The organism is Vibrio sp. CCB-PB317 (assembly GCF_022808245.1).
Classification (GTDB): Bacteria; Pseudomonadota; Gammaproteobacteria; order Enterobacterales; family Vibrionaceae; genus Vibrio; species Vibrio diabolicus.
Window position 1 is genome coordinate 807,401 of sequence record NZ_JALGNU010000003.1, and the last position, 115,343, is coordinate 922,743.

General features: G+C 45.1%; 93 protein-coding genes, 4 tRNA genes, 1 pseudogene and 1 other annotated feature (2 of these 99 running past the window's edge). Of the genes and pseudogenes, 56 read left to right on the forward strand and 42 right to left on the reverse strand.

All coding sequences use genetic code 11. The features are described from left to right. The 3 genes in view from MTR11_RS20950 to dsrO are tightly spaced (at most 17 nt apart) and all read right to left on the reverse strand, a layout consistent with a single transcriptional unit that may run on beyond the window. Positions 1–2,580, reverse strand: partial view of a tetrathionate reductase subunit A gene (locus MTR11_RS20950; RefSeq protein WP_243328319.1) — the 5' portion only. The gene continues 513 nt to the left of window position 1, outside the view; 2,580 of the gene's 3,093 nt are visible here — the first part of the coding sequence; its start codon is at positions 2,578–2,580; the stop codon falls past the left edge of the window. Between the two features lie 17 nt (positions 2,581–2,597). After that, positions 2,598–3,728 (reverse strand): NrfD/PsrC family molybdoenzyme membrane anchor subunit, encoded by a 1,131-nt coding sequence (gene nrfD, locus MTR11_RS20955; protein ID WP_243328320.1) that lies wholly within the window; start codon positions 3,726–3,728, stop codon positions 2,598–2,600. Beyond that, entirely contained in the window at positions 3,725–4,492 is a 768-nt protein-coding gene (gene dsrO, locus MTR11_RS20960; RefSeq protein ID WP_243328321.1) for a sulfate reduction electron transfer complex DsrMKJOP subunit DsrO, read from the reverse strand. The genes nrfD (MTR11_RS20955) and dsrO overlap by 4 nt, the downstream gene beginning before the upstream one ends. A gap of 178 nt (positions 4,493–4,670) precedes the next feature. On the opposite strand from dsrO, the gene MTR11_RS20965 reads away from it, so the two are divergent. From MTR11_RS20965 to MTR11_RS20985, 5 genes are all read left to right on the forward strand, one after another. Beyond that, a complete protein-coding gene (locus MTR11_RS20965; RefSeq protein WP_243328322.1) occupies positions 4,671–6,503 on the forward strand; it encodes a sensor histidine kinase in 1,833 nt (610 codons plus the stop codon). 25 nt (positions 6,504–6,528) lie between these two features. Further along, on the forward strand, positions 6,529–7,131 hold the full coding sequence (locus MTR11_RS20970) for a response regulator transcription factor (RefSeq protein WP_047010025.1): 603 nt from the start codon (positions 6,529–6,531) through the stop codon (positions 7,129–7,131). Between the two features lie 102 nt (positions 7,132–7,233). Then, complete coding sequence (locus MTR11_RS20975) at positions 7,234–7,632, forward strand: hypothetical protein (RefSeq protein ID WP_145473703.1); 399 nt, start codon at positions 7,234–7,236, stop codon at positions 7,630–7,632. A 66-nt stretch (positions 7,633–7,698) separates the two neighbouring features. After that, on the forward strand, positions 7,699–9,810 hold the full coding sequence (locus MTR11_RS20980; protein ID WP_243328323.1) for a protein-disulfide reductase DsbD family protein: 2,112 nt from the start codon (positions 7,699–7,701) through the stop codon (positions 9,808–9,810). After that, positions 9,807–10,322: a protein disulfide oxidoreductase gene (locus MTR11_RS20985; protein WP_025509204.1), complete on the forward strand. Its 516-nt coding sequence runs from the start codon at positions 9,807–9,809 to the stop codon at positions 10,320–10,322. Before MTR11_RS20980 ends, MTR11_RS20985 begins: the two co-directional genes overlap by 4 nt. Before the next feature lie 49 nt (positions 10,323–10,371). On the opposite strand, the gene MTR11_RS20990 is transcribed toward MTR11_RS20985, so the two are convergent. Next, entirely contained in the window at positions 10,372–10,905 is a 534-nt protein-coding gene (locus MTR11_RS20990; RefSeq protein ID WP_243328324.1) for a hypothetical protein, read from the reverse strand. A gap of 399 nt (positions 10,906–11,304) precedes the next feature. On the opposite strand from MTR11_RS20990, the pseudogene MTR11_RS20995 reads away from it, so the two are divergent. The 9 genes and pseudogenes from MTR11_RS20995 to MTR11_RS21035 form a co-directional block, all read left to right on the forward strand. Next, a pseudogene (locus MTR11_RS20995) lies at positions 11,305–11,517 on the forward strand (class I SAM-dependent methyltransferase); the annotation flags it as partial. A 25-nt stretch (positions 11,518–11,542) separates the two neighbouring features. Beyond that, a complete protein-coding gene (locus MTR11_RS21000) occupies positions 11,543–12,298 on the forward strand; it encodes a class I SAM-dependent methyltransferase (RefSeq protein ID WP_243328325.1) in 756 nt (251 codons plus the stop codon). A 19-nt stretch (positions 12,299–12,317) separates the two neighbouring features. Next, positions 12,318–12,743, forward strand: a complete 426-nt coding sequence (locus tag MTR11_RS21005) for a GNAT family N-acetyltransferase (RefSeq protein WP_053306385.1) — start codon at positions 12,318–12,320, stop codon at positions 12,741–12,743. 3 nt (positions 12,744–12,746) lie between these two features. Then, positions 12,747–13,307 carry a GNAT family N-acetyltransferase gene (locus tag MTR11_RS21010; protein WP_140116099.1) on the forward strand — a complete coding sequence of 187 codons (561 nt, stop codon included), beginning with the start codon at positions 12,747–12,749 and terminating at the stop codon, positions 13,305–13,307. A gap of 227 nt (positions 13,308–13,534) precedes the next feature. Then, on the forward strand, positions 13,535–14,668 hold the full coding sequence (locus MTR11_RS21015) for an efflux RND transporter periplasmic adaptor subunit (RefSeq protein WP_005376722.1): 1,134 nt from the start codon (positions 13,535–13,537) through the stop codon (positions 14,666–14,668). Further along, positions 14,661–15,932 carry a TolC family protein gene (locus MTR11_RS21020; RefSeq protein WP_243328326.1) on the forward strand — a complete coding sequence of 424 codons (1,272 nt, stop codon included), beginning with the start codon at positions 14,661–14,663 and terminating at the stop codon, positions 15,930–15,932. The genes MTR11_RS21015 and MTR11_RS21020 overlap by 8 nt, the downstream gene beginning before the upstream one ends. Then, entirely contained in the window at positions 15,929–17,143 is a 1,215-nt protein-coding gene (locus MTR11_RS21025; RefSeq protein WP_243328327.1) for an ABC transporter permease, read from the forward strand. Before MTR11_RS21020 ends, MTR11_RS21025 begins: the two co-directional genes overlap by 4 nt. A 2-nt stretch (positions 17,144–17,145) precedes the next feature. Then, on the forward strand, positions 17,146–18,429 hold the full coding sequence (locus tag MTR11_RS21030) for an ABC transporter permease (RefSeq protein ID WP_167415335.1): 1,284 nt from the start codon (positions 17,146–17,148) through the stop codon (positions 18,427–18,429). Between the two features lie 22 nt (positions 18,430–18,451). Further along, a complete protein-coding gene (locus MTR11_RS21035; RefSeq protein WP_005392815.1) occupies positions 18,452–19,150 on the forward strand; it encodes an ABC transporter ATP-binding protein in 699 nt (232 codons plus the stop codon). Between the two features lie 78 nt (positions 19,151–19,228). Here MTR11_RS21035 and MTR11_RS21040 read toward each other — a convergent pair whose 3' ends face one another. Both MTR11_RS21040 and MTR11_RS21045 read right to left on the reverse strand, forming a co-directional pair. Then, complete coding sequence (locus MTR11_RS21040) at positions 19,229–19,912, reverse strand: topoisomerase I (protein ID WP_243328328.1); 684 nt, start codon at positions 19,910–19,912, stop codon at positions 19,229–19,231. Between the two features lie 75 nt (positions 19,913–19,987). Continuing rightward, complete coding sequence (locus tag MTR11_RS21045) at positions 19,988–20,905, reverse strand: leukocidin family pore-forming toxin (protein WP_053809756.1); 918 nt, start codon at positions 20,903–20,905, stop codon at positions 19,988–19,990. Between the two features lie 1,117 nt (positions 20,906–22,022). Between MTR11_RS21045 and MTR11_RS21050 the strand changes: the two genes are divergently transcribed. Then, the gene (locus tag MTR11_RS21050; RefSeq protein WP_145532932.1) at positions 22,023–22,997 is read left to right on the forward strand and encodes a DUF1852 domain-containing protein; all 975 of its coding nucleotides are present in this window, start codon (positions 22,023–22,025) and stop codon (positions 22,995–22,997) included. A 30-nt stretch (positions 22,998–23,027) separates the two neighbouring features. Next, positions 23,028–24,056, forward strand: a complete 1,029-nt coding sequence (locus MTR11_RS21055; RefSeq protein WP_031780992.1) for a methionine synthase — start codon at positions 23,028–23,030, stop codon at positions 24,054–24,056. A gap of 844 nt (positions 24,057–24,900) precedes the next feature. On the opposite strand, the gene MTR11_RS21060 is transcribed toward MTR11_RS21055, so the two are convergent. Together MTR11_RS21060 and MTR11_RS21065 are read right to left on the reverse strand one after the other, a co-directional pair. Beyond that, positions 24,901–25,920, reverse strand: coding sequence for a DUF2955 domain-containing protein (locus tag MTR11_RS21060; RefSeq protein ID WP_243328329.1), 1,020 nt, complete (start codon positions 25,918–25,920; stop codon positions 24,901–24,903). Between the two features lie 9 nt (positions 25,921–25,929). Continuing rightward, entirely contained in the window at positions 25,930–26,994 is a 1,065-nt protein-coding gene (locus MTR11_RS21065) for an HlyD family secretion protein (protein ID WP_005376744.1), read from the reverse strand. A gap of 99 nt (positions 26,995–27,093) precedes the next feature. On the opposite strand from MTR11_RS21065, the gene MTR11_RS21070 reads away from it, so the two are divergent. After that, positions 27,094–27,954 (forward strand): LysR family transcriptional regulator, encoded by an 861-nt coding sequence (locus MTR11_RS21070; RefSeq protein WP_031415768.1) that lies wholly within the window; start codon positions 27,094–27,096, stop codon positions 27,952–27,954. A gap of 150 nt (positions 27,955–28,104) precedes the next feature. After that, positions 28,105–28,647, forward strand: coding sequence for a hydrolase (locus MTR11_RS21075; RefSeq protein WP_005457944.1), 543 nt, complete (start codon positions 28,105–28,107; stop codon positions 28,645–28,647). 39 nt (positions 28,648–28,686) lie between these two features. Here MTR11_RS21075 and MTR11_RS21080 read toward each other — a convergent pair whose 3' ends face one another. Beyond that, on the reverse strand, positions 28,687–29,583 hold the full coding sequence (locus MTR11_RS21080) for a 1-aminocyclopropane-1-carboxylate deaminase/D-cysteine desulfhydrase (protein WP_243328431.1): 897 nt from the start codon (positions 29,581–29,583) through the stop codon (positions 28,687–28,689). Between the two features lie 280 nt (positions 29,584–29,863). On the opposite strand from MTR11_RS21080, the gene MTR11_RS21085 reads away from it, so the two are divergent. Further along, positions 29,864–31,102: a leucine-rich repeat-containing protein kinase family protein gene (locus tag MTR11_RS21085; protein ID WP_243328330.1), complete on the forward strand. Its 1,239-nt coding sequence runs from the start codon at positions 29,864–29,866 to the stop codon at positions 31,100–31,102. Positions 31,103–31,197: 95 nt separating this feature from the next. Here MTR11_RS21085 and MTR11_RS21090 read toward each other — a convergent pair whose 3' ends face one another. Together MTR11_RS21090 and MTR11_RS21095 are read right to left on the reverse strand one after the other, a co-directional pair. After that, positions 31,198–32,487, reverse strand: coding sequence for a sensor histidine kinase (locus MTR11_RS21090; RefSeq protein ID WP_243328331.1), 1,290 nt, complete (start codon positions 32,485–32,487; stop codon positions 31,198–31,200). Beyond that, positions 32,484–33,161 carry a response regulator transcription factor gene (locus MTR11_RS21095; RefSeq protein WP_048625732.1) on the reverse strand — a complete coding sequence of 226 codons (678 nt, stop codon included), beginning with the start codon at positions 33,159–33,161 and terminating at the stop codon, positions 32,484–32,486. The genes MTR11_RS21090 and MTR11_RS21095 overlap by 4 nt, the downstream gene beginning before the upstream one ends. Positions 33,162–33,739: 578 nt before the next feature. Here MTR11_RS21095 and MTR11_RS21100 point away from each other — a divergent pair. Continuing rightward, positions 33,740–35,836: a methyl-accepting chemotaxis protein gene (locus MTR11_RS21100; RefSeq protein WP_243328332.1), complete on the forward strand. Its 2,097-nt coding sequence runs from the start codon at positions 33,740–33,742 to the stop codon at positions 35,834–35,836. Positions 35,837–35,939: 103 nt separating this feature from the next. On the opposite strand, the gene MTR11_RS21105 is transcribed toward MTR11_RS21100, so the two are convergent. The 3 genes from MTR11_RS21105 to MTR11_RS21115 all read right to left on the reverse strand — a co-directional run bounded on the left by MTR11_RS21105 (position 35,940) and on the right by MTR11_RS21115 (position 43,014). After that, the gene (locus MTR11_RS21105; RefSeq protein ID WP_243328333.1) at positions 35,940–36,893 is read right to left on the reverse strand and encodes a hypothetical protein; all 954 of its coding nucleotides are present in this window, start codon (positions 36,891–36,893) and stop codon (positions 35,940–35,942) included. Between the two features lie 3 nt (positions 36,894–36,896). After that, positions 36,897–40,418 carry a T6SS effector BTH_I2691 family protein gene (locus MTR11_RS21110; RefSeq protein WP_243328334.1) on the reverse strand — a complete coding sequence of 1,174 codons (3,522 nt, stop codon included), beginning with the start codon at positions 40,416–40,418 and terminating at the stop codon, positions 36,897–36,899. Between the two features lie 262 nt (positions 40,419–40,680). Beyond that, complete coding sequence (locus MTR11_RS21115) at positions 40,681–43,014, reverse strand: YgiQ family radical SAM protein (protein WP_048625729.1); 2,334 nt, start codon at positions 43,012–43,014, stop codon at positions 40,681–40,683. A gap of 422 nt (positions 43,015–43,436) precedes the next feature. Here MTR11_RS21115 and MTR11_RS21120 point away from each other — a divergent pair, with 422 nt between their 5' ends. The 3 genes from MTR11_RS21120 to MTR11_RS21130 all read left to right on the forward strand — a co-directional run bounded on the left by MTR11_RS21120 (position 43,437) and on the right by MTR11_RS21130 (position 47,043). Then, positions 43,437–45,893, forward strand: coding sequence for an EAL domain-containing protein (locus tag MTR11_RS21120; RefSeq protein WP_006742639.1), 2,457 nt, complete (start codon positions 43,437–43,439; stop codon positions 45,891–45,893). An 85-nt stretch (positions 45,894–45,978) separates the two neighbouring features. Continuing rightward, on the forward strand, positions 45,979–46,689 hold the full coding sequence (locus MTR11_RS21125; protein ID WP_182033148.1) for a hypothetical protein: 711 nt from the start codon (positions 45,979–45,981) through the stop codon (positions 46,687–46,689). Positions 46,690–46,842: 153 nt separating this feature from the next. Next, complete coding sequence (locus MTR11_RS21130) at positions 46,843–47,043, forward strand: DUF4250 domain-containing protein (RefSeq protein ID WP_005392843.1); 201 nt, start codon at positions 46,843–46,845, stop codon at positions 47,041–47,043. Between the two features lie 19 nt (positions 47,044–47,062). Here MTR11_RS21130 and metR read toward each other — a convergent pair whose 3' ends face one another. Beyond that, complete coding sequence (gene metR, locus MTR11_RS21135) at positions 47,063–47,974, reverse strand: HTH-type transcriptional regulator MetR (RefSeq protein WP_005392844.1); 912 nt, start codon at positions 47,972–47,974, stop codon at positions 47,063–47,065. A gap of 278 nt (positions 47,975–48,252) precedes the next feature. Between metR and metE the strand changes: the two genes are divergently transcribed. After that, positions 48,253–50,535 carry a 5-methyltetrahydropteroyltriglutamate--homocysteine S-methyltransferase gene (metE, locus tag MTR11_RS21140; protein WP_243328335.1) on the forward strand — a complete coding sequence of 761 codons (2,283 nt, stop codon included), beginning with the start codon at positions 48,253–48,255 and terminating at the stop codon, positions 50,533–50,535. A 132-nt stretch (positions 50,536–50,667) separates the two neighbouring features. Here the strand turns inward: metE and gspS2 are convergent, their stop codons facing one another. From gspS2 to MTR11_RS21180, 8 genes are all read right to left on the reverse strand, one after another. Next, on the reverse strand, positions 50,668–51,060 hold the full coding sequence (gene gspS2 / locus MTR11_RS21145) for a GspS/AspS pilotin family protein (protein ID WP_243328336.1): 393 nt from the start codon (positions 51,058–51,060) through the stop codon (positions 50,668–50,670). Between the two features lie 3 nt (positions 51,061–51,063). Continuing rightward, positions 51,064–51,360: a YciI family protein gene (locus MTR11_RS21150; RefSeq protein WP_005392847.1), complete on the reverse strand. Its 297-nt coding sequence runs from the start codon at positions 51,358–51,360 to the stop codon at positions 51,064–51,066. Between the two features lie 115 nt (positions 51,361–51,475). Beyond that, positions 51,476–51,871: an acyl-CoA thioester hydrolase YciA gene (gene yciA, locus MTR11_RS21155; RefSeq protein WP_005392848.1), complete on the reverse strand. Its 396-nt coding sequence runs from the start codon at positions 51,869–51,871 to the stop codon at positions 51,476–51,478. 226 nt (positions 51,872–52,097) lie between these two features. After that, a complete protein-coding gene (locus tag MTR11_RS21160; protein WP_182036452.1) occupies positions 52,098–52,661 on the reverse strand; it encodes a septation protein A in 564 nt (187 codons plus the stop codon). 203 nt (positions 52,662–52,864) lie between these two features. Then, entirely contained in the window at positions 52,865–53,107 is a 243-nt protein-coding gene (locus MTR11_RS21165) for a hypothetical protein (RefSeq protein WP_005392851.1), read from the reverse strand. Between the two features lie 111 nt (positions 53,108–53,218). After that, on the reverse strand, positions 53,219–55,759 hold the full coding sequence (locus MTR11_RS21170; RefSeq protein ID WP_243328337.1) for a hybrid sensor histidine kinase/response regulator: 2,541 nt from the start codon (positions 55,757–55,759) through the stop codon (positions 53,219–53,221). Continuing rightward, positions 55,752–56,936, reverse strand: a complete 1,185-nt coding sequence (locus MTR11_RS21175) for an acyl-homoserine-lactone synthase (protein ID WP_243328338.1) — start codon at positions 56,934–56,936, stop codon at positions 55,752–55,754. The genes MTR11_RS21170 and MTR11_RS21175 overlap by 8 nt, the downstream gene beginning before the upstream one ends. Positions 56,937–57,091: 155 nt before the next feature. Next, the gene (locus MTR11_RS21180) at positions 57,092–58,351 is read right to left on the reverse strand and encodes a dicarboxylate/amino acid:cation symporter (protein ID WP_243328339.1); all 1,260 of its coding nucleotides are present in this window, start codon (positions 58,349–58,351) and stop codon (positions 57,092–57,094) included. Positions 58,352–58,896: 545 nt separating this feature from the next. Here MTR11_RS21180 and MTR11_RS21185 point away from each other — a divergent pair. Beyond that, positions 58,897–60,438, forward strand: coding sequence for a long-chain-fatty-acid--CoA ligase (locus MTR11_RS21185; protein WP_243328340.1), 1,542 nt, complete (start codon positions 58,897–58,899; stop codon positions 60,436–60,438). Between the two features lie 122 nt (positions 60,439–60,560). On the opposite strand, the gene MTR11_RS21190 is transcribed toward MTR11_RS21185, so the two are convergent. The 8 genes from MTR11_RS21190 to MTR11_RS21225 form a co-directional block, all read right to left on the reverse strand. Then, positions 60,561–61,256, reverse strand: coding sequence for a Crp/Fnr family transcriptional regulator (locus tag MTR11_RS21190; protein ID WP_006743300.1), 696 nt, complete (start codon positions 61,254–61,256; stop codon positions 60,561–60,563). A 201-nt stretch (positions 61,257–61,457) separates the two neighbouring features. Next, the gene (gene trpA, locus MTR11_RS21195; protein WP_134647450.1) at positions 61,458–62,264 is read right to left on the reverse strand and encodes a tryptophan synthase subunit alpha; all 807 of its coding nucleotides are present in this window, start codon (positions 62,262–62,264) and stop codon (positions 61,458–61,460) included. Further along, a complete protein-coding gene (trpB, locus tag MTR11_RS21200; RefSeq protein ID WP_005394827.1) occupies positions 62,264–63,454 on the reverse strand; it encodes a tryptophan synthase subunit beta in 1,191 nt (396 codons plus the stop codon). Before trpB ends, trpA begins: the two co-directional genes overlap by 1 nt. Before the next feature lie 64 nt (positions 63,455–63,518). Continuing rightward, positions 63,519–64,958, reverse strand: coding sequence for a bifunctional indole-3-glycerol-phosphate synthase TrpC/phosphoribosylanthranilate isomerase TrpF (gene trpCF, locus MTR11_RS21205; protein WP_243328341.1), 1,440 nt, complete (start codon positions 64,956–64,958; stop codon positions 63,519–63,521). Positions 64,959–64,971: 13 nt separating this feature from the next. Next, positions 64,972–65,982 (reverse strand): anthranilate phosphoribosyltransferase, encoded by a 1,011-nt coding sequence (trpD, locus tag MTR11_RS21210; protein ID WP_046874474.1) that lies wholly within the window; start codon positions 65,980–65,982, stop codon positions 64,972–64,974. A 37-nt stretch (positions 65,983–66,019) separates the two neighbouring features. Further along, positions 66,020–66,628 (reverse strand): aminodeoxychorismate/anthranilate synthase component II, encoded by a 609-nt coding sequence (locus MTR11_RS21215; RefSeq protein WP_243328342.1) that lies wholly within the window; start codon positions 66,626–66,628, stop codon positions 66,020–66,022. Positions 66,629–66,633: 5 nt separating this feature from the next. After that, positions 66,634–68,211, reverse strand: coding sequence for an anthranilate synthase component 1 (locus MTR11_RS21220; RefSeq protein ID WP_243328343.1), 1,578 nt, complete (start codon positions 68,209–68,211; stop codon positions 66,634–66,636). Between the two features lie 126 nt (positions 68,212–68,337). Then, positions 68,338–68,441 (reverse strand) — a sequence feature (Trp leader region). Further along, a complete protein-coding gene (locus tag MTR11_RS21225; protein ID WP_005394819.1) occupies positions 68,388–68,513 on the reverse strand; it encodes a trp operon leader peptide in 126 nt (41 codons plus the stop codon). Its footprint overlaps the feature before it by 54 nt. Before the next feature lie 95 nt (positions 68,514–68,608). On the opposite strand from MTR11_RS21225, the gene rnm reads away from it, so the two are divergent. Together rnm and MTR11_RS21235 are read left to right on the forward strand one after the other, a co-directional pair. Further along, on the forward strand, positions 68,609–69,466 hold the full coding sequence (rnm, locus tag MTR11_RS21230; protein WP_109169699.1) for an RNase RNM: 858 nt from the start codon (positions 68,609–68,611) through the stop codon (positions 69,464–69,466). A gap of 185 nt (positions 69,467–69,651) precedes the next feature. Further along, positions 69,652–70,272 carry an L-threonylcarbamoyladenylate synthase gene (locus tag MTR11_RS21235; protein WP_005376791.1) on the forward strand — a complete coding sequence of 207 codons (621 nt, stop codon included), beginning with the start codon at positions 69,652–69,654 and terminating at the stop codon, positions 70,270–70,272. 102 nt (positions 70,273–70,374) lie between these two features. Here the strand turns inward: MTR11_RS21235 and MTR11_RS21240 are convergent, their stop codons facing one another. Continuing rightward, positions 70,375–71,085, reverse strand: coding sequence for a calcium-binding protein (locus MTR11_RS21240; RefSeq protein WP_005394815.1), 711 nt, complete (start codon positions 71,083–71,085; stop codon positions 70,375–70,377). Between the two features lie 547 nt (positions 71,086–71,632). Between MTR11_RS21240 and rluB the strand changes: the two genes are divergently transcribed. Then, entirely contained in the window at positions 71,633–72,571 is a 939-nt protein-coding gene (rluB, locus tag MTR11_RS21245) for a 23S rRNA pseudouridine(2605) synthase RluB (protein ID WP_005376798.1), read from the forward strand. A gap of 186 nt (positions 72,572–72,757) precedes the next feature. On the opposite strand, the gene MTR11_RS21250 is transcribed toward rluB, so the two are convergent. Both MTR11_RS21250 and yeiP read right to left on the reverse strand, forming a co-directional pair. Beyond that, positions 72,758–73,078 (reverse strand): HI1450 family dsDNA-mimic protein, encoded by a 321-nt coding sequence (locus tag MTR11_RS21250; protein ID WP_005376800.1) that lies wholly within the window; start codon positions 73,076–73,078, stop codon positions 72,758–72,760. 2 nt (positions 73,079–73,080) lie between these two features. Continuing rightward, positions 73,081–73,647 (reverse strand): elongation factor P-like protein YeiP, encoded by a 567-nt coding sequence (gene yeiP, locus MTR11_RS21255; protein WP_005376801.1) that lies wholly within the window; start codon positions 73,645–73,647, stop codon positions 73,081–73,083. Positions 73,648–73,841: 194 nt separating this feature from the next. On the opposite strand from yeiP, the gene MTR11_RS21260 reads away from it, so the two are divergent. After that, positions 73,842–74,609, forward strand: a complete 768-nt coding sequence (locus MTR11_RS21260) for a nucleotidyltransferase domain-containing protein (RefSeq protein ID WP_243328344.1) — start codon at positions 73,842–73,844, stop codon at positions 74,607–74,609. Here MTR11_RS21260 and MTR11_RS21265 read toward each other — a convergent pair. Further along, on the reverse strand, positions 74,606–76,969 hold the full coding sequence (locus MTR11_RS21265) for a DNA polymerase II (RefSeq protein ID WP_243328345.1): 2,364 nt from the start codon (positions 76,967–76,969) through the stop codon (positions 74,606–74,608). The two genes, MTR11_RS21260 and MTR11_RS21265, sit on opposite strands and share 4 nt — an antisense overlap. Before the next feature lie 427 nt (positions 76,970–77,396). Between MTR11_RS21265 and uvrY the strand changes: the two genes are divergently transcribed. The 10 genes from uvrY (at position 77,397) to nspC (ending at position 87,671) form a co-directional block, all read left to right on the forward strand. Beyond that, a complete protein-coding gene (uvrY, locus tag MTR11_RS21270) occupies positions 77,397–78,041 on the forward strand; it encodes a UvrY/SirA/GacA family response regulator transcription factor (protein WP_005386783.1) in 645 nt (214 codons plus the stop codon). A 1-nt stretch (position 78,042) separates the two neighbouring features. Continuing rightward, on the forward strand, positions 78,043–79,875 hold the full coding sequence (gene uvrC, locus MTR11_RS21275) for an excinuclease ABC subunit UvrC (protein ID WP_025767270.1): 1,833 nt from the start codon (positions 78,043–78,045) through the stop codon (positions 79,873–79,875). A gap of 46 nt (positions 79,876–79,921) precedes the next feature. Next, positions 79,922–80,479 (forward strand): CDP-diacylglycerol--glycerol-3-phosphate 3-phosphatidyltransferase, encoded by a 558-nt coding sequence (gene pgsA / locus MTR11_RS21280; RefSeq protein ID WP_005394805.1) that lies wholly within the window; start codon positions 79,922–79,924, stop codon positions 80,477–80,479. A 464-nt stretch (positions 80,480–80,943) separates the two neighbouring features. Continuing rightward, positions 80,944–81,017 (forward strand) — tRNA-Cys (locus tag MTR11_RS21285). 37 nt (positions 81,018–81,054) lie between these two features. Next, positions 81,055–81,130, forward strand: a tRNA-Gly gene (locus MTR11_RS21290). A 77-nt stretch (positions 81,131–81,207) separates the two neighbouring features. Continuing rightward, positions 81,208–81,294: transfer RNA gene (locus MTR11_RS21295), tRNA-Leu, on the forward strand. A 13-nt stretch (positions 81,295–81,307) separates the two neighbouring features. Continuing rightward, positions 81,308–81,383 (forward strand) — tRNA-Gly (locus MTR11_RS21300). A 911-nt stretch (positions 81,384–82,294) separates the two neighbouring features. Continuing rightward, entirely contained in the window at positions 82,295–85,171 is a 2,877-nt protein-coding gene (locus MTR11_RS21305; RefSeq protein WP_243328346.1) for a pyridoxal phosphate-dependent class III aminotransferase, read from the forward strand. A gap of 18 nt (positions 85,172–85,189) precedes the next feature. Beyond that, positions 85,190–86,434, forward strand: coding sequence for a carboxynorspermidine synthase (locus MTR11_RS21310; protein ID WP_012841628.1), 1,245 nt, complete (start codon positions 85,190–85,192; stop codon positions 86,432–86,434). A gap of 103 nt (positions 86,435–86,537) precedes the next feature. Next, positions 86,538–87,671, forward strand: coding sequence for a carboxynorspermidine decarboxylase (gene nspC, locus MTR11_RS21315; protein WP_005394797.1), 1,134 nt, complete (start codon positions 86,538–86,540; stop codon positions 87,669–87,671). A gap of 78 nt (positions 87,672–87,749) precedes the next feature. Here nspC and MTR11_RS21320 read toward each other — a convergent pair whose 3' ends face one another. Both MTR11_RS21320 and MTR11_RS21325 read right to left on the reverse strand, forming a co-directional pair. Then, positions 87,750–88,262: a glycine cleavage system protein R gene (locus MTR11_RS21320; RefSeq protein WP_005394795.1), complete on the reverse strand. Its 513-nt coding sequence runs from the start codon at positions 88,260–88,262 to the stop codon at positions 87,750–87,752. 226 nt (positions 88,263–88,488) lie between these two features. After that, complete coding sequence (locus MTR11_RS21325) at positions 88,489–89,391, reverse strand: DUF3943 domain-containing protein (RefSeq protein ID WP_031780425.1); 903 nt, start codon at positions 89,389–89,391, stop codon at positions 88,489–88,491. Between the two features lie 193 nt (positions 89,392–89,584). Between MTR11_RS21325 and MTR11_RS21330 the strand changes: the two genes are divergently transcribed. Continuing rightward, positions 89,585–90,817, forward strand: a complete 1,233-nt coding sequence (locus tag MTR11_RS21330) for a CinA family nicotinamide mononucleotide deamidase-related protein (RefSeq protein WP_053808905.1) — start codon at positions 89,585–89,587, stop codon at positions 90,815–90,817. 95 nt (positions 90,818–90,912) lie between these two features. Here the strand turns inward: MTR11_RS21330 and yfaE are convergent, their stop codons facing one another. The 4 genes from yfaE to ubiG form a co-directional block, all read right to left on the reverse strand. Continuing rightward, on the reverse strand, positions 90,913–91,194 hold the full coding sequence (gene yfaE / locus MTR11_RS21335; RefSeq protein WP_005376817.1) for a class I ribonucleotide reductase maintenance protein YfaE: 282 nt from the start codon (positions 91,192–91,194) through the stop codon (positions 90,913–90,915). Continuing rightward, complete coding sequence (gene nrdB / locus MTR11_RS21340; RefSeq protein WP_005376818.1) at positions 91,194–92,327, reverse strand: class Ia ribonucleoside-diphosphate reductase subunit beta; 1,134 nt, start codon at positions 92,325–92,327, stop codon at positions 91,194–91,196. Before nrdB ends, yfaE begins: the two co-directional genes overlap by 1 nt. Before the next feature lie 81 nt (positions 92,328–92,408). Further along, positions 92,409–94,691, reverse strand: coding sequence for a class 1a ribonucleoside-diphosphate reductase subunit alpha (gene nrdA / locus MTR11_RS21345; protein ID WP_005394788.1), 2,283 nt, complete (start codon positions 94,689–94,691; stop codon positions 92,409–92,411). 501 nt (positions 94,692–95,192) lie between these two features. Beyond that, positions 95,193–95,900, reverse strand: a complete 708-nt coding sequence (ubiG, locus tag MTR11_RS21350) for a bifunctional 2-polyprenyl-6-hydroxyphenol methylase/3-demethylubiquinol 3-O-methyltransferase UbiG (RefSeq protein WP_243328347.1) — start codon at positions 95,898–95,900, stop codon at positions 95,193–95,195. Between the two features lie 474 nt (positions 95,901–96,374). Here ubiG and gyrA point away from each other — a divergent pair, with 474 nt between their 5' ends. From gyrA to MTR11_RS21365, 3 genes are all read left to right on the forward strand, one after another. Beyond that, positions 96,375–99,095 (forward strand): DNA topoisomerase (ATP-hydrolyzing) subunit A, encoded by a 2,721-nt coding sequence (gyrA, locus tag MTR11_RS21355; RefSeq protein WP_005394780.1) that lies wholly within the window; start codon positions 96,375–96,377, stop codon positions 99,093–99,095. A gap of 123 nt (positions 99,096–99,218) precedes the next feature. Then, positions 99,219–99,842: a cytochrome c gene (locus MTR11_RS21360; RefSeq protein ID WP_006743142.1), complete on the forward strand. Its 624-nt coding sequence runs from the start codon at positions 99,219–99,221 to the stop codon at positions 99,840–99,842. A 41-nt stretch (positions 99,843–99,883) separates the two neighbouring features. After that, complete coding sequence (locus MTR11_RS21365; RefSeq protein WP_243328348.1) at positions 99,884–100,438, forward strand: hypothetical protein; 555 nt, start codon at positions 99,884–99,886, stop codon at positions 100,436–100,438. Positions 100,439–100,525: 87 nt separating this feature from the next. Here MTR11_RS21365 and nrfA read toward each other — a convergent pair whose 3' ends face one another. Beyond that, positions 100,526–101,935 (reverse strand): ammonia-forming nitrite reductase cytochrome c552 subunit, encoded by a 1,410-nt coding sequence (nrfA, locus tag MTR11_RS21370; RefSeq protein WP_202600665.1) that lies wholly within the window; start codon positions 101,933–101,935, stop codon positions 100,526–100,528. Between the two features lie 467 nt (positions 101,936–102,402). Here nrfA and nrfB point away from each other — a divergent pair, with 467 nt between their 5' ends. The 13 genes from nrfB to MTR11_RS21435 form a co-directional block, all read left to right on the forward strand. Next, positions 102,403–103,005 carry a cytochrome c nitrite reductase pentaheme subunit gene (gene nrfB / locus MTR11_RS21375; RefSeq protein ID WP_243328349.1) on the forward strand — a complete coding sequence of 201 codons (603 nt, stop codon included), beginning with the start codon at positions 102,403–102,405 and terminating at the stop codon, positions 103,003–103,005. A gap of 1 nt (position 103,006) precedes the next feature. Then, positions 103,007–103,693, forward strand: coding sequence for a cytochrome c nitrite reductase Fe-S protein (gene nrfC / locus MTR11_RS21380; RefSeq protein WP_012841634.1), 687 nt, complete (start codon positions 103,007–103,009; stop codon positions 103,691–103,693). Beyond that, on the forward strand, positions 103,690–104,661 hold the full coding sequence (gene nrfD / locus MTR11_RS21385; RefSeq protein WP_006743139.1) for a cytochrome c nitrite reductase subunit NrfD: 972 nt from the start codon (positions 103,690–103,692) through the stop codon (positions 104,659–104,661). Before nrfC ends, nrfD (MTR11_RS21385) begins: the two co-directional genes overlap by 4 nt. Positions 104,662–104,670: 9 nt before the next feature. After that, on the forward strand, positions 104,671–106,575 hold the full coding sequence (locus MTR11_RS21390) for a heme lyase CcmF/NrfE family subunit (protein WP_243328350.1): 1,905 nt from the start codon (positions 104,671–104,673) through the stop codon (positions 106,573–106,575). Then, positions 106,553–107,086 carry a DsbE family thiol:disulfide interchange protein gene (locus MTR11_RS21395; protein ID WP_243328351.1) on the forward strand — a complete coding sequence of 178 codons (534 nt, stop codon included), beginning with the start codon at positions 106,553–106,555 and terminating at the stop codon, positions 107,084–107,086. Before MTR11_RS21390 ends, MTR11_RS21395 begins: the two co-directional genes overlap by 23 nt. Further along, positions 107,073–107,483 carry a heme lyase NrfEFG subunit NrfF gene (nrfF, locus tag MTR11_RS21400; protein ID WP_005394762.1) on the forward strand — a complete coding sequence of 137 codons (411 nt, stop codon included), beginning with the start codon at positions 107,073–107,075 and terminating at the stop codon, positions 107,481–107,483. Before MTR11_RS21395 ends, nrfF begins: the two co-directional genes overlap by 14 nt. Positions 107,484–107,629: 146 nt before the next feature. Then, the gene (locus MTR11_RS21405; protein WP_005394761.1) at positions 107,630–107,806 is read left to right on the forward strand and encodes a hypothetical protein; all 177 of its coding nucleotides are present in this window, start codon (positions 107,630–107,632) and stop codon (positions 107,804–107,806) included. Between the two features lie 216 nt (positions 107,807–108,022). Next, a complete protein-coding gene (locus tag MTR11_RS21410) occupies positions 108,023–108,679 on the forward strand; it encodes a GTP cyclohydrolase II (protein ID WP_005394759.1) in 657 nt (218 codons plus the stop codon). 176 nt (positions 108,680–108,855) lie between these two features. Further along, positions 108,856–110,118, forward strand: coding sequence for an imelysin family protein (locus MTR11_RS21415; protein WP_243328352.1), 1,263 nt, complete (start codon positions 108,856–108,858; stop codon positions 110,116–110,118). A gap of 97 nt (positions 110,119–110,215) precedes the next feature. Continuing rightward, complete coding sequence (locus MTR11_RS21420) at positions 110,216–111,598, forward strand: di-heme oxidoredictase family protein (RefSeq protein ID WP_243328353.1); 1,383 nt, start codon at positions 110,216–110,218, stop codon at positions 111,596–111,598. Positions 111,599–111,608: 10 nt separating this feature from the next. Next, on the forward strand, positions 111,609–112,646 hold the full coding sequence (locus tag MTR11_RS21425; RefSeq protein WP_243328354.1) for an imelysin family protein: 1,038 nt from the start codon (positions 111,609–111,611) through the stop codon (positions 112,644–112,646). Then, the gene (locus MTR11_RS21430; protein ID WP_243328355.1) at positions 112,627–113,709 is read left to right on the forward strand and encodes a DUF1513 domain-containing protein; all 1,083 of its coding nucleotides are present in this window, start codon (positions 112,627–112,629) and stop codon (positions 113,707–113,709) included. Before MTR11_RS21425 ends, MTR11_RS21430 begins: the two co-directional genes overlap by 20 nt. Before the next feature lie 141 nt (positions 113,710–113,850). Next, positions 113,851–115,343: the 5' portion of a L,D-transpeptidase family protein gene (locus MTR11_RS21435; RefSeq protein WP_171058411.1), read on the forward strand. It continues 49 nt past the right edge of the window; only the first 1,493 of its 1,542 coding nucleotides appear in the window; its start codon is at positions 113,851–113,853; its stop codon lies off the right edge, out of view.

Consider the following 115,343-nt stretch of genomic DNA (forward strand, 5'->3'; position numbering starts at 1 on the left):
GTAGAAATCCCCCGTCATAGTGTTTCTTGCGCTGCCGACACGTTCATTCCATATCGCAACAGGTCGTGTCCATTTGTGCTTCATTTGCTCACCTTGATACGCTTCGCTGGCATTTTCAAAGCGTCCGCCGCGAGCAAAAATAAACGCCACACGTTTCATCTCATCTGCTGTCAGCGTCTTCTGCATGGCTGGCATTAAACGCTCTAGGCCGGACCACGCAATGTCTTCTGCCGAAACTTCAGGCACGCCGCCTTTCACATAAGCCAAGTTTGCCGCGGAACGTAAGTAGAAGTCTTCAGCGCTGTGGAGAGCGTGCCAATTCCCTTGTGCATCTTGAATTGCGTTGTCACCAAAGCCGCCTAGTTGCATTTTCTTAGCGACATCAATCAGAAAGTTCTCTAAGCAAATCGATCGACCGTCGGCGGTTTTCTCTGTTCGCGCTTCCACAATCGGCCAACGAGCGGTGACGGTTTTCACCGGAACGTCGTGCCAAGGCGTTGCCATACCCCAGCTTTCGTAGGTGACCGTGTCCGGCACAATATAATCCGACAATGCGGTGGTTTCGTTAATGAACGCATCAACAGACACAATCAAACCGAGTTGTTTTGGATCTTTAAGCTTGTCTTCCAGCAGCGTTTTCAAACCGGGCACACCATACATTGGGTTCGCCATGTGGTTGATCCACGCTTTTACGCGGTATGGATAACCATCAATAGCCGCAGACAGATGCTCCGTCAGCAGTGGCGCGGCGAACGGATACCAAGGCGCACGAGTAGGGTACGGAGATTCACCAGCCTCAACGCGACGTTTGTATTCGCTGGTTTTGTGGTATGGGAATTTACTGCGCGATAGGAAGACGCCTTTCGGGCCGACTTTGCCAGCAAACTTGGTGAAGTCGTAACGAGGACCCGCAGCGGAAGTTGGGTAGCCACCCGCTTTCGCCATCGCGCCGCCTTTCATGTTGATGTTACCAATCAACGCATTGAGCATCATGATGGTAAACGAGTTATAGAACCCATTGGTGTGCATGTTGCCACCGTGGGTATCGACCACCGCTTTTGTGCCATAGCTTGTGAAGCGTTTCGCTAGTTCTGCGATTTGCTCTACAGGGATCTCACATTGTTGACTGTAGAACGCAAGGCTGTATTTAAACGCCTCTTCTTTGAGCCTTTGCAGAGACGATTTTACGCGCACTTTGCCTGATGCAAGCGAAACCGTTTTATCGACAAACAGTGTCGCTTCCTCAGTTTGGGTATGAACACCAAATTGGCCACTTTGCTCTTCCACGATGACGTACGGGTCGGAATCAGACAACGCTTCGCCCTCGAATGGCAGATTCAGATCCGATGCGCGTAAAAACGTGCCGTTTCTCGGGTGCTGCTCATCGCTTATCACGAGATGTGTAGCATTACACCAGTGCGCGGTGCCTGCTCGTTTCATCGCGTTTGCCCCCGGCTGCGCCAAGAAGGTTTTGTTGTAGCGTTGGTTTTCGATGATCCATTGGATCATGCCAAGCACGAGGGCAGAGTCGGTGCCCGGTTTGATTGGTATCCAGCGGTTATTGTCACCTGCCGCCAAGCTCGATGAACCCGCAGGCAAACTTGGTGTGATGATGGTGTATTCCAAGCTGCCTTCTGTTCGCGCATTGGCGAGTTGGCGCGCCTGACGCTTAAAAGGGTTACCCGCTTGAGCTGGCGACATACCGATGAAGATGATGTATTCCGCATTATCAAAGTCTGGCTTTAAGTGTGCGTTCTTATCTAAATCGTTCATAAATGCGCCGCTGCCAGCACGAAATGCATAGCCGCAGTAAGAGCCATGATGCCCAAAGTTACGCGTACCATAGCTGTTGAACGCGAAGCGTTTGAATATGTCGTCTCGGCCTTCGTTACCAGCGTTGGTCATTAACAATTGGTTGGCTTTCGGTCCATATTCTGGGTTTTCAGGATCAACGGGCGTTGTTAAATCGCGAATGTCGCGCAAGCCATCAACATGGCCTTCACCAAATAAATCTCCGCCTTCTACGACTTCTTCTATCAATTGCTCGTAGCTGATCGGAATCCATTTCCCCTCGCCGCGTTTGCCTACTCGTTTCAGCGGCTGAGTAATGCGGTACGGACTGTTGCGAATTTCTAGCATCCCATTGCCACGAGCACAGGCGGTGGAGCGACCTTCAAGACCCGCTTCTCCTGCCAAACTTAAATAAGCATCTTTGACTGGAGTTTCGAACGGAATGTGTTGCTGATGAGACAATGGGTGATATGGGTTGCCAGTAATACGCAAAATCTCGTCGTTACGGTTATCAATGCGCACACGCAACCCGCACAGTGACCAACAGCCAAAGCACATGGATGGAGCGACGCGCTGATTTGGATTCGGGATTAAGTTGCCTTTGTTGTTGACCGTGTACTCTGGTTCAAGCGAGTTACCGTGGTGAATATCACGCGTTTTTTCTCCTGCGGTGCCTTCGAGCGCACCCTCGACCATATGTTTGGTAGTGGTGGCGTAACCCGCAGCGAATGCGCCAAGCCCACCCACTGCAATACCTGATTTCAAAAACTGACGGCGTTTGTTATCCATGATGAAATCCTCTTTGATTAGCGTTCAGTTAAGGTGAGTGATGAGGCTTTTGCTTCGATATTTTGTTTTGGTTGAACCAGCTCTGAGCCGAGCAGTGCCAGTGCAAGCCATAATCCGAGCATGCCGATAATGCCTATCCAACCATTTCCATCCATAGTGAGTTGGTATGGATAAAGCCCTGCATCAAATTTAGCGATGGTTTGTACTTCCATGATGGTAAACCAGCGAATCAGCCACGCGCTTGCCAACGTGATCAACGACAGGCACAACGAGCCCATGACACGATGTATACGAGACGTTGTTGACGATTTGGTGTCTCTCATCGTCATAAACGCGAAGGTAATGCTGCCCAAAATAACGAAAGTGAGCAGCGCTATGTTTTGTATCCATTGCTCACTGGAATAAAGTGAAAATGCGGAATTGTTAGATGCCCAAATCGGTAGCAGTATCAGCGTCAATACACCGCTGGTAACCACCGATTTCTTTAGTAGATTGGTATCGCCAGATGTCAGCGTTTTTGACTGACTAGGCAGCATGATCCAAATCAGCAGAGCGAAGCCGACTGCGCCCATAAAAGCAGTGACAAACCAAAGAATCGGCGATGCTGGTTGGTGCCATAATGAGCGTGATTTAACGACCGTAATTTCAGCGCCTGTGTAGACTGCAATGGTGATGCCTGATAGCACAGTGATGGCAGACACCATAAGCATGGCTCTACGAGAGAGCACCCACTCACCCAGTGATAGCTTTGAAATTAGAGGCAGTACTTTCCCTGGCTGATTACGTAAGTTGATCAGATCCTGGCGGAGATACAGCCATGCAGTCACTACCGCTAAACCTGAGAAAACAGGCAAGAAAAGCGACCCTAAAGACATCCATGACCACGGCGTGATGTGCGCGTAAAAATGCCAAGCGCGTCCCGGTTGGTGTAAATCACCAGTTAACGCCAATGGCCCCACGATGGCACCGATGGCCAGCGTCAGCACAAGTGCAGCGCGCAGTCTGTGGCTGGTGTGTTTTTCAAATAATAGGGCGATTAGGAATAAAATAGCGGCCGCATAAGCCGAACCGATGTAGAAGAAATACTGCACCGCCCACGGTAGCCATGCCATCGCTTGAGGTTGGACTAACACTTCGGTGATGTTCATGCGTGCTCTCCTTGTGGGTCGTAAATAGCTGGCTGCCCGTCGATATGGCTGGTAAAGCGTTCATCCATGCCGATATAAAATACATGTGGATTTGTACCTTCATTGGGTTTCAATACTTTGATGTCGTCCTGATGCTCTGTTATTAAGCGGCGAATCTCGCTTGTTGGGTCGTTTAAATCACCAATTACACGTGCACCGCCAACACAGGTCTCCACGCAGGCAGGTAATAGGCCTTGCTCTAGACGGTGAGCACAGAAGGTGCACTTATCTGCGGTGAGGGTGTCCTCATTGATAAAACGCGCATCGTAAGGGCAAGCTTGTACGCAATACGCACACGCTACGCAGCGACTGTTATCCACCATGACGATGCCATCTTCGCGCGGAAAGGTCGCTTGAACCGGACACACAGCCACGCAAGGTGGGTTTTCGCAGTGGTTACAAAGCCGAGGCAGCATAAAGGCCTTTGCTTCTCGCGTGGCTTTCGAACCGTCATCCAGTGTGACTTCGTATTGCTTTACGGTGGTCCGGAACTGGCCGATAGGCGCTTGGTTCTCAATGCTGCAACCCACGGTGCAAGCCTGGCAGCCGACGCATTTTCGCAAATCCACCACCATTGCATAACGTTTCCCCACTTGTCCTTTTCGGTCGGCGGACTGGTTATTTCGAATAATGTTTCCCGCGGTTGCCGTGCCAATGCCCGCGACTGGAATTAACGCGGCTCCGGCTGTGACCGCGCTGAGAAAGCGACGTTTGGTGGAATCCATAACTCACCTGCTTTTTTGTTGTATTTGAATTGACTGATTCCATTGTGAGAAATGCACCGCGAGGCTTATATTGTGGATTTCCACATACCCAGATCAAACTTGATCTAAAACAAATGTGGTTTAGGGAAGGTAGCTGTTATTCTTGTCGTACTCTCTTGAAGGAACGATTCGACTCATCATGAAAAAAGCACTGTGGCTTCAGCTTTGGATTCTTTGCTTAGTTGCCTTTGCATCTTTGGCTCAGGGCGCAGTTTCTGAACAAGCAGATCTGCAAGGAATGCAAGAGCAAAAAGCAGAGCAGCCACAGGCCAAGCAAAAAGTCGAAGTGGGCGTGTTAGCTATACGTGGTCATCTTTATGCCGAGCAGAGATGGCAACCGACCATTGATTGGCTCAATCAGCAAATTTCCGATGTGCATTTTGTCCTTCATCCCCTTAACTTGGATGAAATGGGCCAAGCGGTGAAGTTTCAGACCATGGATTTCATCTTAACTAACCCAGGTCAGGCAGTGCGGTTGGGTAGGCAATACGCACTGTCGTGGATGGCAACGCTAACCAGCAGAGCACCACAAAACTCGAATTACGGCATTGGTTCGGCGCTGGTGGTTCGAGCCAATTCAAGTTATCAAACGGTGCAAGATGTCTCAGGACGTCCTGTTGCGGCGGTATCAGAAAAAGCGTTTGGTGGTTATCTAACGATGCGCTATCAAATAGTCAAAATGGGGCTTAATCCAAACGATTTCTTTTCTGATGTCCGCTATCTTGGTTTTCCTATTGATGCCAACCTGTATCAATTACGTGATGGCAATGTGGAAGCGGCCGTTGTCCCTGCTTGTTTATTGGAACAGATGCTAAATGAAGGGCTTTTACAACCGAGTAATTACCGAGTTTTAAATCAACAGCCGAACGAGCGCTCGTTATGCGCTGTTTCCACACCGCTTTATCCTAACTGGTCATTTGCCAAAACAGAGCGCGGCTCAGCTCAGATCGCCAAACAGATTGCGCAAGTATTGTTAGCGATGCCACCTGAACACCCTGCGGTTATTGCGGCAGGCGCGTCAGGTTGGACGTCCCCCGTCAGCTTGCTGAGCATCGACAAACTTTATCAGGCGTTGGATCTCCATCCGTTGCAACAACCTTGGTGGAGTGAGGCTCTACGCTGGCTGCGTAGTCATCAAGAATGGGCATGGGCGCTGTCCATGTTTGTGATTGTATTGAACGCTTACCACTTTTGGCTTGAGTATCGATTTAGCAAGAGCAAGCAAGCGTTGGAGCAGACATCGTTACGCTTAAAAGAGAAAAGTGAACAACTAGAGCACTCGCAGAGAGTCGCGATTGTCGGAGAAATCGGTACTAGTCTTGCCCATGAACTCAATCAGCCATTGGCGGCTATTCGCAATTACAGTGAAGGCGGTTTACTTCGCTTGGCCAAAAAACGCCCTCATGAAGATATTGTTCCTGTGCTTGAGAAAATACAGGGGCAAGTTGAACGAGCCGATGCAATTATTCAGCGCTTAAGAACGTTGATCCGCAAGCGTGGTGTCGACAAAGCGCCGTGCGACCTTCAACTACTCATTGATGACACGATTGAGTTGCTCCATTTTCGAATGCAGAAGCAAAATATTTCGATTGTGACCAGTATAGAAGGGAACGTCCGTCCGGTACTTGTCGACGCTGTGGGCGTTCAACAGGTTTTAGTTAATGTGATCAGTAACGCGATTGATGCGTGTACTTTGTTCCAAGAGAAATATCACTCGTCAGGTTATCAAGGTAAAATTACCCTGCATAGTGACTACCAAGTCAATCAACTTTCCATTCGAGTATTGGACAACGGCACAGGGTTGCAGCAAGAGAATCCGACTCAAGCGTTTGTGAGTAGCAAAGAAGAGGGGCTCGGGCTGGGGTTAGCCATTTGTCGTGATGTAATGGAAATGCATAGTGGCGAGTTTCTCATCAGCTCGACAGCGCCACATGGCTGTTTGGTTGAGCTCGTGTTTCCATATCAAAACTAATCTGAACTAGGCATAGGAGCATTCAATGAGCAGCGGTGAAAAGCAGCTACCTGTTTTTGTAGTCGATGATGATGAATCGGTGCGTGACTCGCTCGCTTTTATGTTGGAAGAACATGACTTCAACGTCACCACTTTTGCTGATGGGCAGTCTTTCCTTGATGAGGTGGACGTTCAGCAAGCGGGGTGTATCATTCTTGATAGTCGAATGCCAAATCTTCGTGGTCAGCAAGTCCATCAAATTTTAAATCAAGCCAACAGTCCCTTGGCCGTTATTTACCTGACCGGACATGGTGATGTCCCGATGGCGGTCGATGCATTACAAGCTGGCGCGGTCAATTTTTTCCAAAAGCCAGTCAAAGGAGATGAGTTGGCACAAGCCATTTTGCAGGGGCAAGTGCAGTCGGCTGCAAACCTTGATATGGCGGCGGCAAAATCTGCGTATGAATCGCTCACTCCCAGAGAAAAAGACATTTTACGTTTGATCATTGCTGGTAAGCGCAACATTCGAATTGCTGACGAACTTTGCATTGCAATGCGCACGGTTGAAGTACACCGCGCCAACCTATTGAAAAAGTTCTCAGCGAAAACCGTCGCAGAGTTGGCATATATTTATGGCAAGCTAGATTAGAGCTTAGTGAGTGAAGCTTCTTAATGCTATTTTATGGATACAACTTGAGCTTTATGACGACTCGCGTATTATCTTCTTCGTTCCTACTTTATCTGAATTCTTATGAGTTTATTGACTAAACGACATCACACACCACATAAACGGGTGAAATGGCTACTAGCGATTATTGGCTGGGTGGTTGTCGTGTGTCTGATGCAAAATTCAGGTTTTGCATCGTCATGCTCTATGAAGTACGAGACGGTATCGCCTGCTGTTTCACTTACTGATGAGGGTTCGAGCGTCAAGTCGATTGATGCTAAAGAAACCAGCAAATGCGAATTGTCTGAAAAGTTAATTCAATTTTCTCAACATCAGATCGATGCATTTATTGTTGTTCTGTTTGTCGGTCTTTTGGCGTCGGCTATTTGGATGTGCTGCGCTTATATTCGCGCACAACATTGGACGGAGCCGATAGGTCGTAAGTATCGAGTCCATCTGACTTTCTGTGTATTCCAAGAATAAAAACGTGTTTTCTGACCAATAACGTCAGCGATTTAACACATTTTGTTTTTATTATTAGGAATTACTATGAATCAAATTACCAAACTGACTCAGTTCGCGTCTATGTTCTTTATGACGCTGGCTTTGAGTTTGTTCTCTCTGAATATTTCAGCACAAACTACCGATACCGGTTGGATGACCAACCCGCAACATCCTCCAGTGCAAACGCGCTTTGTATTAACGGGTCAACAAGATCCGCAAGCCAAAACACTTACAGGTTATTTGGATGTTAAGTTGAGCGGAGACTGGAAAACTTATTGGCGATCGCCGGGCGAGGGTGGTGTCGCGCCATCGATAGATTGGCAAAACTCGCAAAACCTGAGCAAGGTTGATTGGCAATGGCCATATCCGCAAAAGTTCGAGTTATTGGGCATTGAGACTCTCGGTTACAAAGGCGACACTTTGTTCCCAATGACGCTGCATATCGACGATATGTCGAAACCCGTCACGATTGATGCAGTGCTCACGCTTTCTTCCTGTACGACGATTTGTGTGCTGACGGACTACCAAATCCAATTGACGTTCTTACCTTCTGAGCTGAAAGTGGACGAAGACGTGATGTTCAGTTACGCCCAAGCGGTGAGTAATGTTCCTCAATCTTCTCCTTTTGTTGAGGTCATGCAAACAAACTGGGATGCGACTCAATCCAAATTACAAATCAAACTAAAGAACACGCAAGGTTGGCAAAATCCTCAAGTGTTGGTGGATGGTGTTGGTGATGCAATTCGTGACTACAGCTTCAAGCTTGAAGGTATACATCAAGAGGGAAATACCGTTACCGCGAGCTATTTGGTGGATACTTGGTTAGGCGATGTGGAGTTAAGTGATCAGTCGCTGTTTGTGACCATCAAAGACGCCAACTTGTTGGCAGAAGAAACCACTCAAGCAATAGCTGAGGCGATAGTAGACCCACTGCCGAGCACGTCTGTAGTGAGTATTTTTCTGTTCGCTTTGCTCGGTGGTTTGATTCTCAACATCATGCCTTGCGTTCTTCCGGTTTTGGGGATGAAGCTCAGTAGTATTGTTGCCGCTCAAGGTATCGAGCGTCGTCAAATCCGCGCTCAGTTTGTTGCTTCGTCACTTGGTATCTTAACGTCGTTCTGGATTCTCGCTGGCTTTATTTTTGCGCTCAAACTGACAGGTAATGCCATTGGCTGGGGCGTTCAGTTCCAAAGTCCTTGGTTTTTAGGGTTGATGGTTCTGGTCACAGGTTTGTTTGGCGCCAACATGCTAGGACTGTTTCAAATCCGTCTTTCGTCTGGCTCCAGTACATGGCTCGCGTCGAAAGGCGACAACTCGTTAGCTGGACACTATGTGCAAGGGATGTTTGCAACCTTGCTTGCTACGCCGTGTTCTGCGCCTTTCCTAGGAACAGCCGTGGCGTTTGCTTTGGGTGCGGATGTAGTTACGCTGTTTGCAATTTTCACCGCCTTAGCGTTGGGGATGGCGTTGCCTTGGATTATGGTGGCAATTTTCCCAAGCATTGCGCTTAAATTGCCGAAGCCGGGTCAGTGGATGAACGTGGTCAAAAACGTATTTGGTGTGATGATGTTGGCCACCAGCGTTTGGCTACTGTCTTTGATGGCCAATCACCTACCAGTGTTTTGGGTCATTCTCGCCGGTTTAGTCGCGTTTATTGTTCTGATGATTCGCGTTAAACGCGTTCATGGCGATAAAGCACTCGTGGTATCCGGCTCTGCATCGCTTATCTTAATTGCTGGCGGGCTGCTACTTGGCAGCGTCACCGCAAATCAATGGGCGACACCGCTTCCTGAGGACTTAGCATGGCAGAAGCTTTCCAACTCGGCGATCGAACAGCACGTCAATAATGGGCGAGTGGTGTTCGTGGATGTGACTGCGGATTGGTGTGTCACGTGTAAAGCGAACAAGATCGGCGTGATCTGGCAAGATCCTGTCTACTCATTGCTGCAAAGCCCTAATGTGGCGACATTAAAAGGGGATTGGACACATCCGGACGGCTCGGTAACGGACTTTTTACGAGCTCATGGGCGTTACGGTGTGCCGTTTAACATCGTCTATGGCCCGGCGGCGCCACAAGGTATCCCGTTACCTGTTATTCTGACTGATGATGTTGTTTTAAGCGCGGTGAAACAAGCGAGTGGGGGAACCATTCAATGAGTTCGACAAAGCAGCGTAGAACATTCCGATATTGGCTCGTTCAAATCGTACAGGTGGTGCTCATTGTAACCGCTATTTCTATCGCGATGGATTGGTATCGCACCAAAGATATTCCGAAACAGGAGGCACCACCATTGAGCTCAGTATTGAGCGATGGTGAATACTTCGATGCAATCGCGCAAAGTCATGAACAACCTGTCGTTGTTTACTTTTGGGCGACTTGGTGTCCCGCTTGTAAATTTGTAAGCCCAAGCGTGAGCTGGCTGAGTGATGACTATGCCGTAGTTGGCGTTTCTGGCTCATCGGGGCCGAATGAGCGCGTGGCGCAGTTTATGCAGGCAAAAGAATATCGTTTTGAAAACATAAACGATCCTTCAAGCGATATTATGCGTGAATGGAAAATTAGCGTGACTCCAACCATTTATATTTTAAGAAATGGTGAAGTGACCTCTATTACGACAGGCATCACAACGCCGATAGGAATATTGGCGAGAATTTGGTTGGCTCGATAATGAAATAAAAATCCGATATTCAAAATACTGAATATCGGATTTTTTCTTTTTATTTTCTCGCTCCAACGGGAATCATAATGTGTGCGTATGGCGTGCCTTTCCACATTACGTATGGGCCACCATAACTTGGGTCGGTTGGTAGAGAGTCGAGCAACGCTTGGTCTGGGGTAATAATCATCAAGTGTGGTCCTTCCACAATCCATTGATTATCGTCCGTCATCTCTTCTGCAAATGGGTCGGTGTTACTGGCACCGCCATCACCCGCTAACATGTAAGAAATGCCTAATGCTTTGGCTTGGAAAGGTTTTTTGTTCATCCAAGCGTCTGCCCATTCCATCCAAGGACCATCCATACACATTGGAGCAATGCCTTCCAATTGAGGTGGCGTTGGGAAGCAAGTGTATTGGCTAGAACCTTCTTGCAGAACATTATTGTTCCAGTCCATCACCGTTACTTTATCGCGAATAGTCGGTGGCGCTGCACTCAGTGCATCTTCTAAAAGTGCGTTTGAATCATCGGCTGCGAATGCGCCAAAAGCGCAGCTGACCGAAACAACAGCAGTTAAATAAGGAGTTAGTTTCATAAATTAAACCTCAAGTTAATACAACATGAGAATTTGAGCACTTTAATTATAGAATGATATTAAAAATAAGAATCATTATTTAAATGGAAAATAATAAGCGATAGGTTTGTTATGTTAATTTAAATATTGTTTTTATATACAGCGAATAGAATGATGGAAATAAGATTAGCTGAATAATCTAAGACAGATTATCAGGACATATTTTCTCTTTATGCACTTAAAAATTCCATCGGAATCACGGGCTAATACTTTCCAAAATTTCATCTATTTCTACTGGTTAGCGCTGAATAACCAGTCGGTTACGTTTCATAAAAAATTAGCCATTTAATAAGTGCTTAGGTGCGTATTGCGTGTTACATTCGAGCATCGTTCTGGTTATCAAGGAGGAAATGATGGATGTTTCAATACCACGCTCCGGATGGACAAGATTTGCCTCGAAATACTTATAGTGGATCGGTCGTGCATACGGCATATACCGAAAGTGAAGTTGAACAACTCTGTCAGCAGGCTGGGTTGGAAGTGGTTTCCCTAGAAAATGTGATTGGTTACGTATCTGGTGTTGGTTATGTGTGTCGATACTTGATGCTAGAGCTGAAAAAGTCACACCGCTGAAATAAGTAACAAACAAGGACTGTTTTTGAAAACACAAGATTTAACCGAGTTCGGATCGGGCATTGAATACGATGCCCAATACGAGCAGCATTACCATTACGACATTGCTTTCATCACAAGGTTAATCGAAGAAACCAATGCTCGAAGTGTACTGGATGTCTGTTGTGGTTCCGGCATTGTCACGATTCCAGTCTCTGAGCAACTCAACGAAGCCATTGGCATTGATATTTCTGAAGGGATGCTCAAACACGCAAAGGACAAAGCCAAAAGTAGGAGTAACTTACGTTTTCTTCATCTCGACGCAACCCAGTTTTCGTTAGGTAAGAAGTTTGACCTATCCATAATGACAGGGAATGCATTCCAAGCCTTTTTAAGTGACGACATGCTGGCAGGCGCACTGAGCTCAATATCAAAGCACCTAGAAAAAGGTGGGCGATTTGTCTTCGATACGCGTTTACCAACGCCAGAGAATCTAGAACTGGATCATGAGATGGCACTGTGGCAAACCTATGTTTCTCCAACTTATGGTGAAGTGAATTATTTAGGTATGAAGGCCGAGTATGACTTGCAAACGTCCATCATGTATTTGAAGAAAGAGCGCCATTTTGAAGGTGGAACGATTGAGTATTCCAGCATTGATTTAAAATATCGTCCGCTGGAAGACATAGAGGTTTTCCTTGAACAAACGGGATTCAGAATCATAGAGAAGTACCAGTCTTGGTCAGCGCAAGCATTTGAGGCGAATGCCAACTCGCTTGTCTGTGTGGCTGAGAAAATATAAATCAATGTTGAGGGATACAATGCAAGGGTTTCGAATTACCACGTCGTTAGATGACATGGATTTAGACGTTATCTACCAATTCATTTCAAACAGTTATTGGGGAAAGGGTATTCCAAGAGAACGCTTTGAGAAGTCTTTGCGCCATTCGTTCTGTTTCGCGGTTTTGGATGACGAAAATCAACTCGTTGCTTTTGCTCGGTTAATTACCGATCGCACCACGTTTGCGTATCTTGCCGATGTGTTTGTAGTGGAGGCACACCGTGGTAAAGGCATCAGTAAGTGGTTGATCTCAGAAATTGTTGCTCATCCAGAACTACAAGGCTTACGCCGTATGATGCTTGCAACCCGCGATGCTCATGGGTTGTACGAACAGTTTGGGTTCACTCCTATTGCTCCAGTAGAAAACTTCATGCAAATCTGGAAACCGAATGTTTATCAGAGCTAAATCATGATGAGAGTTGAAGCTCAACAAGTGGCAATCAGATACCTCAAAACAACAGACGCTGCTCCCCTGTTTGAAAACTATTTAGGCGATGAGCAAGCATGTCGCTTCCTCAATCGCCAAGCCCACCAAAATGCTAATCAAACCCTTGAAGCGATCGAAAGATGGCGCGCTCAATATGATCAAAAGTCTCCCAATCTATTAGTCTTCGCTATTGAAGAACTCACTTCTCAAACTCCTATTGGTTGTCTGGTGCTGATACCTGAGCAAGACAGCAGTGAAATCCATTTTGGTATTTCTGCTCGCTATCAGGGAAAAGGCTATGCAACCCAAGCCTGCAAACTTGGCGTTGTTTACCTGCAAAGCTTAGGTATAACGCGCATTCGCACTACCCCGCATATTGGCAACCACGCGAGTATTCGTGTGTTGGAGAAATGTGGCTTTATCAGCCAAGGCATTTTAAAAGCGCATGCGGTTTTTCCTGCTTTAGGACGTGAGGCGCAAGACTGTATGGATATGCGATTGAAGGATACAGAACTGCGCCATTTTGCACATTGTTCAGAATGAAAAGGGTGGCGGTTGAAACGAGCGGTTACAGAGCATGTTAGTCGCCATCGTAGACAGCGTCTTTGCTGAATGATTCGTCGAGATTTTTTAGTCTTTGATTGTCAGAGGCGACTGACAAAACCATACCAACTGTGACAACCAAACCGCTATTAAAGCAGGATATTATTCCTTCAACTTTGTGTTTTAGGAGTAGTCATTAGACTACCCAATAATTGTTGGAATAAATAATGACGAAACGTTGGCTTGTCTCCGCTGTGAGCATCGCGCTGCTCGGCGGTGGTACGTATTTCTATCTCCAATCTGCTGCTCAACCAGAATTGCTGCCTACATTGATTGTGGAAAAAGGCACGATTGAAAAACAAGCGGTGGCTGTTGGTAAAATTGTCCCTGCACACTCCGTGTCTATCAAGTCACAAATTGACGGTATCGTCGGTGAAATTTACGCGAAAGTTGGTGAAAAGGTGAAGCAAGGCCAGCCGCTGATCAAAGTGCGTCCAAACCCAACCCCCCAAGCATTAACGGATGCATCGGCAGAACTCATGCGTAGTGAAGCCGATCTGGAATCCGCCAAACAAAAACTGTCCAACTTAGAAAGCTTGGTCAAGCAGGACATTATTCCAAGTAACTACGACGAATACGTAAGTGCGCGCTCGGCAGTCAAATCTGCGCAAGCGGACGTATTGCAAAAGCGCCAGAATCTCGAACTCATCCGCAGTGGTGAGGCGTCTATCGGTGATGCGCGTTTAACGTCGACGATCTACGCGCCAATTGATGGCACGGTACTCAACCAGAAAGTTGAGGTCGGAGAGCCGATCATCTCGACTCAATCAAGCCAAGCCGCGACTGAAATGATGTCATTGGCCGACATGAACAGTCTGATTTTTAAAGGTAGCGTCAGTGAGCATGATGCTGCGCAGTTGTCTCCGGGAATGCCCGTTATGTTGACGGTGGCGCCTTATCCTGATGTGGCGATTTCTGGTGTGCTAACCAAAGTGGCGATTCAATCTGAGAACCTCAACTCACCAGAGGGCAATGCTTCTGCAAAAAGTTTTGATAACGGTTTTGAGGTTGAAGTGGGAGAACTCAAGATCCCACAAGATGTGTTGCTTCGTTCTGGTTTTTCATCGACGGCTCAAATCATTCTGAAGAAGTCTGAAAACGTGCTCACTCTACCGGAGCGCGCTCTGCAATTTGATGGTGACGCACCGAATGTTCTGATCCCCGACAGCTCAGAACAAGGGTTTCATAAACAACCTGTGAAACTCGGTCTGTCAGATGGCATCAATGTCGAAGTGCTTGACGGCGTGGAGCTTGATGAAGAGGTTATCGACAACAGCATGATGGGAGCGGCGCATGGTTAAGCTGCAACGATCAACAATCGCCTTTGCATTGTTGGCTGCCACGCTCAGTTTGCCGACCTACGCAATTTCTATTGAACAAGCTTGGCAACAAGCAAAGCAGAGCGATCCAAATTACGAAAAAGCGAAAATCGGCGTCCAGCTTGGCGAGGTTGGCGTACAGAGTAACCGCAGTGCGTTATTGCCGGGCTTAAGTGCCAGTGCGTCAGCGGATTGGAATGAGTCCTCAAGCCATTCCAACAGTTACGGCGCTACCTTAACTCAAACTATTTGGGATAGCAGTTTGTGGTCGGAACTGGATCAAGCGAATGCCAATTATCTCAAAGTACAGTTAGAGTTATCTCAAGCGCATAACGAGCTTGCGCAAAAGTTGCTCACCGCTTACCTAGATGTGGCAAGCGCACAGGGCGACCTCAAATTGGCGCAGTCCAAGCTGGAGGAGGGGAAAGAACTTCTCAACATCATCGAGAAACGCTATCGAGCAGGCAAAGTGAAGTCGGTTGATGTTGAAGAGATGCGAGCGAATCAAGTCTCTGAGCAAGCAAGTATCCTCAATGCAAAAGCCGATCTCGAAGTGAAAAAAGCAGAGCTTGCGGCGTTAATCAATCAAATGCCGGAGAGTGTCGACCAAATTCGAACGGATTCTTTGATTCAGCCGCCGATGCTGGTGGACTCTCAGGAGCAATGGCTAAAACTGGCGAAAGACAGCAGTCCAGAGCTGTTGGTGGCGGCGCAGATGGTGAAAGCGAGCGAGTTCGCGAAAGATTCAGCTAAAGGTGGATACTACCCGACCGTCAAAGGCAGTGTGGGCTACAGCGATGGTGACAATCGTTCAAACGGCGAGTTTAACGCTGGGATTAGTTTGAGTTTGCCGATTGACCTCAATGGTGCAGTGCGAGCGAAAGTGGACGAAGCATCGTTGAACATTTTAAGCGCCAAGCAAGATATGCGTAGAGTGGAAATTGATATTCAGAAACGAGTTATTCAGCAGTTTACGCAGGTCGATATCAATTGGAATCAAGTTTTAATAGCGAACGAGCTGGTTGAGTCGCGCGCCAGAGTGTTGCAAAGCAAAGAGAAACTTTACGACGCTGGTCTGCTTGAAGTGTCGGAAGTTATCAGTGCACACAACAGCTTGTTTGAGGCGAAAAACAGTCTGCAAACCAACTTGTACAGCTATTGGCGTAAGAGAATCGGCTTACTGCAAACCGCAGGAAAACTCGATGACGATACCATGGCGTTGATCTCTCGGGCTTTTCATTCATGAGCAGCCTGTTGCAACAAACTTGGCAAACGTTGATGGCGCACCGCATGAAGAGTGTGCTAGCCATTATCGCGATTGCTTGGGGCGTGATCTCTGTGGTGGTGTTAATCGCACTTGGCGAAGGCTTTTATCGCCATCAGACCCAGTCGTTTTCATTTATGATCAACAATGTGCAAGTGGTGTTTCCGTCGAGTACCAGTAAACCGTGGCAAGGGTTACCTTCAAGACGACAAATTGATATTCCACAAGAAAAAGTCGACATGATCAAACAGTCGGGCTTCGTGCAACAGGCGTCGAGCGTTTACGCCAAATGGGATGCGAATATCACCAATCTCAAAGGACAGAACTTATCGAGTACGGTCAGCGGTATTGATACGTCTTACTTTCCTTTAATGCAACGCAAGCTGAAATCCGGTTCGAGAAACCTGTCACCAAGTGATATGGACAACCACACTCGCGTGGCGGTGTTAGGCGATCAAATTGCGCAAATGGGCGGAATCCAAATCGGGGATAGGCTCAAAGTCAACGGCATTCCGTTTTTGGTGATTGGGATAACCGTCGGTGAGGACACTGGCATTTCATTCGGCGATAGCCGCACTGTTTTCATTCCTCAAACAACGTACCGCGATTTGTGGGATGCGAAACCTTGGATGGTATTGATGAAGCCGAGAGACGGGATGGATGCACCGTCGTTTCGACAAAATATCGTGAACTTTTTCGCCAAACAGCTTCATTTTGACCCAAGTGATAAAGATGCGATCGAATTACCCGATTTTAGTGAAGGTGCGGCGGTCATCAGTGGAATTTTACGTGGCATTCAGATTTTTCTCGGAGCGAGCGGTGCGATGACCATGGCGGTCGGTGCGCTTGGCGTTGCCAACATCATGTTTTTATCTGTCACGGAGCGCACGCGTGAAATCGGTGTGCGTTTGGCGATCGGGGCGACTCAAAAATCCATACTCAGTCAGTTTATTCTTGAAGGGCTTATTTTGGTAGCCGTGGGCACGGCATTAGGTCTGATGTTTTCGTATGCAGTGGTATCTGTCCTAAGCAGCATGGCATTACCGGAATGGATGGGTTTACCTGTGATCACGCCAGATTCCATTGCTTGGTCTTTACTTGTGACGCTTATCTTGGCATTGATGGCATCGTATTTCCCAGCAAGGCGAGCATCACGTCTCACACCAGTCATTGCTTTGAATGCGAGGGCCTAGTCATGTTGTTACCGATGAGACAAATTTTCCAAGAAATGGCCGCAGAAAAGTTGAGATTGGGTTTGACCATTCTGGCTGTAGCGTGGGCGACCCTCTGTATCGCTGCTATGTTGGCGGTAGGTGAGGGCATTCGTCAGGGCGTATTGAAAACCGCACAAAATGGTAACGGCAACTTGATCTATTTGACCGGAGGGATGGCCACCGTCGACCACGGTGCTTTTCACCAAGGCAAGTTTCTGACATTAAAAATGGACGATTCAGAGGTCGTTCGAGCGTTACCCGATGTAAAAAGCGTTGCGCCAACTGCGAAGTGGAAAGAGCGTATCACCGTTGGTGACAGAAGCTCGTGGCAAGAGCCCTTAGCGGTCACGAGCGAGTTTCAATCCATGACCAATCTGGTGCCGATGGCGGGGGGACGATGGTTAAATCCACTCGATCAAAAAGAGACGCGCAAAGTCGTTGTACTGGGTTATGAACTGGCAGCCGACTTATTCAACCCGAATGAGGACTTTAGTTGGTTTGCGACAGTCACATTGCAAGTCAACCCTGTGGGGCAAAAGGTAAAAATCGGCAATGAGGAGTTCACCGTTGTGGGCGTATTGGAGAAAAACAGCGCTCAAATAGAGCTGGGGGATCTTATCAACTATTCCAGCTTTGTGCCGTTAGCGACGTGGAAGCGATTTCATGTCAACGGTGAAATTGGTGGCATCAATGTGCAACCACAAGCCGATGTAGACCGAGAAGCCTTAGCAAAGACGATCAGGCAAGTGATTGCCCGTAAGCACGGGGCAAGTGTCAGCGATGAGCAGATCGTCCAAGTCGATGATATGTTCCTTAAGCAAAAGAGTATGCAGCAGTTTCTGATAGGTTTGCAGAGTTTTCTTGGCATTATCGGCTTCGTGACGTTAGCTGTTGCTGGCGTTGGCATCGCCAATGTGATGTATGCCACCGTAAAGCGATCTACGCGTGATATCGGCGTGCGCATGGCAGTCGGTGCAACTCCAACGGCCATTCGCATGCACTATTTAGTGCAGTCTTTATTGACAATGATGATGGGGGGCGCGCTTGGCTTAGGCGTGACGTACGCGCTGGTGTCTGCCATCAGTTCCATTCCTTTAGAGGGCAATGCCTTTTATGAACAACTGGGTAAACCTGTCCCTGAGTTGTCGTGGGTCGTTGTCGCGATTGTCATCCTCACCTTAGTGATCATTGGTGTGGCATCTGCATGGTTACCTGCAAACCGAGCCGCAAAAGTCAGCCCGTTGGAGGCGCTACAAAGTGAATAACAACAATAACTCTGGAGAGAACATGTCGAACAAGTCGCTTGTTGAGCTGACCAACATCTGTAAATACTACTCAAGCGGGGAGGCGGAAGTTCGCGCGCTAGACGGCGTTGACTTAACCATTAATCAAGGCGAGTTTCTTTCGATTCTTGGCCCGTCCGGTTCAGGCAAATCAACGTTGATGAACATGCTCGGCTGTTTAGATAAGCCCACCGATGGCGAGTACCAACTTGGCGGCCAAAACGTCGCAAGTTTAAGTGCGAATGAGCTGGCTGGCATTCGTAACCAAAAGATCGGATTTGTCTTCCAAAGCTTTAACTTATTGGAATACGCGACGGCGCTTGATAACGTGGCACTGCCGTTGGTTTACTCTGGTATCAAAGCCAAAGAACGTCGCCAGCGCGCAGCTAAATTGCTAGAGCAAGTCGGGCTAGGGGATCGTTTAGACCATAAACCAAACCAGCTTTCTGGTGGTCAAAAGCAGAGAGTTGCGATTGCAAGAGCCTTGGTCAACGATCCGCAAATCATCTTAGCGGATGAACCTACGGGGGCATTGGATTCAAAATCCGGCGCAGAGATTGAAGCCTTGTTCAATCAACTTCACGCTGAAGGCAGAACCTTGATCATCGTGACGCACGATAACGCCCTAGCAGAGCGCACCAAACGCATCATCACCATCAAAGATGGCAAGGTGATTTCGGATAGGGCTCCGGAGGGAAGATAAATGAATTTTTCTTGATTGAGACTGGAGTTACTTTAAGGAAGATAGCCATGGAATAGGAGAAGCTATCTTCCTTTATTTTTATTCGCGATATTCGCCTTGTCTCTCTTTTATCAAGTCATGCTTTTGTTCTTTAAGTAGAGTGATTGCGAGCTTAGTGTCCTCAATCAATTTACTGTTATCGTTGAGATCTTTGCTCTTTAAAGGCAAAACAAGATAATGAATGCTGCCATCTTCATTCTGCACTCCGGTAGCAATGATGACATCACCTTCTGACGCTGTGCCAAAATACTCTGATACGACTTTGGTTTCGCTGACACCGTAGCTATCCAAATAGGATGACTCCGTATTGTCAAACAAGATAGGAACCCCTTGCTTAGCTAATGTTCGCAATTGTTTTTGCTTTTGCTCGTCGAATGGATAGTCGGTCGTACTGATGTAACTTACCTGTTCTGCTTCAATAAAATCGTACAGTTCATTGCTCAGTTCATTTAATGGGGCAGATATCCAAGGTGTAGCTGGAATGACGTCGGAAGTATCATCATTGCCACTTTGTGGTGTTGGAGTGGTAACCACCTTTTGAGCAGCATCGCTCTCAGGAGGCGTTACACTTATTGTAGCAGCGTCTTCTGTCTTGATTTGCTCGTCAAGGCTTGCAACAGGTTCGGTCTGGGCATTCTTGTTATTTGAATTAATCAGAAATATGGCGAGTACTGCACCAAGTGCTAGCGCCGATCCAGTCAAGAGTTTTTTGTTACTTGTCATGTGTCATGTCTTACCGTTTATTTCATTAGTAAATACGGCGGCCACTTATTCATTCCGTGGCCGCAGGCTAATAAGTTAGTGGTAGAGCGCGTCATTCCAAGAGATAGTTACGGCTCGGCTAGTCTCTGTCCATTGACTGCTATCACGATTTTTCTTCCAGGTATTTTCTGGGGTGGTATACCAGCTACACCAGTCACGACCAAAGTAGTAATTGGTTTTTCGCCAACCTGCAACCAGCTTGACTTCTGATGTATCTAGGCCATCTTGAATATCATTTTTTCGATATACAACACCGACTTGCGGTTTAAAGTCAGAGCGCATCACGACAGGTAATTCGCTATAGTCAATTAGGTTGCCCATGTCACAGCTGGTCCAACGGTACAATAACCAGTCTTTAGGTGGAGTATTGTGGCGGATAGTCTGGTTTTCGATAAGCCAATTAATGCTCTCATTGGTCTGATCAAAATCAGCCACCGTCTGAAATTCTGGTTGATCGTAAGTTACGCGGTTGCTCCAGGAGATACCACCGCTAATATTTGGAGAATCAGAAGCACTGAAGCCAAGATTAAAGTCCAAAGACTCACTGACAGATGCAGTTGCAATAGTGTTTTCTGGAGCATGGCTCATATGACGTAAAGGGGCACCATTTAAATAACTCAGTGCCAGTTTAAAGGCTGTTGGGATTGTGTAACGGTAGTCTCCACCGGTGGCAAAACCATAGATCTGCTCTTTATTCGGTACATTAGTCATGTCGAAACCAGAGCCTCCGTTTAGAAGCAACTTGGCTTCCTTAGCTCCATTCGGCAGCAAAGATTGGTTCCAGACATTTTCTAATGAGTAAATTAAGCGGATTTTCTTCGAGCGTGCATCGCTATCATCGAGCTGTAGCAAGGTCGAAGTGTAAGCTTTTAATGTATCTTCAGCATGTGCTGGAGCTAGAGAACCAAGTAATGCGAGCGCGATAATACTCGCGGAAAGATGCTGTTTTTCCATTGTTGTTTCCTATTAGTCAGCCCATAAAGGTTATTATTGGTTTTTAACAATAACTCTATGGGTGTTTTATAATTATGGACTGGTTATTAATTGGTGCTCAATAATTGAGCGGTGAAATATTGCATCTTGTTTTTTAATAAAAAAAGGAAAAGTATAGATTCGTGGGATTAATGTCTCATAGTTTTTAAATTCATTACTCAACTATAATAAATAAGAATTTGGTTATTAAGTTTTACCTTTTTAAGTTATTACTTAATTTTTATCTTCTAATGTTATGTTTAAAATTCCTTATTGATAGAAGTGAGGTTTATAAGTATTAACCATGTTATCGTTGAGGTTTCTGTTATGCCAAACTAAGTAAAGTGTCGTTATGTGGTCATTACGGCTTCCTGAATTTAATTTAAATTAAAACAGTAGGTTATGTTTGTTTTATTATTGGTTATTTCGAGCTTCATGTAATAGTTGGGTGACAAAGCTTGTCAATGAAGTTGTCATATTCGTGTATGAAGTTATATGTGCTTTTACAACAGAAAAATGAAACTTTACGTTTGAGATGGTAAATATAGGAAAAGAAAGAAATAAGATAATTAAATAATAATTTTTCCGAAAATATTAAATGTAAGGTACTTCTGATTAAACGAATGCTTGAATAAATGATTGAATGTGAAAAGTACTATTTAAGCTACGCTGTCCTATATTCCAGTTAGCATCTTGTTTATATAATGCGTTTTCCAAGTTTAAAACTAGTTCACATACAGCTAATCCCTCGCGAGTCATCAGTTTCTTAATTACACATATTGGCACTATGCTCGCCAAGTTACGTGTATTGGTGTCAATGAATAACAGTATCTACGATAGTTCCCTCAGGGTCGGAACTCCCACTATGAATTTCTTTCATGTTCAATGTGAAACAATACCAATATTATTCAACTCGTGAAGCAAGTATAAAAAACGGACTGCTCTGGTGTTAGGCACTGCGACCACCGTTTTTAGTACGAACTGTTCGTCGTGAACGCTGCGCAACCTAACGATTGGGAAAACCAAAAAACAAAAATATCCCCATGCACAGAGTTAGGAAAAGTCTGCTTTATCTAAGGAAATAGGATACCAACTCACGATGAATAACGATTTCACATTTGCTATCAAAAGCATTCGCTTTGATGAGAATTACCAACCATCAGACAACACGCGAATCACTACCAACTTTGCTAATCTGGCTCGTGGAAACTACCGCCGAGAGAATCTGCGCAATGCACTCCGAATGATCGACAATCGTTTTAATGCGTTGGCACATTGGGATAATGCGCAAGGTGACCGCTACTCAGTAGAGCTTGAAATCATCTCTGTTGATATGGATATCCAAGGCAGTGGCGAAGCCTTCCCTTCGATTGAAGTGCTCAAAACTAATATTGTTGACCACAACACTAACGAGCGCATCGAAGGTATTGTGGGTAACAACTTCTCTTCATACGTTCGTGATTACGACTTTAGCGTTTTGCTGTTGGACCACAACAAAAACCAGCCACAGTTCAGCATCCCAGCGAACTTTGGTGATTTGCATGGCCAACTGTTCAAAGCTTTCGTTAATTCTGAGTCTTACAAACAGCATTTCAAAAAGCTGCCTGTGATTTGTCTGAGCGTATCGGACAACAAAGTATACCGACGTACCGAAAACCAACATCCTGTTTTGGGCTTTGAATATCAGCCGAACGAATCTTCGTTGACGGAGCAGTACTTCAAGAAGATGGGCTTACAGGTGCGCTACTTTATGCCGCCAAACAGTGTTGCTCCGTTGGCATTCTACTTCTTCGGTGACTTGTTGAACGACTATTCAAACCTAGAGCTTATCAGTACGATTAGCACGATGGAGACATTCCAGAAGATTTACCGGCCAGAGATTTACAATGCCAACGCGGTTGCCGGTAATTGCTACCAGCCAAACCTAAAAAACCTAGACCACTCGCTAACTCAAATTGTTTACGACCGAGAAGAGCGCAGCCAACTGGCGATTGAACAAGGGAAATTTGCCGAGGAGCATTTCATCAAACCTTATCAATCTGTGCTTGAACAATGGTCTGCAAACTACGCGTAATCGACCACGAGAATCTAGAAAGGAATGACGATGAAAACACTATTACCGACTTCAACGGCTGGCAGCTTACCGAAACCTTCTTGGCTGGCCGAACCAGAAAAACTTTGGTCACCGTGGAAACTGCAAGGTGAAGAACTGATCGATGGCAAACGCGATGCGCTACGTGTCGCTTTGCAAGAACAAGAACTGGCAGGCGTTGATATCGTCAGTGATGGCGAGCAAACTCGCCAACATTTTGTGACGACCTTTATTGAGCATTTAAGCGGCGTAGATTTTGAAAACCGTAAAACGGTGACCATTCGCAACCGTTATGAAGCAAGTGTTCCTACGGTGGTTGGCCCAGTAAGCCGCACAAAGCCCGTGTTTGTTGAAGATGCCAAGTTCTTACGTCAGCAAACTAAGCAGCCTATCAAGTGGGCGCTGCCGGGCCCTATGACGATGATCGACACACTTTATGATGATCATTACGGTAGCCGTGAAAAGCTGGCTTGGGAATTTGCAAAGATCCTCAACCAAGAAGCGAAAGAGCTTGAAGCGGCAGGTGTCGATATCATTCAGTTTGATGAGCCTGCGTTCAATGTGTTTTTCGATGATGTGAACGAGTGGGGCATTGCATGTTTAGAGCGTGCGATTGAAGGGCTGAAATGTGAAACGGCGGTGCATATCTGCTATGGCTACGGCATCAAAGCGAACACAGATTGGAAGCAAACGCTAGGCACTGAATGGCGACAATACGAAGAAGTATTCCCTAAACTGCAGCAGTCGAATATCGATATTATCTCGCTCGAATGTCATAACTCACGAGTGCCTATTGAGTTACTTGAGTTGATTCGCGGTAAGAAAGTGATGGTTGGTGCGATTGATGTTGCAACCAACGAAATTGAAACGCCAGAAGAAGTGGCGAACACACTGCGAGAGGCATTGAAATACGTTGATGCCGACAAGCTTTACCCATGTACCAACTGTGGTATGGCGCCTTTGTCTCGTGAAGTATCAACCGCTAAGCTCAATGCGCTAAGTGCGGGAGCGGAGATCATTCGTAAAGAGTTGGTGGGTTGATATTAAGACTTGGGCTCGACACCATAAACTAAAGTTAGGTTCATTCCAGCGAGTTTAAACGAGACTAGGAATCTGATTGCAGCTCGCTGGGAAATGGCGAGGCTTTCGCACTTCAAAGCACTCGGTGGGTAGATCCTGAATCACGCTCGTTCCTCGCTGTTCAGGATGACGGTTGTTGAGATATACGTTACTCATGTACACAACTATTTGGTTTGTATCCAAAGTTGGGTCATTCCAGCGAGTCTAAACGAGACTAGGAATCTACTAACAACTCACTGGAAAATGGCGATAACCTTAGAACTTCACAGCACTCGGTGGGTAGCTCCTGAATCACCTCGTCCCTCGTTGTTCAGGATGACGGATGTTGGGAGATACGTTACTCACATACCCAATTATTTGGTTTGTATCCAAGATTGGGTCATTCCAGCGAGTCTAAGCGAGACTAGGAATCTGCTAACAACTCACTGGAAAATGGCTATAACCTTAGAACTTCACAGCACTCGGTGGGTAGATCCTGAATCACCTCGTCCCTCGTTGTTCAGTATGACGGTTGTTAAGAGATACGTTACTCACGTACCCAACTATTTGGCTTGTATTCAAAGTTGGGTCATTCCAGCGAGTCTAGACGAGACTAGGAATCTGCTAACAACTCGCTGGGAGATGGCGATAAGCTAGGAACTTCAAAGCTCTCGGTGGGTAGATCCTGAATCACGCTCGTTCCTCGATGTTTAGGATGACCGTTTTAAATAAAAATGCCGCTCGCAGTAACCCGCAGTAAAGTGAGCGGCATAGTTTGTTTTCCGTTTTCCGTTTTCCGTTTTCCGTTTTCAGCCTCGGCCAAGGCTTAATTCAACTCCACGTTCCTCATCTCAGGATGCTTTAGCAACATCACACGAATCCAGTGATGCACCACCCACATCACCATCGCGGTGAGCAAAACCGCGACGAAAATCGAGCTAAAACGGTACAAGATCGAAAAGAACGCGTCTTTTTGTTCTGGCACCAATGAGGTCGTCAGCGGAACCGATAGGGCAGACATGGCAGAAAACGCGATAGCCGCTTTAATTTGCCCCTTGGTGAGCCACAAGCAGAATGGCCCCATGGCAATGGTAAAGGCGAGCCAAAAGAGTAGCCCATGCCCATACCAACTGCCCAATATCAGCTGAACAGCCATCCCTGCGATGCAGCCTAGTGCGGTGCCGATGATGCGAATTTTTGCCATGGCGAGCGAGCCCGCTAAAGTCATTGGGGTTAGGATGATCAAAATGGAAGCTTGTGCGGATAGCGAGTCATATAAGTCTGCTACTTGGAATACGATAAATGCCGCCATCGCCACTACCCAACCCATGGCAACTTGGCTGATGTAGTCAATATCGCTTTTCACTGGGGTCGACATCTCAATGTGCTCGGCGGAGGATTTTGGCTCAGGGAACAACCAATACGCGAATGCGCAAACAAAAATATTGCTGAACGCCATCACCCACATGTTGACGTTGAACTCTTCAATATCCATGAAGTTATAGCTGGCAAAGTTCAACACAATTGATCCCACCAACAACCCCATGTAACCAAACAAATAGGTTTTCTGGTTCATCATTGCAATGCACTTAAACAGCATCATGATTCCAACGGCTACGGTCATTAATGTTGGATGAAACTGCAAGTATTCCAGTAAAAATGTGGCTTGTATGGTTGTCCACACCGCAGAGAAAAACACGATCAATAAAGCCGCTAGGTTAAAGTGGTCCATTCTGCCCAAAATAAACAGCGGCATCATGATGGCAAAAAATCCGTAAGACCAACCGAAGATCATGCTTAGCGCGAGCCCTAAAGAGCAGCCGAACCAAATTCGTAAGATTTTCATTGTCGCCGCCTAGTAAATGAAGTGGAACCAGCTTGCGAGGTGAATCTGTGCTTGCGCCATCAACTGCCAGAAAATGCTGTTGTCTGGGTACAAAACAATGGTAGCGCGAGAGCCGACAAACAGTGCTGGTGGTAACTCTTCGCTGCTGGTTAGGTTCACTCGTGTACGCTGTGCATCACGTACCCAGCGGTTGTTCACTTCCACTTTGGTTAGTGCGCCATTAGGCGTTTGTTGTGCGGCTGCTACACCGTAATCGCGGCTAGCTAAATCAAAGTCGTACACCGAACCTGGGTTGGCATCAAATGTGACCAAGGCGTGGAAAGTCTTGTCTACGTTCGCGACGGACTTTTCACGAAAATCAGCGGCTACCCAGAGTGATCCTGTTGGTACAAATGTCAGCAATGGCATGTTGGTGTTTGCCATCGTGCCAACTTCTAGTTGCAGGTTGGTCACGACACCATCACTGGGAGCGAGTACCGCGGTATTTGCCAAATCAAGTTGCGCCTTTTCGATGCCGTTTTTGGCAATTCGAACGGCGGTGCTTTGACCTTTTTGATCGCCTAATTGCGCCTCAATGACTTTTAAGTTTTGTCGTTCCGCTTTAAGCGCTGCACGTGATACCTGATTTTGGGCAAAGGCATTATCGAGTGTCGATTGAGAGATGACTTTCTGCTTCGATAACGTCAGTAAGCGGTTGTATTCGCGGTGTGCATTATCAAATGTCGCTTGTGCGCGGGCAATATTGGCAAGAGCGGCTTCGCGTTGAGAATACAGCGTTGCTTCTTTTTCATAAGCGGATTGCAGAGACAGCTCCGCCTGTTCAAGTGCTATCTTGTATTTACGATCATCAATCGTAAACAACACATCGCCTTTTTGAACGGACTGGTTATTCTCGATGAGAACGTCGGTCACTTTACCAGATACCTCGGGCGCGACTTGGACAACGTATCCTTGCACTCTTCCTTCGGTCGTTAAGGGGGCGTGGCGGTCAGCAATGATAATGTACAAAAATAGTACGATGAACAGGACAATCAAAGTTCGCATCCAGTGTTTGAATTTTTGGTCAGCCGTCATTACAAGTTCCGTTAAACATATTGGATAGCGGATTATAGAGAAGTCACTCACAATTCAGTAGAATGATAATACGAACATAAATGACCTAAAAATAGGACAATGAACGTTAGTTTTGATGATATTTACCTATTCACTCAGACGGTGGTTCACGGCGGTATAAGTGCAGCGGCAGAGGCGAATCAACTACAACGCTCAAAAGTGAGTCGTCGCCTGCAAGAATTAGAGAAATCGCTCGGGGTACAGCTTTTGATCCGCACAACACGCAGCATTGAGTTGACGGAGCACGGGAAACGCTTGTTTGAGTTGGTGGGGCAGCCTATTGACCATATTCAGCAAGGTTTAAATGCCATGCACGAATATCAACAAGAGCTGACGGGCAAGGTGCGTTTAGCCATTCCTTCCGCATTGATGAGCTCTGCCGCGTTTAACGCGATCATCACCGAGTACACAACGCGGTATCCGGATATTTCGGTCGAGATTGAAAACCATCAAGAGAGTGTCGATCTCAAGCGTCAATCGTTTGATTTGCAGCTTCTTCCGAGCGTGGTCAAAGTCACCGATGACAGCTATGTGCAGTTCAGTCTTTTGCCTTATCGTAGTCACTTTGTTGCGTCAAAAGCCTATCTAGAATCGCATCCGCCAGTAAAAACGGTGGGAGATCTTAAGCAGCATCGCCTTTTAACTAATCGTTACAATGCCGATTTGCTCGATTCAGATTTGCATGTGGCGTTGCGCTCGGACGACCTCAACTTGCTGCGCTCGATGGCGATAGCAGGAAACGGCATCGCGTTTATTCCTCAAATTCATTCCAAGCCTGCACTGAGAGACGGTTTGTTGGTCGAGGTGCTGCCTCAATTCGCGCATCCGAAGCAGCATCTTACTCTGATTTATCCCTCGGCCTTATTTCTGCCCAATAAAGTCAAAGCCTTGATTGAACTAATTCGAGAGAAATTTAAATAGTCAGTTCAAACCACCCTTAACTAAGGGCAAATGTGTGAGCGAAGATCGTCTTTCTAGGTTTTATTGCTCTAACATGAAAGGGTTCTGATACATTAACTGTTACTCAACTTATTGAGTATGGTTTGTGGTCGCACAAGATAGGAGATGGAAATGTTGTCGAAAGGAAACACGGGCCTGATTGTGGTGGATGTTCAGGGCAAACTCGCTACATTAATGCATGAAAGCGACGCACTGATTGAAAATATCACGAAACTGGTAAAGGGTGCCAAAGCACTAGATTTGCCTATTCTGTGGCTAGAACAGAATCCAGAAAGGTTGGGCCCAACCGCGGAGCCGATTCGTGAAGTGCTTGAAAGCACGCATTTACCTATTACCAAGTACACGTTTGATGGTTGCAAAGAGGCGACGTTTAAGGTCGCGGTGGAGAATGCGAAAGTTGATACCTGGTTGGTTTGCGGTATTGAATCCCACATTTGCGTCTATCAAACCGCGGTTTCTCTGCGCCAGTCCGGTTATCGCGTTGAATTAGTCACGGATTGTGTATCTTCCCGAACCGCTGCCAATAAGGCGCTCGCTCTTGCGAAGTTAACCGCTAACGGTGTGGTGCTCACTGGGCTAGAAATGTGTTTGTATGAAATGGTCGAAGATTGCCGAGCACCTGAATTCAAAGAAATTCTGGCGCTCATCAAATAGTGGAATCACTGTAATCAGCAACAACTTTATTTGAACACGCTATTCAAATTCTCGTTGATATCTTGGCAACATCGACTCGTTGCCAAGTAACCCGCCTTGGTGAATGTAAATCACCGTTTTATCTGTGTTCTCTTCCAACCAAGGGGTGAGGCATTGCCACATATACGGGTCGTATAACAGGTCAAATTCGAGGTCGGTTTGCTCAAAGAGTGCTTTCCATGTGAAGTAATCTTCTTCGTACAAGCGACCAAAATGGTGTTTGTTGCGCACGGTTAAAATGGTTGGGTGGCTGTTTTCACCGAGCTGGTTGAACTGTTCAGTTAAGTAATCTGCATCGCCTACGCAAGGGCAAGTTAGCACTTCTATGCCGTGTGGGCTTAAATGTTTATGAAGATATAAAGCCGTCGTGCCAGTACCTGATGGCAGGGCGACCGTAAACTGCTCTTTACCTCTCAATCGCGTCCAATCAAGAATTTCTCGTGCTAACTGTTTGATGCCAGCTTCAGCGAGGTGGGAACGTCCACCCTCGGGAATAAGCAATGTCGACTCATCTAATCTTCGTACCTGGTGGATGTATTCACTAGGGTGGAGTTCGCTACCGATGTCTTGCATGGCGGTGATTTTCATACCCAAATCGAGAGCGCCGCGATAGTTTCCGATGGGGGAGCTTTTTAGCCAAGATGGAATGTGATGAACATAAAACTCAAATGCCCAACCTTTAATCTGGGCGAGAGCCGCTAGCGAGTACATGGCATTAGATTGAGCGGAGCCAAAGCTTATTAACGTGGTGATGTCGGGATTTTGCTCTTCCATTAACGTCATAAACTTACGTGCTTTGTTCCCAGAAAAGTGGGAGTGGAGCATGTCGTCACGTTTAAGGAAAAATTTGTGCCCATTAAAGCTATGTTGGGTGATAGGACTTTCTAAGAGTTTCATGTCGATGCTGACGGAATAAACCGTGTCACCTTTGCCATTTAAAAAGGGCGCGTAGTGTAACGCCATTAAACCCAGATAAAAAGTCTGTGTTTCAGTACAACCATTTCGGTTATTCCTGATGTTTTGACTCGCACTCACCGGTGCTGTAATACCATTTCAATGGTTTCACTTCTATCCTTTGGTTGTTTTGATTCCATGGTATTCCATCCCATGACTCGCCTTTCTACCTCAAGCCACGTACACTACGTCGCTTATTTCCATTCAATCAGAAGGCTTGGTTTTGCAGACTCTAGAACAATTAAAAACAGGACAATTAGTAGGACTTAAACAACTGAAGTTGGCGGAAGGGCTAACTGAGTTCCCTATGGAAATTTTAGAGCTTGCAGACTCGCTTGAAGTGTTAGATTTATCCGGCAACGTACTGTCAGATTTGCCACAAGAACTGGAACAGCTGACCAAACTAAAAATCATTTTTGCTTCCAATAATCAGTTCACCCATTTACCAGAGGTATTGGGCAAGCTGCCAAACCTTGAGATGGTTGGGTTTAAAACCAACAAGATCAAAGTGGTGAGTGAAGCCTCACTACCAAGTCAGTTACGTTGGCTGATCCTGACTGACAATGAGATTGAAACGCTACCAAACAGTCTGGGTGAAAGACCGCGCTTAAGAAAGCTTGCGCTGGCGGGGAATCGCATCAAACGACTGCCATGTAGCATGGAAAACTTAGTTAATTTGGAACTGATTCGTCTCTCGGCGAACCAGCTAGAGCACTTTCCGGATGTGTTGATGAAGCTACCTAAATTGGCATGGTTTGCTTTTGCAGGTAATCCATTCTGCAAACACCCATCTTCTCTAGACAGTGTGCCGAAAGTGACCACAAACAGTTACTCGCTTAACCATGTTCTCGGCCAAGGGGCAAGTGGCGTGATTTCTCACGCTAACTGGACTGACGCTCAATACAACTTCCCGAGTGAAGTTGCGGTAAAAGTGTTCAAGGGCGAGGTCACCAGTGATGGTTACCCTCATGATGAACTTGAAGCGTGTTTGCAAGCTGGGTATCACAACAACTTAGTGAAATCCATCGCGCAAGTGAATGACGGTAAAGAGCTTGCGTTGGTGATGGAGCTGATTCCAAACAGTTACTACAACTTAGGTTTGCCGCCAACGTTGGAAACCTGCACCCGAGATACGTTCCCACAAGGGTTTACGCTGACAGTCGAGCAAATGAATTCTATTGTTGAGCAGATGGTGGACGTATTTAATCACCTACACGACAACAAGGTGTGTCATGGTGATTTGTATGCGCACAATACGTTGGTGAACGAGCAAGGGGAGATGATCTTCGGTGACTTTGGCGCGGCGAGCATTTACGGCTATTTATCGGACGAGCAGCAAGCTGCAATCAGAGCCATTGAATCCAGAGCGTTGAAGTACTTTATCGAAGATGTGTTTTCTGTGTGCGAAGCGTCGGAATCGGCATCGCAAGCATTCGAACGACTAGTTGCGCTTGCGGCATAAGATTTCATTCAATCGAATAAGAAAGAGGTATCGAACCGCCCGTTTTGATACTGAGCAAATGAGATACCTCTTGATTGAATCTAGTGCTGAGGAAGTTACTCTGAGCAAGCCTCATGATGCTCTGACGAAAGGTCAATCACTGCCTCACATCCACCCTCAGAATGTGTATCAATAGTGAATTGCCAGCCATAGCGTCGGCATAAGTCGTCCACAATCATGAGCCCCAAACCATGGCCTTCGGCATCTGGCACGGAAGAGAAGCCTTCGCCTTCATCTCTCACCGACAGTGTGGTATCGGTCATGGTGATATGAATCGTTCCCGCTGACGTGGCTGCAATGCCGTTGCGAATTAAGTTACTCAACGTAATGTTAAGAACTGCAGTGGTCGCTTTGGTTTGCGGATGCCCCAATATTTGTACATTAAATTCCAGCGATTTTTCATCGGCTTGCGCTTGGCTAAGAGCCACGATGTTGTGGAGCTCTTGCTCTGAGATGGTTCGAACGGGGCTGTCGTCGGTGTTGCGTTCATATCGAACCAAACCTAACAAAGCATCAACCATGGTCGACATCTGCAAAGTGGCATCTTGAATACGGCCAATCTGACGTTCTTGAAATGACGTACTTGGGCTTCTGGCTAGCAAGCAGCTTGAGCCTTTCATCACTGTGAGCGGTGTTCTCAGTTCATGGCTGGCATATCGTGCAAAAGCTTGTTCACGTTTAATCACTTGATTGATTTGATGTCGATATTCATTAAGCTGATTTGCGAGCGTTTGGAATTCATTTGCAGAGCCTTTAGGGACAACAAATTTTTGTGTAGTGTCACCTTGATGGCGGTCCAGTTGTGTTTTTAGGGCACTGACAGGTTCAATGAGACGCAGAGAAAGTCTCGATAATAGGCTGCCAAAAATCAAAAGTAACCCGATGACAACCGCCAGCACCATAACGAGAACAAACATGAACTCGTTAGATGTAATTTCTATCTCATCAATCAGAGAGATCAGAATAATAGGATGTTCCTCTCCATCTTGCGTGTAGGTGCTCATGTAAATCATGCGAGTGTCTGGTTCGTCAGCAACTTCAGCGAGAAAGTACTTTTTATCTTGAATGAAGGGTTGATAGAGCTCAGGGACGAGATTGATGTCGTTGTATGCCGTTGTCAGTAAATCGAGTTTGATGATTCCGCTATCAGGATGGTTTCGAAAGTGCTCAATCGCCTCTTTTTTATCGATCATAATGCGTCGTTCACCGACGCGATCTTCCGACCATAATAGCGCTCCGCTAACCAATGCGAAGCATAGCAAGCCAATCACAACCGACACTAGAAGGAAGAAGAGTTCAAGGCGTCCGGTTAAGCTTTGTGTATTGTTAAATAAGCGGCGAATCATGCCCCGGGCTCCAATCGGAAGCCGACTTTTGGAATGGTTTTCAAAACGTGCTCTTTGAATGGTTTGTCGAGCTGCCCACGCAATTGATAAATATGGCTACGCAACACATCGTTATTTGGCTCATCTTCTTGCCATAATCGGAAAGCAATCTCCTCACGTGTGACCACTTCTGGCGCGTTTTTCACCAGCATTTCTAGAATCGTGTACGTGGTTGGATTCAACGCCAACAGCTTATCTTGACGGTAGGCTTGATGCGTTTTTTGATCGATAGACACTTCGCCATACTGGAGTTTGGTTGATGCAACCGTACCGCGGTAGCGTTTAATCAATGCAGTCATGCGTGCTTCAAGAATATCGAGATCAAACGGTTTGGTGAGGTAGTCGTCGGCGCCGTGTTGGAAGCCTTTGAGCATGTCGTCTCGGCTATCAAGTGCTGTCAGCATCAACACCGGAGTGTTATTACCTGCATCGCGTAGCTTGTTGCACAGTGTTAGGCCATCCATGCGCGGCAGCATGAGGTCGAGCAAAATGATGTCAAACGCATTATCCATCGCCAGTTTTAAGCCTAGCTCACCGTTGTCGGCATAATCCAGCTGCATGCCAGCACACTCAAAATAATCAAACAACATTCCCGCTATTTCACGATTATCTTCTACCAAAAGTACACGCTTCATTTATTCTTATCCAATCTCGATAAATTCGAATGTTGATCTTAACGAACATTATTCACTATAGGTGTGAAAAAGTTGTCGACGATGATTTTCTCACCTTTGTGTCGGTTTTCAATGTCTAGCTTGAATACCGTCTTATTATCCAAGTAAATCTACGATCTTTTGTTCATATCTATCAATTTCTCTTGATGTATAAATGGGGTAGATTATTTGATTCTGTTAACTCTATATAAAACATGAAGATACTAAATTATTTATGTGACCTTGAGCACATTGTTAGTAATTACTGATTTTTACTGACTCACTCATAGAAAAAGTTCTTACTTCTCTTAAGTCCCTTTTTTAATTATGGTTATTGCTTTTAAATACAAACGCTTAGATTCTCCTTTTTGAGATAATTCAATTAAATCAATGGCTTCATGTATAAGCGAAAATCTGCATTATTTTATTTTTATTAATAAAACTACATTTTCTGTTCTTGCTCTGTTCATAAATGAAAGCCTTCCATTAACTTTACTTGTTTAAAATCCATGATCCTTCCAATGCTTAATGCCAGATAAAAATCAATTTGTGAGGCGATCATGTTTAACAGTATACGCACTCGAATTGCTGTCAGTGCGGGTGGGGCAATGGCCTTCACTCTATTGATTGCAATGGGTATGACAACCAATGCGTTCACGCAAGTGAATGAACAAATCACTACAAAAGTAAAATCTCAACTGACCGAAGCCACCACGACCGACCTGAGCAATACGGCGATTCAGCAAGGGCTGAATATTTCCAACCAGTTAGAGCCAGTGTTGGCGAACTTAAAGCAAGCGCGTTCAATTATCGAATTAAGCGCAGAGACGGCCGCAACGCCAGACATTATTGTTAAACAGTTTATTGCGTCGCTAGAAGCTCAGAACAAAGCTGTGTTTGCTGGTTACATGGTATGGGAAAAGCCATCGTGGGTTGAGCCAACGATTCAAGACAAAAGCCTTGGCTTTAATAGCGAAGGCTACTTAGCGCCATTCTTTTCGCCAAATTCGCACAACAGTTTTGATGTCGTGGCGATGGATAGCTTTAGCAATACTGAATTAAACAACAACGGTGAGCGTAAAGACGATTGGCACTTGATGCCTTACGAAACGGGCAAAACGTTCGTGATGGAACCGTACATGTATCCGGTTCGCGGCAAACAAGAACTGATCACGACCATCAGCCAACCAATCAAGTTACGTGGCGAGATCATCGGCTCTCTCGGTTTTGATTTGTCATTGAACGAGTTACAAAGCCAAAGTGAAGATTACGCGAGCGACTTGTTTGATGGACAAGGCCGAATTCTGATTTCTTCGTGGAAAGGCATCACACTGGCGAACAGCAGCCAAGCGGATCAAGTGGGCAAGAAAGTTTCTCATGAGTTGGCGTCTCAATGGGCTCGTATTCAATCCATTGCGAAACAAAAAGGCGCAGGCCTTGTGACGTTTGGCGGGGATGAGTATGCGATTACTGCAATTGACACCAGCGATGCGCCTTGGATCGTTATGGTGTCGGTTCCCAGTAGCTTCCTTAAAAAGAACGTGGATGACTACGAGCGATGGAGTGAAGAACAAAGTGCAGAAGCTCTTGAAAAGGGAGTGTGGGCAGGGATTATTGCGGCTCTGATTGGTATTGTTGCGATGACGATGATCGCGACCTCGTTGGGCAAAGTGTTAACTAACTTAGTGGAGCGTTTTAAAGACGCAGCACAAGGCGAGGGCGACCTAACTTACCGCATTGAGGTGAAAGGTAAGGACGAAACCGCCCAACTGGCGCACTGGTTTAATACCTTCCTCGCTCGCATTCAGGAAATGCTTTTAACTGTAATGGCGACGGCAGACCAAGTTGATAGAAACGCAAGTGAAGGCCAAGCTCGCGCGGCGGCTTCGAGAGATCAACTGAACGTTCAAGTGAACGAAGTCAACTCGCTAGCAACGGCGATTAATGAGATGAGCGCAACCGCACAAGAAGTGGCAAATTCTGCGGTACAAGCAGCAGCGGCGGCAAGCCAAGTTCAAAGCAATAGCGCGAATGGCATGTCGCGTATGGATAATGCTACAAGCGCAGTGGATAACCTCGCTTCGCAAGTGAATGATGCACAGCACCAGACGCAGAATTTGGTGGCTTCAAGCACGGCGATTCAGGGGATTCTGAGTGAGATTGGTGGCATTGCCGATCAAACCAACTTGTTGGCTCTGAACGCTGCGATTGAAGCTGCGCGTGCTGGTGAAGCGGGTCGTGGTTTTGCTGTGGTAGCCGATGAAGTCCGCAACCTTGCAACGCGCACACAAGGCTCGACAGAAGAAATTCGTGCAATGTTGGCTCGTTTGGAGCAAGAAACGCAATCAATCGTTGTGTTGATGGAGCAAAGCCAGAAGCAAGCGGTGGATACCAAAGAAGAAACACAAGCAGCGCAATTGGCGTTGGCCGAAATCAACCAAGCTATTGAAGTGATTAATGATATGAACAATCAAATCGCTTCAGCGGCAGAAGAGCAAAGTTCTGTATCAGAAGAGATCAACCGTAATGTGGTTGTGATTAATGATACGGCGATGGAAGTGATGGATACTATGTCATCTTCGGTAGCGATCAGTAATGAACTGACAGTAAAAGCCAGCGATCTTCACAGTGAGTTGAGTAAGTTCAAGTTGTCTTAATCAAGCGAGTGAGAGAGTTTAACCCGACTTAAAACGTTTACTGATCACAAAACAAAAGGGCTCCAGAGTAATCTCTGGAGCCCTTTTTAATGCTTGTTTTGAACTATGAAGCGGGAGTGGCTTGCTGTTCACCAGTTGCTTTTAAGCGTTCGATTTCTGATTCAGTTTGCCACTTACCGTTGTAAAGGTATTCACGCTCAGGAAGCGGGGCATTTGACGCCCTTAAATCAAATACCTCATCGGTTTGATATTCTTTACTACAAACAGGAATACTAAAGAGCCTTGATTCTGGCTTTGCTTCAAACAACTTTTTATGGTCATCGACCTCGGTACAATTCAGTTTGTAGACCTTTGACAGTTGCGCGACCATGGATTCTAAATCCCCTTCAGTTTTAAAGAAAACATAACAATCGAATCGATCTTGTGAGCGAAAGATAGTCTTATGAGCAGTATCTCGATATCTGCATATGTCATGCTTAAAATAGAACTGGATCACTTTCCTTTTCTTGTTGTAGTCCGCAAAAAGCCAATCTTCTCGTTCGCCCACTTTAACTTCTGTTCGTTCATCAGGCTGGCGTTTTAACATACCAAATGAAAGCAAAATGAAGGCACCTGCTCCAGCTAATGCCATCGGACCAACCAGTGCTACCATAATCACACACACCACTGCACCTATCCAGCCAACAGCTTGCGTAGCGGTATTTACCCATTTAGGCATATTGCGACGCTTTTTCATCACAAAGCCTTTATCTGAAAAAATGTAGTCATATCGATAATCGAGGCCAATCGTAAGGTAAAAAGCTCCAGACACCATCACCGACAAAATAAAAGAAAAAATAGTTACGCCAACCGTGTCACTCGTGTGTATAAACAAAGTTAATAGGAATGGGGCGATCACAAATGGAAACGCAAAAAGTTTAAAGTAATAGCGAAATGGTTCCTCTACATCATACTTATGCCAAGTTGTTACATTATCACCTGCGAGTATTTCCTGCTCTTGCGCCTCTTGATAAACTGCTAATTCTTCTGGGGTGACGTAAAATGGTGAATATGCCAAGGGTTACTCCTTAAAACCTAATGTGCCAACAACTGAGGTGAGTGACTTTTTAATGATGTTTTGTTTGGTATTGTCTGAAATTACGCTATGAGTTGCACTCTGTTTTACGCTATTTTGGAACCAATACTCACGCTTTGATGGGGCATCATCTTCCACATCATACGCTACTTGCATGGCAAGGTATTGATCGGTCTCTTTAATCGGCAATGTTACCTTATACACCAGTAACTCTTTGCTAGCTTGGCTCTGTGTTTGTAGCGTGACTAAATCTGCGTTTTGATACCAAGAGCCGGACGTCAAATCATCTTCTGTTGCCTTGGTGTTGGTACTCACTGTAACACCATTCGTTGCAGCACGATGTGGCAGCTGAATATGCACTTCCAAGCCAACTAGCTCATGATGCGTATAGCCTGGATAAGCCTGTATTTTTTCAATAGGCTGATGGTATACCGTTGGCTGTTGAATAATAGATTGTAAGTCAAACAGTGCTTGTTGCACCAATGCTGAATTGTGCTTCTCTCTTGCGGGCAAGCTTGCAGATTGGCTCCACTGAGTACGACTCGGGTGATAACCCCAAGGCAGTTTATCTAACCATTTTTGGAAATCATCTTGTTTCAGTTTGTTGAGTTTATAATTGATGGCTAGGTATGTAACTGTAAGAATAACTAAAGCTGCCGTTATTGGGCCTCCAAAAAGTAAGTTAGTCGAAAAAGTACCAGTAGAGGCTCCTACGAACTGAAACGCACCAATCGCACCAGTTAAACCAAGCGTTACGGTATTTGCTAAATACAATTTGCTTTCGAGACCATAAACGTCATCTACACTCTGCCAAGAACGGTAAGCCTCAATACCTGAAGCCAGCGCTCCTAAAGCACCTGTAATCGCGAGCCATTTATTAAAAACTTTTAAGTCATCTAGAATCAGGTTTTCAAAGCCTTTTGTATTTCTGTCTACTAAATTTTTAAGAGTTTTTAGCGAATGCTCTCTGAGCTCGTCACTGCCCTTAACCTTATCCCATAGTTTCCCAGTACGAATGCCCGTCCAAGCTCCGGCAGTGTAAAAAAGCTTTTGTTGAATATCTAAGAAATCATCTTGAGACATGAGCCCTGTTTCTTGAATACTGTTCATTGCATCAGCAAGTGCGAGGCAGTTAAAAATCAGAGCTAAGAAGCCTAAACCACCCACATCTTCAAACCGTTTCTTAAGGTTGTTTAATCTGTTATCCCATATGTCTTTACGCATTTGAATTGTTGCCTCAAGTACGTCATCTGGAAGTTCTATATACTGTGGGTATTCCAACGTCGCAACGGCTAAACTTTTTTGAAGGTGCCGCTGTTGCTGGAGAGCCTTCTTATACTGCGTGTTTGATATAGTTTTATCACCCTTGTTGAAGGCTGCTAAGACTTCCTTGTTTTGGTTAGATGCGACGAGTTTTTTATCATGATTGGATTTCCAGGTACCAAAATTTTGAGCGTAGCCTTTATTGACATTGATTGGAGTATCTATCGACAAACGTTCTACAACGGCAGCTCTTAGGTAAAAACTTGTTCGGGTGAGCGGTCTTGACAATAGAGATATCATTAAGATAGACGCTTGGGCTGTTAGGCTAACGCCAACCTCTATTACCCCCTTCAATAAAGCGCTGTTAGTCGCTTTGAATATGCTATCTAGCTCATCGAATCCTTTTGCTATATCTCTTAGAAACTCGGTTTCTGCAGTATTTGGGTTAGAAATAAAGTCCATTACTTTTGCATACATACCCACACGGTTACTTGCTGCCGAAACGTAGTCCATGAACTGTTTGTCTGAGCTTTCAGTGTCTGGAGCATTTTTGGCGACGTCTACTTCACCTACCTGATTTGAAACTTGTTCAGGAATTAATTTCTCCACTTGTTTAAAGAGACTACGACTAAACCCGGAAGTGTAGAGTGCGAGTAAACTGGTTGGTTTCTCCCATTGGCTTTCAGCCCATTGGCGGTCTTCTTCTTGCATCACCAGAGTAAATGACTCAACGGCTTGCTTATGGAGTTGATACAAGCTGTACTGCGTGTCTTCGCTGTATAGGTCGAAGGTTCTTTCGAGATGATGAGGTGTCAAAGATTCCATTACAGCAATAAAGTCGCTTTTTACCGAGACAACTTCGGCAAGCATGGTTTCTTTTTGCTCTGACAGCTCTTGCATTTCGCTCAGCATTTGCTTCCAGTTGAGCTGCTTGCGCCAGCGTTCAGTCGCTATCCATTGTTCGTATTTACCAAATCGACTCGCGGAAATTCGATATTTGTCCTGTATTGCTTTGGCAATGTCACTTTGGGTATGTTGGTGTGATTCAATCGCTCCAGCGGAAAATTTAGCAGGATAGCCTGATTGAACTGAGCTTTTATTCTGCTCTGCCAAATCGAGTTGACTGGATGAGTCATAATATTCTGCCATGTCGGTATAAAACGACAGCTCTTCACTGTTACGTTTAACGCTAGCTGGCATGTCTATATTGTCGCTTGCCCCGAACATGCACAGCTGCATGGCGGTCTGCATTAAGTTCCACTGGTTTGAAAACTGGTCAATGAAAAGGCGGTAGGGACTTGCAGCGCCAACAAAATGCAGCGACATATCTTGAATGTCTGCGGCGTAATCTTTTATCGCGACGAAGTAGCCCGATTCTTCTTCTGGAATTGAAGAGGTTAAATCACTCTCGGCTGCGACAGGTTTAAAGATAGAACCATCTTCATCAGCTTTGGTAGTGATGCCGGAATCCGCAAAACGCCCATCATCAACGGCGGAAGATTCAATATCAGCCACTTGAGTTAACTTATCGATTGGTGCAATGTTGGGCTGATTATCGTTTGCAGACAGGACAACAGTCTGCATTCGATCGATATGATTACTCGGATTGTTAAGGACGCGCATGAACATGTTCCATGTCCAACGGTGTTCTGAGTAACAAATCGACAGCACACTCCCGTCTTCGTAAGTAAGGAAAGGTTTTGCACCTTCTGGTGTGCCACGCTGTTCGGACTCTGGGCTTTCCGACTCTCCTAGCTTGTAGAGTGTGAATTGCGTTCCTTTGATTTCATATTCGTCTAGGCTTTTGTTGATTGCATCATAGACATACAACCAACCATCGCGAAGCTGACGAAGGGTATAGCCAACGGTATTGAGTTTGGCTGGGCCTTGGCCTTTCCATTCTTCAGGCAAACCAAAAGATTGTGTTTCTTCCGTTTCTAGCTGATCGATGGCGTAGCGAACAGGGATGAAGTGTGCCGGTAAAGCCTCTGTTGGTTCTTTCTCGTTTTTTAAATTGAGAGGTTCTGGTTCTGACGGCGGTGGCGGATCGATTTTTTTTGTTTCTCCCTCCCAAAACATACTGCGCTCTGGGGGTGAGCCAGCAAGATCATCGGATTCCGTGGTTGGAACGATATTCAGCGATTTCAGCGTACCATCGCTTTCAAATGCCTGAACGGCCTCCTCATAGGTATAGCTGTTGTCGTGCCAGAACATCGAAGTTTTTGGAGGAAGTGGATTACTCATCGTTAGCCCATGTTTAAGAGTTTTACTCTATTACGCAAATATCGCACCAAAATAAAGTAATTAAAAATCAATGGGTTAGTTTTGTATTGTTTTTCTTCAATCAAATAATTGTTTGTTTTTCCAATAAGTTGGTTGGTGTTTACCATTTTTTGTATTGATTGAATCAAAGTTTGAGTTGTGAGTGATACCTCAATGAACCGACAAAACAAAAGGGCTCCAGAGTTACCTCTGGAGCCCTTTCTAGTATTTAAGTGCTAAAGAATTAACGACGCTTTGGTTTACGTTGACCAGCTGGTTTGCCTTGTCCTTGTGGGCGACCTTGACCTTGTGGCTTGCTACCTGCCGGGCGGTTTGCACCGTTGCCGCTAGGACGTTGGCCGTTGCTTGCAGGGCGTTGACCACCTTTTGCTTTGTCAGAGCCGTTACGGTTGCCAGATGGTTTACCATCTTTTGAACCGCCTTCAGAGCGTTTGTTCAAATGACCACCGAAGCCCGGTTGGTTTTTGGTATGTTTCGTAGCAAAGCGGTTTGCCCCGTGACGACCAGATTTACGACGTTGTGCAGGTGTTTGTGCTTCAATGTCTTCCGCAGGAACGAGACAGCCTTGTTTGTCACCAATCAGATGTTTTTTACCCATGCTGATTAGGGCTTCTCGGATCATTGGCCAGTTTGCTGGATCGTGGTAACGCAACAGCGCTTTATGTAGGCGACGTTGACGCTCACCTTTTGCTACAGGTACATCTTCACGTTTTTTATACTTCACTCGTTTCAGAGGGTTTGTCTCTGAGTAGTACATCGACGTTGCGTTACACATTGGCGAAGGGTAGAAGTTTTGTACTTGGTCACACTCGAAGTTGTTTTTCTTCAGCCACAGAGCAAGGTTCAGCATGTCTTCGTCTTCTGTGCCTGGGTGCGCAGAGATAAAGTAAGGGATTAAGTACTGCTTCTTACCCGCTTCTGCGCTGTACTTCTCGAACATCTCTTTAAAGCGATCATACGTGCCCATGCCAGGTTTCATCATCAGATCAAGAGGGCCTTTCTCTGTATGTTCCGGTGCAATCTTCAAGTAACCACCTACGTGATGAGTTACGAGCTCTTTCACGTATTCTGGTGATTCAATCGCAAGGTCGTAACGTACGCCAGATGCGACCATCACTTTCTTCACGCCTTCAACTTTACGCGCTTCGCGGTATAGATCGATGGTGTGTTTATGGTCTGTATTTAACTTGTTACAGATGCCCGGGAATACACAGGATGGACGACGACAGTTCGCTTCCGCTTTTGGATCTTTACAGCCCAGACGGTACATGTTTGCAGTCGGCCCACCAAGATCGGAAATTGTGCCAGTAAAGCCCGGAACTTTGTCGCGAATTTCTTCAATCTCGTTAATGATTGACTCTTTCGAGCGGTTTTGAATGATTCGGCCTTCGTGCTCGGTAATCGAACAGAAAGAACAGCCACCAAAACAACCACGCATGATGTTCACAGACGTTTTGATCATGTCATACGCTGGAATTTTCGCTTTGCCGTACATAGGATGAGGAACACGCGCGTAAGGCAAGCCAAACACAAAGTCCATCTCTTCGGTCGTCAATGGGATTGGGGCTTGGTTTACCCAAAGTTCACGATCACCATGGCTTTGAAGTAACGCTCGGCCAGAGTACGGGTTTGTTTCTAAATGCAATACACGACTTGCATGAGCATAAAGAATGCGATCGTTTCTTAGTTTTTCAAACGAAGGTAAGCGAACCGCAGTTGTCGCAGCATCGTGGCGTGATGGGCGAATCGTGATTGGTTGTGCAACTGGCTCATCTTTTTTAGTTTCACACTGAGTTTCTACTTCGTATGGGTTCTTTGGTACGAACGCTTCTTTACGAGGTTTTTCAATGCGAGAAGAATCGATAACCGTGTAGCCTTCTGGCGCGGCTGGCAAGTTCACGGCAGTACCACGAATATTGGTCATGGTGCTGATGTCTTCACCATTTGCGATGCGATGCGCCACTTCTACAAGTGCGCGTTCTGCGTTACCGAAAAGTAGGATGTCTGCTTTTGCATCAAACAGTACCGAACGGCGAACTTTGTCTGACCAGTAATCGTAGTGCGCAACACGGCGTAGGCTGGCTTCGATACCACCTAAAACAATAGGCACTTCTTTATAGGCTTCACGACAACGCTGAGAGTAAACCAAAGTCGCGCGGTCTGGGCGTTTGCCACCTTCGTTATTGGGGGTGTACGCGTCATCGTGACGAAGTTTTTTATCCGCGGTGTAACGGTTGATCATGGAGTCCATGTTACCCGCAGTGATCCCGAAGAACAGATTTGGCTTACCTAGCTGCATGAACGCATCTTTGTTTTGCCATTCTGGTTGAGCAATGATACCGACACGGAAACCCTGCGCTTCTAGCAGACGGCCAATGATAGCCATACCAAAGCTCGGGTGATCTACGTAAGCGTCACCGGTTACGATGATAATGTCACAGCTATCCCATCCTAGGGCGTCCATTTCTTTGCGACTGGTCGGCAAGAAAGGTGCCGTACCAAAACACTCTGCCCAGTATTTTTTGTACTCATGAATAGGAGTGATGTTATTGGTCATATTTTGCTCTCTGTTCCAGGGAGCGCGAATTATAGCGATTTGAGGATCAGGTATCTATACCAAACTCATCTATTCAAGCTTAGTTCATCGAGTTTTATTTGGTTTGCAAAAATATCAAGGCTATATCGGCGATTTTATGTCTAATATCACCTTGAAAGCCTCATGGTTATAGGTCGAGTCGTGAAAAATGTCGCAATGTTAATACAACCAATAAGCAATGGTGTGCTTATTAAAAACAACGCCTATAATCAAATTAATGCATAGGAAAATGCAAAAAGCCGAACAAGCTCTGAAAAGGTTCTAAGTCGATTGGCTTACGTTGCCAGAATCTATTTTACAAGAGGATCAGCAGGTCCCAAATGGAATAAGGCACGTTGACTACGAACCCTGAGCATGAGGCTAATTAAAAAGGGGGCTAGGGAATGAGTGACTCAACAACAATAGCACATGAAAAAGTGCAACCGACATCCAATCCGACTCCAGTGATTGAATGGTCTTACAAGATTGATACTCGCGAGTTCGAATGCGACCAGCTAGGAATGGCAAATGCTTTTGGGTTAAATACGCCAGTCACCTGCTTAGATGATTTGTTTGAGCACATGCTGATGGGGCAACAGGAAACACTAAGACAACGAATTTTAGAAGTGGAGCTCCTAGGTGGGCAAGGTCGTTTTTCTTGTTGCATGATGCTTAATGAAGCTCGCTTAATACATGTCACAATTAGCTTTGAAAAGCTCAATGAGCGTATTGTTCAAGGCTCTATCATCCCGCAATTGACGATCACTGGCTGCGAAGAGTTAGCGAAAATTCTCGAAACGATTTTTGATTTACCGAATGTAGGGGTTTTAGTCGCGGACGAAGACACCCGAATCTTGGGTTGTAACCGCGCCTTTGAATTGCAAATGGGTTATCAAAACCGTGATTTGGTTGGACTTAAAACCTATATCTTTAGCACATCTCACCATAGTCAGGCGTTTTACGACCAACTCTGGCAACATATTGATGATGAAGGATACTGGAGCGGTAATTTATTGAGTAGAACTGCAAATGGTAGTAATCAGGCACATCATCTTTGTATCTATCGGCTAACGTTTCATTCTGGACGGATTCTTTATCTCGGCTTCTCTACTGACATTTCGGCTTCCTTGTTGTGGATGAAAAATCGCTGTGAACAACAACATGATTGGTCAGCGTTTTTGCCTTCTAGAGAAGAGTTCGAACTGCAATTAGCTAATTTGGCGAACGAAAGTGGGAGTAAAGAACTCAATATCGTCATGACTCTCAGACCAAATTTTTCTGAAAAATGCTTACTTGAACAGCAATTAGGCTTCGCCGATTTTATTATGCGAAGCCGCTACACCAGTATAGCGGGTCAACTTTCTAGGGATGTGTTTGTTGTCTGTTTACAAACTCCTCACTGTCAATGGCTAAGTCCTTTACGTTTGATTCAAATTGCAATGAAAGGGTTCTTCACTGAGCTTAGGAATGAAATGGGAACAAAAATGCATACCACTATCGTCGAGGGACAAACGGGTGTGTCAATCCTCGGCTATGATACAAACAGGCCAAAGCAAGCGTTAGCGCATGCAGCCCAGGCGATGTTGTCCTCACTTTCTGGAGAAGGTGGCTATTTTAATTTTTATAATAGTGAGCTTCATTCTGAGTTAGTCAAACGCCAGCATTTAGAGGCGTTTTTGGAAGCGCAAATCGACAGTGGGCTGGTGGATGTTCATTTTCAACCAATCATTGATAGCCGAACTGGTAAAGTCGTTAAGTTCGAGGCCTTAGCGCGCTTTTATCATGAAAGTGATGCCTATAGCACTCAAGAGATGATTACTGTTATTGAAGACTTAGAGTTGATTGCGGCTCTAGATGATGAGGTTTGTCAAGCCGCGCTCAAACACTTTCCGCGCTTGCAAGACATATATGGCGAGGAAATAGGGTTAACCATCAATCGCTCACTGAATACTAAATTGGATTCGCTCCAGGTTCTTCAGCGTTCGCATGACCTAATTAAAGCCAGTGGTGTCGATCCTAAACGAGTCACGATTGAGCTGACGGAAACAGCGTATTTTGAGCAAGACGAAGAGCATACGCAAGCGCTAGAGCAAGTGCGCAAAGAGGGCATTAAAATTGCGATTGATGACTTCGGTACAGGGTATTCTTCTTTTTCTTACCTAGAGAAAGGGCAGTTTGATTTACTGAAAATCGACCGAAAATTCGTTAAGAACATTCAGCATGGCAATACCAGTTATAATATTGTCAAAATGGTCACTGATCTTGCTCAGCAAATGAATGTAAAAGTGGTTGCCGAGGGCGTGGAGTCAGAACAGGAGCTTCAAACATTGGCTGAAATAGGTGTGGATTACATGCAAGGCTTTTTGTTCTCTCGTGCTCGGCCTGTCGATTTGATGGAGAAAGCGGAAAGTTACGAACATTTGTTTTCAGGTGTTGCTGTCAAACCAAAACAAGATGATGTATTGCAATCACTGAGCCATGAAGAGGTCAGGCACCTTGATCCCGGGGAGCCATTATCGTTGGCGGTGGAATATATGAATTTAAGTCCAAGTTCGCCGTTGGTTGTCATTAACGAAAAGCGCTGTGTTGGCTTAGTTACCAAAGAGCAAGTTAACTTACACCTAACGCCTTCCATGGGGACAGAATTAGAGACTGAGCGAGAAAATTGGATTTGGAAACGCCCGGTTAACCAGATAATGAGCACGGAGTTTGTGCTCGTCAATGCGCATTTGTCCGTCGCTGCTATTCGAGAGCTAATCAAAACAGGCATTCGCTTCCCGTGGGTTTTATGTGATGAAAAAGAAGAATACAGAGGCGTGTTAACTCAAGAAGATGCGTTGAAGTATCTCGCTTCTTGTTGAATAAAAAGTCTCGCTGTTCTAGTACATTTGGGGATAGACTTTCGGTGGTTTGACGATAGGTGATTTGCTATTATCGCACCCCAAAATGACTTTTGAGCGTGCATTTAACATGATTCAACAATTGCTGGTTACTTTTCCTCCGATGCTATTTGGCGCGCAAGCGCTACTGACTTTGCTTCTCATCAAGGGCGATATTTGTCCGGGTCAGAGAGGCCGTCTTCATAAAATGTTGCCAGCAGTGGCGTTATTGTGGCTTGCGGTTGCTTCTCTTCGTATTGAAGCATTTATGATCGTGTTCGCTATTTTCTATTTCTACTCTCAGGTTCAAACCAAGAAAACGCGTGAAAAAGGCCCTCTTTGGGCGATGCATTTAGCGAATGGTTTGGCTTTTGCGTATGTAAGTATTCAAGCATTTGAACAGCCAAGTTGGCCTGCGTCTATTGCGATGGCAATAATGATATTTTTCCTTGGGGCGTCATTTTCTCAATTGCTTCTGACTATCGCTCGTAGCAGATTACAGGCATTTCACCGCATTTTGCCAGTTATGGGCATTGTGTCTGGAATGCTGCTGGTGATCGCAACGCTATTTGCTTCTTACCAGTTAAATGAAGCGACATTGAGTGCAGCAACACAACCAATTTTATTATCTTTAGCCATGCTAGTTTCTTCAATCATTGTTTGGTGCTGGCATATCTTCACACATAAAAAACCAGAAAAGGTTCAACTGAGCGTCGCCCTGTTGCTCGCGCTCGCGTCAATGACGAGCCTACAAGGTTTATTCTCTCTGGCGGCTTAATCTCGAGTCGAGAAACAGATCAATACTGCTTGTACTCAAGTCCTTTCTAGGTTGCTTGAGTATAAGGCACTCACGTTTTGGATCGCGCTCACTTTAAATTCACGTGATTACGTCTACGCTTGTTTATATACCTTGTCGAAGAGGAGAGTCGCGATGGATTTAAGCAATGTAGGTAATTTGGACAGCATTATTTTGCTAGGTATCGTCAATGAAAAGCTACGTTTAGAGTGCGACAGTTTTGACGAGTTAGTATCGGTGTATGAAATGGATGTAGAGTCCGTAGTAGGCAAGCTTGATATGCTTGGTTATCAGTACGATCCATTGACCAACCAATTTAAAGCATATCAACGTTAAACCTTCTTAATCCATATCCCTAAGCCATCTTGATTCCGTCAAGGTGGCTTTTACATTGTAGCCTTGCGGTTGCGAAAAAGGCTTGTAAGTAACGTTTATCTTTCTCTGAGTGACGCGTTGCAGCAAATAAGCGACGCCATAAGCCTTGGCCAAAAGGTTTACTGGTAATAAGGCCTTGGCGAGAAAATTCAGAAATCGCCCAATTTGGCAGTGCTGCAACCCCTAAACCTGCGGAAACCATTTGCACTAACATCAGAGTATTGTCGGCTTGCTTCCATTTGGCTGGTTCTACCCCCGCTGGCTGCAAGAAGTGTTTTACGACGTCTAGCCTTTGTTTTTGAACCGGATAAGAGAGCATGGTTTGATCTGCGAGATCTTGCGGATCAATAACTTCTTTTTCCGCCAATGGGTGGTTGGTCGCGGTAATTAAGCGCATTTCAAAGTCGAATAAAGGTTCATAATGCACTTCAGAACGAGGTTGAATATCCGACGTGATAACGAGATCTAACTCGCCAGCCAACAATGCGGGTAGGGGCTCAAACCCAAAGCCGGACGAAAAATCCAACGTGACGCTTGGCCACGCCAATTGATATTCCCTTAGAGCAGGCATGAGCCATTGGAAACATGAGTGACATTCAATCGCCATATGCAACCGACCATTGACGTCTTCTTTCAAGCTTGCCAAATCATTTTCTGCTCTTGCGAGTTTGGGAAGAATATCTTCTGCAAGACGCAATAGGATTTCTCCCTCTGAAGTGAACTTCACCGGACGAGTTTTTCTAAGGAATAATTGTCCCCCAATCCGCGCCTCTAAATCTTTGATCTGGTGAGACAAGGCCGATTGAGTGAGATGCAACGCGGTCGCGGTCGCGGTTAGAGAGCCGGTGTCTCGAAGCGAAGTGAGTGTCCGCAAATGTTTTAGCTCTATCATGAATTCCTTTCATCCTTTGTTGCTCGCTATGAACAGAATAGCAATCGTATAAATAACTTAACGACAAAAAATGGATATGTAAACGTCTAGACGTCTATTTATTGTGTTTATTTGCGAATCATGTCGCCTCATGATGAATTTTTTTAATAAACAAGTTGAATAAATGGACGTTGTTCAAACCGCTGATGAGAGCGATAGTTTAGCCATCCAGACATCTTTTATGACGAAAGATACTCTGACCCAAACAAATTGAACAAGATTGAAAAAGGAATAGGGACATGGCTACAACAACGCACGTACTAGGTTATCCACGCATCGGTGAAAAACGAGAATTAAAATTCGCTCAGGAAAAATACTGGCGCGGAGAAATTGATCAAGCAGAGCTTAAAAAGGTTGGGGCAGATCTGCGCGCTAAAAACTGGCAAACACAAACAGATGCTGGCTTGAGTTTTACCATCGCTGGCGATTTCGCTTGGTACGATCATGTACTGACGACCACGTTGTTACTGGGTCACGTGCCAAAACGTCACGCAGACGGTTTCCCTGATTTGGATACGCTATTCAAAGTGGGTCGCGGTCAATCTCAAGCGGGTTGCGGCTGTGCGGGCGCTGCAGCATCGGATATGACTAAATGGTTCAACACAAACTACCACTACATCGTACCTGAATTTAGCAAGGACGATACATTTGAAGTGAGCTGGCCTCAACTGTTTGAAGAAGTCAACGAAGCAACCCAAGCTGGGCATAAAGTGAAGCCAGTTTTGCTTGGCCCAGTCAGTTATCTTTACTTAGGTAAAGAGGTAGAAGAAGGGTTCGATCGCCTGACGCTACTGCCTCGATTGCTTACGGCTTACCAAGCTATTTTGGCAAAGCTCGCGAGTCAAGGTGTTGAGTGGGTTCAGATTGATGAGCCAATTTTGTCACTAGAGCTTGAAAGTCAGTGGGCTGATGCGTTCAAGCTAGCGTACCAAGTGATTCGAAGCGATGTAAAAGTGCTGCTAACGACGTACTTTGACTCTATAAGCGATACGCTAGACAAAATTGTAAAGCTACCAGTGGATGGTTTACATATCGATTTATCTGCCGCGCCTCAGCAGCTTGACGACGTGGTTGCCAAACTACCGGAGGGTTGGGTGCTGTCTGCTGGCGTGGTCAACGGTCGTAACGTGTGGCGCTCGGATTTGAGTGCGCAACTTGAACGCCTACAGCCAGTAAAAGAAAAACTGGGCGACAACCTTTGGGTGGCGAGCTCATGCTCTTTGCTACATAGCCCGGTTGATCTGGAACTGGAAACAGAACTCAGTGAGGAAGTGAAAAGCTGGTTTGCGTTCGCAAAACAAAAAGTAACAGAAGTCGCCTTGCTTGGCCGCGCACTCGATGGTGATCAAGATGCGATTCTCGCTTGTGATACCTACAGCCAGCCAATCAAAGCACGTAAAACGGCAACGCATGTGAATAAGCCACAAGTTCAAGCACGTTTAAACAGTATTACTGCGTCACTTGCCGAGCGCAGCGCACCTTACGCGGAGCGTGCTGCGCATCAAGCTGAAGTATTGGGCTTGCCTCTGTTGCCAACCACGACAATCGGTTCTTTCCCTCAAACGGGTGAAATTCGTGTTCAGCGCAGTGCTTATCGCACTGGCCAGTTATCTGAGTCCGACTATATCCAAGCACTAAAAGGACATATTGCGGATGCCGTAAAACGTCAAGAAGCCCTTGACCTAGATGTGCTTGTTCACGGTGAAGCTGAGCGGAACGACATGGTGGAATACTTCGCGGAGAACTTGGCGGGCTTCCAAACGACGAAATTTGGTTGGGTACAGAGTTATGGCTCTCGCTGTGTGAAACCAGCCATTGTGGTTGCTGACATTGAGCGTGAAAAGCCGATTACGGTGGAGTGGTCGACGTACGCACAATCGCTAACCAGCAAGCAGATGAAAGGTATGCTGACGGGCCCGGTAACGATTTTATGTTGGACATTCCCGCGTGAAGACATCACACGTCAAGAAATCGCCCAGCAACTGGCACTGGCACTGCGTGATGAGGTTTCTGATCTGCAAGATGCTGGCATCAATATCATTCAAATCGATGAGCCTGCGATTCGTGAAGGTCTGCCGTTGAAAAAGCGCGATCACAAAGCGTATTTAGAATGGGCGGTGGATGCATTTAAGATCTCGGCAGCGAGTGCAAAACCAGAGACTCAGATTCACACTCACATGTGTTACAGCGAGTTCAATGAAATCATCGATTCAGTCGCGGCGCTCGATGCGGATGTGATTACCATTGAAACGTCACGCTCAAATATGGAACTGCTTAAAGCGTTTGAAGAGTTCAATTACCCGAACGAAATCGGTCCAGGTGTTTATGACATTCACTCTCCAAACATTCCGACGGAAGAGTGGATTGAAGGCTTAATCAAGAAAGCGGCAGAAAAGATTCCGGTACAACGTTTGTGGGTGAACCCAGACTGTGGTCTGAAAACACGTAACTGGGCAGAGACAGAAGCGGCATTGGCGAACCTCGTGTCAGCGGCGAAGAAACTTCGTGCTGAGCTTGAGTAAGGCACCTTTTTAGCAAATAAAAACGGAGACCGTTGTCTCCGTTTTTCTATTCTTAGCCGTTCATTTTCGTCGTTATACTATCCCGCAATAGCGGATGAATTGCTCGTATCGAAAACAACGCACTCACTGTGACTATTTCATTTGAGTACAAGTTTGCTCGGAAACCAACTCATCTGCCATCAACTGGCCGCGAGAGTTACGCACTTTAATACGGTACATTAAGCCCATATCAATTTGCTTACGAATTTCCGGGTTACTGCAATAGGTGTAGATACTGGTATTCAGTACTTGATTTAACGGCTTTGCACCGAGTGCGTCATCGTTATAAATCATCATCATTTCAACAACATTTTTGTTGGATGAGACACGCATTATCTGCAGTGGACCGTATTCCAAAGGGAGACCTGCGGACAAGACTCCCGCTCGGTTTGATGCCAATAGCTCAAGCTGGCGTTGATTATCATCGGTAGATGAACAGCCCGCTAACGCACCAAATGCCAAGAAAAGACACAGTAATTTTTTCATAAATTAAAACACTTTTTTGAACGGTTTCACGATTACATTATCGTAAACACCAGCCGCTACGTAAGGATCGGCTTCTGCCCACGCTTTAGCGTCTTCTAGAGAGGCGAACTCAGCGATGACAGTCGAGCCCGTAAATCCAGCTTCTCCTGGGTTGTCAGAGTCTATCGCAGGCATAGGGCCAGCAGTAAGAAGGCGACCTTCGTCTTGAAGCTTTTGTAAGCGCTCCAAGTGTTGCGGGCGAACGCTCATGCGTTTTTCCAGCGAGTTCTCGACGTCCTGAGAAAAGATGACATACCACATAGCATAGTTCCTTAATTGGTAGGGTAAAGTGTTAATTTAACGCCTTTTTTGTGTCTCTCACAAGTGAACAACAGAAAATGTGAGATCCTTTCTAACAGTTAGCGCTGTAGGTTGACTAATTCTGAACCGGGCGTGGTTTGCCTTCACTGTCAATGGCTACGTAGTTGAAAGTCGCATCACAAACCATGAAGCGCTCGCCGACACCGTGTGCTTTTACCGGCTTGACCCATACTTCCAGATCGACACTCATTGAGGTGCGACCAATCTTAGTGCATTCGCCATAGCAGCAAACGACATCGCCAACACCTACAGGCTTCTTGAAGGTAATGCTTGACACTGAAACGGTAACAACGCGACCAGAAGAGATCTCTTTGGCCAGAATCGCACCTGCTAGGTCGAGCTGAGACATAATCCAACCACCAAAAATATCGCCATTGGCATTAGTATCGGCAGGCATTGCAAGGGTACGAAGCAGCAGTTGACCTCTCGGAGAGCTAATTTCTTGACTCATTGTGACATCCTAAATCTTAAAGGCGCTCAAACTAAGCGCCAACATAGTAAATACCTAGAACCAAAGGTCCTTAAAAAACCGCAGACACCGGACCAGAGAAAGTTGGTTTACAGCAGCAAGAATGGTCTGAATCCGGTATGCCGTTTGATCGGTTTAGTGATACATGGAGCAAAACAGCGACCCGAAGGTCGCTGCGAAGTGCGCGGATTATAGCAAAACTGAGTTTTTAATCATCAGTCGACACATCGGATGAGTTATTTTTTTGTTCTTTTGGCATGTGTTTGTAAATGTAGAAGCCAGTCGCAATCATGTAGGCAAATGTCGCAATCAACATTCCGAATACTTTGAAGTTGACCCAAACATCCAGTGGTAGCTCGTAAGCGATATAAATGTTCAGACCAGCAAAGAATGAGAAGAAGCCGACCCAAGCCCAGTTGATCTTCGCCCAAATAGCATCAGGTAGCGAAATTTCTTTGCCCAACATGCCTTTGATGGCTGATTTTCCCATTGCGTGACTCGCTGCTAAACCGATAGCTAGAATCACATAAATGATGGTGACTTTCCATTTTATGAAATTGTCGTCGTGGAAGAAAAGGGTCATGCTGCCGAATATCGTCACGATAACGAACGTAATTAGCTGCATTTTCTCGACTTTTTTATACAGAGCATAGGTGACGACAAGCTGAATTGCCGTTGCAACGATCAGCGCTCCTGTTGCTGCGTAGATGTCGTATATCTTGTACAAAGCGAAGAAGACGATGAGTGGGATAAAATCTAGGATTTGCTTCATGGTGGCAAAATCTACCTAATTAGTGAATTGAAGACAGTCTAACGGAATCTGACAAGATGTGAATACCGTCAAGGTTAGAGGTAAGAGAAGTAATCCCCTGACTGAATGATACAACAAGCAACATTTCGCAAAGATGAAGTAGTAAATCGAAGGCATAAAAATTGCCGCGATAGAGCGGCAATTGAGTTGATAGAATTTAAGATTTAAGCAACACGTTGATATTGAGAAATAAGCGTTTTGACATCTTCTAAATAGCCTTCACGTAACAGATTATCAACGGTTGCTTCAAGCTCTTCGAGAGACATCGTAAAGCAAGTGGATTTGCCGGTCATTAGGCTCAGATACTGATGGTATTCTTCTTCTGTATAGTGGCCTAAGCGATCGAGTAGTAGTGCTTTGATTCCATGATGAATCAAGCCGTAGTATGTGTGTCGATGAAGTAACATGGCGATCTCCTTATCAAGCTCATCCGCTAACCATTTGCAGCTTGCTTGACCCTCTGGATAATTCGATTTACTTCAGTAATGCACATCTAGTGCCAGTTTTATCTTCGCAAATTAGAAAGTGTTGGAAGTAGCAAAACTCTCATGTTGCAACCAGCGCTTGATGACGGTTTGGAGCGCATTTAACGTGGTTGGCTTTTCAAGTCTGTCATCCATGAGTTTCGCAATGAGCTCCAGCTCTTTGGCTCCAGACTCTCCAGATAGTGCGATGATCGGAACGGAAGACGCAATTTGCTTAATTCGTTGGCTTGCGTCAAATCCATTCATCACTGGCATCTGTACATCCATAAGCACCAAATCAATCTTGTGCGACTGAAATAGCTCCACCGCAGAAGCGCCATTATTTGCTTGTAAGCTGTTGACTCCCAGCCTTTTTAAGTACATTTGAACCAAAGTACGCTGCACCTCTTTGTCATCAACAATGAGCACTGTTGGTGCATCGTTACTTACTTGTACGTGTTGGGCTGTGCGAGGTTCAGAATGTGGTGCATTTACTTTCCAGCCATTGAAGTCCGGTGTTCTCAACGTCTCTGGTTTGGGTGCGTTTGGGACGACCGGGAAATACAAGTAGAACTCAGTAAATTCGCCCAATTCAGACTGGCACTCAATTCGTCCGCCAAAAGAGCGCATAACGCGTTGACAGTAGCCCAAGCCAAGGCCGCTGCCGCCACTTTTTTGATACGAGAAGAAGTCGTCAAATATCTTGTGTAAGATACTGCTATCTATGCCAGGGCCACTATCTCGGAAGACCAGAATGTTTTCGTAGGCCCCCGTTTGGCTACGAATCTCAATTTGACTATCGGGATAAGAATCAAAATAGTAGATAGCATTGCGAATCAAATTGAAAATGACAAAGTTAAACAGAGTTTCGTTTAATTTCGCGACAAAATCGTGCTCTTGGGGCAGATTGATCCTTTCAATTATTTGATCGTTTTCAAAGCCATAACGGCTGACCGCTTGATCGACAGCTTTATGTATAGACGTAATAGTTAAGGGTTCGTGCTCAGGTGAGCTGTCGCTGACTTCTCGCAAAATAATGTCGATGAGTTGGCGACCACGCTGAATCGCTGCTTCTCCTTTATCAATCTCACTCTTTAACGTCTCAAGTGAAGCGTTTGATTCGATATGCTGTTTTAAAGCTTCAAATCGTAATTGAACTTGAGCGAGAGGGTTACGCATTTCATGCGCAATAGAGTTAGCGAGCGCACGGCTTTGGCGTACTTTTCTATCGGCCTCGATGGTGCTCTGGATGCGAACTAATAAGGTTTGCAATGCTGAAATTTCTTCATTAGAAAACAGCTTATTATCCATTTTGTGTGAAGAAATCAGTAAGTGCGTAACGGACTTTCCACGACCAAAAAGAGGCATTACGAGCGCCGTATTGCTGGATCGCATACGTTCGTAGAGCTTGCGCATTGAGCCTTTAGACGAGGAGGCATAATCAATTTCTTCAGACAGTTCATCAAGCACGAGAACAGACTTGCTTGACGGCAGATAATCTTCATAAAACGTTTCGGTGTAACTGCTGGTGACGAGCTGCAATTTATTATTTGGTATATTCAGTAACGCTGCTAACTGGCGCATAGCATCATCTATTGAGCGTTTAAACTCTTCTTCTAATCCAAGAATTTGTTGAACGGGTGTATGTCGTTTCCCATAAATAAAATAGGACGCGAAACGACTGACGCGTTTGTAAAGCAAGTGCCAAGTGATACCGATGAGTGCGCATAAAGGCACCGCTACAAGCCATTGGTTATCTTCCGAGATAGGAATAAATATTGCGCCCAGCGGGAGGACGAAAATGGCACAGACAAACAGTGCGCTAACGGTTAAGTATGTGAGGTATTTAGCGCTATAAAAGCGAGAGGTAAGCAGGGCATAGCCTACAAACAACATTTCACTAATTGAAAGTGCTGGTGGTAACCAGGTTAAGGAAAAGTCACCAAGGAAGTAAGTCATTCCAAGGTGTATCACTGCAGTTGATAACATGAAGACCAAAATGCCGGCGATCATATAGTTACTTTTTGCCAGCGTGAGTTTGCTGCTGTTCGCTCGCATGGTAATCAAGTTCAGCAGTGTTAATACCACAAATGTCAGCAAACTAATAAAGAAATATGAGGTATGGGGACCAAACTCGATCACGAACTGGCTTGGACCGCTAATGGTGACATTTTCGACAGTAAGGTTTGGTACTAAGTTGATGTAAAGTGAGTACGTTGCTAGTGCCACAAAGACGATTTTTTGCCAGGCTTTGACCGCAGTTTTTTTGATATCAGCCGCTAGCTGGCAAGAAAAATAGAACGCGAATGCAAAGGCAAAGAATGACGCCAAGTTCGCCAACTTAGCCATAAAAATACCGCCAGCGGAGCCCAACTCCGGCAATAAGTCGGTATGGAAGTATGCGTTGCTGCTGATCCAAACGATGATGCAACTAGAATAAGCAATGTACGGCGCATGATGCGAGCCTAAAATCGTTTCACTCTTCTGTTTTAGGCGATAGCAGTAATATAACAACCAAGCGAACACCACCAGTACAGTGGCGTATAGCGTCATTGCTTTTGGATAAAAAAGGCCGTGAAGATGAATATCAAGCATGTTCATTCACCTTTTCATCAATTCTTTTTGTTCGTACGCGGTGTTTGTAGTCGCGAAACTGTATGTCTTGAAATGCTTCAACCATCATACCTAAATTCCAGAAACCGCGGTATGTCTTGGTACCGTCACCGTTAATGTCGCGGTATCCTGAGTGAAAGTAGGCCTCTAAATCAATAGATTGATAGAAATTTAACATAAATATTTGTTCAATAATGGTAAAGCTGAGCTTATAGCCTGCTTTATATAGCTCACTCATCAATGTTTTTTGTGCCAAATACAAAAAGTACAGTTTTTGTTGGATGTTGCCACCCACTGTCAGACGCAGCACTTCGCAAACCGCTTCAGTGTTTTTCAAGTGAGATTGGAACTGCGCATCAAATTCAATAAGAGTCCGTTGGCGAGTTAGATCGTTACCTCCAAAAAGGCCTAATTGATTAAGAGTAATGTAGCCATAATCAGGAAGGCAAAACTGCCATTGCTCACTACTAAATGGTGATGAATAGCTGAGCCAGGTATTTCTTTGGTGCCAGTTTTGCACCAAAGCGGAGGAGACCATGATTGGTGTAGATGACTGCTTGAACAATAGCACAAAGTGTTGACCTTTCTGCGAGAGTGATAATAGAGGCAATATCTCAAACCATTGTTCAGTTTGGACGAAGAGCTCAAGATTGCTCAGTGTGATTGCTGCGGAAATCGGCATTAATGCAGCGTGATTTGGCAGTGTTACCTTTAGGTCGCATTCGGCAATATCTTCGATCAATATGCTTGAATAGTCGCGGTCGTCAAACGAGAGCTGAGTTGGTCTTGTCGCTTCATTTAAAGGGTGCTTTTGCTTGATCGCAGCAATCTCACATTCACACCAGAAAACCATCCAATGCGGGTAACAATCTGCGGCAACTTGTTCAAGTAAGAGCGCCTCTTCGGAGAAAGGCGTTGGATACTGCTGTACTAAATTTCGATAATCCATTAATTCAAACAGTACGGACAGACTCTTAGATGCGTATTTAGGAAAGAGGGACTTGAGAAGCTTTATTCTATACAAAGCAACTTGTTGAAAAAGAGAAGACCTTTCTTGCGGTGTAAGAGTAAGAAGAACCGTGTCAACCAGCGCCTGTTGTTTTGACTCGATCGGCAAATCTGTACTGGCGAGGGGCTCCAAAGACAGCTTAAGACTCATGATATAACCTAGTTCTGACGTTTTTTATATTTTGTAATGGTTTATATCATTTTGATAAATTTATGCTATTGGTTTCTATTTGTATAGTTACGTAATGCAAGAAAAGACAAAAAAACCGCTCATAGTGAGCGGTTTTTAGTTCATTCGAAAAAGGGCTAAGCTTCTTGCTTTTTAAGCTCAGCTTCTGCCGCTTCCTCTTCTATTAGCGCATCAACGATAACTGCACATGCTGCATCACCAGTGATGTTTAGTGCTGTACGAATCATATCGAAAATACGGTCAAGAGCGAATAGCAGTGGTAGACCTTCAATTGGAATGCCAGCGGCAAGAAGTACGGCAACCACTAGGAAAGAAGGACCAGGAACACCCGCTTGACCAACCGCACCCAATGTAGACGTTACGATAATTGCAATGTAAGCGCCCATACCTAGGTCGATATTGAACAGTTGAGCAAAGAAGATAGCAACCAAGCCATAGTAAATCGCATTACCTGACATGTTGATCGTTGCGCCTAGAGGCAGAACAAATGACGCGGTTGAATTTTTTACGCCCAGTTCTTTTTCACAGGTGTCCATTGTGACAGGCAGTGTTGCCATAGAAGAGGCCGTTGAAAGCGCAACAGCTTGTGGCTTTTTCATTGAAGACAGGAACTTCTTCGCTGATGTCTTGGTGAAAATATGCACCATTGCTGGGTAAACAACGAAACCGAAGATTAGGATTGCGGCAACGTAAACAACGAACAGTTTGAATACCACCATTAGTGCGCCAAAACCGAATGTACCGACTGCTTCTGCCATTAGACCGAACACGCCGATAGGGGCAATGATCATCACTTTGTTGATCATCCAAACCATTGCGTCAACGATGCAGTTAACACCATTAATGATTGGCTCACGACGCTCTTTTGCTTGCTTAGAAATTGCAATACCAAAGAACATACAGAAAACGAGGATCTGTAGGATGTTTGCTTCATTTAGTGATTGGAAAACGTTGGTTGGGATCATACCAGTGATGGTTGCCCAGAAAGTAGGTAGTTCACCTTTTGAAGCGTATTCTGCTGAGAACATGCCTTCAACGCCAGAGACGTCGATCCCCATGCCTGGTTGGAATACTTCGCCCATAAATAGTGCAAGCGCAACGGCTAGGGCGGATGTTAAACCGAAATAACCTAGAGTGACGATGCCAACTTTGCCTGCTGACTGGCTGTTCCCAAGACCAGCTGCGCCAGAAATCAAGGCTACAGCGACCAAAGGAATAACCAACATTTTGATTAAGTTGATAAAGATAGCACCTAAAGGAGCGAACAATGTCGCATCATGACCCATCATGGCACCAACGGCTGTGCCCACGATCATGGCGATTACGACTTGTACGCCAATGTTGTTTAGCAAACTCTTTTCTTTTAACACTTCCATAACCTCTGTGCTAATAAAATGTAAAATCCTAAAATTACCCACTAACCATAAATGGTTTTATGGATAATTATCTCGCCTTGCTTTTTACACTTATCGTTTACAATTGGCAATATGCAGCAAGGTATTATTGATGGATTAATCGATATTTTATTGACGAACGATAAAGTTTTGTTCAATAGCAAACGTTTGCTATTGATTTTTGTTATGCCTATTAGCTGTGTAATTGTTTTTGTTTATTTCTTTTTCTTGTTTATTTTTTGTTAACTGAGATGGATTTTGTGTTTGCGAGCGTAGTCTGCGTCTTGCGTGACTTGGATTGATATTTATAACAATTAATTTCTTTCAAGCTCACACTTTTACCAATTAGCTTTGTGAAATGTTAATTGTTTTACATTCTTAGTTTTGATTGCATTGTAAACATAATGTTAATCAGAAATGGGCGAGACAAATATTAAGTACCAACATTTTAGTGTAGGGGAGTGCTCTCTCTGTTAATGCTCCCGAGCCGATAAAACGAAAATCAACAAGTAAGAGGTGAAGCGATTATGATGAATCTTGCTGCTGCATTACAAAGAAATGCTGCGAGTAAACCAGGTAAGACGGCGTTGATATGTGGTGATGTCGAGATAACTTATGCGCAGTTTGATGCGATTACCGGAAAGATCGCGGTATCTTTAATCAACAAAGGGGTCGTTCCGGGCGATCGTATTGCGCTCTCATGCCCAAACATTCCTTTTTTCGCGTTTGTTTATTATGCGATACAAAAAGCTGGCGCGGTTGCTGTCCCATTAAATGTGCTTTTGAAAGCGCGAGAAATTAAGTATCACTTAGAAGATTCAAAAGCGAAGTTTTACTTCTGTTTTGAAGGGACAGCAGAACTGCCAATGGCAAAAGAGGGGGTTAAAGCGTTTGAGCAGGCTGATATATGTGAAAATATGGTCGTGATGACTCAATCTCAAAGTGAAAACGAATGGAATGGTGTGCCAACTCTCAATGCTTTTATAGCGAATGCAGAACCATTGTCAGATTATGTACCGCGTAATGCAGATGATACTTGTGTTATTTTGTATACATCAGGGACGACGGGCTTACCAAAAGGAGCCGAACTGACGCAGCAGAACATCATAATGAATGCTCTGGTGGCACAAAACATTATGGGCAGCCAGGCCGATGATATTCACTTAGTAACTTTGCCTTTATTTCATACCTTTGGTCAAACCGTCCACTTAAATGCTAGTGTTTTGGGCGGGGCAACCTTGGTGTTAGTGCCTAGGTTTGAGCCTAAACATGTTCTTGAGCTGATGGAAAAACACAAAGTGACGTTGTTTGCTGGAGTGCCAACGATGTATATCGGTTTGCTTCATGTTCAGCACCAATTTGATACATCCTCACTACGTGTTGCTATCAGCGGTGGAGCCCCGTTGCCAACCGAAATCTTTAGATCCTTTGAGGAACAATTTAATGTCCCAATTCTTGAAGGATACGGGTTATCAGAAACAAGTCCTATTGCATGTTTTAATCATTTAGATCAGGAACGTATACCAGGATCGGTAGGTCAACCGATTCAAGGCGTTGAAGTAAAAGTTGTCGACATTGAAGGCAATGCGCTACCGATCGGTGAAGAAGGTGAGATTGTTGTGCGTGGGCATAATGTTATGAAGGGATACCTTGACCGCCCGGAAGTTACTGAATCCGCGCTACAAAATGGCTGGTTCCATACTGGTGATGTTGGCCGTTTTGACAGTTCAGGTAATCTATTTATCGTCGATAGAATGAAAGATCTGATCATTCGAGGTGGATTTAACGTTTACCCTAGAGAAATTGAAGAAGTGTTTATGACTCATCCTGCAATCTCAATGGTAGCGGTGATAGGGATTCCAAATGAAGAGTATGGCGAAGAGATAAAGGCTTACGTTGTGCTTAAACCGGGAGAGTACATTGACGCGGAAACATTACAAAAGTGGGGCAAAGAGCAGTTAGCCTCTTTTAAATATCCTCGTTATGTTGAAATTCGTGAGCATCTCCCGATGAGTGCGACAGGAAAGATTTTAAAGCGTGAATTGAAATCTGAATTGAATGTGGCTTAGTCAATTCAATGAACTTTGGGTTACAGCGCCACTTGTCTGGAGCGAGTGGTGTTGTGCACGTTACTCAAGAATAGAAGATGGCAATCTCTCGCTAGCGTGTACACATGAACTATCTGTTTACTCTATTGTTCGAGTTGTTTTATGTGCGCTTCTAAGCGTTTTGGATTGGTAATGGTCACTGAACCATATTTCAGTTCTAGCATCCCAATACTCTCCAAATTTTTTAGTACTTTATGAACACTTTGACGAGTTAGCCCCATCATGTTGGCGATATGCTCTCTAGTCACTCTCACGACACACGGCTGAGTATTGATAGCTTGGTTGTGTTGGTATTCAGCAAGCAACAGCAATCTTCTTGCAATCCGCTCTTCGATTCCTCTAATCGCATCATCTTCGATAACAGAAATGGCAGACCATAAGCGGCGGCTAAGTAAGTCGAGAATCGTAGGGTAACTTTGAGGATATTTGGCGAGTAATTGGCGAAATTTATCACCAGGTAGTTCCAGTAAGGTCACGCCCGAATGCGCGGTTGCGCCAAAAATACGGGGCATGCCGGGAGAAAAAACATTGTCTCCAAACCAGCCTCCTGCCTCGAAAATCATTAATGTGACTTCTTTGCCTTTTGAACTCATCGAATTAATTCGTACGGCACCCTGTGCAATGACCATAAGAGAAGATTGAGGTTCCCCTTTATTGCAAATCAGTGCTTTTTCGTCGAAACAGCGAACTTTAGCTATTTGTGCTGCTTCACTAAGTCCTTTCTCGGGCAGCCCTGATAATACAGGACATTTGGCTAATAATGCTTTGACTTCTTCCATGTGCAACCTTACTGCATCCTGCTCTAGCTATTATTTGTGCTGGTTAAGTGGCAAAGTTTATCACTCTTTGATTGCTATGCTTTAGATTGGTTTGGAAAGTGCGGGCGTTGAATAAAAAATGATATGGTATAAACGCCATACAAGAAAACGCCCGCTAAACAGAATGTTAAGCGGGCGCTATAGCGTTCCATCAAATGGAAATTATTTCTGAGTGGCGGCTTTCATCGCTGACACAAAATCACCAAGTTTATCGAGCATAATTTGTGGCTGCTCGACATTCGCTTCAATGATTTTCACCACAGCTGAGCCGGAGATGGCTCCTGCTGCGCCAGACTCTATTGCTTGTTTCACCTGTGCTGGTTCAGAAATACCGAAGCCAAGCAGCGCTGGTGGTGCATCGAACTGGTTTAATCTATCTAACATGTGACCAACTGGCATGTTTGCTTTGGTTTCTGCACCAGTGACGCCAGCACGAGAGAGTAGATAAGTATATCCACCGCCAAGCTCTGATACTTGTTTAAGCGTTTCATCACTGGCTGTAGGTGGCGCGATAAAGATTGGGTGAATACCAAACTTCTCTGCTGCTGCAACAAACTCTGCACTTTCATTGGTTGGTACGTCTGCAATCAGAACAGAATCGATGCCTGCTTTTGCACAGCGCTCGTAGAAGTTTTCGACACCGCGTGAGTAAACTAGGTTCGCGTACATCAGAAGGCCAATAGGCAGATCTGGGTATTTAGCACGAATCTTACCAATTTGTTCAAAGCAGATATCTGGTGTAGCGCCTGAATCTAGCGCACGAATGTTAGCGCCTTGGATGGTTGGGCCATCTGCAAGCGGATCTGAAAATGGAATACCAAGTTCAAGGGCGTCTGCGCCAGACTCAACTAGGGTTTCCATGATCTTGTAAGATTGTTCTGCGTTTGGATCGCAAACCGTTACGAACGGTACAAATGCGCCTTGGTTTTTTTCGTTTAGACGCGCAAACATCTTCTCATAACGGCTCATTAAATCACTCCTTTTTCTTCTAGGATGGCGTGTACGGTGAAGATGTCTTTGTCACCACGACCAGATAGGTTTACGACCAATAGTTGTTCTTTCTCAGGATTCTCACGAGCCATGCGCAATGCATGAGCTAGAGCGTGAGAAGACTCTAGAGCTGGGATGATCCCTTCGCTGCGAGCCAGTTCTTGGAATGCCTCGAGCGCTTCGTCGTCCGTTACGTTGTCGTATTCCGCACGGCCAATTGCATTTAGGTGTGCGTGCTGTGGTCCTACAGAAGGGAAATCAAGACCCGCAGATACAGAGTAAGACTCCTCAACTTGGCCGTTAGGATCTTGCATCAATGGCGCTTTCATACCAAAGAAGATGCCCGTTTTGCCATGTTTAAGTGGAGCACCGTGTTGGTCGGTATCGATACCTTTACCTGCTGGCTCAACCCCAATTAGGCGAACGCTTTCTTCTTCGATGAAGTCAGCAAACATACCGATAGCGTTTGAACCACCGCCCACACACGCGATAACGGCATCAGGAAGACGACCTTCACGTGCCAAAATCTGATTCTTAGTTTCTTCACCGATCATTCGTTGGAAATCACGCACGATGGTTGGGAATGGGTGAGGACCTGCCGCTGTACCTAGTAGGTAGTGCGCGTCTTCATAAGTTGCAGACCAGTCGCGTAGCGCTTCGTTACATGCGTCTTTAAGTGTTGCTGAACCTGAGTGAACCGGAATTACTTCTGCACCCATGAGTTTCATACGGAATACGTTAGGGCTTTGACGTTCAACGTCTTTTGCACCCATGTAAACGCGACACTTAAGACCAAGCAGTGCACATGCTAGTGCAGTTGCAACACCGTGTTGGCCAGCACCTGTTTCTGCGATGATTTCGTTTTTACCCATGCGTTTCGCAAGCAGAGCTTGACCTAACACTTGGTTGGTCTTGTGTGCGCCACCGTGAAGCAGGTCTTCACGTTTTAGGTACAGTTTGGTTTTCGTACCTTTAGTTAGGTTACGAGTTAGAGTTAAAGCCGTTGGGCGGCCCGCATACTCTTGAAGAAGCGTCATGAATTCGCTGCGGAATTCTGGATCTTCTTGCGCGTCGATAAACGCTTGCTCTAGTTGCTCCAATGCAGGAACTAGAATTTGCGGAACGTACTGACCGCCGTATTCGCCAAAGTAGGCATTCAGTTTTGCCATCGTTATATTCCTTCTCGTATTTTTCGCTACGAATAGCTTTAAATTTTTTAGCTGAAATACAGCTTTAGTAGTTGCGAATGGCGGTGAATGCCGCGAGCAACTTCTGTGAATCTTTTTTGCCTGGTGCACTTTCTACACCAGAGTTTAAATCTAATCCCAAGCAACCTAGTGTCGCTGCTTGTTGAGCATTTTCTGGCGACAGTCCGCCTGCTAGCATAATTTGACTTGGGTCACCGATCAGTGACCAGTCGAACACTTGACCAGTTCCGCCAGTTTGGGTGCCAACTTGAGCATCTAATAGATGGCGGTCAATGTGGTCTGCAAGTAGTTCTGGCTTCGCATCAGTCACGCCATAAGCTTTCCAAATTTCTACCGCTGTTGGCAGTTCGGCTTTGAGTTGGTTTACGTAAGCTTGGTCTTCTTGACCGTGCAGTTGCACCGCTTTTAAACCCAAAGAGGTCACGACAGAAGCAACAAAATCGATATCGTGATTTTGGAAAACGCCAACGTAATTCAGTGGAGCACCGCTCATGGTTAAGCGAGCACTTTCAAGGTCAACTGCACGCTTCGACTTCTCGACAAAAATCAGGCCACCAAATACTGCACCAGCTTGATATGCTTTTGCTGCGTCATCTGGATGCGTTAAGCCACACACTTTGTTTTCGCCTAACGTCACTTTACGTACAGCAAGTTCTAAGTTGTCTTCCGCCATCAGTGAACTACCAATCAAGAAGCCGTCTGCGTATTCCGCTAAATCACGAACTTGTTGATGCGTATAAATGCCAGATTCTGAGATTACTGTTGCGTTAGGAGCCAGTTCGCGAATTGTCGGTGCCAGTTCTTTCGTACGATTCAAATCAGTACTTAGGTCGCGAAGGTTACGGTTATTGATGCCGATAACGCGTGCGCCTAGCTTAACGGCTCGATGAAGCTCTTCTTCGTTGCTGACTTCGGTCAGAATGCCCATGTTCAGGCTGTGTGCTGCTTCTTCTAGGGCTTTGTACTCTTCATCATTGAGGACAGACAGCATTAGCAAGACAGCATCAGCACTGTAATGACGCGCTAGGTAAACTTGGTAGGTATCTACCATGAAGTCTTTGCACAGAACTGGCTGTTTGACTTGACCACGCACTTGAGGAAGAAAGTCAAAGTTACCTTGGAAGTATTTCTCGTCTGTTAATACTGAAATTGCATCAGCATGGTTGTTGTAAACCGATGCAATGTAATCCAAGTCGAAGTGATCACGAATCAAACCTTTGGAAGGAGACGCCTTCTTACATTCGGTGATGAATGCTGTCTTTTCGCCACTCAGTGCATCGTAGAAGCTGCGGTCCGATGGCAGCAGATCAGACTGAAATGTGCTTAGCGGTTGAGACACCTTACGGTCTGCTACCCACTGATATTTGTCGCGGACAATTTTTGCCAGTACTTCTGCCATTTCTGCTTCTTTCTTAGAAACGTGTTCAGACAGGTTGTCAGCTTGCTGAGTGTTGAAGTCAGTCATCTTCTTCAATTCCTTAAGCGTGTGCGGCAAGTTGTTGTACCAATTGGTACGCCTTGCCTGAATTCATTGCCTCAATCGCTTGTTGCGTGTTGGCTTTTAAATCTTCGTGGCCGAATAGACGCATTAGCAAGGCAACGTTCACCGCCACTGCGCCCAATTGTGCGTCTGTACCTTTACCCGTCAGGATATTGGTAATGATCGCCTTGTTTTCTTCAGGAACGCCACCTTTGATTGCTTCTAACGGGTGCGCTTCTAGACCGAAGTCTGCTGGTGTTAGCGTGTACTCAGTGATCTTGCCGTCTTTGATTTCTGCAACCGTTGTTTCGCCATGAATCGCGACTTCGTCCAAACCACTTCCGTGTACCACTGCGGCGCGCTTCATACCCATTTGTAGCATGGTTTCCGCGATAGGACGAACCAGTTCTTCACTGTAAACACCCATCAATTCGATGTTTGGACGAGCTGGGTTAATCAGTGGACCAAGAATGTTAAAGATGGTGCGTGTTTTCATAGTTTGACGCACAGGCATCGCATGGCGCACACCACCGTGGTATTGAGGTGCAAATAGGAAAGCAACACCGATATCGTCGACCGCTTTGCGCGTATCTTCTGCGCTCATGGCTAGGTTGATACCAAATGAATCAAGAAGGTCAGAAGAACCCGATTTGCTTGAAACGCTGCGGTTGCCGTGCTTTGCCACTTTTAGCCCACATGCAGCAGCAACAAACGCCGCAGTGGTTGAAATGTTGATGGTGTTGTGACCGTCGCCGCCCGTACCTACGATATCTGCGAAATCGTAATCTGGGCGAGGGAATGGGTTTGCATTTGCCAGCAGTGCTTTGGCCGCGCCTGCAATTTCATCTGGCGTTTCGCCTTTGATTTTTAGTGCAGTCAGTGCTGATGCCATCAAAATTGGGTCTAGTTCACCACGGATGATGATGTCAAACAGCTGTTGGCTCTCTTCCTGAGTAAGCGATTCTTGCTCGTACAGTTTGGTAATAATAGGGTTGATGATTGCTTCCATATTTCCTCTCCTAAATTTCTTATGTGCCAAGTGCTTTTTAAGCAGTGAGTGGGTTCACTGAAGTTGATTCTTCAAGCGCCCATTCAATGGCATTGGCCAACAGTGTTGCTCCGTAGGTCGTCATAATAGATTCCGGGTGGAACTGGAACCCGCAAACTTTATCTTCTTCATGTACAACAGACATCACCAAGTCATCCACTTCTGCCGTGATGGTTAGACTCTCAGGAACCTTGGTCGCAACCAGCGAGTGGTAACGTGCAATCGCAAGTGGTGATGGTAGGTTTTGGTAAATCGCATGGTTTTGGTGCTCCATCATAGACACCTTACCGTGAATGATTTCGCCTGCACCAGCAACAGTGCCGCCGTACGCTTCAACAATCGCTTGGTGACCAAGACAAATGCCGATCATCGGCACTTTGCCTTTCATGCGTTGGATAAGCTCTGGCATTGAGCCTGCTTCTGAAGGAGCACCAGGGCCTGGCGATAGCAGAACCACTGGGTTTTCAAGCTCGTTTACCGCTTGTTCGATGGTTTCTGCTGGGATGTTGTTTCGGTAAATCTTGACTGAGTGACCTAGCGAGCGGAACTGATCCACAAGGTTGTAGGTGAACGAGTCAAAGTTATCGATGAATACGATGTTCGCCATGTCTGCTACTCCTTGTTCGTAGGTTGAGAATGCGCTGCTTGAATAGCAGAGATTACCGCTTGTGCTTTACCGCGCGTTTCGTCTGCTTCCGCTTGTGGATCAGAGTCGAACACAACGCCTGCGCCTGCTTGAACTTGAGCAATGCCGTTCTCAACGTAAGCTGAGCGAATTACGATACATGTGTCGAGTGTACCGTCGCCGGTAAGGTAACCCACAGCACCGCCGTAGCTACCGCGTCGTGCGCCTTCGACATCACGAATCAACTGCATTGCACGAATCTTTGGTGCACCAGTGAGCGTGCCCATGTTCATACAAGCTTGGTATGCGTGCAGCGCGTCTAGGTCTTCACGCAGTTGACCAACCACACGAGATACTAGGTGCATTACGTGACTGTAGCGGTCGACTTTTAGTAGGTCTGCTACGTGGCGAGTGCCAGCTTGAGCAATACGAGCGACGTCGTTACGTGCTAAGTCAACCAACATCATGTGTTCTGCGTTTTCTTTCATGTCGGTACGCAGTTCAAGTTCGATGCGGCTATCTAGGTCGAAATCAATCTCGCCGTTAGGGTGCTTGCCACGGCGACGTGTGCCTGCAATTGGGTAGATTTCAATTTGGTTGGTGTCGGTTTCATACTTAAGCGCGCTTTCTGGTGATGCGCCAAACAAAGTGAACAGCTCATCTTGCATGTAGAACATGTAAGGGCTTGGGTTACTTTGTTTCAGTTCTTTGTAAGCAGCGAGTGGAGAAGGGCAAGGTAGAGTGAATCGGCGAGATGGTACGACTTGGAACACATCGCCTTTCACTACGAACTCTTTTAAGTCGCGAACGATTTGACAGAAGTCTGAATCAGATACGCTAGGTTCTACCGTTACGTCGGCGATTTGCTCTGCATTTGGAAGTAACTTTGGCGCCGCACATTGAGCGCTGATTTCTGCGATGCGAGTCTCTAGCGCTAGTTTTTCTGAATCATCCACAAACAATGTAGCTTGAAGCTGGCAAGATTCCGTTTGATGGTCGACAACAAGCAATGTTTCCGCTACGTAGAAAACGTAATCTGGACATTGATTGGTTGCTTTTGCATTTCCAAGCGGCTCGAAGTTTGCGACTAAGTCGTAGGCAAACAGACCGCCAAGGAAAATCGCGTGTTTGTCTTGCAGTGAAACATCGAAGCTGTGTTGCACTAAACGTAGCGCGTCAAAAGAAGAAGCTTCACGTAGTCGAGAGTCTTCATCTAACGTGTCGCATGGCTGATCAAATTCTAAAGTTAGCGTTTCGCCATCGAACTTACTCTCAACGTCACCACGGATGTTCTGGTTTAGGTGAGAAAGTAGTTTTTTACCGTTGTTGGTTAACGCCTGCATGTTTACAGTGTGGCCGTAACAAACGATGCGCACCGCTGAATCGACGATTAAAAGTGATTTTAGATTCTGTTTCGAATCAATTTCAGCGGATTCGAGCAGTAAGCTATCTCTTTTGTTCTCACAAATGGTATGGAACAAACGTGTTGGGTCTTGAGTGTAAGGAACCGAAGTCTTTAATACTTCTAGGCATCCAAGTTTCTTGATTTCTATGGCCTTATTCACAAGACCTCCTTGTAGCTGGCTAAATCTTCCTGCCGTACATAGTCGCATAAAGCAAACGTTCTCCCAATCTAGAGTTAGCCATATTCGATTAATGTTTAGGCAGTTGAATGTGAAATGAGCAACAAAACAAAAAAGCCCGCTTAAGTAGCGGGCTTTACAACGTTTGGTTCTATAAACTAGAAGTATACGTTTGCCCACCAAGAACTAGTCCAAGTGCGCCACCAAGCAAGATCTGATGAGTTTGTCTTATTAAGACAAACCGCAACTTTCGCTTTTTGGTTTTGGTTAAATTCTTGTAACATGGTGAACCTTAAATTACGTACTTTGTATTTGTGTACTAGTTAACTAGTGCGAGAGTAAAAAGTCAACCCCAAAACAGCATTAAAACGATAAAAATATGAGAATTGATTTACATAGCCACACCACTGCATCGGACGGTCGGTTAGAGCCTAAAGATTTAGTGGAAAGGGCGCTGAGTTTTGATATCGAGGTTTTGGCGATCACTGATCACGATACGGTTGACGGCTTGGCGTTAGCCAAGCAACACGTTCAAGACAATAATTTGCCGATCAAAATCATCAACGGCATTGAGATATCGACTGTCTGGCAAAACAAAGACATTCATATTGTCGGTTTGAATATCGATCCGGAAAATGAACAATTATCCGTCCTCATCGAGCAGCAGAAGCAGCACCGCATAACAAGGTCAGAGTTGATTGCAGAGCGACTACAAAAAGCAACTCGGGAAGGTGTGCTCGAAGAAGTAAGGCAGATCGCCGGTGATGCGCCTGTTACGAGAGCGCACTTCGCGAAATGGTTGGTGGATAATGGTTACGCAAAAACCATGCAAATGGTGTTTAAAAAATACCTAACGCGTAATAACCCAGGTTATGTACCACCGAATTGGTGTTCGATGAAAGATGCGGTTGATGCTATCCATGCTGCTGGTGGTTTGGCGGTATTAGCGCATCCTGGAAGATATAAGTTGACAGCGAAGTGGATTAAGCGTCTTCTAGCAGCGTTTGTAGAAGCAAACGGCGATGCGATGGAAGTTGCACAGCCACAGCAAGCGCAACAAGAAAGGCGCAACTTGGCTGATTATGCTATACAATACAAACTATTAGCGTCTCAAGGCAGTGATTTTCACTACCCATCCCCTTGGATGGAGCTAGGAAGGAACCTTTGGTTGCCCGCAGGCGTCGAACCAGTTTGGAAAGATTGGGGTATTGATCCTTCGTTGGATATATCAAAGTAACCTCAAAGCGTGGGTTTCAGCATCAAATAACTGGAAAGTGTATATTGGGTATTAATGTGGCTTTCCTTGTCGTTGGAACTGAACAACACTTTGAATCTTGAAGTCACTTGATAAAGCACAACAAGGCGGCATTCAAGCTCCACATAAGAATATAGAGCCGAGAGGCTCGATAATGAGGAATTACAATGAGCCAGTTTTTTTACGTTCACCCAGAAAACCCACAGGCTCGCTTGATTAATCAAGCAGTAGCAATCATTCGTAACGGCGGAGTTGTGGTGTACCCTACCGATTCAGGGTACGCACTTGGCTGTCAGTTGGAGAACAAACAGGCACTGGAACGAATCTGTCAGATCCGTCGTCTGGATGATAAGCATAACTTTACATTACTGTGTCGTGATTTGTCGGAACTTTCTCTATATGCGCGAGTGGATAACTCTGCATTCCGACTACTGAAAAACAACACACCAGGTCCTTACACCTTCATCTTCAAAGGCACGAAAGAAGTGCCGCGTCGTTTGATGAACGCGAAACGTAAGACCATCGGTATCCGTGTTCCAGACAATCAAATTGCCTTGGACTTGTTGGAAGCATTAGGTGAACCGATGATGTCTACGTCGTTGATTCTACCTGGCAGTGACGTAACAGAGTCTGATCCGGAAGATATTCGCGATAAACTAGAACATGCGGTTGATGTGATTCTTAATGGCGGTTACTTAGGTGAACAGCCTACGACCGTCATTGATTTTAGCGAAGGTGAACCTGTTGTGGTGCGTTTGGGATCAGGTGACCCGGCACCATTCGAATAATTCGACGAATAGTCGTACACCACCGTCAAACAAAATAGGAGGCATCGCGCCTCCTATTTTAGTTGTCATATCGAATATCTCATTGAACTTAACTGTTTGAGATTAAGCGAAATCGAAAATGTCGATACCATTTTGTTCAGCATAGTTGATGTATGCAGAGCTCACGCCGTTTAATGTTACTTCGACATTGTATTCATCACTAGAGAATACTGCCCAGCCACACTCATTATAAGATAAAGTCAGATCATCCGCTGAATCCAAGAACGTATCTCGAATGCCATCATTGTCGGTGTCTCTGCCCATATCGAAGACAAGTTTGTCATGAAAAATATTAAAATCGACAATATCGGCTTTAATATCAATATCGTTGGAGGATACAGGTTGATCCGGTACACCAATAGCCAGGCGGTTTGTAAGCACGAAAGTGTCGTCTCCACAGCCGCCGCTCAGTACTGATTCACCATCGCCAACGACGAGCGTGTCGTTACCCCAACCCCCACTCAAGTAGTTGTTGCCTGAGTAATCAAAAATTGTATCATCGCCACAACCACCAAAGAGCTTGTCATTTCCTAATCCGCCCGATAGGAAGTCGTTGCCAAAGCCGCCAGAAACAAAGTCGTTCCCTCGGCCACCGAGCAAGGTATCGTCTCCCCAGCCCCCGAAGACAACATCATTGCCTCCGTATCCTACGAACTTATCATCACCACAGAAGCCGAAGAAAATATCGGTTGTTTCAGACCCTTTTGTACCGGTCATATCGTCATCTTGAGATGTCCCAAAAATCCAATTTAGGTCTAGATTTAGCATAGACATTGTTCTATTCCTTTTTGTCTGATTTATGCCAATCGCCGAAAATGCAGAGCTAATCTAGCTAGTTAAAATACACGATAACGTTAGTGTCATTTTTAATAGTAAATAGTGACTTACCGATGCTTCTTGTCTTGCTATGAGTGCTCATTTATCCACGATGATTGGTATTACTTAGCAGCAAACAGGGACGGCTTATTCTTCGTTGCTTTTAAAGCAACACGAACAGTAAACACACCCCAAGTGGTTATCGTTGTAACCCTGACAATTTTATCAGGTACTGCACGGTTAAAGTGGCTCGGGAAGACCGATATTAGTGGGATTCTCGCTGGGCTATATCAGCATTAAGTAGGAAAAAAGTTGCAGAATAGAGTAAATATTTTCGACGTTTTAAAGTGAATTTTTGGTGTGGAGAATGGCGCCGATTTAGCTTACATTAACTGAGAAAGTTACGTATAATGTCGGACCGAAAAATCCCACTGAAATGGGTAATCAGAAAAATACAGACCAATCCTGGTCTAGACGTCTGTGAAGACGACACATAGGTAGATAAATGAGCGAAAAGTTACAAAAAGTATTAGCACGTGCTGGTCACGGTTCTCGTCGTGAGATTGAATCGTTAATTAAATCTGGTCGCGTTAGCGTGAACGGTGTAGTCGCTAAGCTTGGTGAAAGACTTGAAGACGAGAGCAGCGTAGTTCGTATCGATGGTCACATTGTCTCTGCAAAGATTCAAGAAGAAGTGATTTGTCGTGTACTTGCGTACTACAAACCCGAGGGTGAACTGTGTACTCGTCACGATCCAGAAGGTCGTCGTACTGTTTTTGATCGTCTGCCAAAAATTCGTGGCTCTCGTTGGATTTCAGTTGGTCGTCTGGATGCGAACACTTCTGGTCTTCTGCTTTTCACAACGGATGGTGAACTGGCGAACCGCTTAATGCACCCAAGCCGCCAAGTTGAACGTGAATACCTAGTACGTGTGTTCGGTGAAGTAACTGAACAGAAAGTTCGTAATCTAGTAAAAGGTGTTGAACTGGAAGACGGTTTAGCTCGCTTTGAAGATGTTGTTTACGCGGGTGGTGAAGGCATGAACCACACGTTTTACGTTGTTATCAACGAAGGTCGTAACCGCGAAGTTCGTCGACTATGGGAATCGCAAGAGTGTACCGTTAGTCGTCTGAAACGTGTTCGTTACGGCGACATCTTCTTAGACAAGAAACTGCCTCGTGGTGGTTGGATGGAGCTTGACCTGAAAGAAGTCAACTACTTGCGTGAGCTTGTAGAGCTTCGTCCAGAGAAAGAAACCATGCTTGATCTGAACAAAGACAACACATCACGCAAACGTGAGCGTGCACGCAGCCAAAAAATTCGTCGCGCAGTTAAGCGCCATGAAGAGCGTGTTAACACGCCAAAAGGCCGCAGCAACAACCCTTCTCGTCGTAAGCCGAAGAAGACTGCTGGTGACCAAGGCGCACGTAACAAGCATCGTTAATCGATAGCAAAACATCAGAAAGGCTTGCCAATTCGGCAAGCCTTTTTCTTATCTGTTACATAACAAAAGGATCTAAAGCCGATATAGAGCAGGGGACTTTGGATAAACAAATATCTCAGCTAAACAAAAACAACAGATAAAAAATACCAGCACTAGGCTGGTATTTTTGTTCATGATGAAGAAACGTTAATCGCGTTTCCAAAGCATATGGCAGAACTTATGTTCTGGGTCTCGGCTGATTAGCATACGAGCAAATACGTCATCAAGAACGTCATTTTCCTCATTTACTAGGCCGATACGAACCTCTGCATATACTTCTTTGTCGATCTCGAAGCCAACATGTTCAACCCAGTCATCACCAGTTTCAACAAGTTCTGCGGCACCACGATCTTCAAATTGCGCAGTAAACAGAATCACGTCAGCAGGCTCTAGATTATCTGGAGCCATTTCAAGGAAAATGTCGTACGCTGCGTCGATGACGTCGTCGTAAGAAATCAAATCAGACATGCTTATGCTCGGCTCATGTATTTACGTTCAGCTGTGTTAATGATAACACGGTCACCAGTTGCAATGTACTCAGGAACCTGGATGACAAGACCTGAAGCGAAGCGTGCTGGTTTAGTACGAGCAGATGCAGAAGCACCTTTGATTGAAGGGTCAGTTTCTTCAATCACTAGCTCAACAGAAGATGGTAGTTCAATACCCACAGCAGCACCGTTAACAAGGATAATGTGGATACCTTGTGTATCTTCGTTGATGAACAGCATGTCGTCTTCAACTTCATTGTGCTTGAATGTGTATTGTGAGTAGTCTTCGTTATCCATGAAGATGTGCTCATCGCCGTCAGCGTATGAGTACACAACTGCACGTTTGTTCATTTCTACCGTTTCAACAACGTCATCAGACTTGTAACGCTCATCTACACGTGCGCCCGTGTTTAGATCTGTACAACGCATTTTGTAGATTTTAGCGCCGCCACGACCGCCAGGAGTCGTTACTTCGATGTCTTTAACTAGAAGAGTTTTACCATTAGACTCGATTGCGAAGCCTTTTTTGATTTCACTTGCCTTTGGCATTGTATATTCCTATTCATACTTATTAAGCAAAACTCGGTGATTATAGCGCTAAGTTAGCCGCCTAGCATTAAAATTCATTGCAGAAATTTGTTGTTACTCCCATGACTAAACACCTGAATGGACTTGATTCAGTGAGTCGGCTAAGAGAACATATAGCTCAACTTCTTGAACCATCTGAGATCACGTTTTAAGTCATGTCTCTGCCTGTTATCGATCCTAAACAACCATTTCAACCAGAGTTTGCGCCTGTAATTAGAGAAGTCACCGCTTGTCTCAAAGGTGGACTGGGGCAAAACTTACACAGCGTTTATGTGTATGGTAGCGTCGCTCGCAAAACAGCGGTCGCTGGGAGGTCGAACTTAGACCTGGTTGTCGTTACTCAATCATCCTTTGAGCACAATCGCGCGACTTTGCTCAACACAATTAAGTGGCGTGCGCAGCAGAGTTACCCTCAAGTTAATGGTGTATCGGTCCGTACAGCCTTAGTGAGTGAAGTAGCTAATTTAGATAGTATTTTCACTTGGGGCTTTATGCTTAAGCATTGCTGTGTCTGTGTTTATGGTGATGATCTAGCAGACTGTTTTGGTGATTACGTCCCAAGTTGGGAAATTGCTAAGCACTGGAATATGGATGTGGAAGATTGGATTACGGTGTATCGCAAAAAAATCGTACAAGCGAAGACGATAGAAGAGCAGGTGGCCGCCCAGCGCGTGATTGCTAAAAAGTTACTAAGAGCGTCATACTCTTTGGTGATGTATCGAGATAAACGTTGGTTTGATGACCCTATACAATGTGGCAAGGTATTCTTAACTTATCATCCTGAAAAGCAGCTTGAGATCGAGCGGCTAGAAATTTTACTTTCTGGCCGGGGTATTCCCAAGCGTTCTGTTATCGGGCTAATTGATGCGTTTGGTGATTGGTTAGTCAAACAGTACCAGAAAACAGAGTTTCGTATCGGTTAAAACAACCCCATTTGAGGTGCTGAAAGCCTGTCAAAATCCGTCCCAATGAAAGGGAGAATCGCATCTGCAACGGGTTTGAGTTGTTTATCAATGTAATGTTGATAATCAATCGGGCTATTGAGGTACTCATAAGGTTCAGGACCGTTCACGGTTATAATGTATTCAATTCTTCCTTTGTTTTGATACTGTAATGGGCGTCCAAGCTTGGCATTTATCTCATCCGCTAAACGAGCTGCACGCACTTGTGGCGGGACGTTCTTCTGATACTCATGCAGTTTTCTGCGCAGTCGCTTTTGATACACTAACTGTTCATCAAATTCACCGTTGTTAGTTTTCTCAACCATCTCTCGGACATAGTCGCTTGGGTCTTCACCATGGAAAATCATGCTATAGAGTGTATTTTGAAATTTCTGTGCTAATGAGGTCCAGTCAGTACGGGCGCTTTCTAACCCTTTAAATACAATCCGCTCTTGCTCTCCTTCACCGATTAAACCCGCATAGCGCTTTTTCGAGCCAGTTTCTGCGCCACGAATCGTTGGCATAAGGAATTTGCGATAATGGGTTTCATATTCGATTTCCAACATAGATGTTAGGTTGTACTCAGAACGCAGATGTTCCTGCCACCAAGAGTTGATGTAATCAACTAATTGATTTCCAACAGCGTCAGCTTCTACTTGACTGTATGGTCGATTCAACGACACGAATGTGGAATCCGTATCGCCGTAAATCACTTGATAGCCTTGTTCCTCAATCAGTACTTTAGTTTGCTTCATGATCTCATGTCCGCGCATGGTAATACTAGAAGCTAATCGAGTATCAAAGAAACGACATCCCGATGAACCCAGTACGCCATAAAAGGAGTTCATGATGATTTTGATTGCCTGAGAAAAAGCTTTTTCATTGTTCTTTTTCGCGACATCACGTGCTGCCCAAAGCTTTTCAATCATTTCTGGTAAAAAGTGTTTCGTACGATGGAACTGTCCACCGCGAAAGCCAGGAACAGCTTGATTATCTTCTTTTCCAATATCGAGTAATAACCCCTCAACCAAACCCATAGGATCAATCAAGAAAGAGCGAATAATCGATGGATATAGACTCTTAAAGTCCAATACTAAAACGGAATCATATAGGTTAGGGATGGAGTCCATCACGTAACCGCCGGGGCTCGCAATCCAATTTTCTGGGTGTAGGTTCGGGGCAACATAGCCTGCGCGGTGTATTTGCGGCATGTATAAGTTAGTGAATGCCGCTACCGAGCCACCGACACGATCCAGTTCTACACCAGTGAGGCGAGAGCGTTCAATTGCAAAGTCGAGCAGGTGAGTGTGATTGAAAATCTTGTTCACCAACACGCAGTCTTGTAAGTTATATTTAGCCAGCGATGGTTTGTCGGAGCGGTACATACGATTGATCTCATCCATACGGTCATGAACGTTGTGGATTTCTTTACCTTCCCCCAAGAGTTCTTGAGATACAGACTCTAATGACCAAGATCGAAAGTGGTAAGTAGCCGTTTTTAGCGTATCGATACCATCCATCACAACTCGCCCGGGAATGGAGATAAACCCTTGTTGGCTTTGAGATGAACTTCTAAAAAAGCTGGCTTGGTCTGCTCTGCCAAGCATTAGCTTCATGTTGTGCCATTCTGCTCGTTTGTGTAGCAGGCGAAAGTCAAAATCAATGACGTTCCAACCGACAATGACATCGGGGTCGAATTTTTTAAACCAATCGATGAGTGCTTCTAGAAGCGCCTTTTCATCCTGGACCCATTGTATCGGTGTATCCGAAGGTTCTGGTTCTCCGATCATGATAACGCGGGAATCCATGACGCTGTCTAATCCGATGGAGTAAAGAATGCCTTTCTCAGAGCATTCTAGATCTAACGAGACAACGTTTAACTTCGGCTCATATTGCCCCGTACGGCATTTTGCGTTCTGGACGCGTTGGTAGCCATTGGTACGAGTCACATTGCCTGTAAACTCAATACTGCCTTTAATAAAACGCTCCATGAGGTAGCGATCGGCGAGGCGAATATCACTTTCGTAAGTGGTGATATCATTTTGAGCGAACGTGTCTTTAAGTGTGAGAGCGTCTCTGGTTACGTTGGTATAGCATGCAGAAAGAGGCGTATGTTCAAACGTTTTGAGATCCAAAAGGCGGATGTCGACGGGTATGTTTTTTTCTCGCGCGAGTGTTTTTGCTTGCTCTGAGTGTTTCTGAGCGATGAAAAATACTGGCTTCTCACCATTAATAATTAACTGAGTAGGACCTGCTTCTGTCGAAAGCCACAGCTCGATTTGAGTTTGACCTTTGATGTCTCGTGCCTGTCGAGTAAGCAGAAAGCCTTGTTGGATATTCAAATGTGAGAAACCTTAGAAAACTTGAAGAACGCTAGTTTAACATTAAGAACTGTAAAAATAACCAGTAAAGAAAACGGTTCAAATTTTTGCTGGAATTAGTGATTACAAGTTAGCCTCTGGTGCAAGAGGGATAGTGTCATTTTAAGTTATAGCGTGTTTCTCTGGGCAATATGAAACCTAGTTACTTGATTTATTGTACTTAATGTTGTTAATTGTCTTTTCTTAGATTTCGGTTCTGCTCATCACGCTCTAAAATAATAGAGTGGTTTATGAATAAGTTCTTGCTAAAGTTTGCGTTTCAGCACATATTCATAGAAAGCAATTTTTTGTCGATTACGTTAGTATATAGGCAGGCATACTGATATCCACATTTAACAAATAATGGTTATGTGGGTGCAGAACCAATACAAAGTGTGGAGATACAAGTTTGATAAATGTTTTCCTTGTAGATGATCACGAGCTGGTTCGCACAGGGATACGACGTATTATTGAAGACGTCCGTGGAATGAACGTAGCAGGAGAAGCTGACAGCGGTGAAGATGCAGTAAAATGGTGTCGCAGTAATCATGCTGACGTCGTTTTAATGGACATGAACATGCCAGGAATTGGTGGCTTGGAAGCCACTAAAAAAATTCTTCGCGTGAATCCTGATGTGAAAATCATCGTACTTACCGTTCATACAGAAAACCCGTTTCCAACCAAGGTGATGCAGGCTGGTGCGTCTGGTTATTTAACCAAAGGTGCTGGCCCTGATGAAATGGTGAATGCGATTCGTGTAGTTAATAGTGGGCAGCGTTACATCTCACCAGAGATTGCGCAGCAGATGGCATTGAGTCAATTTTCTCCAGCCTCTGAGAACCCTTTTAAAGACTTATCCGAACGTGAATTGCAGATCATGCTTATGATCACCAAAGGTCAAAAGGTAACGGATATTTCTGAGCAACTTAATTTAAGTCCAAAGACAGTCAACAGCTATCGCTACCGACTCTTTAGTAAATTGGACATTAATGGTGACGTTGAGTTAACTCACTTAGCGATTCGCCACGGAATGCTGGACACCGAGACCCTTTAGTGTGAATCCTCCCTTCGATTCGGCTTCCTTTCTCAAGACAGTAACTCATCAGCCCGGCGTTTACAGAATGTACAACGCCGAAGCTGTTGTAATCTACGTAGGTAAAGCCAAAGACCTAAAAAAGCGCCTTTCAAGCTACTTTCGAAAAAAAGTAGACAGTGAGAAAACTCGCGCGCTTGTCAGTAATATCGCCAAAATTGACGTCACAGTGACTCACACTGAGACAGAAGCGCTCATCTTAGAGCATAACTACATCAAGCAGTATTTACCGAAATACAATGTTTTGCTGCGAGATGATAAGTCTTACCCTTATATCTTTATTAGCGGTCATAAGCACCCACGGCTTTCTATCCACCGTGGCGCCAAGAAGCGCAAAGGTGAATATTTTGGCCCCTACCCAGATTCTGGTGCAGTAAGAGAAACATTGCATTTGCTGCAAAAGATATTTCCTGTGCGCCAGTGTGAAGACACTGTCTATTCCAACCGAACGCGTCCATGTTTGATGTACCAAATTGGCCGTTGTGCAGGGCCATGCGTTGATACCATCATTTCTGATGAAGAATACGCAGAGTTGGTTGGCTTTGTGCGCATGTTTTTGCAAGGCAAAGACCAGCAAGTACTCAAACAACTGATCGAGAAAATGGAAGTTGCCAGTCAGCAATTGCGCTTTGAAGATGCCGCTAAATTCCGCGATCAAATTCAAGCGATTAGACGTGTTCAAGAGCAGCAGTACGTCTCAGAAGACAGCATGGATGATATGGATGTACTCGGGTTTGCTCAGGAGAATGGTATCGCGTGTATCCATATCCTGATGATACGCCAAGGCAAAGTGCTTGGTAGCCGTAGCCATTTTCCGAAAATCCCACAAAATACAAGCCAGCAGGAAGTGTTCGATAGTTTTCTGACTCAATACTATTTGAGCCATAACGAAGCACGCACGATTCCTTCTCGTATTATTTTGAATCAAGAGTTGGCAGAAGATATCGCGCCAATACAGAAAGCGTTAAGTGAAGTTGCAGGTCGTAAGGTTCATTTCCATACCTCGCCAACTGGCTCTCGAGCAAGGTATCTCAAGCTTTCGAACACGAATGCACTAACGGCGATTACCACCAAAATCAATCACAAGATGACGATTAATCAGCGTTTTCATGCGCTTCGCGAAACATTGAAGTTGGAGTCTATTGCTCGAATGGAGTGTTTTGATATCTCTCATACCATGGGGGAAAGTACGATTGCATCGTGTGTGGTGTTCAACAATGAAGGCCCCGTTAAGCAGGAGTATCGTCGCTATAACATCACTGGGATTACCGGTGGTGACGATTACGCTGCAATGGGACAAGCGTTGGAGCGCCGCTATTCGAAGCAATTGGATGTAGAGAAAATTCCCGACATCATCTTTATCGATGGTGGTAAAGGTCAGTTAAATCGTGCGCATGATATTATTTCGCAATATTGGGGTGATTGGCCAAAGCGTCCCATCATGATTGGTATTGCGAAAGGGGTCACTCGCAAACCAGGCTTAGAAACGCTGATTACAGTCGATGGGGACGAGTTTCATTTACCAAGCGATGCTCCAGCGCTGCACCTTATTCAACATATTCGTGATGAAAGCCATAACCATGCTATAGCGGGGCATCGTGCTAAGCGAGGTAAAACCAGACGTACTAGTGCACTTGAAGGGATTGAGGGAATCGGCCCTAAACGACGTCAGGCGTTACTCAAGTACATGGGTGGGTTACAAGAACTTAAACGTGCAAGTGTCGAAGAAATCGCCAAAGTACCGGGAATAAGTCACTCTTTAGCAGAAATTATTTTCCAAGCATTGAAACAATAAGGAAAATCGCGCAACATTAAGCCGCAATGTGTAAGAGAATAATAAAATGCGTTTGAATATCCCGAACATTCTGTCTCTTCTTAGACTGTTCCTAATCCCTGTTTTTGTGGTTGTCTTTTATCTGCCTTATTCATGGGCACCGTTTGCAGCAGCAATGGTGTTTTGGGTAGCGGGTTTTACTGACTGGCTTGACGGTATGTTGGCCCGTAAACTTGGCCAAACTTCTCGTTTTGGTGCGTTTATTGATCCTGTTGCTGATAAAGTGCTAGTGGCAACGGCATTGATTTTAATCACGGAACATTACCATTCAATTTGGGTGACCATTCCAGCGGTAACGATGATCGCGCGAGAAATCATTATCTCAGCATTGCGAGAGTGGATGGCTGAAATCGGTAAGCGAGCGAGTGTTGCGGTATCTTGGGTTGGCAAAGTAAAAACTGTTTCGCAAATGTTCGCCTTATGGGTGTTGATATGGCGTTACGATGAATGGATGGTTTGGCTAGGCTTTGCGGCCTTGTATGTGGCAACTTTCTTGACATATTGGTCAATGATTCAATATTTAGCTGCTGCGAAAGACGATCTGTTGAATGAAGAGCACCATTAAATTCTGATGTTAGAAAGCAGGCTTAATAGCCTGCTTTTTTGTATCTAAGATAATCTACAGCATTTCTTTGCTTCTCACGTTTTTCAATGCTTGCTAACGGCCATGCTTGAAATTTGTATCTGGGGCTTTTGCTTCGATAGAGTTCCATATGTGATCTAAGTCTTGTTTTCACCCTTGGAGAGTCTCAGAGAAGCGAGCCTCCTGATTATTAACGCTTCAATACACGTAACGCACGGCCATCAGTGTAAGGCGTAGCCAAAGTTTTATGATAAACAAGTGTATTTAAGCGATTTTTAGTATTAAAACTAAGCAATCTACCGTCTTTCGCACAAATTCTAGTCAAACGATTTAAAAAAATAAAAATAGTATTGACTCGATCGCTCGAATCCGTAGAATGCATCCCGTACCCAAGAGAGCACAGCTCAGTAGGGTGGTGAAAGAAGCTTAGCTTTATTCACAGATGAGGCGCCTTGGCAGAGTGGCTATGCAGCGGATTGCAAATCCGTGGACCTCGGTTCGACTCCGGGAGGCGCCTCCATTATTCTTTTGAGAGTGAATGGCTTTCGAGAATAAATGCGACACTAGCTCAGTTGGTAGAGCGCAACCTTGCCAAGGTTGAGGTCACGAGTTCGAACCTCGTGTGTCGCTCCAAATTTTATTGATATGGCGTTAGCGGTATCAGATGGTGTTTTACTTTTCTGTAAAGGCCCCACAAAGAATATTTGTGTGCCCTGGTGGTGGAATTGGTAGACACAAGGGATTTAAAATCCCTCGACGTTCGCGTTGTGCCGGTTCAAGTCCGGCCCGGGGCACCATCTTATATTAAATGCGACACTAGCTCAGTTGGTAGAGCGCAACCTTGCCAAGGTTGAGGTCACGAGTTCGAACCTCGTGTGTCGCTCCAGGTTTAAGGCCCAGCATCAAAATGCTGGGCCTTTTTTGTATTTCTTAAAATCTTAAATTTCTTCTTCGCGATGTATTTCTTTAAGCACTGAGCTCCTTCAGCTTACTAACTTAACTCCTTGTTAATTTTAGCCATAGCAACGTCACTTCATGGCCATACCTATCCGACTAGTTTAAGTTTAGTCAATCAAAGTTCTGTGAATAAAGACTCATCGATTTAGGCTGAGCAGTAACGTAAATACTAGCTCTGTTAAATGCCTTGGATACTGAAAATAATGTTCTACGATTAAAGAGTGGTATGTTCATAAACCGTTTTGGTTCATGGCGCTGATATTGTAAGGATATTTGTTTAAATAACAGGTATTTGAGAAAAGAAGAAAAGCGTTGTAGATGAGTATGAATGTACAAATATCACTAGGGGGAACTTTGTTGTGATTTGCGTCACTGTTACTAATATGAAAAATCGTTGCCAGAAGATTTTATTTTGTGATAAATTCGCGCGCAATCTCGGAGCGTAATTAACAACGTTTGATCTCTGGGGGATACGCGTAGTGACCATTCAAGCTGATTGTGACACTGCGTAGGGTAGGTATCGGCAAAGCCTTTTGTCGATAGACGGGATACTAATGCTGTAAAAGCGGCATATTAATGGGAAACCCAACATTGAAACCTTTGAATAAACACACACTAATCAGCTTCATACTGCCGAAATGTCCTGTTTTACAAAACGGGTGCATTACGGAACCTTGATTAATCCCTTTTACATATAAAGTCACGAATATCGTGGCAGATGATCTGTATTTGTCATTTTGCACTGACAAATGCGGAGGGGTATACACACCTCCTGTAACTTCATTCCAATGATTATTAATACAGGATATAGAATTATTATAATTCAAGGGATTATGTAGTATGAGCACTGCCTTTGAAGTCGATAGCAATATCGCAAACATTTTTTCGTCTCAGGTTCCTATCGTTGAGGGAACGTATGACTTAACGCCAGATCAAGTATTGATTGATCAGGCTGAGCATGAATCTGAAGTGCGTTCTTATCCACGTCGCTTGCCAATCGCAATCAAACAAGCTTTTGGTTGCTTGGTTGAAGATACACGTGGACAGATCTTTTTAGACTGCCTTGCGGGGGCGGGCACTCTAGCTTTGGGGTATAACCATCCTGAAATAAACCAAGCTCTGAAAGAGCAATTAGATTCGGGTCTGCCATATCAGACGCTAGATATTGCAACATCAGCAAAAACGACGTTTATTCAATCTGTTAAATCTTTTCTTCCTCAAGAGTTAAGTGAGAACAGCGTTATCCAATTTTGTGGTCCGTCTGGAGCCGATGCAGTTGAAGCCGCGATCAAACTCGCGAAGCAGACTACTGGTCGCAACACCATGTTTGCTTTTCGTGGCGCATATCATGGTATGACTAACGGCACAATGGGCATGATGGGCAACCTAGGTACGAAAGCGCGTCGAACTGGTTTAATGTCAGACGTGCACTTTATGCCTTTCCCATACAATTTGCGTTGTCCATTTGGACTTGGCGGTGATGAAGGTGCGAAAGCAAGCATTCGCTATATCGATCGTCTTTTAAACGATGATGAATCGGGCATTATGAAGCCTGCTGCGATCATCGTTGAGCCAGTGCAAGGTGAGGGTGGTGTTGTTCCTGCGCCAGCATTCTGGCTGCGAGAGTTACGTCGTATTTGTGATGAACACGGTATCTTACTGATCTTCGATGAGATCCAGTGTGGTGTTGGTAAAACTGGCTACAATTTCGCATTTGAAGAGTCGGGCATTGTTCCAGATATCCTGTGTTTATCAAAAGCTATTGGCGGTGGCTTACCAATGTCGCTATTGGTTATCAACAAGCAGCATGATACTTGGAAGCCGGGCGAACACACAGGTACGTTTCGTGGCAATCAGTTAGCCATGGTCTCTGGTGCGAAAGCATTAGAAATCATCCAGCGTGACAATCTGGTTGAGCATGCCAATATTGCGGGCCAGTATTTGCGCTATGGTCTTGAAAGCATTCAAAAGCGCGTGAACTGTATCGCAGAAGTACGTGGCAAAGGTTTGATGCTTGGTGTGGAGATTAAAAATCCAAACGGCGAGCTCAATAAATTTGGCGAACCTCAAGCGGATAGTGAACTCACTCTTTCCATTCAACGCGCAGCACTTGAGCGTGGCTTGATCGTTGAGAAAGGCGGACGTGAAGGTGCAGTAATTCGCTTCCTTCCTCCTCTTATCATCTCGTTTGAGCAAATCGACTTTGCTTTACGTGTATTTGAAGACGCGATTTTAGCCGCCGGCGGTAGTCACATCGGCACTCAGCCACAAGATGAATGGAAGAAGCATTTCATCCACACTGGAGAGTTGGGCAGCAATGAGTTTGCTTCGGTGATGAATCACACTACGACAGCAATGAAATCAGTGTTTGAACAGGTTGCTGCACCATACTCAGGTATGGATCCAAAAGCATTGGAAGCAGCGATCCATGCTGTTGATCTTGACAATAAAAATGCGCCTCTCAAAACGGTTATTGATGATGCTGCCGAGTTGGTCGCAAAAAACGCGATTTTTACTCAACATCCAGATTGTATTGCTCACCTTCATACTCCACCGTTGATGCCTGCTATTGCCGCAGAGGCAATGATTGCGGCTTTGAACCAGTCAATGGACTCATGGGATCAAGCTTCATCAGCGACTTATGTTGAACAGAAAGTTGTGAACTGGCTATGCGATAAATACGAGTTAGGTGAAAAAGCGGACGGTATCTTCACGAGCGGCGGCACGCAAAGTAATCAAATGGGTTTGATGCTTGCGCGTGATTGGATTGCTGACAAACTCAGTGCGCACTCAATTCAAAAGCTTGGCCTTCCTGAATACGCAGACAAGCTGCGTATAGTGTGTTCGAAAAAATCCCACTTCACGGTTCAAAAATCAGCGTCTTGGATGGGATTGGGTGAAAAAGCGGTTATGACCGTCGATGCTAATGCCGATGGAACGATGGATGTCACTAAGTTAGACGAAGTTCTAAATCAGGCAAAAGCAGAAGGTTTGATCCCATTTGCAATTGTCGGCACAGCGGGTACTACGGATCACGGTGCTATTGATGACCTAGACTTTATCGCCGATATGGCAGCGAAACATGACATGTGGATGCACGTCGACGGTGCATACGGGGGAGCTCTGATTCTAAGTAGCCAAAAAGCCCGTTTGAAAGGTTGTGAGCGTGCACACTCCATCAGCGTAGACTTCCACAAGTTATTTTACCAAACCATCAGTTGTGGTGCGCTGTTGGTGAATGACAAGTCTAACTTTAAGTTCCTGCTTCATCATGCAGACTACTTGAACCGCGAGCACGACGAACTACCGAACTTGGTGGATAAGTCTATTGCGACAACTAAGCGTTTTGATGCGCTAAAAGTGTTTATGACGATGCAAAGCGTGGGGCCAAAAGCCCTAGGCGATATGTACGATCATTTGCTTGATCAGACGCTTGAAGTTGCGGACATGATTCGAGATAACAAACACTTTGAGTTGTTGGCTGAACCATCGCTATCTACGGTTCTGTTCCGCGCGACACATGAATCAGCGGATCTTGATGAACTGAATAAAACGTTGCGCTTAGAAGCGTTAACACGCGGTATCGCGATATTGGGTGAAACCATTGTCGACGGTAAAACTGCATTGAAATTTACGATTTTGAACCCGTGTCTGACGACGGCGGACTTTGAATCTTTGCTCTCAAAAATCAATACGCTAGCGGCAGAGCTAGTTTAACAAAGGTAACGGAAAACTATGGCAATTCTACAGATTGGTGCAGGCGGCGTTGGCTGGGTAGTTGCACATAAAGCAGCACAAAACAACGACGTTCTGGGTGATATCACAATCGCATCACGTACCGTAGGTAAGTGTGAGAAAATCATCGAATCGATTCAGAAGAAAAACAATCTGAAAGATTCAACTAAGAAACTAGAAGCTCGTGCGGTAAACGCGGACGACGTAGATTCTTTAGTTGCTTTAATTAAAGAAGTGCAGCCTGACTTAGTGATCAACGCGGGTCCTCCTTGGGTGAACATGTCTATTATGGAAGCATGTTACCAAGCTAAAGTGTCATACCTTGATACATCTGTTGCGGTTGATTTGTGCTCTGAAGGCCAACAAGTACCTCAAGCTTACGATTGGCAGTGGGGCTACCGTGAGAAGTTTGAAGAGGCGGGTATCACAGGTATTCTTGGTGCCGGTTTCGATCCGGGCGTAGTATCGGTGTTTGCTGCATACGCGGTGAAACATCTGTTCGATGAAATCGATACTATCGACGTAATGGATGTAAACGCAGGTGACCACGGTAAGAAGTTCGCAACTAACTTTGACCCAGAAACGAACATGCTTGAGATTCAAGGTGATTCCTTCTACTGGGAAAACGGCGAGTGGAAACAAGTACCTTGTCACTCACGTATGCTTGAGTTTGAATTCCCGAACTGTGGTTCACATAAAGTGTACTCAATGGCGCACGACGAAGTTCGATCTATGCAAGAGTTCATCCCGGCGAAACGTATCGAATTCTGGATGGGCTTTGGTGACCGTTACCTGAACTACTTCAATGTGATGCGTGATATTGGTCTGTTGAGCCCAGATCCACTAACACTGCACGACGGCACGGTAGTCCAACCTTTGCACGTGCTTAAAGCGTTGCTGCCAGATCCAACGTCACTAGCTCCTGGTTACACTGGCCTAACGTGTATCGGTACTTGGGTTCAAGGTAAGAAAGACGGTAAAGAGCGCAGTGTGTTCATCTACAACAACGCAGATCACGAAGTTGCATACGAAGATGTTGAACACCAAGCGATCTCTTATACTACTGGCGTACCTGCGATCACCGCGGCTTTGCAGTTTTTCCGTGGTAAGTGGGCAGACAAAGGCGTGTTCAACATGGAGCAGCTAGATCCAGACCCATTCCTAGAAACCATGCCATCGATTGGTCTAGATTGGCATGTTCAAGAACTGGAGCCAGGACAACCTGTTATCCATAAATTGAAGTAAGAATTTAGCGACTCTTATTTGTACGTTTAAGCCGATGCACTTGCGTCGGCTTTGTTCGATTTTATAGTGCCTTTGCTAAGGCGAAGGGACGTAAGGTATCAAAATGCAACAAAACGAACTAAAAACGCCATACTTCATGATCAATGAAGACAAGCTGATTGAGAACCTAGAGAAAGCAAAACAGCTAAAAGACATCTCTGGTGTGAAGCTTGTATTAGCACTGAAGTGCTTCTCAACATGGGGTGTATTCGACATCATCAAGCCTTACCTAGACGGAACAACCAGCTCTGGCCCGTTTGAAGTGAAGCTTGGCTACGAAACGTTCGGTGGTGAGACACACGCATACAGTGTGGGTTACAGCGAAGATGACGTTCGCGACGTGGCGGACATCTGTGACAAGATGATCTTTAACTCTCAGTCACAGCTAGCGGCTTATCGTCATATTGTCGAAGGTAAAGCATCGATTGGCTTGCGACTAAACCCAGGTGTGAGCTACGCAGGGCAAGACTTAGCAAACCCAGCTCGTCAATTCTCTCGTCTTGGTGTTCAGGCTGATCACATCAAACCGGAAATTTTTGATGGTATTGATGGCGTAATGTTCCACATGAACTGTGAGAACAAAGACGTGGATGCGTTTATCGGCTTACTCGATGCTATTTCAGAGCAGTTTGGCGAGTACCTAGATAAGCTGGACTGGGTAAGCATGGGTGGCGGCGTGTTCTTCACATGGCCGGGGTACGACATCGAGAAGTTGGGTTTAGCGCTTAAAGCATTCTCAGAGAAACACGGCGTACAAATGTATCTAGAGCCGGGTGAAGCGATCATCACTAAGACAACCGATCTTGTTGTAACAGTGGTTGATATTGTGGAGAACGTGAAGAAGACGGCGATTGTCGATTCAGCAACAGAAGCCCACCGTTTGGATACACTTATCTACAACGAGCCAGCGTCCATTCTTGAAGCATCTGAAAACGGTGAACATGAATACGTGATTGGGTCGTGCTCTTGTTTAGCTGGTGACCAGTTTTGCGTGGCGAACTTCGAACAGCCTCTCGAGATCGGACAGCGTCTGCATATTCTAGATAGTGCAGGTTACACCATGGTGAAACTGAACTGGTTTAACGGTCTACGTATGCCTTCGGTTTACTGTGAACGCTCGAATGGTGACATTCAAAAACTGAATGAATTTGACTACTCTGATTTCAAACGTTCACTGTCTCAGTGGTCAGTGAAATAAAACGTATTGAGTATTAGAACGACAAAGAGCAGCTGAATTGCTGCTCTTTTTCATTGGAGAAGCGTTAAAGGTATGCAGTTAGCTTTCTACAATTACACGAGTGTCTTCACTCAGAGATTCTAACTCATTAGCCACGTCCTCTATCTCTAGCTCGCTAGGCAATTTAATCGCCATTTTTGCGCTGAATAAGCTGGAGCTTACCCCACCGCCGCCTGCAATGAATACGCGTTGGCAATCCATATCTAGAATTGAAATGCCTTGATTATCGAGAACGTGAGTAATTTCATTCACAATACCTGCTCTATCGTTGGCATCTAAGCGAAGCTGAAAGATGGTGTCTTCACGATGCGAGTGAGGATCTGAGTCAACGAACCTAACCACAAGAGTTTGACATGAAGAGAACGCCTCTTTAACGATGTCGGCATTTTCTCTTGGAAGCTCTACTTTGATGACACCAGCAACTTGATCTTCGATAAAGTTTACTTTGCTTATCAGCCATTTACCGCCATTTTCATGAGTAATTGCTGCGAGCTCTTTGATGGTTGCGGGTGACGCTTGTCCGACAAAATTAACAATAAATACGGTGTTCATAATGTCCCCTCCTGGAATAAGGTTTGGACGCAGTACGAATAAACGTGCTACTTAAGTTATTGGAATAAATCCTTTTATTTAGTGTAGGTGCTAGGAGAGGGTTATGTTTGATGAAAGTCAATTTTTGACACTAATTCGTGAAGCAAATAATTAAAACGATGTTTAGGGCACAAAAAAGCAGCCATCATAAGGCTGCTTTTCTACTGAGTATCAACTCAAGTCAAGGCTAAAATGTTACTTTTAGTTCGACACCGTAAAATTGGCTATCGTAGTTGGCGCCTGCGTCCATTGCGAATTTTGCGACGTCTTGATTACCAAACCAAGGTGATGAATTAAATTGTAGTTCTGCACTACCGCCCCATGCATCGGTTACCCAATAATGGATATGCCCAACAGGGTTTAGGAAGAAGAGTGATACATCACCGACGGTTTCAGAGCCCATGACTTCGCCGCCGTTTGCTACAATATCTTGCTCAGCAGTGAGCATCATTTCGCCAACCACAGCACCAAAGAACGGCGTGATAAAAATATCCTGCCAAGATGGCACTTCTGCAAATGCCTCTACTCCGTACTCCCAAAAGAACGTTGACATGGTTGCGGAGTACAAGAATGACTGAAACTCGTTATAGCCAGCGTGGCGTGCGGCTGTGTAGTAAACGCCGCCAAAATAAGGGTGCATGATGTAGTTGAGGACATGTTCATCACGATCCCAAACAGGCCCGTCAGAGACATTATCTTTCCATTTTTGACCCAGCTTACTCATGTCTCGGTCTTCTTCGTCCCACTTAGTGATACTTTCTGGAAGGAAAGTCATCATACCAACGGTTGCGATACTCAGGCCAAGAATGGTGTATGTTTGACCCATGAGGTAATCCCAGTCTTTATCTTGAGGGATTATGAGATGTTTAGGCTGAAGCCCTGCATCAAGATTTAATGAATCATCATTATTCTGTTCAAACATAAGACCGCGATTTTGAGACTCGAAGGTGTACAGAGTCGTCGTTTCGCAGTAACCTGACAAGCAATCAGGTGTGTAAGAAAACTCCGTATGACTGGTCATATCGTACTGACTTGCGTGCGCAAGCGCTGACGAAGTCAAGCAAAGGCCAGTTAGAGTTTTCTTGAACATGGATGATTTTGACACAAAGGTCTCCGAGTTGATGGTGTGATGATCGGGCTCGCAATTATCCCTCAAAACATCAACCATTTAAATACTTGATCCTTATTTAGTCCCAATATATCTCGTCGAGATTCGTCCAAATAAAAAGAAAAATAAGCACTATAACGAATAATAGGATTGTGCTTATGTTCAGGAGTCAGTTGTGAAAATAGCAATGCTTAGTACCGGTGAGGAAGTGCTCCACGGTGATATTGTTGATACTAATGCGGCATGGTTATCTAGCCTGTTTTATCAACATGGATTTGGCTTAACAAAGCGCTCAACGGTTGGTGATAGCCTGTCGAGCTTGGTTGAAGAGTTTTTAATGTTGAGCTTCAACAATGACGTGGTGATCGTGAATGGTGGTTTAGGGCCAACGACCGATGATATGAGTGCGGCCGCCGCAGCGAGAGCTGCTGAGTGTAAACTCGTGCTTTTCAAAGAGTGGTTGCAGCATCTAGAAAGTTTGTATGCTCGACGTGGCATCCCAATGCCAGACAGTAACTTAAAACAAGCCATGCTACCAGAAACGGCTGAGATTCTGGATAACCCGATAGGCACGGCCTGTGGTTTCAAGATGCTGATTAATGATGCCATTTTTTATTTTACGCCGGGTGTGCCAAGTGAATTTAAGCTTATGGCAGAGACGCAAATTTTGCCTGATCTGAGAAGAGCTTTTCCAGAGGTGCAAGGTTCATGTTGTAGTCGAATCTATACGTTCGGCCTTTCCGAATCCGGCATCTCGGACAAGCTTGATCAGCTAAAACTTCCTCAAGGGTATGAGCTTGGTTATCGCTCTTACTTACCTTTTATTGAAGTGAAACTCTTTGGCCCTTCTGACCAGCTTGAACAGCGTTTGAAGTTGGTACAGATGATCAATAAGCATCTTGAAAGTAATACCGTTAGTATTGATTTACCTATGGTTGAAAATGTCGGCCAGCTGTTGGTGGATAAAGAGTTAACCGTGTCGGTTTCCGAAAAAAGCAGTGGTGGATACTTAACTTATTGGTTAAATAGTGATGAAAACGCTGAAAGGCAACTTGGACATGGTTGGGTACTACCAAGCCAGACTCAAGCGATGAGCAACAGCGGAGACCCATTAGCAGAAACGTTTGCTCTGGCAGGAGCGACGCGAGAGAAGTGTGGGACGGATTTATCACTCGTCACTGGCGATATTGAAGAGGGTGTTTTTTCCGTCGCTTTATCGACACCGTCAGGCGAGTGGGGAGCGTTATATAAACTCTCGAAAAAGTATCCGCGCAATGATCAAGTTAAAGTGATCAGCACGGCAGCACTAGACTTGTTGCGTCGTTACCTAGAACGTAAACCGATGTTTGCACATTATGCATTTTTAGAGAAAGTTAAAGAGATGCATCTCCCAGGTAGTGCTTTATAACCAGAGACCTATAACAGCCTGAGAGATAAAACACGTAGATACAAAAAAGCCAAGGTAATCACCTTGGCTTTTGCGTTTTATACCGTCGAGTCACGTTATGCGCGCTGCTTTTCTTTCATCGCGTAGTTAACGCCACTGAGTGACAAATCCGATTTTGCTTTACAGATACAAGGTAATATCTCATCACTTTGCGTGTAAGCCATGGCAAAACCAACATACTCCACTTCACCAGATTCCAACTTGCAGCGACAAGCACCACAGTGTCCATCACGACAGTTGTATTCTGGTAATAAGCCAGCTTGCTCCATTGTTTCCAAAATTGTATTGGAAGGATTGGATTCAATACTGATGAGTTTGTTGATTTTGAGTGTTGCCATTACAGCTCGAATCCTTCGAAGTCGTCTGCACGAACTTCATTGTCAATTTGACCCACAAGGTAAGAAGAAATTTCCGCTTCTTGAGGCGCAACTTGAACATTATCTGAAGACAACCAAGCGTTAATCCATGGGATTGGGTTGGTTGTTGCTTCTGGATACGCTGCAGGTAGACCTACTGCTTGCATACGGATGTTAGTGATGTATTCAACATATTGGCTTAGAATGTCTTTGTTTAGACCGATCATCGAGCCATCTTTGAATAGATACTCTGCCCACTCTTTTTCTTGCTCAGCCGCTTCTTTGAATAGGTCAAAACAGTCTTGTTTTGCTTCTTCTGCGATTTGCATGAAAGTGAAATCATCCTGACCGTTACGTAGCAGGTTGATCATGTGTTGCGTACCGTTCAGGTGAAGTGCTTCATCACGTGCAATCAGTTTGATGATTTTCGCGTTACCTTCCATTAGTTCGCGTTCTGCGAAAGCGAAAGAACATGCGAAACTTACGTAAAAACGAATCGCTTCTAGAGCGTTCACAGACATCAGACAGATGTACAGTTTCTTCTTAAGGTCGTACAGACTAACCTTAACCGTTTCACCGTTAAGGACATGCTCACCTTCACCGTAGCGATGGTAATCATTCGTCGCTTGAATCAAATCGTCGTAGTAGTGCGCGATGTCTTTTGCACGCTTCAGGATGTGCTCGTTCTCAACGATATCATCAAATACCACAGCAGGGTCGTTCACGATGTTACGAATAATGTGCGTGTAAGAACGAGAGTGAATCGTTTCAGAGAAAGACCAAGTCTCAATCCAAGTCTCTAGTTCCGGCAGAGACACAAGCGGCAGCAGTGCCACGTTAGGGCTACGACCTTGGATAGAGTCTAGAAGCGTTTGGTACTTCAAGTTAGAGATGAAGATGTGCTTCTCGTGATCTGGCAGTTTGTTGTAATCGATACGGTCGCTAGATACGTCTACTTCTTCTGGACGCCAGAAGAAAGAAAGTTGTTTCTCGATAAGCTTTTCGAAAATCTCAAACTTTTGTTGGTCGTAGCGTGCAACGTTTACTGATTGACCTAGGAACATTGGTTCCTTCAATTGGTCATTCTTTTTTTGGTTAAAAGTACTGTAAGCCATAATGCCTCAATTCCTTTTAAACCTCCCCATAAGGGGAGGTTATCGATAGTCTGTCTTTACGGAGTGTTAGGTGCGGGTAGATTAAATCTTACAACCGCCGCCAGCACAATCGTCATCTTGTGGTTGAACAGCGTCTTTCTGTTCATCTTTTGCGCCATCACGAGTGTTATGGTAGTAAAGCGTTTTCACACCAAACTTGTACGCTGTTAGCAGGTCTTGAAGTAGTTTCTTCATTGGTACCTTGCCAGTCTCGTAACGTGACGGGTCGTAGTTAGTATTAGCAGAGATAGCTTGGTCAACAAACTTCTGCATAATACCCACAAGATGTAGGTAACCGTCGTTCGAACCGATGTTCCAAAGCAGTTCATAGTTGTCTTTAAGTTCAGTGAACTCAGGTACAACTTGCTTCAGAATACCGTCTTTCGAAGCTTTTACTGAAACATAACCACGTGGTGGCTCAATACCGTTAGTTGCGTTTGAAATCTGAGAAGAGGTCTCAGAAGGCATTAGCGCAGTCAGTGTTGAGTTACGTAGGCCGTGCTCCATAATTTCTTTACGTAGGCTGTCCCAGTCGTAGTGCAGCGCTTCGTCACAAATTAGGTCGATATCTTTCTTGTACGTATCAATCGGCAGTAAGCCTTTCGCGTAGTTCGTTTCGTCGAATGAAGGGCACTTGCCTTGCTCTTTCGCCAGTTCTACCGATGCTTTTAGTAGGTAGTACTGCATTGCTTCGAACGTACGGTGAGTCAGGCCATTTGCGCTACCGTCAGAGTATTTCACGCCATGCTTCGCTAAGTAGTAAGCGAAGTTGATCACACCAACACCTAGCGTACGACGGTTCATCGTCGATTTGTATGCCGCTGGTAGAGGGTAATCTTGATAATCAAGCAGTGCATCTAGCGCACGAACAACAAGATCAGATAGCTCTTCGAAATCATCTAGAGACTTGATAGCACCAAGGTTGAAGGCAGAAAGCGTACATAGTGCGATCTCGCCCGAGTCATCTTCAACGTTAGTTAATGGCTTCGTTGGCAGCGCGATTTCTAGACATAGGTTCGATTGACGAACTGGCGCTACTTCAGAATCGAATGGGCTGTGAGTATTACAGTGGTCCACGTTCTGAATGTAGATACGACCTGTTGATGCACGCTCTTGCATTAGCAGAGTGAACATTTCAATCGCTTTAACCGTTTCTTTCTTGATTGAAGGATCGTTCTCGTACTTCACGTATAGACGCTCAAACTCTTCTTGGTTTTCGAAGAATGCGTCGTATAGACCCGGTACGTCTGAAGGTGAGAATAGTGTGATGTTGCCACCCTCAACCAAGCGTTGGTACATCAGTTTGTTCAGCTGTACACCGTAGTCCATGTGACGAACACGGTTCTCTTCAACACCACGGTTGTTTTTAAGCACCATTAGAGAGCGAGCTTCGCCGTGCCACATTGGGTAGAATACAGTCGCTGCGCCACCACGAACACCACCTTGCGAACAACATTTTACTGCGGTTTGGAAGTATTTGTAGAACGGGATACAACCAGTGTGGAATGCTTCACCACCGCGAATCTCTGAACCTAATGCACGGATACGACCAGCGTTGATACCAATACCAGCGCGCTGAGATACGTAACGAACAATCGAGCTTGCTGTTGCGTTGATAGAATCAAGACTGTCGCCACACTCAATCAGAACACATGAGCTGAACTGGCGAGTAGGGGTACGCACGCCAGACATAATTGGCGTAGGTAGAGAAATCTTAAATGTCGATGTCGCATCGTAGAAACGCTTGATGTAATCAAGACGCGTTGCTTTTGGATATTTCGCAAATAGGCACGCTGCTACAAGGATGTATAAGAACTGAGCACTTTCGTAAATTTGGCCCGTTACACGGTTTTGTACGAAGTACTTGCCCTCTAGCTGCTTAACTGCCGCGTATGAGAAGTTTAGGTCGCGTTTATGGTCGATGTACGCATCAAGTTCGTCGAGTTCTGCTTTTGTGTAGTCTTCTAGAATATGTTGATCGTACTTACCCATATCGACGAGGCGAGACACGTGATCATAAAGCGTTGGTGGCTCGTATTGGCCATACGCTTTTTTACGCAGATGGAATACCGCTAGGCGAGCAGCTAGGTATTGGTAATCCGGAGTCTCTTCAGAGATCAGGTCTGCCGCAGACTTGATGATTGTCTCGTGAATATCTGTCGTTGTGATGCCGTCGTAAAACTGGATGTGAGCGCGAAGTTCTACTTGAGAAACCGAAACATTATCTAGACCTTCTGCAGCCCAAGTGATAACGCGGTGGATTTTATCCAGATCGATACTTTCTTTACGGCCATCACGCTTGGTGACGGTAAGTTGTTGGTTCATTCTGCTTTATTTCCCTAAGAAAACTGATAAAAGCCGTATTTTTGTTTGTTTATGTGCAATATGAGTAAAGCTTGCGGCGGCTTTGTGATCAAAGTCTATCTATATATTGTCGCTTAAACACAACATATAGGGGTTCAATTGTTTGCGGGTTACAAGATAGTGCTATTACACTGATTTATCAAGGTACAGATCGGGGATGACTTGTGGATAACTGACAAAATGAAAAAAATCAGTAAGTGAACACTAACCGATGAGAAAAGGGCAGACTTGAATGGTTAAAAGCACGGTTTTGAGATCGGTTTAGAAATAACCGCATGCAAAAATATTTTCCTTGATCTTTGGCCGTTTTTATCTACGAAAAATAGGTTGGTTAAAATGGAATCTAGAGCACGAATTTTAGGCATAAAAAGACAAAAAAAGCGGCAACTTTGTGCTACCGCTTTCGATTCATTTTCTACAAAAAATGTCAATCACAAAACGCATTTTTTAACATAACGGCGTTCAGTATTTTTTAGTATGAACGATGTAGTTTACATCTACATTACGGCCGAGTTTGTAACTGTCATTAAGAGGGTTGTAATGCAGGCCTGTAATGCCCATTTCTGTTAGGTCTGTTTGGTCTATCATCTTCATCATTTCGGCAGGCTTGATAAACTTCTCGTGCTCGTGAGTCCCCTCAGGAACAATCTTAAGAAGCTTCTCTGCACCGACAATAGCAAACAAGTATGACTTGATGTTTCGGTTCAAGGTTGAGAAAAACACGTGACCACCAGGTTTTACTAGCGCAGCACAAGAGCGGATAACGGAGAGAGGATCTGGAACGTGTTCAAGCATCTCCATACAAGTCACGACATCGTAAGTCCCCGCGTTTTCTAATGCGTGGTCTTCTATTGTGCTCTGAATGTAGGTCAGTTGAGTACCGGTTTCTAGTGCGTGGAGTCGTGCGACTTCTAAAGGTTCTTTGCCCATATCAAGTCCAGTCACAATAGCGCCTTCTTTCGCCATGCTTTCAGCAAGAATGCCACCACCACAGCCGACATCAAGTGCACGCTTGCCAAACAAGCCATTTGCTTTTTCAAGTACATAGTTCAAACGAAGTGGGTTAATTTGGTGAAGCGGCTTAAACTCGCCTTCTAAATCCCACCATCGAGAAGCCATGTCCTCGAATTTCTTAATTTCACTTGGGTCGACGTTTTGTGCTTTAGTCATAATTGGTTTTATTGCATTCAATCTGAGTCCTTTAGAGGGCGTCAGTATACTCCAACGTTTTATCCCCAAACAACCTCGATGTGCTTAGTGAAGGGACAATGACAGAGTTCACTGGCGCGGCAAACGCGACAGGTTCCTGTAATTTTGAAAGCACTAGCTATTGTTTTTGGTTCATCCTTGAACTAGTGCCAGTGACAATACTCTAAAACCGGCATTTTCGCGTTGTGTGGTTAAAGGAATTTATCTCGCTTTTCCGCGTAAAAAGTCCGATTTTGCTCAATGTTGACCGAAATATAACCACTAATCAGAAAGATATGGGATGAGTGTGCAAATTCTCGACATTTGATTCATAACCAAGCTCACAACCTGATAAAAGGAGAGGGAAAGTGATGCCGAAGTGATGAATTGTGTGTTATATTTTTGCACCTTACACGTATCGTAATTACGATCAGATAATAGAGGGATAATGGCTCTATGAGCGATTTAGCTAAAGAGATCACGCCCGTAAACATTGAAGATGAGCTTAGAGGTTCATATCTAGACTATGCGATGTCAGTCATCGTAGGTCGTGCTCTTCCAGATGTGCGTGATGGCCTAAAACCAGTACACCGCCGCGTTTTATTCGCGATGAACGTACTAGGCAACGATTGGAACAAACCATATAAAAAATCAGCCCGTGTTGTCGGCGACGTAATCGGTAAATATCACCCGCACGGTGATAGTGCTGTGTACGACACAATCGTACGTATGGCTCAGCCGTTCTCGCTTCGTTACATGCTGGTCGATGGTCAAGGTAACTTTGGCTCGATCGATGGCGACTCTGCTGCGGCAATGCGTTACACCGAAGTTCGAATGGCAAAAATTGCCCATGAACTATTGGCTGACCTAGACAAAGAAACCGTAGACTACGTACCAAACTACGACGGTACTGAGCAGATCCCAGCGGTTCTTCCAACTAAAATTCCAAACCTATTGGTTAACGGTGCTTCTGGTATCGCAGTAGGTATGGCAACCAACATCCCGCCTCATAACCTTGGCGAAGTGATCGATGGCTGTCTTGCATACATCAATAATGAAGAAATCACTATTGATGAACTAATGGATTACATTCCTGGTCCTGATTTCCCAACGGCGGCGCTGATCAGCGGTCGTAAAGGCATTGTAGACGCGTATAAAACAGGTCGCGGCAAAATCTACATGCGTTCGAAAGCGGACATCGAAGTGGAGAAGAATGGTAAAGAAACCATCATCGTCACTGAGATCCCATACCAGGTAAACAAAGCTCGCTTGATCGAAAAGATCGCTGAGCTAGTTAAAGATAAGAAAGTTGAAGGCATCAGTGCACTACGCGACGAGTCAGATAAAGACGGTATGCGTATTGTTATTGAATGTAAGCGCGACGCTGTGGGCGAAGTGGTTCTAAACAACCTATACGCTCAGACTCAGTTGCAAACCACTTTCGGTATCAACATGGTGGCCCTAAACAATGGCCAACCACAGCTATTCAACCTGAAAGATATGTTGAAGTGCTTCGTTGATCACCGTCGTGAAGTTGTGACTCGTCGTACTATTTTCGAACTACGTAAAGCGCGTGAACGTGCCCACATCCTTGAAGGTTTAGCGCTAGCGCTTGCCAACATTGATGAAATCATTGAGCTTATCCGTAAGGCGCCAACACCGGCTGAAGCAAAAGCGGGCCTTATTGCTCGTGGTTGGGATTTAGGCAACGTTTCAGCAATGCTAGAGCGTGCAGGTACTGATGCAGCACGCCCTGAGTGGCTAGAGCCTCAATATGGTATCCGCGATGGTCAGTACTTCCTGACTGAGCAACAAGCACAAGCTATCCTAGATCTTCGTCTACACAAACTAACAGGTCTAGAACACGAGAAGATTCTTGGCGAATACAAAACACTTCTAGAAGAAATCGCTGAACTCATGCATATCCTTGCAAGCACTGAGCGTTTGATGGAAGTGATCCGCGAAGAACTTGAAGCCGTTCGCGACGGCTTTGGTGACGCTCGTCGTACAGAAATCACAGCTGCGAGCCATGATATCGACATGGAAGAGCTGATCGCGCGTGAAGACGTTGTGGTTACTCTATCGCACGGTGGTTACGTTAAGTACCAAGTACTGAGCGACTACGAGTCACAGCGCCGTGGTGGTAAAGGTAAGAGTGCGACCAAGATGAAAGATGAAGACCATATCGAGCGTCTTCTAGTGGCGAATACCCACGATAACATCTTGTGTTTCTCTACTCGCGGTAAAACATACCGTCTGAAAGTTTACCAATTGCCTCTAGCGAGCCGCACTGCTCGTGGTAAGCCAATTGTGAACATCCTTCCACTAGAAGAAGGTGAGCGTATTACCGCGATTCTGCGTGTTGATGAATTCTCTGAAGACAAATTCATCTTCATGGCAACAGGTGACGGTACGGTTAAGAAAACGCCGTTGAACCAATTTGCAAATGTTCGTTCAAATGGCCTGATTGCGGTAAACCTACGTGAAGACGATTCGTTAATCGGTGTGGATATCACTAACGGCGAAAACGAAATCATGCTGTTCTCTAAAGCGGGTAAAGTGGTTCGCTTTAAAGAAGCAGAAGAAATTCCAGTACTTGACGAAAATGGTAAGCCAGTTCTTGATGAGAACGGTCAGCCAGAGATCAAGTTTAAAGGTGTTCGTCCTATGGGTCGTACCGCCTCTGGTGTTCGTGGTATGAAACTGGCTGAAAATGACCAAGTTGTATCACTTATCGTTCCTTCACACGAAGGCGACATCCTAACGGTTACAGAAAACGGTTATGGTAAACGTACAGCGCTGAGCGAGTACCCGACAAAAGGTCGTGGCACTCAAGGTGTAGTTTCTATCAAAGTTTCTGAGCGAAACGGCCCGGTAGTTGGTGCTATCCAGGTTGTTGAAGGTGATGAAATGATGATGATCACCGACGCTGGTACGCTAGTACGTACTCGTGTTGGTGAAGTTAGCCAGGTTGGTCGTAACACGCAAGGTGTAACGCTTATCCGTACTGCGGAAGACGAATCTGTTGTTGGTTTGCAACGTATCGAAGAAGTTGATGACGAAGAGCTGCCTGCTGGTGAAGAAGCAGAAGCGTTAGAGTCAACAGACGAAAATACGCAGCAAGATACTCCAGAAGCGCCAGCCGCTGATGATGCAGAGGAAGGTAACGAAGAGTAATCTTTCGTCACTATTCTAATGTAAAAAGCCGAGCCTCAGTTGCTCGGCTTTTTTGTACCTCTATCAACGCAATACAAGCATTAAACCAGTACACTAATACTCAGTTTGTCTAGGGAGCGCGTTATGTCTGTTTGGTTTTTCATTGCCATCACTTTGATGGGATTATTCGTCGTCGTATTATCGCTCAGCGCTTCAAGAGTAAGAGCGGCACAATGGTTCGGTTTTTGTGCTTTGGTACTAGTGTTAACCAGCGCTAGCTTCTTATTGTTGCGTCAATCTCCTCCACAACCTATTCAAGCTGAAGTCTCTCGAATGATGACTGCTCGCGATATCATGCAGGAAATTCAAGACCAATTGCGTGAAGACCCAAACAATGCCGAATTGTGGTTTCAGCTAGGGCAGGGCTACCTGCTAGAGGGAGAATTGGATGGCGCACTGATTTGTTTTGATTACGCCATCCAACTAACTGAGCCAGTCGGTGCCACGCAACTTGCTGCGAAAGCGACGACCTTATACTACATTCATCAGCAATCAATGACGCAAGAAGTCAGTTTGCTTCTAGAACAAGCTTTGCAGATAGAACCGCATAATGAAGCGGCTTTGTCGTTGATCGCCAATGATCATTTTCTGTCATTCCGCTTTCAGGAAGCCATTGATACTTGGGTGCTATTACTCGACTCGAACGATCCAAGCTTAGATCGAGTACAAATTATTAACTCGATCAATAAAGCGAAAGAGCTGTTGTAGGCGTAGACTCTAATAATTAGTAGAAGAAAGGTGGGGGACGAATGAAGAATAAAGCGTTCGGAATATTGGTGGTGCTGTGCGGCTCCGTGTTAGTGGGTTGTAGCTCTTCCGAACATTCTGGCACCTCATCTACGGTTTATTACTCTTCCGGTTATTACGACCCTTGGTGGTACGATCATGACGACTACTGGATTTATTACTATCCGGGTTGTTGCGACAACGACGATGAATACAAAGAGAAACTAGAAGAGTGGTGGAATGGCTTGGATGAAGAGCAACAGCAATCCATCAAAGACAAAGTCGAAGATTGGAAAGACGATGATATGTCCGCCAATATCGATAACATGAAGCGACAGCTTGACGATCATTGGCAATCGCTGCCTGACGAGCAAAAGCAGGAGATTCAACCCAAGTGGGAGAACCGCCCCGAGCGCATCGAGCCTACGGCTTTACAAGACAAAGCCGTGGCAGAAAAGCTTCAACAAAGAAAAGCATTGCCGGAAACGAAGATCCAGCGCCCAGTTACACGCCCAAATGTGCAGATGCCTAAAACACGTCCACATATTCAGCCTAGGCCGAGACTTCCTCGTCGCTAATCTGTTTTCCTCTGCCTTCTATCAAACAAAAAGGGCGCAACGTGCGCCCTTCGTTTTATCCATTTAACCTAGTGTAATCGATACTGATCAGTACGTTGCTTCGCGCTCAGCAGCTGCTTTATCCCATTCTGGTGCCACCGTTTCTAAGAAGTGCTTCTTATCTGCGTTCATCTTTTCCATATCCATACCTAGTGCTTGTTGCGCTTTTGCTTTGGTCGAGATATCTGGAATTTGAACTGGGTCAGTAATGCCTTTTGTTGCCAGTAAACGAACTAGCTTAGTACGAGCGTCAGCAGCGCGATCAACTGCGGTACCGAGTACTTCAAGTGCTACCTCAGGAGCATGCATGTGAACACCGTGAGAAGCAATCGCGTAGTCCCAACGCCATTGTGCATGGCGAATATCTTGTAGGATAGGTTGCATCTCTGCTTCTGTTGCTCCTGCTTCCCATGCTGCACCAGCTTCAAAGTGCGCTGCCACAATTTGCTTCTCGGCGGTTAGCTTCATGTTTAGTACTTGCGCTTTGCGAGTCGAAACGATGCCTTGTAGCTGCTCTTTGGTTTGAGTATGGCATTGCGCACAGGTGTCTTCAAAACGATCAAACGGGTTACCCACTTTGTGGTCAGTGTATACCGTACCGTCTTCTTTGGTTACTTTAGGCATGTGACAGTCCACACACACCACTTTGTTTTTGCCATGAATACCCGCTCTCCAAGTTTCGAAACCTGGGTGTTGCGCCTTAAGCATTGGTGCTTTAGAAACGGCGTGCGTCCAATCTTTAAAGTTTAACGCGTCGTAGTATTTCTCCATATCCGCGACGTTGGTCCCCATGTCCCATGGGAATTTGACTGCTTTAGTCGGACCTGTGAAGTAGTACTCGACATGACATTGAGCGCAGACTGACGCTTGTTTATCTAAGCGAGATTGTTGGTCAAAATTTTTGCCGATGGTGTCAAAAGCACGCTCGACGTATGGGCGAGTCAGTGCCAGTGCGGGTTCGCCCTTCTTGAAGGCTTCAGAACCCGTATTGTGACAGTCGGAACAACCGATAGGGTTGACGATTTCTGAGCCCAAGCGCGCCCATTTACCTTCAAAATAGCCGTCTTCACCGCGCTCTTCAATTACGCGGGCGACATCTGGGCTTTTACAACTCCAACAAGCCATCGGCATTGGCCCGGAGTTTTCGTCTGCTGGTGCGCCAGTTCTGAGGGTTTGCCTCACATCATCAAGCGCGTAAAAGTGACCGCGCGCTTTGTTGTAGTCTTTAGCAAAACCATAACCGGCCCACAAGATCACCATGTTTGGGTCTTCACTTAAGGCATCTTCAATATGCTCGCTTTCCGATGTGGCTTTCCAAGAGTGATATTGGTCAGGATGGTTTTGTTCAAAGGTATCATTGCGAGGCTCTATGAGACCAGTATCCTCTGCCGCCAAAGGAGCACCAACCAAAAATAATTGGCTGGCGAATAAGGTCGCAACCGCGATAGGTGCGCTCATCCAGTGTTTTATGCTCACGGTGTTATCTCCATATTCGTTTTTATTAGCAGCGTTGTGAGGAGCTATTCCAAATAAGAATCGGAGATCTATCGTTAATATTAATAGTGAATTGAATAGATGAAATAGTGACCGAAATTGGCCTTGTTTTAGATCAATTTATGCTAGTGATCTTAATCATGTTTAAGTTCATATACCCCTAAAGTGGTATGTTGTAATCCCCTTTAATCACAGCGTGTTATGGGCATAACCACTCTAAAAATAAGGTGATTAAGGTCGCTTTTTGAACATGTGATTCTACCTCTTAGGAATTATAGAGGTATTATAAATACAGGTTTAGCGTTGTGGCTTTCCAAAATAAGAATTGATGTCATTTGAAGGTGTAAAAATATCTTCAGAGGAAATTAATTGTTGCTCAAATAATAGTTGATAAGAGTTATCAATTATTAGCGAGCTAAGGAAAGAAAAATATGGGCAATATAAAATTGACCATAGAGACAATGCTGAAATTTCTCTTCATCTTTGCCATCTATGGTTTTTTCACCGCCGCCCATGCGACTTCTTCAGAGCCAGTTGAAGGTGCTCAAGCTGAGCGTCATCAAGTCGAGTTGATCCGTGACCGAGACTATAAATGTCTTCAATGTCATAAGGATGCTAAAGATACTCTGAATCTATCGCATGATTCGCAAGCGTTATTGAGTCAAGGTAAGCAACTTAATTGCACCAATTGCCATAGCAACATTGGTCCCGATCATCGTGAAGGTGCGCCTGATGTGATTAAGTTTTCTGCCGCGCAATCGAAAGAGGCACACGACAAAGTGTTCCTTGAGCCAAGCATGATTCTTAAAGCTAACAGCCAATGTGTGGATTGCCATGCACCGACACAGCTAAGAGAAAGCCACTGGACGCACGATGTGCACGCCAAAAACCTCACTTGTTCAAATTGCCACGATGTACACGCAGCGAAAACCAAAGCGTTGTCGTACGACAGAAAACAACTGATCAAGCAGTGTGTGGATTGTCACTCTGAATTTGCCGTCGAACCTGAACTTGCCAAAGAAGAGGAGAGATAGCATGAAATGTTCGAGAAGAAACTTTTTAGCTAGCAGCGGTGCGTTGATTTTAACTACAGGCGTTGCGGGCACTTCCGTTGTTAGCTCCTCTCTTTATGCCAGCAACAGTGAACAAGCGAAGCGCATGGGTATGGTTCATGATGAAAATGCCTGTATTGGCTGTACCGCTTGTACCGATGCTTGTCGCGAAGTAAATAAAGTCCCTGAAGGCGTGACGCGACTTAAAATTCATCGCAGTGAACCGATTGGCGAATTCCCAGATGTGGAATACCAGTTTACTCGCGAATCCTGTCAGCACTGTGATAATCCACCATGTGTCTATGTGTGCCCAACAGGCGCAGCATACAAAGATGAAGCGACGGGCATTGTGGATGTACACAAAGAGAAATGTGTCGGATGTGGTTATTGCCTTGCTGCTTGTCCTTATCAAGTGCGCTTCTTTAATCCAGTCGATCACTCTGCGGATAAATGTAACTTCTGCCGCGATACCAACCTGGCGCAAGGTAAGCAGCCAGCTTGCGTGGAATCTTGCCCAACAAAAGCACTCATCTTTGGTGATTTAAATGACCCAGCTAGCGAGGTGAGCAAAGCTATCGAAAGCCATGTTGTCTATCGCGATAAATCGCATTTAGGTACGCAGCCTAAACTGTACAAAATTCCGCATAGTAAAGGGGAGGTGTCATCATGAACGGCTTCGAAAGTGCATTCCACTTTGACTCGTTAGTCTGGGATTGGATTATTGCGATTTACTTATTCCTCGCTGGGATGTCAGCAGGTGCGGTGATGATTTCTATCTATTTAAAACGCAAAGTGATTGAAGGTGATCCCGCAAACAATGGCATTATAAAAGCAATGGCTTGGCTAGCGCCATTTGGCATTATTTCTGGCTTAGTGATTTTGATTTTCCACTTAACTAAACCGCTTGAGTTTTGGAAGATCATGATTTACTACAACCCGACTTCCGTGATGTCGATGGGCGTTGTCTTGTTCCAAGTGTACATGCTAGTGCTGTTTGTTTGGATCGGCGTTATCTTCCGTCATCAAATCATCAGCTTCTGCGAAGGAAAGTTGCCGAGTAAATTATTGGATTTTGCCGATGGCATCTTGATTAAAGCAGGGAAAGCCAACAACGCAATTGAATTATTCTTGGGCTTCTTAGCCATCGTGCTTGCGGCATACACCGGCTTTTTATTGTCTGCATTGAAGACTTACCCAATGCTAAACAATCCAGTACTGCCAATCTTGTTCCTGTTCTCTAGTCTGTCATCTGGCGCAGCAGCATGCTTGATGTTCGGCATCTTGGTATTTAAAGAGTCGACCAGCAGCCCAAGTGTGTCTTGGGTACACGGATTTGAACGCCCAGTAGTATTGTTTGAGCTGTTTGTCTTAGTGACATTCTTTACTGGGCTTATCTTTAGTGGCGGGCAAAATGAAGCCGCGGCTTGGAATGCCATTTCGAGTGGGTTCTGGGCTCAGTGGTTCTGGGTTGGGGTGGTGCTCATCGGAATGATCACACCGTTGACACTAAACTGGCTAACGCCTTCAGAAGTTCGTCATAGGGGAAGTTACGTTTTTGCGGTCACAACGTTGAGCTTGGTTGGCGTACTCATGCTGCGTACTTTCATTCTCTATGCTGGTCAAATGACCATCGTGTAAGGAGGCAAAATGGAGGCTGAGCTCGGTTTCTTTTTGTTGATATTGGTGGCTGTCGCATCGACATGTGCGACGCTGCTGCATTGGGTTTGCTTTACGCTGAGGAAGAAGGGAGTGTTGCCACACCAAACCGCAACGTCTCATATTATCAGCTTAGCCTCCTTAGTTTGTTTGGCGCTTTTGATAGTCTGTTTTATTCAGGATAATTTTGCGCTTGAGTATGTGGTTACACACTCGAACAGCCAGTTACCTATCGCGTTTAAGATTGCAGCTGCTTGGGGCGGCCATCAAGGGTCTATGTTGTTTTGGGTGGTTACGTTGAGCTTATGGGCCTCTTTTATTGCTATCAAGTCGCCAGTTTGCACTCAATATACAGGCGATTGCTTGGGTATCATGAACTTAATTATTGCTATTTTCGCTTGGTTTACCCTCACCACGTCTAATCCTTTTGAGTATGCTCAGACGCTAGCGTTGGAGGGACGAGATCTCAATCCGATGTTGCAAGATATCGGGCTTATTATTCATCCGCCGCTGTTGTATTTGGGTTACGTTGGTTATGCCGCGATACTGGCGTTCGCTTTAGCTGCGTTATTAGCGAAACGACCTATAAATGAATGGTATGGTGTTGCCCGTAGTGCCGCTTTCTTTGCTTGGGGTACGCTAACAATTGGAATTTTGATCGGTGCTTGGTGGGCATACAATGAATTAGGTTGGGGCGGGTGGTGGTTTTGGGACCCGGTAGAAAACGCGTCTTTGCTGCCTTGGTTAATGGGTACTGCATTACTGCATAGTGGTGTGTTGTCGAAGCGTAATAAAGGAGTAATTTGGAGCACCTACGCATTGGCTTTTGCGACGTTCAGTTTGAGTATTCTCGGCACATTTGTGGTGAGATCAGGTGTATTAACCTCAGTACACGCGTTTGCGGTTGATCCAACCAAAGGTGTAGTACTTCTTGCTGTTCTCAGCGTTTTGGTGGTTGTCACCTTTGGTGTGCTTATTGTGCGAGGGCTACATATTCCTCGTTTTACGCTCGATTCGTTAATAAGTCGTGCCTACATGGTATACATCGCTATTGGACTTCTCGTTGTTTGTATGGCGATTGTTTTCCTCGGTACCTTTTACCCAATGCTCTATCAACTGCTTGGCTTGGGTAATATATCCGTTGGGGCACCTTACTTTAACAGCCTCGTTTTTCCCCTTACATTACTTGCTCTGACCTTTCTCGCCTTTATGCCCGTGTTGAAGTGGACGAAAGGAGCCAGTCCTCATGCCGTTAAAACCATTGGGTTTGTCGGTATTCATGTTATTGCGGTTAGTACTATTTTCGTTTTTACTACAAAAGAGCTTCATATAACGACTTTGATTACTCTGGTATTAGCGACGTGGGTAGTGGTTTCTCATTTGCTTTTGCTGTTTTATGCAGAAAACAAGAGCAAATTAATGCCTATGCTTCTTGCTCATATTGGCTTTGCGTTGGCTGCAAGCGGAGCAGTATTTAATAGTGACTATTCGTATGAATACAACTTACGGGCAGAGCCTGGTAGCTCGTATCAAAAAGCGGGTATCACCGTTGATTATCATGGAATTGAATGGTTAGTTGGGCCGAACTACACCGCAGAACAGGGAAGTGTTGTTCTTTATTTGGAGAGCGGTAAGGCGCTGAACTTTCAACCCGAGAAACGGCATTACCCTGTACGCGTGATGAATATGACCGAGCCCGCTATTCGATCACTATGGCATGGAGACTACTACATCACTTTGGGTGACAAGCTCGACAACAGCGCCTACGCAATTAAAGTGCAATATCGCGCGGGCATATGGTGGATATGGTTTGGTGGCGCTTTAATCGTAATAAGTGCTTTGGGGAGTATGATGAATCTAAGGGGAAAAGGTAATGAGATCGAAAAATACGCTTAAACTGATCGTTCTCATATTGCTAGTTGCGATTTTTTTTGTCACCGCGACAATGGCATTATCCGATAGACCAAACGTAGAAATACAACAAAATCGTATGTTATCTATCCCAGATTTTACCGCTTACTCACTCATTTCAGACAATCGAATCACCGATGCAGTACTAGAAAATCAAGGTTATGTGCTATTGAATGTTTGGGCGTCTTGGTGCGGGGTTTGTAAACAAGAACATGATGATTTGCTCAACTTAGCTCGACAAGGTGTGCCCATCGTTGGTCTTAACTATCGAGATAAAGAGAGCGTGGCTAAACGCTATTTGAGCTCTTCACACAATCCATATACCGAAGTTATATCCGATCCTAATGGGCAACTGGCGGTTGAACTTGGTGTAATAGGAACGCCAGAAACTTACTTAATTGATCAAAATGGCAATGTTTTGATCAAATATAGAGGTAAGTTAACAATAGACAAATGGAACTCGTTATTTTCGGGGTATTTTAATGTCTCACTTTAAATATGCTTACTTCATTATTGTTTTGTTTTCTTTGTGTTCTTCTTGGGTCAAAGCAGAGCAAATTACGCAGCATGTTGATCTGTTTGAATTTCATTCCGTTGAACTGCAACAAAGAGCAAATGCATTAGCCAAGGCTTTGCGATGCCCACAATGTCAAAACCAAAACCTTGTTGAATCTAATGCACAAGCCGCTAAAGATTTAAGATTGAAAGTGTACTCGATGGTAAACGAAGGAAGCACGGATCAAGAGGTAAAAGATTATTTGGTTCAGAGATATGGGAATATCGTTTTGTATCAGCCACCATTTAATTATTCGACAGCGGCGTTGTGGATCTTTCCTCTATTACTTTTGATCTTTTTTATCCTATTTTCGATCAAAATGATAAAGCGTCAATAATGTGACCACTATTCCACTATGGGAAATAAATCGTGCAGATAACAAACAGAATGTTATCATTTTTCCGAATTTATGAAGATTCCAGTATAAAGAAAATCAACGATTTGAGCTGGAGAAGTAATAAAAGAACTAAGTAGGTGCACGCAGTGGATTCAGTTATATTACAGTTAAAAAAAGACTTTTATTCGCAGATTCGTGCATTGCAAACCTCGAAACTGCCTCAAGTTACATCGTCTCTTGCCGTATTAACCGAAGAAGAAATTCAAGAACTCGAAGCGGTATGGATAGAGCTTACTGTTTGGAAACGTAGCCAAACACATTAAATCATCACCCCTACATGCAACTCATTATCAACCCCAGACAAAATTTGTCTGGGGTTTTTTATTGTAGTTTTTCAAAATTGTTATACTATAACAATTCGTCAGCGCGGGGAGTTGTTCTCTTTGGCTGTCTTTAGGGGATAACTGCTCTCAATTGTGATCTCTATATTGAAAAATGCGGTATCAATCCCCATAGTTGAAGAGCAATGAGTGAATCCCATGAATGCAATAACGAAAACGCATCAAGCGCATCAAGCAATAAATCGAGTGAGTATAGATATGGCGGAAGTACGTGCCAGAGTAGATTTTAAAGTCGGGGCTAAAAGTAATATCGATGCTGAAATCCTGTCTTTTCGTGGCCTGAAGACAGATAAAGAGCATGTGGCAGTTATCTTTAGGCAAGCGGATCAAACGCAAGAAACGCCTTTGGTGCGTATGCATTCAGAATGTCTTACTGGTGATGTTTTTCACTCATCCCGCTGTGATTGCGGCGAGCAATTAGAAGAAACCATTCAACGCATGGGCGAATCTGGCGGTATTATTTTATACCTACGTCAGGAAGGTCGTGGTATTGGTCTATACAATAAGATTGATGCGTACCGTTTGCAAAGCCAAGGTATGAACACCTATGAAGCAAACAACCATTTGGGTTTTGACGATGACCTTCGTGATTTCACTGAAGCAGCGCAAATGCTCGAAGCATTAGGTGTAAGTAAAATTCGCCTTGTGACCAACAACCCTAAGAAAATCCGTGAATTAGCAGAATACGGCATCGAGATTGTTGAGGTTGTCAATACCTCTGCACATATTAAAGATGGTAATGAAAGCTACCTAAAAGCAAAAGTTTCTCATGGTAAGCACAATCTAAAATTCTGATTTTATTTATTAAATTATCAGTTTTGCATGTTAAAAGCCTCACAATGATGAGGCTTTTTTTGTATCTAGAGTTGAAAATAAATTGTAAATTTGTATTATCTTGTGACTAATAGTGCAAATAAGAATAATTAGCACTACGAATAAAACAAATAAATTGCTCAACAAGGATGCTTCAGATGAATGCAAAAACAGTTTTAGTCCAATCTATTGCTGCATCACTCCTCATTGCCAGTGGTTCTACCGTTGCTGCCCAAGTAACGAAACAACAAGTCGTTGAACATTATGCAGACGTTGCACATGCAGTCTTTGCTGACTCAGTGACAACGGCGAAAACGCTCGACGTAAAAATCGACGAATTTCTAAAATCGCCATCAGCAGATAAGCTTGAAGAAGTAAAACAAGCGTGGCTAGACTCTCGCGTTCCGTACCAACAATCTGAAGTATTCCGTTTTGGTAACGCGATTGTTGATGACTGGGAAGGGCAGTTAAATGCATGGCCACTTGATGAAGGCCTAATTGACTACGTAGCGACAGATTACCAATATGAACTCGGTAACGAAGGCGCTGCTGCAAACATCATCGCAAACACCAGTTTACAGATTGGTGCTTCTAAACTAGACGTTTCAAAAATTACTCCAGAATTGCTAGCGGATCTCAACGAAGTAGGTGGTTCTGAGGCAAACGTTGCGTCAGGTTACCACGCGATTGAATTCTTACTTTGGGGTCAAGACCTCAACGGCACAAACGCAGGCGCAGGTCAGCGCGCTTACACAGACTTCGTTGTCGGTTCTGAGTGTACGAATGGTCACTGTGACCGTCGTGGTGAGTACCTAAAAGCGGCAGCCGATCTACTGGTTCAAGACCTTGAATGGATGGAAAAACAGTGGTCTGCGGAAGTGAAAGGCAACTACCGTGAAACGCTTCTTAATGATTCTGCGGATAATGGCCTACGTAAAATGTTGTTCGGTATGGGTTCATTGTCTTTAGGTGAGCTTGCTGGTGAGCGTATGAAGGTGGCGTTGGAAGCAAACTCGACAGAAGATGAGCACGATTGTTTCTCAGACAATACGCACAACTCTCATTACTACAACGAGCAGGGCATCTATAACGTTTACACAGGTCTTTACAAGCGTGAAGACGGCACATTGCTTTCTGGTCCGAGTATTGCTGACCTAGTGGCTCAAAAAGACAAACAAGCAGCTAAAGAGATCCAGAAGCAGTTTGATACAACACGTAGCCAAGTTGGTAAATTGGTTACGTCTGCGGAGAAGAACAACCAACACTTCGACCAGTTAATTGCAGCGGGTAATGCACAAGGCAACACGTTAGTGAATGACACCATCATGTCATTGGTTGCTCAAACCGGTTCAATTGAACGTGCTGCGGGTATCATTGGCATTGATAGCCTAAGCCCTGATACTGCAGACCACGAGTTTTAATCAAAGTACAAAAAATAATTGAAAGGGCTCGTTTGAGCCCTTTACCGTTTTAACTCGCTGTTATCCCACCCCTCTTGTTGTGTTTTAGAGCAATGATATGAAGCCTTACTTAATTTCGGCCTTGGCCGTGATCTTTTCTTCTACTGCTATCGCGTATGATGTGAAATCTGGTGGACAAACGAGCGTCAAAAAAGAAGGCGCCAACGCGTATTCTCTTCCTGCCGCGAACCTTCCTATGAGTAAACGTCTTGATTTTAGCGTGGGCAATAGTTTTTTCCGCAACCCTTGGGTACAAGCGCCAGCGTCTACCGATGCCAGAGATGGTTTGGGACCTCTTTTCAATACAAATGGTTGTCAAAACTGCCACATCAAAGATGGTCGTGGTCATCCTCCAGAGCAAAATGATTTGCATGCGGTGTCCATGTTAGTGCGTTTGAGCATCCCTGCGATGACGTCAGAACAAAAAACAGCGTACATCAGAGACGGCGTTATACCTGAGCCGACTTATGGCGGCCAGCTCCAAGACTTTGCCCTGCAAGATCAAACGCCAGAAGGAAAAATCGAAATCACGTACACCGATGTGCCAGTGAAGTTTAAAGACGGCACGACGGTGACACTAAGAAAACCTCATTTGAATATTACCGATCTAGGTTACGGCGATATGCACCCTGATACAGAATTTTCAGCGCGTGTTGCACCGCCAATGATCGGCCTTGGTTTGTTAGAGAGTATTCCTGACGAAACGCTACTTGCATGGGCTGATGCACAAGATGCAAATAAAGACGGTATCTCAGGTAAAGTAAACAAGGTTTGGGATATTGAGAAGGACGACTTCTCGATTGGTCGTTTTGGCTGGAAAGCCGGGCAACCGACGTTAATGCAGCAAAATGCAGCAGCATTCAATGGTGATGTGGGTCTGACGAGCCATTTATTCCCCAATGAAAACTGTACCTCGAAACAAAGTATTTGTGACGACATGCCAAATGGCGGCAAACCAGAAGTGAGTGAAAATATTCTCGACTTCGTTGAGTTTTACAGCCAGCACTTAGCCGTACCTATTCGCCGAAATGTGAACGATCCTAGCGTGAAACTCGGTCAGAAAATCTTTGCTGCAGCTGGCTGTGAAAGCTGCCATAAGACCAGTGTCAAAACGGCGAAGCGACCAGAGTTACCAGCGCTTTCTGAGCAGCTTATCCATCCATATACAGACATGCTTCTGCACGATATGGGTGAAGGTTTAGCCGATAACCGTCCTGAGTACTTAGCAAACGGCCGTGAATGGCGAACGGCACCCCTATGGGGCATTGGTTATACCGAAGAAGTAAACGGGCATACTTACTTCTTACATGATGGCCGCGCCCGTAATCTGATGGAAGCGGTACTGTGGCACGGCGGCGAAGCTGAAACGGCGAAACAAAACGTCTTAGCACTGAATAAAAAAGAACGTGACGCATTGATTGCGTTTCTGAATTCTCTATAAGGAACCAACCATGAAAATAACACGATTAGTGAGTGTGGTTGCCGCAACGTTAAGTTTGGTTGGTTGCCAATCGACAGTCGGTTCTCGCTCTGCCAAGCCTGAGAGTACAAGTCATATTTCTCAAGCGGTCTACGAAGTTGAGTTTCAATCTGCGCAGACGTTTTTAGCGCAAACCACAGAACTTGAACAAAGCTTCGCGGATTACTGCACATCAGAGACGAAAGATGATGCGCAAGTAAAACAGCAATGGCACCAAACTATGCTGACGTGGATGGCATTACAAGGTCAAGAGCGTGGCCCTGCTACGGCGTTGGAGCAAAGTTGGAATGTCCAGTTTTGGCCAGATAAAAAGAACACCACTGGCCGAAAAATGTCTGTGCTGACGAAATCTGACCAAGTTTGGAGTGCGGAAGAGATCTCCACGCAAAGCGTCACTGTGCAAGGTTTAGGTGCGCTCGAATGGCTGCTTTACGATAAAGCGTCGACCTTATCTAGCAACAGCAATACCTGTGCGACAGGTGTTGCAATTGCTGAAAACCTAGAGAACAAAGCGCAGATCATCGCAGATTCTTGGGCACAAAATCCCTGGAAGTCGTTAGAGATGACGGAATGGAAATCCGAGTACATTTCGCTGCTCTCTAATCAGCTTGACTACAGCATGAAAAAGCTGAGCAGACCGTTAGCTAAAATTGGTCAGCCTCGTCCTTACTTCTCTGAATCTTGGCGTTCAGAGACGTCACTTTCAAACTTAAAAGCAAACCTTGAAGCAATGGAAGCGCTGTATCTTGCCAACGGTAATGGTCTAGATACTTTACTAAGAGAGCAAGGCCATGTAGATCTCGCAGACCGTGTTGTTCATCAGTTTGAAATGGCGTTAGAAACTTGGCCAGAAGATAAGAGCTTGTTTGCTGCACTACAAACAAAAGAAGGCTATCGCATGGTGCTTGCTCAATACAATAAGCTAGAGCAATTGAAGTACCTGATTCACGAAGAAGTGGCGATCGAGCTTGGCGTAGTTATAGGATTTAATGCAACCGATGGTGACTGATCAAACCCGCCGAACCTTACTGAAAGCCGCACTCTTTGGTGCGGCCGCACCTATGATGCCATTTGGTTGTGCTTCAACACGTTCACGTCAACCAGCGTTGATTGGCTGCTCAATCATCGGCCGAGATAAATACGCAGCGGTAGTGGCCGATGAGCATGGTATGCCGCTATCTTCGTTGCCGATTCCTGAGCGTGGTCATGGTGTGGCGACCAACCCACAAGGTCACGCAGTGGTCTTTGGTCGTCGACCAGGAACTTTCTTCATGGTGTTTGATTATCGCTCAGAGCAGATGATCAAGCTGCAGCTAGCAAAACCGGATCGCCATTTCTATGGTCATGGTGTTTACTCCCATGACGGTATGTTGCTATTTGCTACAGAAGGGGAAAGGGGCACAAGCCGTGGGATCATCGGTGTTTATGATGTGCAAAAGCAATATCAAAAGATCGATGAGTTAACAGGTTTTGGCCTCGGCCCTCATGAAGTGATCATGATGCCTGATGGCGCATTAGCGATTGGCGTCGGTGGCGTACACACCAACGGCCGTGAACCGCTCAATCTAGATAGCATGAGACCAAGCCTGAGTTACCTTTCACAAGAAGGTGAGCTGTTGGATCAAGTCTCTTTACCAGATCATAAGTTGAGCATCCGTCATTTAGCGCATGATGGTGCAGAGACGGTACTGTGTGGTCAGCAATATCGTGGAGAGCCGGATGAATACCCAGCTTTACTTGCGATGCACACTCGTGGAGGTGTGATGCAATCTTTGCATGCGGAACCCGAAGAGTGGGCGAGGTTTAATCACTATGTCGCGAGTATCGCGGCGACGGATGAATGGATCCTTGCGACTTCTCCTCCAGGCAGTTGTTATGGGATATGGTCTAAATCTACAGGAAAATTGGTAGAACTAAGTGCGTTACCAGACGCCTCTGGTGTTGTGGTCTATGGCGATGAGTTCCGAGTCAGCTCTGGTGCTGGCAAAGTGGTTGAGCAAAGGCCAACGACACATAAAAGCGCTTCTTTTAGTGGTGTTCAATGGGATAACCATTGGTCAAAGATTGTTTGAACCCAAATAGATAAAGAAACTTGATGTTAATTTCAACATCAGATTCTTAATTTTAAACCTGCAAGCTGTGAGATATTTGCCATACTTTTCATTATGGCAAGTAGCGCAAGGATCGTTTCAGTGTTTGCTAGGGTTTTAATCATGACGGCACTTATGGTGCCGTTTTTCAGCTTTTCTACCGTCGTTTCTCTCGAAGCTTCTGCACAAACAGAGCAAGAGGGAGCGGTACAAAAGCTGTCTGTCGAAAAAATGATCCATTATCCAGAGGTGATTGACCAGCTTTATCAAAGTACCAATTACCGTTTGAACTGGGAAAATGAAAGCGATATTGAGCAGTTTCTTTTTCAAGTAAACCTGGTTGCTCTTGCAGGCGTCACGGACGAATTCGAGAATCAACTCCATCGTATAAACCAAGTTCGATGGCAGGGAGATAACCTCGACTTTGATTTGGTGATGACAGATTCACTGTTGATGTATCTCAGCTATCTCGAGCAGCTCCCTGAAGAAGGTATCAACTGGTTATTTGCTAACAAAGCCCACGTGATTTTACCTGCTCCTAGCATCGATACTTTGTCCGTACTGAGTAACGAAATTACGGTTGGCAAACTTGGTCAATTCTTAGCAAGCCTTCGCTCTCCTTTACAAACGGACGAAGCTTTTTATTCCGCTTACTCCTCTTTATCCGAGCACGCTCAGTATCAATATCCAATCTATGAACAAGCGGGCCTTGCCCGTGTCGGTGACCAATTAGAAAATAAACCGCTTCTGATTGAGCGTATGGAAGTGGTTGGTGTAGATGTATCGTATTTAGATATCACGACCCAACAGTATGATGAAGAATTAGAGTTAGCGGTGAAAGAGTTTCAGCGTATTCATGGCTTGAAAGAGGATGGGGTGATTGGCCCGAATACCATTCGATGGATCAACTTTTCTCCTCAAGAACGATTGCATCTATTGGCGCTGAACTCAGAACGTTCAAGGATTTGGTCCAAAGACAGAGATAATGTTGTCTTTGTAAATGTACCTGGATACGAAGTAACGTATTGGCACGATGGTCAACCGTTGTTCGAGTCTAAAGTTGTGGTTGGCAGAGCCTCAAGAAAAACACCAATCATGTCGGGGACTCTTGACTCCGTCATTCTCAACCCCACATGGAATGTGCCATGGACCATAATGGTGAAAGACATCATTCCTAAAGTGAAACGTAATCCGATGTATTTGATTAACCATAACATTCAAATCATCCGGTCTTGGACTTCAAACGAAATTATTGACCCTACAACCATCAATTGGGCGACGGTGAATCCGAGAACATTTCCTTATCGTATGCGACAGGCATCGGGCTTACACAATGCATTGGGATTGTATAAGTTTAATATGCCAAACCCCCAAGCTATCTATTTGCATGATACGCCAAGTAAAAACTTGTTCGAACGAGATAGACGCGCATTCAGTTCCGGGTGTGTCCGCGTTGAACATGCCGACCAACTGGCGGAGCTCTTATTCAAAACTCAGGGATTAGAAGAACGCCTAGCGAAAAAACGGGAAAGTACGCGTCGCTCTAACACGTCGGTCCCTTTAGGAGAACGCATCCAAGTGCACATTATTTATCAAACCGCATGGCTAGAAGAGGG

Bases quoted from the DNA above. Each gene is read 5' to 3' on its own strand.
- MTR11_RS21325 (WP_031780425.1), bottom strand. From the start codon at position 89,391: ATGTTCAAGAAAACTCTAACTGGCCTTTGCTTGACTTCGTCAGCGCTT.
- trpA (WP_134647450.1), bottom strand. From the start codon at position 62,264: ATGAGCCGTTATGAGAAGATGTTTGCGCGTCTAAACGAAAAAAACCAA.
- MTR11_RS20985 (WP_025509204.1), top strand. From the start codon at position 9,807: ATGAGTTCGACAAAGCAGCGTAGAACATTCCGATATTGGCTCGTTCAA.
- MTR11_RS21165 (WP_005392851.1), bottom strand. From the start codon at position 53,107: ATGTTACTTCATCGACACACATACTACGGCTTGATTCATCATGGAATC.
- MTR11_RS21095 (WP_048625732.1), bottom strand. From the start codon at position 33,161: ATGAAGCGTGTACTTTTGGTAGAAGATAATCGTGAAATAGCGGGAATG.
- MTR11_RS20965 (WP_243328322.1), top strand. From the start codon at position 4,671: ATGAAAAAAGCACTGTGGCTTCAGCTTTGGATTCTTTGCTTAGTTGCC.
- nrfA (WP_202600665.1), bottom strand. From the start codon at position 101,935: ATGAGCGCACCTATCGCGGTTGCGACCTTATTCGCCAGCCAATTATTT.
- MTR11_RS21040 (WP_243328328.1), bottom strand. From the start codon at position 19,912: ATGACAAGTAACAAAAAACTCTTGACTGGATCGGCGCTAGCACTTGGT.
- MTR11_RS21190 (WP_006743300.1), bottom strand. From the start codon at position 61,256: ATGGAAGAAGTCAAAGCATTATTAGCCAAATGTCCTGTATTATCAGGG.
- rluB (WP_005376798.1), top strand. From the start codon at position 71,633: ATGAGCGAAAAGTTACAAAAAGTATTAGCACGTGCTGGTCACGGTTCT.
- MTR11_RS21005 (WP_053306385.1), top strand. From the start codon at position 12,318: ATGCAAGGGTTTCGAATTACCACGTCGTTAGATGACATGGATTTAGAC.
- ubiG (WP_243328347.1), bottom strand. From the start codon at position 95,900: ATGACTAAAGCACAAAACGTCGACCCAAGTGAAATTAAGAAATTCGAG.
- MTR11_RS21100 (WP_243328332.1), top strand. From the start codon at position 33,740: ATGTTTAACAGTATACGCACTCGAATTGCTGTCAGTGCGGGTGGGGCA.
- MTR11_RS21050 (WP_145532932.1), top strand. From the start codon at position 22,023: ATGAATAACGATTTCACATTTGCTATCAAAAGCATTCGCTTTGATGAG.
- MTR11_RS21365 (WP_243328348.1), top strand. From the start codon at position 99,884: ATGAAGAATAAAGCGTTCGGAATATTGGTGGTGCTGTGCGGCTCCGTG.
- MTR11_RS21020 (WP_243328326.1), top strand. From the start codon at position 14,661: ATGGTTAAGCTGCAACGATCAACAATCGCCTTTGCATTGTTGGCTGCC.
- MTR11_RS20980 (WP_243328323.1), top strand. From the start codon at position 7,699: ATGAATCAAATTACCAAACTGACTCAGTTCGCGTCTATGTTCTTTATG.
- MTR11_RS21030 (WP_167415335.1), top strand. From the start codon at position 17,146: ATGTTGTTACCGATGAGACAAATTTTCCAAGAAATGGCCGCAGAAAAG.
- MTR11_RS21065 (WP_005376744.1), bottom strand. From the start codon at position 26,994: ATGACGGCTGACCAAAAATTCAAACACTGGATGCGAACTTTGATTGTC.
- pgsA (WP_005394805.1), top strand. From the start codon at position 79,922: ATGCGTTTGAATATCCCGAACATTCTGTCTCTTCTTAGACTGTTCCTA.
- MTR11_RS21215 (WP_243328342.1), bottom strand. From the start codon at position 66,628: ATGGCGAACATCGTATTCATCGATAACTTTGACTCGTTCACCTACAAC.
- yfaE (WP_005376817.1), bottom strand. From the start codon at position 91,194: ATGGCAACACTCAAAATCAACAAACTCATCAGTATTGAATCCAATCCT.
- MTR11_RS21125 (WP_182033148.1), top strand. From the start codon at position 45,979: ATGACTTTTGAGCGTGCATTTAACATGATTCAACAATTGCTGGTTACT.
- MTR11_RS21260 (WP_243328344.1), top strand. From the start codon at position 73,842: ATGTCTCTGCCTGTTATCGATCCTAAACAACCATTTCAACCAGAGTTT.
- yciA (WP_005392848.1), bottom strand. From the start codon at position 51,871: ATGAGTCAAGAAATTAGCTCTCCGAGAGGTCAACTGCTGCTTCGTACC.
- MTR11_RS21025 (WP_243328327.1), top strand. From the start codon at position 15,929: ATGAGCAGCCTGTTGCAACAAACTTGGCAAACGTTGATGGCGCACCGC.
- rnm (WP_109169699.1), top strand. From the start codon at position 68,609: ATGAGAATTGATTTACATAGCCACACCACTGCATCGGACGGTCGGTTA.
- MTR11_RS21015 (WP_005376722.1), top strand. From the start codon at position 13,535: ATGACGAAACGTTGGCTTGTCTCCGCTGTGAGCATCGCGCTGCTCGGC.
- MTR11_RS21150 (WP_005392847.1), bottom strand. From the start codon at position 51,360: ATGTGGTATGTCATCTTTTCTCAGGACGTCGAGAACTCGCTGGAAAAA.
- MTR11_RS21090 (WP_243328331.1), bottom strand. From the start codon at position 32,487: ATGATTCGCCGCTTATTTAACAATACACAAAGCTTAACCGGACGCCTT.
- gspS2 (WP_243328336.1), bottom strand. From the start codon at position 51,060: ATGAAAAAATTACTGTGTCTTTTCTTGGCATTTGGTGCGTTAGCGGGC.
- MTR11_RS21425 (WP_243328354.1), top strand. From the start codon at position 111,609: ATGAAAATAACACGATTAGTGAGTGTGGTTGCCGCAACGTTAAGTTTG.
- nrfB (WP_243328349.1), top strand. From the start codon at position 102,403: ATGGGCAATATAAAATTGACCATAGAGACAATGCTGAAATTTCTCTTC.
- MTR11_RS20990 (WP_243328324.1), bottom strand. From the start codon at position 10,905: ATGAAACTAACTCCTTATTTAACTGCTGTTGTTTCGGTCAGCTGCGCT.
- MTR11_RS21180 (WP_243328339.1), bottom strand. From the start codon at position 58,351: ATGGAAGTGTTAAAAGAAAAGAGTTTGCTAAACAACATTGGCGTACAA.
- MTR11_RS21410 (WP_005394759.1), top strand. From the start codon at position 108,023: ATGAATGCAATAACGAAAACGCATCAAGCGCATCAAGCAATAAATCGA.
- gyrA (WP_005394780.1), top strand. From the start codon at position 96,375: ATGAGCGATTTAGCTAAAGAGATCACGCCCGTAAACATTGAAGATGAG.
- MTR11_RS21420 (WP_243328353.1), top strand. From the start codon at position 110,216: ATGAAGCCTTACTTAATTTCGGCCTTGGCCGTGATCTTTTCTTCTACT.
- MTR11_RS21250 (WP_005376800.1), bottom strand. From the start codon at position 73,078: ATGTCTGATTTGATTTCTTACGACGACGTCATCGACGCAGCGTACGAC.
- MTR11_RS21360 (WP_006743142.1), top strand. From the start codon at position 99,219: ATGTCTGTTTGGTTTTTCATTGCCATCACTTTGATGGGATTATTCGTC.
- MTR11_RS21310 (WP_012841628.1), top strand. From the start codon at position 85,190: ATGGCAATTCTACAGATTGGTGCAGGCGGCGTTGGCTGGGTAGTTGCA.
- nspC (WP_005394797.1), top strand. From the start codon at position 86,538: ATGCAACAAAACGAACTAAAAACGCCATACTTCATGATCAATGAAGAC.
- metR (WP_005392844.1), bottom strand. From the start codon at position 47,974: ATGATAGAGCTAAAACATTTGCGGACACTCACTTCGCTTCGAGACACC.
- MTR11_RS21010 (WP_140116099.1), top strand. From the start codon at position 12,747: ATGATGAGAGTTGAAGCTCAACAAGTGGCAATCAGATACCTCAAAACA.
- MTR11_RS20970 (WP_047010025.1), top strand. From the start codon at position 6,529: ATGAGCAGCGGTGAAAAGCAGCTACCTGTTTTTGTAGTCGATGATGAT.
- nrfD (WP_243328320.1), bottom strand. From the start codon at position 3,728: ATGAACATCACCGAAGTGTTAGTCCAACCTCAAGCGATGGCATGGCTA.
- trpD (WP_046874474.1), bottom strand. From the start codon at position 65,982: ATGGAAGCAATCATCAACCCTATTATTACCAAACTGTACGAGCAAGAA.
- MTR11_RS21035 (WP_005392815.1), top strand. From the start codon at position 18,452: ATGTCGAACAAGTCGCTTGTTGAGCTGACCAACATCTGTAAATACTAC.
- MTR11_RS21130 (WP_005392843.1), top strand. From the start codon at position 46,843: ATGGATTTAAGCAATGTAGGTAATTTGGACAGCATTATTTTGCTAGGT.
- MTR11_RS21390 (WP_243328350.1), top strand. From the start codon at position 104,671: ATGGAGGCTGAGCTCGGTTTCTTTTTGTTGATATTGGTGGCTGTCGCA.
- MTR11_RS20975 (WP_145473703.1), top strand. From the start codon at position 7,234: ATGAGTTTATTGACTAAACGACATCACACACCACATAAACGGGTGAAA.
- MTR11_RS21415 (WP_243328352.1), top strand. From the start codon at position 108,856: ATGAATGCAAAAACAGTTTTAGTCCAATCTATTGCTGCATCACTCCTC.
- MTR11_RS21240 (WP_005394815.1), bottom strand. From the start codon at position 71,085: ATGTCTATGCTAAATCTAGACCTAAATTGGATTTTTGGGACATCTCAA.
- MTR11_RS21120 (WP_006742639.1), top strand. From the start codon at position 43,437: ATGAGTGACTCAACAACAATAGCACATGAAAAAGTGCAACCGACATCC.
- MTR11_RS21080 (WP_243328431.1), bottom strand. From the start codon at position 29,583: ATGAAACTCTTAGAAAGTCCTATCACCCAACATAGCTTTAATGGGCAC.
- MTR11_RS21045 (WP_053809756.1), bottom strand. From the start codon at position 20,905: ATGGAAAAACAGCATCTTTCCGCGAGTATTATCGCGCTCGCATTACTT.
- MTR11_RS21175 (WP_243328338.1), bottom strand. From the start codon at position 56,936: ATGAGTCTTAAGCTGTCTTTGGAGCCCCTCGCCAGTACAGATTTGCCG.
- MTR11_RS21430 (WP_243328355.1), top strand. From the start codon at position 112,627: ATGCAACCGATGGTGACTGATCAAACCCGCCGAACCTTACTGAAAGCC.
- MTR11_RS21170 (WP_243328337.1), bottom strand. From the start codon at position 55,759: ATGCTTGATATTCATCTTCACGGCCTTTTTTATCCAAAAGCAATGACG.
- MTR11_RS21075 (WP_005457944.1), top strand. From the start codon at position 28,105: ATGTTGTCGAAAGGAAACACGGGCCTGATTGTGGTGGATGTTCAGGGC.
- MTR11_RS21110 (WP_243328334.1), bottom strand. From the start codon at position 40,418: ATGAGTAATCCACTTCCTCCAAAAACTTCGATGTTCTGGCACGACAAC.
- MTR11_RS21185 (WP_243328340.1), top strand. From the start codon at position 58,897: ATGATGAATCTTGCTGCTGCATTACAAAGAAATGCTGCGAGTAAACCA.
- trpCF (WP_243328341.1), bottom strand. From the start codon at position 64,958: ATGACTGACTTCAACACTCAGCAAGCTGACAACCTGTCTGAACACGTT.
- MTR11_RS21055 (WP_031780992.1), top strand. From the start codon at position 23,028: ATGAAAACACTATTACCGACTTCAACGGCTGGCAGCTTACCGAAACCT.
- MTR11_RS21160 (WP_182036452.1), bottom strand. From the start codon at position 52,661: ATGAAGCAAATCCTAGATTTTATCCCACTCATCGTCTTCTTCGCTTTG.
- MTR11_RS21060 (WP_243328329.1), bottom strand. From the start codon at position 25,920: ATGAAAATCTTACGAATTTGGTTCGGCTGCTCTTTAGGGCTCGCGCTA.
- nrfD (WP_006743139.1), top strand. From the start codon at position 103,690: ATGAACGGCTTCGAAAGTGCATTCCACTTTGACTCGTTAGTCTGGGAT.
- MTR11_RS21070 (WP_031415768.1), top strand. From the start codon at position 27,094: ATGAACGTTAGTTTTGATGATATTTACCTATTCACTCAGACGGTGGTT.
- dsrO (WP_243328321.1), bottom strand. From the start codon at position 4,492: ATGGATTCCACCAAACGTCGCTTTCTCAGCGCGGTCACAGCCGGAGCC.
- yeiP (WP_005376801.1), bottom strand. From the start codon at position 73,647: ATGCCAAAGGCAAGTGAAATCAAAAAAGGCTTCGCAATCGAGTCTAAT.
- MTR11_RS21115 (WP_048625729.1), bottom strand. From the start codon at position 43,014: ATGACCAATAACATCACTCCTATTCATGAGTACAAAAAATACTGGGCA.
- MTR11_RS21235 (WP_005376791.1), top strand. From the start codon at position 69,652: ATGAGCCAGTTTTTTTACGTTCACCCAGAAAACCCACAGGCTCGCTTG.
- MTR11_RS21225 (WP_005394819.1), bottom strand. From the start codon at position 68,513: ATGTTACAAGAATTTAACCAAAACCAAAAAGCGAAAGTTGCGGTTTGT.
- nrdB (WP_005376818.1), bottom strand. From the start codon at position 92,327: ATGGCTTACAGTACTTTTAACCAAAAAAAGAATGACCAATTGAAGGAA.
- nrdA (WP_005394788.1), bottom strand. From the start codon at position 94,691: ATGAACCAACAACTTACCGTCACCAAGCGTGATGGCCGTAAAGAAAGT.
- metE (WP_243328335.1), top strand. From the start codon at position 48,253: ATGGCTACAACAACGCACGTACTAGGTTATCCACGCATCGGTGAAAAA.
- trpB (WP_005394827.1), bottom strand. From the start codon at position 63,454: ATGGCAAAACTGAATGCCTACTTTGGCGAATACGGCGGTCAGTACGTT.
- nrfC (WP_012841634.1), top strand. From the start codon at position 103,007: ATGAAATGTTCGAGAAGAAACTTTTTAGCTAGCAGCGGTGCGTTGATT.
- MTR11_RS21305 (WP_243328346.1), top strand. From the start codon at position 82,295: ATGAGCACTGCCTTTGAAGTCGATAGCAATATCGCAAACATTTTTTCG.
- MTR11_RS21320 (WP_005394795.1), bottom strand. From the start codon at position 88,262: ATGAACACCGTATTTATTGTTAATTTTGTCGGACAAGCGTCACCCGCA.
- nrfF (WP_005394762.1), top strand. From the start codon at position 107,073: ATGTCTCACTTTAAATATGCTTACTTCATTATTGTTTTGTTTTCTTTG.
- MTR11_RS21395 (WP_243328351.1), top strand. From the start codon at position 106,553: ATGAGATCGAAAAATACGCTTAAACTGATCGTTCTCATATTGCTAGTT.